Origin of the sequence: Nocardioides sp. Arc9.136 (assembly GCF_030506255.1) — a bacterium.
Lineage (GTDB): Bacteria > Actinomycetota > Actinomycetes > Propionibacteriales > Nocardioidaceae > Nocardioides.
Genome location: NZ_CP113431.1, coordinates 3,717,791 through 3,828,481, shown reverse-complemented (window position 1 = coordinate 3,828,481; position 110,691 = coordinate 3,717,791). Strand labels below are relative to the sequence as shown.

The following is a 110,691-nucleotide window of genomic DNA, read 5'->3' as shown; positions in this document are numbered from 1 at the left end:
GCGCGCAGGTGCACCGCCACCTGCGCCACTACATGAGCTGGCTGCCGCCGGACCTGGTCGACGCGATGGCGCCGACGACCGGGTTCGCGGGGACGCCGGCCCAGCTGTGGGAGGTGCTGCGGCGCTTCGAGGACGTCGGCACGCACGAGGTGCACCTCATCCCGACCGGCTCGGACGTCGCGCAGGTCGAGGCCGTCGCGGAGCTCCTCCCGTGAGCCAGCAGGACACCGGGGCCACCTGGGCCCGCGCCGCGGTCCTCAGCGTGGGGTTCGTCGCGCTGCTGTGGGTCGTCGAGGTGCTCGACGCGGTCTGGAGCAGGGACCTCGACACGTACGGCCTGCGCCCCCGCGACGACGACGGACTGGTCGGCGTGGCGCTCGCGCCGGTGCTCCACGCCGGCTGGGACCACCTCTCGGGCAACACCGTGCCGGTGCTGGTGCTGGCGTTCCTCGTGCTGGTCGGCGGCACCGGCCGCGGGCTCGCCGCGACCGCGATCATCTGGCTGGTCGGCGGCATCGGGGTCTGGCTGACCGCGCCGACGTACTCCATCCACCTCGGCGCGAGCGTCCTGGTCTTCGGCTGGCTGGTCTACCTGATGGTGCGCGGGATCTTCACGCGCAGCGCCGGCGAGATCATCCTCGGCATGGTGCTGTTCCTCGCCTACGGCGGCCTGCTGCTCGGCGTGCTGCCCGGCCAGCCGGGCGTCTCCTGGCAGGGGCACCTCTTCGGCGCGGTCGGCGGCGCGCTGGCGGCGTACTGGGTGGACCGGCGTGCCCGCGCCTGACCTCGCCGCGCTCGACGCGGCCCTCGCCGATGCCGAGCGCGACCTCGCCGAGCAGCGCCGGCTCACCGCCCGGCTCGAGCGCGGGGAGGCCGCGGTCGCGGCGGCCGACGCCGAGGTCGTCGCCCGGCGCGCCCGGCTGGCCGACGAGAGCGCCGACGTGAGGCGCCTGGAGTCCTTCAGCCCCACCCGCATCTGGGCCGGGCTGCGGGGCAGCCGCGACGTCGACCTGGACCGTGAGCGGGCCGAGCAGCAGGCCGCGGAGTACGCCGTGGCGCAGGCCGAGGCGCGCCTCGCGCGGGCGCGGGACGAGGTCGGGGCGACCCGGGCCGCGCTCGACGCCGTCGGTGACGCGACGGCCCGGCGGCGCGAGGCGCTGGCCGGCAAGGAGGAGCACCTGCGGGCCACCGGCCACCCGTCGGTCCCCGAGCTCGACGAGATCGCCGGGCTCACCGGCGCCGGCCGCTCCGCCGTCGCCGAGCTGCAGGAGGCGGTGGCCGCGGCGGACCACGCGCTGGCCCGTCTCTCGGCCGCCGCCGAGCTGCTGTCCTCGGCGCGGAGCTGGTCGACGGCCGACACCTTCCTCGACGGCGGTCTGCTGACCGACATGGTGAAGTACGACCGGATGGACGCCGCCCAGCGCCTGCTGCACGACGCGGACCTCGCGCTGCGCAGGCTCGCGACCGAGCTCGCCGACGTCGGCATGACGGCCGTCGGGGGCATCGAGGTCACCTCGCTCACGCGGACCTTCGACGTGTGGTTCGACAACATCTTCAGCGACTGGTCGGTGCGCAACCGGATCACCGAGGCGGCCGACCGGGTGGCCTGGACGCTCCGCGCCATCGCCGACGTGCGCGAGCAGCTGCTCGCCCGGTGGCGCACCGAGCACGCCGGGCTCGAGCGGCTCGCCGTCCGACGCGAGGAGCTGCTGGTCCGCTAGCGGCCCTGGCCGACGGCGGCCAGCGCCGTGGCGAGCGCGCCCACCTGGTCCAGCGGCGCGTCGTACCCGGGGAAGTAGGCGCACACCCGGTCGGCCACGTCCCCGAACCGCCGGCCGATCTCGGCCGCGCACTGCTCCGGCGAGCCGACCACCGCGAGGGTGTGGAGCATGTCGTCGGTGACCAGCTCCATCATCGAGGCGACGTCGCCGGTCTTGGAGAGCCGGTTGAGCTCGGGCTGCACGTCGGCCCAGCCCTCGACCTCGAGGACGGGGCGGTACGCCGGCGTGGAGCCGTAGAACGCCAGCAGGCCGCGGACGCCCAGCGACGCCGCGTGCAGCTCCTCGGGGGTCCGGCCCATCGCCACGATCGCCTGCGGGTGCACGCGGAACGTCGGCGAGGCGGGCGTGCCGAGCGCCGGCAGCGTCCGCTCGCGGAAGTGGCGGTGGCTGTGGAACGGCATCACGAGCAGCCCGTCGGCCACCTCGCCGGCGGTGCGGGTCATCAGCGGGCCGAGGGCACCGAGGAGGACCGGCGGCGGGCCGTGGGGGTTCGGGCCGGGCACGAACGTCGGCGGCATCAGCGTGTGGCGGGTGTGCTCGCCGCGGAAGTCCAGCCGGGTGCCGTCCTGCCAGGAGGCGAGGATCGCCTTGACGGCCAGCACGATCTCGCGCATCCGAGCGGCCGGGGGCGACCACGTGGCGCCGTACCGGTTCTCGACGTGCGGCTTGACCTGCGAGCCCAGGCCGAGCCGGAACCGGCCGCCCGACATCAGCTGGAGGTCCCACGCCGTGTGCGCGAGGTGCATCGGGCTGCGCGGCATCGCGATCGCGACGTTCGTCATCAGGTCGGTGCGCACGACGCCGGCCGCCGCGGCGAGCGGCAGGAACACGTCGTGCGGGCCCTCGAACGTGAACAGCCCGGCCACCCCGGCGCCCACCAACTCCTGCGCGCGGGCGGCCGCCCGGTCGGGGCGGGCGTCGAGCTGGACGTCGAGCAGCACCTGCGGAACGTAGCGGGCGGGTGGGGCCCGGGTCACCGCAATCGTTCAATTGAACGGTTGTGGTGGTGCGCAAGCGCTTGCGCACCACTACAACCCAACAATTGAACGATCGCGGCGGGCCCCCAGCCCCCGGGACCGCAGCCCTCAGGCGGACTCGCGCCGCACGAGCGTGGGAGCGAGCAGCACCTGGTCGCGCGGCGTGGCGGGGTCGTCGAGCCGGGCGAGGAGGAGTCGGGTGGCGCGCTCGGCCAGCTCGCCGGCGGGGTTGACCACCGTGGTGAGCGGGGGAGCGCAGTGGTCGGCGCCGAGGTCGTCGTACCCCACCACCGCCACGTCGCCCGGCACCGACCGGCCGGCCGCGGCGAGCGCGCGCAGGGCGCCGCGGGCCATCAGGTCGGAGGCGACGACGAGCCCGTCGAGGTCGGGGTACGTCGCGAGCAGGCGCGCGCAGGCCGCCTCGCCGCTGGCCTCGGTGAAGTCGCCGTGCTCGACCGGGCCGGCCGCGAGGCCGGCGTCGGAGAGGGCGCCGAGGTAGCCGACGAGCCGGTCCTGGCCGGCGGCCATGTCGGCCGGCCCGGCGACGTGGGCGGTCCGGCGGCAGCCGCGCTCGAGCAGCAGCGCGGTGGCCAGCCGGGCGCCGGCGACGTTGTCGGTGTCGACCCAGGGCACCCGGTCGGCGCCGAGGATCGGCCGCCCGACGAACGCGCACGGCAGCGCGAGCCCGGCCAGGTGCTCGGCGAGGTGGTCGCTGCGGTGGTGGGAGACGACGATCGCGCCGTCGACGTGCCCGCCGCGCAGGTAGCGCAGGGTGCGGTCCTCCTCCTCGCCGGGCCGCGCGAGCAGCAGCACCAGCTGCAGGTCCCGCTCGGCCAGGACGCGGTTGACCGCGGTGAGGGTGCGCCCGAAGAACGGGTCGGAGAAGACGCGGTCGTCGGGCTCGGGGACCACCACCGCCACTGAGTCCGTACGTCGCGTGGCGAGCGTCCGGGCGGCCGGGTTCGCGACGTACCCGAGGCTGCGCACCGCCTCCTCGACGGCGACGCGTGCCCGGTCGCTGACCCGGCTGCTGCCGTTGATCGCGCGGGAGGCCGTGGCACGCGAGACACCCGCGAGGCGCGCGACCTGGTCGAGGGTCGGCGTCCCGGGGCTCTCCACGGCGGTCAACCTAGCGAGGATCAGCCCTGCGCGGACCCCAACCGGCCGGTCGCGGCGACGTCGCCGTAGAACCGGGCGGAGGTCTTGGGCGTGCGCACCTGGGTGTCGTAGTCGACGTGGACGATGCCGAACCGCTTGGTGTAGCCGAAGGCCCACTCGTAGTTGTCCAGCAGCGACCACTGGAAGAACCCGCGCACGTCGACACCGGCCTCCATCGCGGTGTGCAGCGCGCGCAGGTGCGCGTCGATGAACGCGACCCGCTCGGGGTCGTGGACCGAGCCGTCCGCGGCGACCTGGTCGTCGTAGGCGGCGCCGTTCTCGGTGATGTAGAGCGGCGGGGTGTCGTACTCCTCGTGCAGCCGCACCAGCAGGCGGGTCAGCCCCTCGGGCTGGACCTCCCAGTCCATGGCGGTGCGGGGGAGGCCGCGGCTGACGAAGATGACGTCGTCACAGCCGACGTACGGCGTGCTGGTGGTGCGGCCGGTCTCGTTCTCGTTGCTCTTCAGCTCGTCGGGGTGCGGGCGGCCGGCGATCGCGTTGCCGTTGTAGTAGTTGACGCCCAGCACGTCGATCGGTGCGCTGATGACCTCCAGGTCGCCGTCGCGGACGGCGTCGGTCCAGCTGCCGCCGCCGGGGACCGGCATGGCCTCGGTGTCGGCGACGACGTCGGCGGGGTAGCTGCCCCGGAAGAGCGGGTCGAGGAACACCCGGTTGAACAGCCCGTCCACGCGCCGCGCGGCGTCGACGTCGACCTCGTCGGTCGGGTCGTTGGCGTCGGCGACGGTGAAGTTGAGGGTGATGCCCAGGCCCGAGTGCGGCTTCGCCGGGTCGGTGACGACGCCGCGGCTGCGCAGCTCCGCGGCGGCCAGGCCGTGGCCGAGCAGCAGGTGGTGCGCGGCGACGAGACCGTTGGCGCCCTCCTGGCGGCCGGGCGCGTGCTGGCCGCCGGTGTGGCCGAGGAACGCCGAGCACCACGGCTCGTTCAGCGTCGTCCACGGGCCGACGCGGTCGCCGAGCGCGTCGTGGACGGAGACGGCGTACTCCGCGAACCGGTAGGCGGTGTCGCGGTTCGTCCAGCCGCCGCGGTCCTCGAGCGCCTGGGGCAGGTCCCAGTGGTAGAGCGTCAGCCACGGCAGGACGTCGTTCGCGAGCAGCTCGTCGACCAGCCGGTCGTAGAACGCCAGGCCCGCGGGGTTGACCGGCCCGGCGTCGGGCCGCACGCGCGGCCAGGAGACCGAGAAGCGGTACGCCCCGAGGCCGAGCTCCTTCATCAGCGCCACGTCGGCGGCGTACCGGTGGTAGTGGTCGCACGCGACGTCGCCGTGGTCGCCGCCGATGACGGCGCCGGGCACCCGCGCGAAGGTGTCCCAGATGCTCGGGGTGCGCCCGTCCTCGGCGGCGGCGCCCTCGACCTGGTACGCCGCGGTCGCGGCCCCCCACAGGAACTGCGTCGGGAACTGGACGGTGCTGGGGCCGGTCATGCGGTCGGTGCTCCTACGGGGCCGGGGTGGAAGCGCTTCCACACAGAGGTGACCAGCGTGCGGGGGCGCCCCCGGCGCTGTCAAACACGCAGGGGTCCATCGGGGGCGCGTCAGGCCCGCGACCGGCGGGTGACGGCGGAGGACCGCATCCGCCAGCCGACCAGCGCGAGGTCGAGCGCGGTGCGGACCTGCCGGGTCTCCAGGTCCAGCCCGCCGAGCAGCCCGGTGATCCGCTCGAGCCGCGCGTAGAGCGTCTGGCGGCGGATGCCCAGCGCGTGGGCGGCGACGGTCTTGGAGAGCCCGGCCTCCAGGTAGGCGTCCAGCGTCGGCACCAGCTCCGCGCCGTGGCGTGCGTCGTGGTCGAGCAGCGCGCCGAGCTGGTCCTCGACGAACCGGCCCAGCTCGGCGTCGTCGACCATCCCCGACAGCAGACGGTAGACGCCGACGTCGCTGGCCAGCACCGTGCGCGAGCCCGGGGTCAGCCGGGCGGCCAGGTGCAGCGCATCGCGCGCCGCCGGCAGCGAGCGGGCCAGGCCGGCGGGGTCCTCGACGGGCGGCCCGGCGGCCACCCGGACCACCCCGCCGCCCACGGTCGCGCGCAGCTCGGCGTCCAGCCCCTCGGCGAAGTCCGCGAGCCTCGCCCGCAGCGCCGAGGGCCGCACGGTCGTCGCCACGAGCAGCACGCCGTCGACCTCCGCCACCAGCGCGGCGCCGAACGCCGCCTGCGCCGCCTCGACGGTCGCGCTCAGCCCGGGCCGCAGCGAGCCGGGCAGCCGCAGCTCGACGGCGAGGCCGACGGCCTGGACGCCCGCGCCCGGCGCCAGCCCGGCGGCACGGGCGCGGACCAGCACGTCGCCGCGGCTGAGGTGCTGGCCGGCCGCGAGCGCCAGCACCAGGTCCGAGCCGGGGCCGGTGCGGCGCCCGGTGCCGCCGCCCGGGCCGAGCCGCAGGTCGAGCATCGTCGCGCAGAGCGCCACCAGCCGCGGCAGTGCCGGCTCGCGGGTGTCGGCGACGGCCAGGGTCGCCCACGGCGTGCGGCCCACCTCCGCCTCGAGCGGGGGCCCGACCCGGGAGCGGACGTCCTCGCCGAGGAGCAGCGTGCCGTCGGGGGAGTAGACCCCCACCGGGGCCCGGCAGCACTGTGCGACGAGCGCGACGAGCTCCGGCCCGCCGATGCCCTCGGCCACCGCGTCGTGCAGCACCGCCGTCACCTCGTCGGCGCGGCGCAGGACGTCGAGCTCGCCGGTGATCAGCAGCGGGTGCACCGCCTCGGTCACCTCGATGAACGGCACCACGCCGTGCAGCACCACCAGCGGCAGGTCGTGCTCGCGGGCCGCGGCGACCAGCGCGTCGGGCGGGGTCGGGAACGTGCGGCCCAGCTCGAGCAGCAGCGCCGCGACGCCCTGGGCGGCCAGCGACTCGACGTACGCGCCGATCCCCGGGCCGGCCGCACCGACCAGCCCGAGCCCGGTGGTCAGCAGCACCTCCCCGCCCTTGAGCAGCGGGGAGATGCCGTAGATCTCCGAGGTGTGCACCCAGCGCACCTCGCGGGCGCCGAGGTCGCTCCCGACGAGCACCTCGGGCCGCGCTCGCCGCAGGAGCGGCATTTCGAGGAGGTCTCGCACCGTGAACGCCATGTAACCAACCCTGGCCGAAATCCGGCCGGATGGACAGGTTGTCAGGTCCACCGCGGAACAACAGGACGCGGTGTCCCTTGTGGTGCCTGCTCGAGGCCCGCTTGACTGACGGCTGCCGGCCCCGCCGCGCACTCCCGTCGAAGCCCCGAGGTGGTTCCCATGAACGTCCTTCCCGCAACCCGGTCCCGCTCCTCCCGCCGCCGCGGAGCACGCCGTACCTGGCTGGCCCTCGCCGTCGCCGGCGCGCTCGCGCTCTCCGCGTGCGGCGGCGCCACCGGCGAGGAGGCCGACGACGGCGGCTCCGGGTCCGAGGACCTCCCGCTCGTGTACGGCGTGTACGCCACCCCGCTCGAGGAGCCCTGGGACGGCGCGATCCACGCCGCCCTGCAGGAAGCCGCCGACTCCGGCGAGATCCGCTACAAGCACGTGGACGACCTCAGCACCTCCGACGCCATGGAGCGCGGGCTGCGCGACATCGCCGCCAACGAGGAGCCGGACGCGATCATCGGCGACGCGTTCGCGGCCGAGGAGGCCGTGCGCAAGGTCGCCGCGGAGTTCCCCGAGATCCCCTTCGCCTTCGGCTCCGGCGAGGACCCGGTCGAGCCCAACTTCAGCGTCTTCGACAACTGGCTCCAGGACCCCGCCTACCTCGCGGGGATGCTCGCCGGCGGGATGACCGAGAGCGACACCATCGGGATCGTCGGCGCGATGCCGATCCCCGAGGTCAACCGGATCGTCAACGCCTTCGTGCAGGGCGTGAAGGAGACCAACCCGAAGGCCACGGTGAAGATCTCCTTCATCAACAGCTTCTTCGACCCGGCCGCGGCGAAGCAGGCCGCCCAGGCCCACGTGTCCGCGGGCGCCGACGTGCTGTTCGCCGAGCGCGACGGCGTGATCGCGGCCGCCGAGGAGGCCGACATCCCGGTCATCGGCATGATGGTCGACCAGCGCGAGGAGGCCCCCGAGAACGTCGTCACCTCGCTGCTGTGGCACATGGGCCCGACCGTCGAGGCGGTCGTCGCGCAGGCCCAGGACGGCGCGCAGGCCGTCGACCTCGGTGAGTTCTCCTTCATGAAGGTCGGCGGCAGCGAGCTGGCTGAGATCAACACCGACGTGGTCGGTGGGGTGCCGGAGGAGCTGGTCGCGAAGGTCGAGGCCAAGCAGGAGGCGATCCTGGACGGCAGCTTCACCACGCCGGTGGACGAGAGCGCGCCGGCCAGCTCGATCGACGTGTCGAAGCAGTGACCGGCGGAGCCACGGACACCGTGGCCCGTCCCCTCCTCGAGCTGAGCGGCATCACCAAGCGGTACGGCGACCTGGTCGCCAACGACGACGTCTCGCTGCGCGTCGCACCGGGCGAGGTCGTCGCGATGCTCGGGGAGAACGGCGCCGGGAAGTCCACGCTGATGAAGGTCGTCTACGGCCTCGTCCGGCCCGACGGCGGCACGGTCGCCATGGACGGCGTGCCGCTGGACATCGGGTCGCCCAAGGACGCGATGGCCGCGGGCATCGGGATGGTCACCCAGGAGTTCTCCCTGGTCGAGACCATGACGGTGGCCGAGAACGTCGCCCTCTCCGGGCTCGGGCTCGGGCCGCTCGACCGGGCCGGGACCCGGCGCCGCGTCGTCGAGGCCATGGAGCGGGTGGGGGTCACCCTCGAGCCGGACCGGCTCGTCGGCACCCTCTCGATCGGCGAGCGGCAACGGGTGGAGATCGTCAAGGCGCTCTTCCACGACTGCCGGGTGGTGATCCTCGACGAGCCGACGGCGGTGCTGACCCCGCAGGACGTCCAGGCCCTCTTCGCGACCGTGCGCCGCCTGCAGGCGGCCGGCCTGGGCATCCTGATCGTCTCCCACAAGCTGCGCGAGGTCGCCGAGATCTCCGACCGGGTCGTGGTCCTGCGCCGCGGCCGCCTGGTCGGCGAGCGCGCCACCGCGACCGTGCGAGACGAGGAGCTGGCCGCGCTGATGATGGGCGGCAGCACCGCCGAGGTCGGCGCGCAGGTCACCGCCGACGACGGCGCGACCGGCGACGTCGAGGCGGCGCTCGGGATGACCGACGTGCCGGTGGTTGCCCCGGCTGCTCCGGCCGCTGCCGCCACCTCGGGCGAGCCGGTGCTCCGGCTCACCGGGCTGACCGTGACCCGGGACGGGCGCGACGTGCTGAGCGGGATCGACCTCACCGTCGGCGCCGGTGAGGTCGTCGGCCTCGCCGGGGTCTCCGGCAACGGGCAGACCGAGCTGGTCGACGTCCTCAGCGCGGTCGTCCCGGTCTCCGCTGGGTCCCTCGAGGTCGACGGCCGCGACGTGACTCGGGCCGGCGTCGGCGAGCGCCTCGCCGCCGGCCTCGGGCGGCTCACCGAGGACCGCCGCGGCAGCGTGGTCCCGCAGATGAGCGTGGAGTACAACCTCGTCCTCGAGGACCTCCCGCAGTACACCCGGCGCGGACTGCTCGACCGCCGCGCCGTCCGGGCCCACGCCGAGGCGATGATCGAGCGCTTCGACATCCGGGCCCGCCCGACCGACGCGGTCGCCACCCTCTCCGGCGGCAACATGCAGAAGGTCCTGCTCGCCCGCGCCCTCCACCGGCGGCCCCGGGTCCTCGTGGCCGCCCAGCCGACCCGAGGTCTCGACATCGGTGCCTACCGCTACGTCCACCAGCAGCTCGACGAGCTGCGCACGCAGGGGGCCGGCGTGCTGCTGGTCTCCGAGGACCTCGACGAGATCCGCTCGCTCAGCGACCGCATCGTCGTGCTCTTCCGCGGCGAGGTCGTCGGCGAGCTGCCCGTCTCCGAGGCGACGCCCGACCGGCTCGGCGTCCTGATGGCCGGAGGAGGATCGGCATGAAGTTCGTCCTGCGCGGCCATGAGCCGCGCTGGCTCGCGCCCGCCGCGGTGCTCGTCGCCGTCCTCGTGACGGTGGCCCTGACCGCCGTCCCCATCCGCCTGGCCGGCGCCGCGCCGTTCTCGGCGTTCGAGCGCTACCTGGTCACCCCGCTCACCTCGGTGCACGGGGTGCAGGAGGTGCTGCTGACCGCGACGCCGCTGCTGTTCACCGGCATCGCGGTGGCCATCGCCTTCCGTGCCGGCTATTGGAACATCGGGGCCGAGGGGCAGTTCCTGCTCGGCGCGGTCGGCACGACCTGGGTCGGCACGACGTTCACCGACCTGCCGGCGTACGCCGCCCTCCCGCTCGGCTTCCTCGCCGGTGCGGCCGGTGGCCTGCTGTGGGCGGTGGTCCCGGCCTGGCTCAAGCGGCACGCCGGCATCGACGAGGTCGTCACGACGCTGCTGCTCAACCCGGTCGCCCTGCTGGTGGTCCAGGGGCTGCTCAACGGTCCCTGGCGCAACTCCAGCAGCGGCTTCACCGACTCCGACCGGCTCGGCACCGGCTACGACCTGCCGGCGCTGGTCCCCGACAGCCGGGTCCACTGGGGCTTCGCGGTAGCCGTCGTCGTCATCGTGGTGGCCGGCGTCGTGCTGGCCCGCACGGCGGTCGGCGTGCGGATCAAGGCCGCCGGACAGGCGCCGGGCGCCGCGGGGTTCAGCGGCGTCGACGTCGGCCGGCTCCAGTGGCGCTGCGCGCTGGTCTCGGGGGCGGTCGCCGGTCTCGGCGGCGCCTCCCAGGTCATGGGCGTGCAGCACCAGCTGACCTCCGGCATCAGCGACGGCTACGGCTACACCGGCGTCATCGTCGCGACCCTGGGCGGCCTCGGCGCGCTCGGCGTCGTGCTCGTCGCGCTCCTGCTCGGCGACATCTCGGTCGGCGCGCAGAACGTCTCGCTGGTGCTGCAGGTCCCCGCCCAGCTGGGCGCCATGTTCAGCGCACTGCTGCTGCTGGCGGTGCTGTCGGCGATGAGCTGGCGCCGGTACCGGCTCCAGTGGCGACGAGGAGGCTCCCGATGAGCATCAACCTGCTGGCGCTCATCGGCGCCATGCTCACCATCGCCACGCCCCTGGTGTGGGCCGGCATCGGCGAGCTCGTCACCGAGCGGAGCGGGGTGCTCAACCTCAGCATCGAGGGGACGATGTACCTCGGCGCGTTCGTCGGCTTCCTCGCCGCCGCCCGGACCGGCTCGCCCTGGCTCGGCCTGGTCGCCGCGATCGTCTCCGGCGTGCTGGCCGGGGCGCTGATGGGCTTCTTCGTGGTCACCCTCGGCCTCAACCAGCACGTCTCCGGCCTCGGGCTCACGCTGCTGCTGATCGCGGGGTGCGAGTTCACCTTCCGGCTGCTCTACGCCGGGGACCGCCCCACCCTGGACGAGAAGTTCCACGTGCTCTTCCGCGGCACCGAGGTCGTCGACCAGCACTGGCTGACGTACGTCGGCTTCCTGGTGCTCGCCCCGGCCGCCTGGTGGGTGCTGCGCTCGACCGGGCTCGGCATGCGCCTGCACGCGGTCGGCGAGAGCTTCGAGGCCGCCGACGTCGCCGGGATCTCCGTCACCGCCACCCGGTACGCCGCCCTCATGGTCGGCGGCGCGCTGATGGCGATCGGCGGGGCGTTCCTCACCCTGGCCGTGCTCGGCAGCTTCACCCTCGACATCGTCAGCGGCCGCGGCTGGGTCTGCATCGCGCTGGTCATCTTCGCCCGCTGGCGGGTGTGGCCGGCCGTGCTCGGTGCGCTCATCTTCGCCGGGATGGACGCGCTGCAGCTGCAGCTGGCCATCACCTCCGCCTTCGACGCGGTGCCCGGCGAGCTGATGCTCGCGCTGCCGTACCTCGCGGTGATCGTCGCGCTGGCCATCGGCGGGCGGACCGTGCGCTACCCCGGCTCCTACCTCAAGGCCTACCGCCGCGCCTGACCGACCGGCTCCCTCGCCCGTCGTACCCCACCCCCCTCTCCGAACGGAGTCGACATGACCGACCACCAGCTGCTGGCCCCTGCGCTGGCCGAGGCCCGCAACGGCCTCGCCGAGGGCGGCATCCCCATCGGGGCAGCCCTCGTCCACGAGGGCACGGTGCTCGGCACCGGCCGCAACCGCCGCGTCCAGCTCGGCAGCGCCACCCGGCACGGCGAGACCGACTGCCTGGAGAACATCGGCCGCCTGCCGGCGTCGGTCTACGCGCGCTCGACGATGGTCACCACGCTCTCGCCGTGCGACATGTGCACCGGCGCGATCCTGCTCTACGGCATCCCGCGCGTGGTGATCGGCGAGAACCGCAACTTCGTCGGCGGCGAGGACCTCCTGCGCCAGCGCGGCGTCGAGGTGGTCGTGCTCGACGACGCCGACTGCGTGGAGATGATGGCCGGCTTCATCCGCGACCAGCCGACCCTGTGGAACGAGGACATCGGCGTCGAGGACTGACGCCCCCCGCAAACAGCACCGCCTCGTGATGCCCACCGTGCGCTGGAGCGCACGCCGGGCATCACGAGGCGGGTGAGGGCTGGGGCGACTACTTCGACTTGCGGGCGCGGCTGGCGATCTTCGCGCGCTCGTTGGCGTCGAGGATGACCTTGCGGATGCGCACCATCTCGGGGGTGACCTCGACGCACTCGTCGTCGCGGCAGAACTCCAGGCACTGCTCGAGCGAGAGCTTCTTCGGCGGGATGAGCTTCTCGAAGTTGTCGGAGGTGGCGGACCGGATGTTGGTCTGCTGCTTCTCCTTGGTGATGTTGACGTCCATGTCGTCGGCGCGGGAGTTCTCGCCGACGATCATGCCCTCGTAGACCTCGGTGGTCGGCTCGACGAACATCACGCCGCGCTCCTGCAGCGAGGTCATGGCGTACGCCGTCGCCGCGCCCTTGCGGTCGGCCACCAGCGAGCCGTTGTTGCGCGAGCGGATCTCGCCGGCCCACGGCTCGTACTTCTCGAAGATGTGGTGGGCGATGCCGGTGCCGCGGGTGTCGGTGAGGAACTGGGTGCGGAAGCCGATCAGGCCGCGCGCCGGGACCAGGAACTCCATCCGGACCCAGCCGGTGCCGTGGTTGGTCATCTGCTCCATGCGGCCCTTGCGGGAGGCGAGCAGCTCGGTGATCGTGCCGAGGTACTCCTCCGGCGCGTCGATGGTCAGGCGCTCGACCGGCTCGTGGACCTTGCCGTCGATCTCGCGGGTGACGACCTGCGGCTTGCCGACGGTCAGCTCGAAGCCCTCGCGGCGCATCTGCTCCACGAGGATCGCCAGCGCCAGCTCGCCACGGCCCTGGACCTCCCAGGCGTCGGGGCGCTCGGTCGGCAGCACGCGCAGCGAGACGTTGCCGATCAGCTCGGAGTCGAGGCGGTCCTTGACCAGGCGGGCGGTGACCTTCGCGCCCTTGACCCGGCCCACCAGCGGGCTGGTGTTGGTGCCGATGGTCATCGAGATGGCCGGCTCGTCGACGTGGATGAGCGGCAGGGCGACCGGGTTCTCCGGGTCGGCCAGCGTCTCGCCGATGGTGATGTCGGGGATGCCCGCGATCGCGACGATGTCGCCGGGGCCGGCGGTCTCGCCGGGCTTGCGCTCGAGGCCCTCGGTGACGAGCAGCTCGGTGATCTTGACGCGGTTGACCGAGCCGTCGCGCTTCATCCACGCGACCTGCTGGCCCTTGCGCAGCTCGCCCTGGTGCACGCGGACCAGCGCGAGCCGGCCGAGGAACGGCGAGGAGTCGAGGTTGGTGACGTGGGCCTGGAGCGGCGCGCCCTCGTCGTACGTCGGCGCCGGGATGGTCTCCAGGATCGTCTTGAACAGCGGCTCGAGGTCGGGGCTGTCGGGCAGCTCGCCGTTCTCCGGCTGCTCCAGGCCCGCGACGCCGGCGCGGCCCGAGGCGTAGACGACGGGGAAGTCGAGCGCCTCCTGGCTGTGGCTGTCGTCGAGCAGGTCCATGAACAGCTCGTAGGTCTCGTCGACGACCTCGGCGATCCGCGCGTCGCCGCGGTCGGTCTTGTTGACGACCAGGATCACCGGCATGTCGGCGTTGAGCGCCTTGCGGAGCACGAAGCGGGTCTGGGGGAGCGGGCCCTCGGAGGCGTCGACGAGCAGCACGATGCCGTCGACCATCGACAGGCCGCGCTCGACCTCGCCGCCGAAGTCGGCGTGGCCGGGGGTGTCGATGATGTTGATCGTCATCGGCTGGCCGCCGGCGGCGGGGCCGGCGTAGTGGACGGCGGTGTTCTTCGCGAGGATCGTGATGCCCTTCTCGCGCTCGAGGTCACCGGAGTCCATGACCCGCTCGGCGACGCTCTCGGCCTGGTGCGCGGTGAACGCGCCGGCCTGTCGGAGCATGGCGTCGACGAGGGTGGTCTTGCCGTGGTCGACGTGCGCGACGATCGCGACGTTGCGCAGGTCCGTGCGTGCGGTGGTTCCGGGCATGGCAGTGGTACGTCGCTTCCGTCGAGGTCAAGGAGTGGTGCTCGGTGGCGCTGGGCCACACGAGGGCCTCGTCGAGTCTAGTGGCGGCCCCGTGGTCGGCCCGCATCCTCGGACGTGGCCCACGGCACCTCCCTGGGCACCGGGGGCGCATGCCTTCGATCGCCACGAACACCCGCGTCGAGCTGCCCGAGCTGCTCAACTTCGTCCGCACCCGCCACCACCTGGTGCTGCTGACCCACCGCGCCGACGGCCGCCCGCAGCTCTCGCCGGTCACCGGCGGGGTCTCCGCGGACGACCGGATCGTCGTCTCGACCTACCCCGACCGCGCCAAGGCCACCAACCTCCGCCGCGAACCCCGCTGCTCGGTGCTCGTCCTCTCCGACGAGTGGAACGACGCCTGGGTGCAGGTCGACGGCACGTGCGAGGTGCTGGACATGCCCTCGCAGGAGGCCGAGGACGGGCTGGTGGAGTACTTCCGCTGCATCTCCGGGGAGCACCCGGACTGGGAGGAGTACCGCCAGGCCATGCGCAAGCAGGGCAAGTCGCTGCTCCGGATCACGCCCACCTCGTGGGGGCCGGTCGCGACCGGGGGCTTCCCGCCGGACCGCGTGCCGGGGTAGTCACGGACGTTTCTGCCCCGACCACCACGCTGGAGGTCAGGAACGTCCGTGACTACCCCGCCAGGGCCCGGTCGAGCGCAGCAGCCACGTGCAGCGTGGTGCAGGGGAAGACCGGGATGTCGGCGTCGGCCTGCTTGACGAGCAGCTCGAGCTCGGTGCACCCCAGCACCACGCCCGCGGCGCCGGCGTCCCACAGCTGGTCGACCACCTCGACGACGCGGCGGCGGGAGGAGTCGAGGACGCGGCTGTGCACGAGCTCGCCGTACACGATGTCGTCGAGCTCCTGGTGGTGCTTCTCGTCCGGCACGTGCACGGTGATGCCGTGGCCGGCGAGCCGGTCGGTGAAGAACGGGCGGGTCATCGAGAACTTCGTGCCGAGGAACCCGACCGAGGACACCCCCGCCTCCTTGCAGGCGTCGGCGACGACGTCCGCGAGGTGCAGGACGGGTACGCCGACGGCGGCCTCGACCTGGTCGAAGACCTCGTGGTACGCCGTCGTGCACATCAGCAGGAAGTCCGCCCCGGCCCGCTCCACGCCCTGCGCGGCGGTCACCAGCAGCGCGGCGACGTCGTCCCAGCGGTCGGCCGCGGCCAGCTCGGTGACCTCGGCGAACTCCACCGACGCCAGCACGGTCCGTGCGGAGTGGAGCCCGCCGAGCCGCTCCTCGACGCCGCGGTTGAGGCCCTCGTAGTAGACGGCGCTGCTCTTCCAGCCGAGCCCGCCGAGAAGTCCGATCGTCTGCATGGGCCCACCCTGGCAGACCTCCGGGCCGTGTTCTACCGCTCGGTAACCGGAGTCACGCCACGGTCACCCCGCGGTCGCCCCGGACGGCTCAGTCCAGGACGCGGTGCACCTTGTGCTGGGCGGCCTGGGCGCGCGGGCGGATGACCAGCTCGTCGACGTTGACGTGCGCGGGACGGGTGACCATCCAGGTGATCGCCTCGGCGACGTCCTCGGCGGTCAGCGGCTCGGCGACCCCGGCGTACACCGCCTCCGCCTTCTCCCGGTCGCCGTCGAAGCGTACCAGCGCGAACTCGTCGGTCCGGACCATCCCGGGCGCGATCTCGCACACGCGGACCGGCTGGTCCCACAGCTCCAGGCGCAGCGTCTCGGTGACGACCTGGGTGCCGTGCTTGGCGGCGGTGTAGCCCCCGCCGCCCTCGTAGGCGATCCGGCCCGCGGTCGACCCGACGTTGAGGATCACCCCGGCCCCGCTGGCCACCAGCGCCGGCAGCAGTGCCCGGGTCACCTGCACCAGGCCGATGACGTTGACCTCGTACATCCGGCGCCACTCGTCGCTGTCGGCCTGCGCGACCGGGCTCGACCCGAAGGCGCCGCCGGCATTGTTGACCAGCACGTCGAGCCGGTCGCCGACGGTCTGCGCCAGTGCCGCGACGGAGTCCTCGGAGGTCACGTCGCACACGACCGCGGTGCCGCCGATCTCGGCGGCCAGCTGCTCGACCCGGTCCGCGCGGCGCGCGGCGCAGAAGACGTGGAAACCCTCCGCGGCCAGCATCCGGGCGGTCGCGGCGCCGATGCCGCTGCTGGCACCGGTGACGACGGCGGTACGACGGGTGGGGGCTGCGGCGGAGGACGTCTCGGTCATGGCGACCATTGTCGGGAGCGCCCCGGGGCGCTGGCACACTGGCTCGCCGTGCCGACCCCCGCCCGGCCGGGCGGCGGTCGTGCGACCGATGGGTACCGGCCGCCACGCCGGGTGGTGGGAACAACCGAGGACCTCCGCCGGTTGGGCCCCGGAGGACCGGCGGACGGCAGTGGGAGGACGAGCGTGGACGCGATCAGGCGGTTGGCGATGATCAGCCTGCACACCTCCCCGCTCGACCAGCCCGGCACCGGCGACGCCGGCGGGATGAACGTCTACGTGGTCGAGGTCGCCAAGCGGCTCGCCCGCCACGGCATCGAGGTCGACGTGTTCACCCGCGCGACCAGCTCGGCGCTGCCGCCGGTCGTGGAGGCCTACGACGGGGTGTCGGTGCGCCACGTGCACGCCGGCCCGTTCGAGGGGCTGACCAAGGCCGAGCTGCCCGCGCAGCTGTGCGTCTTCGCCCGCGAGGTGCTGCGCGCGGAGGCGGTGCAGCCGGTGGGCCACTACGACGTCGTGCACTCCCACTACTGGCTCTCCGGCCAGGTCGGCGCGCTCGCCCGCGACCGCTGGGGCGTCCCGCTCATCCACTCCATGCACACGATGGCGAAGGTCAAGAACGCCGCGCTCGCCGCCGGCGACGCCCCCGAGCCCGCCGCACGGATCATCGGCGAGGAGCAGGTCGTCGAGGCCGCCGACATGCTCATCGCCAACACCGACCTCGAGGCGAAGCAGCTCATCGAGCTGTACGACGCGGAGCCGGCGCGCGTCGAGGTGGTCCACCCGGGCGTGGACCTCACGGTCTTCTGCCCGACCGACCGGGTCGCCGCCCGGGCCGGGCTCGGCCTGCCCCGCGACGCCCACGTCCTGCTCTTCGCCGGCCGGATCCAGCCGCTCAAGGCACCTGACGTGCTGCTGCGCGGGGTGGCCGAGCTGCTCCGCCGCTCCCCGGACCTGCGCTCCCGCCTGGTCGTGCCGATCGTGGGCGGGCCCTCCGGCTCCGGCCTCGACCGGCCCGAGTCGCTCGCCGCGCTCGCCGAGGAGCTCGGCATCGCCGACGTGGTGCGGTTCGTGCCGCCGGTCGACCAGGCCGCGCTGGCCCGCTGGTACGCCGCCGCCACGGTCGTCGCGGTGCCGTCGTACAACGAGTCCTTCGGGCTGGTCGCCGCCGAGGCCCAGGCCTGCGGCACCCCGGTGCTCGCCGCGGCGGTCGGCGGGCTCACCACCGTCGTCCGCGACGGCCGCAGCGGGCTGCTCGTGGAGGGGCACGACCCCCGGGACTGGGCCGGCGCGCTGGGGCGCCTGGTCGGCGACCCGCTGCTGCGCGACCGGCTCGCGGCCGGCGCGCTGGAGCAGGCGCGCGAGTTCTCCTGGGAGGCGACCGCCGCCGCCACCCTCGACGTCTACCGCCGGGCCCGCTCCGGCATGCGGGAGGCCGCAGCGTGAACGAGCAGGTCGCCGGGACCGTCCGGTCCTACCTGGCCGAGAACGAGCTGGAGTTCGAGGAGACCCGCGAGGGCCTCTTCTCCTTCACCCTGCCCGGGGAGAAGAAGCTGCAGACCGCGGTCCGCCTCGACGTGGGGGAGCACGCGCTCGGCGTGCACGCCTTCGTCTGCCGCAACCCCGACGAGAACCACGAGCGGGTCTACCGCTGGCTGCTCGAGCGCAACCTGCGGATGTACGCCGTCTCCTTCGCCGTCGACCGCACCGGCGACATCTACCTCGACGGCCGGCTGCCGCTCTCCTCGGTCACCCCCGACGAGCTCGACCGGCTGCTCGGCTCGGTGCTGTCCTACGCCGACGAGTCCTTCAACGCGATCCTCGAGCTCGGCTTCGCCTCCTCCATCCGCAAGGAGTGGGAGTGGCGCAAGCTGCGCGGGGAGTCCACCCGCAACCTCGAGGCGTTCCGCGGGTGGCTCGAGTCCGGCGCCGAGCCGGACGTCGGGCCCGGCAGCCTGGGCTGAGGCTCCGCGCTCGTGTCCTCGGGCCGTCGCAATCGTTCAATTGCGCGATTGCGGCGGCCCGCAGCCCGGTGGGAGCGCTTCCACGCCGTCGGAACTCGACAATTGAACGATTCGTGCGGCACCGGCGACCCGGGTCACGCCGCGGCAGCCGGCTCCTGGACGACCGAGCGCGGCTTGCGGCGGGCGACGGCGACGCCGACGAGGGCGAGCACGCCGCCGACGTAGGCCATGGTGGGCGGGGCCTCGGAGAGCAGCAGCACACTGAGCACGATGGTGATCGGCGGGACGAGGTAGGTCGTGATGCCCAGGCTGGAGGCGGTCATGTGCTGCAGCGCGAAGGCGTACGTCGTGAACGCGATCGCGGTCGGGAAGACCCCGAGGTAGACCACCCACAGCACCGAGCTGGTCGGGGCGTCGCCGACCTCCCGGACCAGCTGCCCGGCCCAGGGCAGGCAGGCGACCGCGCCGATGGTGCACGCCAGCCAGGTGACGTGGAGGGCCGAGAGGCGGGCGACGAGCGGCTTCTGCAGCACCAGGCTGATCGAGTAGACCAGTGCGGCGACCAGGCAGAGGACCACGCCGAGGGGATCGCGGTCGTCGGCCTCCGAGGTCGACAGGGCGATGACCGCGACGCCGCCGAAGGCCAGCGCCAGGCCCAGCCCGAGGTAGACGGTGAACCGCTCGGAGAGGAACACCGCAGCCAGCAGGGCGATCAGCACCGGCGAGACCTGGATCAGCATGACCGCGGTGCCGGCGTCGACGCGGTGCTCGCCGGCGTTGAGGGCGACGTTGTAGACGCCGTACCAGAGCACGCCGATCGTCAGCAGCGACACCCACTGCCGAATCGTCGGGCGCGGCAGCCGGCGGCCGACCACGAAGAGGCTGAGCGCCACGGCGCCGACCACCAGCCGGCCGAGGGAGAGCGAGCCGGGCCCGAAGTCGTCGGCGAGGTGGCGGATCGCGACGAACGCCGAGGCCCACAGCACCAGCGTCACGCCGACCGCGGCGACCGGGAGCCAGGCGGGTCCGGCGGTCGGCGTGGTCGGGGCGGGGGAGGCGGAAGTCGTCGTACGGGTCGTCACCGCGCAAGCCTAGGGACGGTCCGGCCCCGGCGACACGCGGATATCGGACGTCGATGCGCGATCGGCCGCCACCGCCGGGCACGAGGGGTGGACTGGTCCGGCCAGGGCCGCGCAGGGGTTCGGCTCAGCGGGCCCCGTCCGGTGCCGATCAGGCCGGCATGTGGTGGATCCTCACGGCGCTGGCGGCGTCCTGGCTGGTGCTGGTGGTCCCGCTCGCCGTCGCCGTCGGCCGGGCGTTCGAGGCCGGTCAGCGCTCCGAGAGGCCGCCGGCCTAGAGGTCGAGCTTGTAGCCCAGCCCGCGCACGGTGACGAGGTATTTCGGCTCGCCCGGGTCCGGCTCGAGCTTGGCGCGCAGCCGCTTGACGTGGACGTCGAGGGTCTTGGTGTCCCCGACGTAGTCCGAGCCCCAGACCCGGTCGATCAGCTGCCCGCGGGTGAGCACCCGGCCGGGGTTGCGCAGGAACATCTCCAGCAGCTCGAACTCCTTGAGCGGCAGCCGCTGCTCCTGCCCGTCGACGGTGACGACGTGGCGCTCGACGTCCATCCGCACCGGCCCCGCCTCCAGCGTGGCGGGGGCCAGGTCGGGCTCCGTGCCGCGCCGGAGCACGGCCCGGATCCGGGCGACGAGCTCGCGGGGGGAGTAGGGCTTGGTGACGTAGTCGTCGGCGCCGAGCTCGAGCCCGACCACCTTGTCGACCTCGTCGTCCTTGGCGCTCACCATGATCACCGGCACGTTGCTGGTCTGCCGGATCGTGCGGCACACCTCGGTCCCGGGGATGCCCGGGAGCATCAGGTCCAGCAGCACGATGTCGGCGCCGTTGCGGTCGAACTCCGAGATCGCTGCGTGGCCGTCGGCCGCGACGGCGACCTCGAAGCCCTCCTTGCGCAGCATGTAGGAGAGAGCATCGCTGTAGCTCTCCTCATCCTCGACGACGAGTACCCGGGTCACGGGCGGTCCTCCTGGTTCAGGCCCCCGATGAGGGGCTCGGACATGTGCTGGTCGGTGTGCTGGGGCAGGGTCAGCGTGAACGTCGACCCCTGCCCCTCGACCGACCAGACACGCACCTCGCCACCGTGGGTGGCGGCGACGTGCTTGACGATGGACAACCCCAGGCCCGTGCCGCCGGTGGACCGGTGGCGGGCGGGGTCGACGCGGTAGAAGCGCTCGAAGATCCGGTCGATCTCCTCGGTGGGGATGCCGATGCCCTGGTCGACGACCGAGACCTCGACCATCCCGTCGGTGGCCTTGGTGGTGACCAGGACGGTGGAGTCCGGGTCGGAGTACGACACGGCGTTCGCGACCAGGTTGGAGACCGCGGCGGTCACCTGCTCGGCGTTGCCCAGCACCCGCAGGCCGGTGGTGCCGCCGCTGACGACGGTGATCCGCTTGGCGTCGGCGTCGATCGCGCTGGTGTCGACCGCGACCCCGATGACCTCGTCGACCGCGACCGGCTGGGGGGCTTCGAGGGGGTCGTCGCCCTGCAGCCGCGAGAGCTCGATGATCTGCTGGACGAGCTGGCCGAGCCGCTCGCTCTCGACCAGCATCCGGTCGGAGAACCGGATCACCGCCTCCGGGTCGTCCGCGGCCTCGCCGACCGCCTCGGCCAGCAGCCGGATCGCGCCGACGGGGGTCTTCAGCTCGTGGCTGACGTTGGCGACGAAGTCGCGCCGTACCGCCTCCACGCGACGCTCCCGCGTGCGGTCCTCGACGAGCACGAGGACCAGCCGCGAGCCCAGGGGGGCGACGCGGGCGGTGACGTTGCGGGGCGGGACGCCGCTGCGGGCGATCAGCAGCTCGGTCTCGCGGATCTGGCCGTCGCGGCGGACCTGGCGCACCAGGTCGGCGAGCTCGTCGGAGGTGAGCACGGTGCCGCGCACCAGGCCCATGGAGTACGCCGGCGCGCTGGCCTTGAGGACGACGTCGGACTCGTCGACGACGACCGCGCTGCTGCGCAGGACCGACAGGACGGTGGCCACGCCCGGAGGCACGACGGGCTCGTCGGCCGCGGGGACCCGCTGCTGCTGGCGCTCGCTGACCGACCAGGCCAGCACCGCCGCGCCACCGACGACGGCCCCGATGATGGCGGCGAGGAACGCCTGCATCGTCGGGTCCACGGTGCGATCGTACGGCTCGCCCGACCGTGCCCTCGCCGTCCGAGGCCTCGGTCGGGGAACGTTCACCCCGCGTTCACCCCATCACCCTCCCTCGTTGCGTACCGTGCCCCACCCTCGGTCACATGCGCGACGCCTTCCACGACCAGCTCGAGTCCGTCTTCGTCGACCTCGCCGGCATCTGCGGCCGGGTCGAGCAGGCGGTCCGCGAGGCGACCCGGTCGTTGCTCACCGGCGACGCCGAGGTCGCCGAGGCGGTCATCAGCGGCGACGCCGAGATCGACCGGCAGCGCGAGGAGGTCGAGGAGGCGGCGTTCCAGCTGCTCTCCCTGCAGGCGCCGGTGGCCGGCGACCTGCGCACGGTCGTCGCGGCGCTGCGGATGGTCACCGAGCTGGAGCGGATGGGCGACCTGTCGGTCCACGTCGCGAAGATTGCCAGGCTGCGCGTGCCCGGTGTCGCGGTGCCCGACGAGGTGCGCCCCACCATCGAGCGGATGGCGACGGTCGCCGAGGACATGGTCCGCCGGGTCGCCCAGATCATCACCCGCCGCGACGTCGCCGCCGCGATCGCGCTGGGCCGCGACGACGAGGAGATGGACCAGCTCCGCCGGCGCAGCTTCTCCGAGCTGCTCGCCGACGACTGGCAGCACGGGGTGGAGGCGGCCGTCGACGTCGCCCTGCTCGGGCGGTACTACGAGCGGATCGCCGACCACGCCGTCTCGGTCGCGAACCGGGTGGTCTTCGTCGTCACCGGCGACAACCCGCACTCCGTCACGGCCTGACCTCCTGGCCCGGCGGCGGCGCGGGGGTGGCGCGGCCGTCGGGGTAGTCCGGCACACCCGGGCCCTCGCCGAGGCCGGCGAGGACGCGCTCGTGGCGGACTAACCCCACGAGGGCGCCCCGGTGCCGGACTACCCCTGCCGACGAGCCCGGAACCGCCGAGCGGTCAGCGGCCCTGGTTGGCGACGGCGGCCGCAGCAGCGGCGGCGGCCTCGGGGTCGAGGTAGCGGCCCGGGGCGGCCGGACGCAGGTCCTCGTCGAGCTCGTAGAGCATCGGCATGCCGGTGGGGATGTTCAGCCCGGCGATGTCCTCGTCGCTGATCCGGTCCAGGTGCTTGACCAGCGCGCGCAGCGAGTTGCCGTGGGCGGCGACGAGCACCGTGTGGCCCGCGCGGAGGTCCGGGACGATCGACGACTCCCAGTACGGCAGGAACCGCGCGATGACATCCTTGAGGCACTCGGTGCGGGGCATCTCCTCGCCGAGGTCGGCGTACTGGGGGAGCCCGACCTGGGAGTACTCGGCGTCGTCGGCCAGCGGCGGCGGCGGGACGTCGAAGGAGCGGCGCCAGAGCATGAACTGCTCCTCGCCGAACTCCTCGAGGGTCTGCTTCTTGTCCTTGCCCTGCAGGGCGCCGTAGTGGCGCTCGTTGAGCCGCCACGAGCGCCGCACCGGGATCCAGTGCCGGTCGGCCGCGTCGAGGGCCAGGCAGGCGGTGTTGATCGCGCGTCGCTGCAGCGAGGTGTGCACGACGTCGGGCAGCACGCCGGCCTCGCGCATCAGCTCACCGCCGCGGACGGCTTCGCCGCGGCCCTTCTCGGTGAGGTTGACGTCGACCCAGCCGGTGAAGAGGTTCTTGGCGTTCCACTCGCTCTCGCCGTGGCGGAGCAGGACGAGGCGGTAGGTCACTCCGACTCCGTCTCCGGCGCCTCGGAGCCCTCGTGGCCCGGGTCCTGGACGGAGACGCCCTCGCAGTCGTAAGGCTCGGCCTCGGTGGTCGAGGCGGCGCCGTCGGCCTGCGGGGCGTCGTCGAGGCCCTCGTACTCGTCGCACGCGGGGTGAACCGGGACGGTGAGCTCGACCGACTCGCCGTTGCCGAACTCCAGGGTCAGCGGGACGAAGTCGCCGGGCTCGAAGTCGCCGGTGACGCGGACGCCACCCTCCTGCAGCATCGAGACCAGACCGCCCTCGGCGATCTCGTAGGGCTCGAAGTCCGCGGCCTCGAGCTCGACGCCGGAACCACCGGAGATCGCCTCGAGGGTGTCCTCGTCGGCCTCCGGGTTGTTCGACAGCGTGGCGAGGAACGTGCCGCTGCCGGCCGCCTCGGACACGATGACCGCGCCCACCACGTCGACGTCCGCGGACCGCTCGTTCGCGGTGTTGGAGTAGTTGGTCACCCGGTCGGTCGCGTAGTTGAACCCGCACGAGCCGAGGGCGGGGACGGTCAGCACGAGCGCGCCGAGGGCGAGCGCGGTGTTGCGTCGGAGCAGCATGTTCTGGAGCCTCGCAGGGTGAGCGGCCAAAGGTGGCCCTCAGCCTAGCGGTGGCTACCGGGCCAGTCCGACCGAGGTGCCGGCGAAGGCGAGGGCCACCAGCACGATTCCGAGGTAGACCGACACCAGGGTGAGCAGGCGGGCGGCGCCCAGGCGCAGGCCGAGCCGCAGCGGCAGGTAGCTCCAGCCGTCCTTGTTGTCCGGCACGAGGCCCCACAGCGCGCGCAGCACGTGCACGCCGATGCCCAGCAGGGCGAACAGCGCGACCATCGCGACCTCGGGCGGGTTGCCCTCGTGCTGCCCGCCCCAGCCGCCGTAGGAGAGGTAGGCCGGGTAGAGCGCGTACGACGCCGCCCACGGCACCCACGACAGCAGGCCCCGGCGCAGCACGACATTGCCGAGCAGACCGATCGCGACCGAGAGCAGGTAGGCGCTGCCCGCCGTGATGCCGGTGGTGATGGACAGCGGGACCAGGAGGAGCACGGCGCACGCGATCGCGAACCACACCGACCCCGGCTCCAGCCGCTCCTGGGCCACCGGCTTGCCCGGCAGGTCGTGGCGCGCGTCGCGGCGGCGGTCGACGATGTCGTTGTGCCAGCCCAGCACGGCCTGGCCGACGAGCACGGTCGCGAGGACCACGCCGACCTCGCGCAGCTCCCGCCCCGCCAGGGCCGCGCAGGCGGCGATGCCGAGGGCGGTGAGGACGGCCTGCCGCGGGTGGCTCGCCTGGACGAGCAGCAGCGGCTCCAGGTCGCGCAGCCCGCGCCGGCGGCGTACGTCGCCCGCGGGCCGCGGCTCGGCGGGTGCGGCGACAGCGGTGGCTCCGGTGGCACGGGTGCTCGCCGCAGTCGGCTGGGTGACGGGCTCGTCGACGGGACCCTCGACGGGCTCCTCGAGCGCCACGGAACCCGTCTGCTCGGCCCCGGCAGTACCACTTCGGCGCCGGAAGCGCTCCCTCTTCGCCATGGCGGCAGTATCGCCTGCGTCACCTCCGGGAACGGGCGAACCACGCGGTTCACCTGCGGTTTCGTGGTTCCCGGTGGCCTCCGCGGGGCTACCGCCTGCACATCGCCCCGTGCCTTGTCAAGACCGGATTGTGGCTCTGACCTGCAACAACGCTGATCCGGGTGGTCCAGACGCGTGTTAAGATGGTGCCCTAGGAAGGGGTACCTGACATATGACTTTCACCGTCGGCGAAACGGTTGTTTACCCGAACCACGGGGCCGCTGTCATCGAGGACATCGAGATGCGGACCATCAAGGGAGAGGACCGGCAGTACCTCGTCCTGCGGATCGTCGCCCAGCAGGACCTGGTCGTGCGCGTTCCTGCGTGCAACCTCGACCTCGTCGGCGTCCGCGACGTCGTGGACAAGGACGGCCTGGACCGCGTGTTCGACGTGCTGCGTGCCGCGCACGTCGAGGAGCCGACCAACTGGTCGCGCCGCTACAAGGCCAACCTGGAGAAGCTGCACAGCGGCGACGTCATGAAGGTCGCCGAGGTCGTGCGCGACCTGTGGCGCCGCGAGCGCGACCGTGGCCTGTCCGCGGGCGAGAAGCGGATGCTCGCCAAGGCGCGCCAGATCCTGGTCTCCGAGCTCGCGCTCGCCGAGAAGACCAACGAGGACAAGGCCGAGGCCATGCTCGACGAGGTCCTCGCCTCCTGACGCACCACCGCGGCCGGCCCAGCAGCCGGCCGACCAGCTGATCGATCGAGGCCCCCGGGTGACCACCCGGGGGCCTCGTCGCGTCCCGGGGCCCGTCCCGACCCGGCCCCGGTGCGGGCCAGCGGCCTAGGGTCGGGGCGTGGACTGGGACGAGGAGCAGGACGGTGCGCCCGCAGCGCTCGGCACGGTGGTGGAGGCCGGACGGGGCTCGCTCCCGTTCGCGCTCGTCCACGGCGAGGGCCTGGTGGTCGCGGCGTCCTGGGCGCTCGCCGAGGCCGGGGTGACGCTGGTCGACATCGGCACCGAGTGGGCCGGGCTGGTCGACGCCGGCGAGCCCCTGGTGCTGCACGACGCGCTGTGCCCGATGACACCCGCGGACTTCATCGCGGCCTGCCTGGCCCGCGCGGTGGAGCGCGACGTCGTCGTGGTCGGCACCCGGCCGGTGACCGACACCGTCAAGGAGTCGGCCGACGGGTTCGTCGGCGCGACGGTCGACCGCGCCGGCCTGGTCGCGGTCGCCTCGCCGGTCGTGCTCCCGGCGAGCGCCGTGGCGCAGCTGGAGGGCCTGCCGTCGCTGGACTTCGCCGAGCTGGTCGAGGACCTCCGCGCCCGGTTCGTGGTGGAGCTCGCCGACGCGCCGCCGTCGGCCCGCCGGGTCGCCGGCGAGGACGACGTACGCCTGCTCGAGGCGCTGACGACCCCGGATTGACCTGTCCGCAGGGCCGGAGGTCAGGGCGCGGACGGCGGGGCGAGGGCGAGCGCCAGGTCGACGTCCTCGGGGAAGGTGATCTTGAGGTTGCGCGAGGTGCTGGGCACCGCCGCGATCCGCACCGGTCCTCCCGGGACGTCGGGATAGCGCTCCAGGCAGCTGGCGGTGTCGGTGCCCTCGAAGCCGTCGGCGTCGGCGCTGCGGTACGCCGCGAGCAGCGCGCCCGCGCGGAACGCCTGAGGCGTCTGCACGCCGACCAGCCCGGTCGGCAGCCGGTCGCCCGCGACCGACACGAGCCCGCTCAGCGGCACGACGGGGATCGCGCCGCCGTGCTCGCGGGCGGCGCGCACGGTCGCCGCGAGGAGCTCGACGCCGGCCAGTGGCCGGGCCCCGTCGTGGACGGCGACGACGTCGATCGCGCCGGCGTCGATCTCGGGGGCGAGCGCGCGCAGCGCCCGCCACTCCGAGGCGTGCCGGGTCGCGCCGCCGGTCACCACCCGCACCTCGCCGTCGCCGAGGTGCGGGGTCACCGCGTCGGCGACGGCCTGCTCCTCGCCTGCTCGCACGACCAGGACCACGCGGGCGACGTCGTCGACCGCGAGCGCGTCGCGCACCGACCACGCCAGCACGGCCTGGGTGCCCAGCGGCAGGAGGACCTTGTTGACCTCGGCGCCGACGCGGGAGCCGGCACCCGCGGCGAGGACGACGACGGCGGCGGGCACGCAGCGGAGGCTATCGCGGCGTGTGCGCGTGGCTCGGGCACCGGTGCGAGCAACGATTTACACGCCCGTTGCACGACGAAACCCGGCCGTGAACCTGGGCGACCTAGTTTCGGCGGCGTGACCCCGCGAGCCGCGCACGACCAGTGGCAGCCGGTGTGCGCGCTGGTCGACCTCGAGGTCGAGCGGGCCGCCACCGCCCTGGTGCACGGGCAGGCGATCGCCATCTTCCGGCTCGCCGACGACCGGGTCTTCGCCCTCGGCAACCACGACCCGTTCGCCAAGGCCTCGGTCATCGCCAAGGGGATCGTCGGCCTGCGGGGCGACGTGCCGTTCGTCGCGTCCCCCTCGCACCGGCACGCCTTCGACCTGCGCACCGGCAAGTGCCTCGACGACCCGGGCGCGGCGGTGCCGGCCTACGACGTCAAGATCGTCGAGGGCCGGGTGTTCGTCGGCCACCGCAAGGCCGCCGCGGCATGAGCCTGCTGGTCACGGTCGGCCGGCCGGGCTGCCCTGTCGTCGCCGAGGTGACCCGACGTGCGGCCGCCGCGCTGGGCGTCCCGGCGGTCGCGACGTGCGGCGACGGGCTTCGGGGCGTCCTCGCCGGAGCGGTCCGCCCGCCGGTCGTCGTGCCGGTGGCGCTGGACGGCGCCCTCCCGCACGGCCGACCGCTCGGGCCGCACCCGCTCCTCGCCGCGGCCCAGGCCTCCCGGCTGATCGCCGCGGGGGCGCGTCCGGGCCGGGCGGTGGTGATGGTGGCGCCCGGGTCGCACCGCCCGGAGGACCAGGAACGGCTCGTGCGCGCAGCGGCACTGCTCGCCCACACCTGGACCGGACCGGTGCGGCTCGCGGCGCAGACCGGCCCGGTGCCGCGCCCCGAGGAGCTCCTGGGCCGCGGCACGGCCGTCTCGCCGTACCTCCTCGCCCCCGGCCCGGACGCGGACGAGGTGCGGGCGACCGCCTCCGCCGCCGGTGCGCCGGTCGTCGCCGACGTGCTCGGGGCGCACCGGTTCCTGGTCGAGCTGGTCGTGCGGCGCTACCGGGCCCGGCAGCACCCGGTGGCGGCCTAGGGGGAATCACCCGCGAGCAGGTCGGCCAGCTCCTCGGGCCGGCTCAGGTGGGGGCAGTGCCCGGTCGCGACCTCGTCGGGCGCGGTGATGCCCAGCCGCTCCGCGGCGACCCGCCGCTGCACCGCCGGCGGCAGGAACCGGTCGCGGGTGGTGACGACGTACCGGCTCGGGACGGCGGGCAGGGCGGCCGCCGGCCACGGCGCGGCGCCCAGCCGGTCGGAGGTCGACCGCTCCCGGGCGGCGGCCTCGGCCGCGAGCCCGGGTGGCACGTCGTCGTCGAGGTCGGGCACCCCGCCGGTCCAGCCGACGGCACCGAACCACTCCGCGGCGCTCTCGCCCGGCCGGGGCACCATCCCGGCCACGAACACCTGCAGCCGCACCTCCCGGCGCCCGGCCAGCCGCTCGGCCACGAGGGGCACGACGAACCCGCCGGCGGAGTGCCCCACCACCACCAGGTCGTCGAGCCCCTCCGTGCGGTCGAGGGCGGCCTCGACCACGTCGACGCAGTGGTGCCAGGTCGCGTCGGCGCGGTCGGTCGGCAGGTCGGGCGCGACGGCCCGGTGGCCGCGCGAGACGAGCGCGCGCCCGACGAGGTGCCAGGCCCAGCCGCCGTCGCCCGCGCCGTGCAGGAGCGCGAAGGTCGTCATGGTGGTCCGACCCCGGCCGGGGACCGGACTCACCGGTCGGGCTAGACGATGCGCCGGACCGGGGTGCGCGCCGCGGAGCGGGCCCGCTCGACGAGCGCGACCAGGTGCTCGGTGACCAGGTCGGGGCGCTCGAGGGGGAGGTAGTGCCCCGCGCCCGGGGCGACCAGCATCCGCGCCCCGCGGATCCCGCCGGCCAGCCGGCGGGCGTGCGGCGGCGGGGTGAGCCGGTCCGCGCTGCCGACCAGCACGACCGTCGGCACGTCGTCGTACGCCGCGAGCCCGGCGAGCCGCTCGTGGCGCATCAGGTCGCGGTAGAAGCCCTCCATCGTGGCCGGCGGGCAGCAGATCAGCTGGTCGGTGGCGAGCCCGGCGTCGCGCAGCCGCAGCGGCCGGCCGAAGAGCAGCCGGTGGACGACGTACCGCTCGATCGAGGGGGTGCGCCGCCGCTCCCGGCGGGTCAGCAGCCGGGCGCGGGCGGCCAGCACGTGCGGGATGGCGCGGCGGGCGGCCGAGCCGACGTCGGGAAGGCCGAGGGTCACCGTGCCGAGCTCGCCGGAGGAGGTGGAGACGAACAGCAGCCCGTGGACCCGGTGGACCAGGTCCGGGCGGACCTCGGGCAGCTCCATGATCGTCATGCCGCCGATCGAGTGGCCGGCGAGGACGAGCGGGCCGTCCGCGGCGTAGGCGTCCACGACGGCGCCGAGGTCGCGGGCGAGGTCCTCGATGGTGCAGGCCTCGAGCGGCGCGGTCTCCGAGCGGCCGTGGCCGCGCGCGTCCCAGGTGACCAGGCGCAGGTCGCTGCCGTAGCGGTCGAGCAGGTCGCGCACCTGGTAGTGCCAGTCCTCCTCGTCGGCCGTCCAGCAGTGGGCGAGGAGCACCGTCACGGCGGCGTCCGCACGACCGTGGGTCGAGACGTGCAGGGTCAGGCCGTCGTGGGTGGTGAGCGTGTGCCTCACGCGTCCTCCCGCACGACCAGCGCGGTCGCGACGGCCGCGACGCCCTCGCCACGGCCGGTCAGGCCCAGCCCGTCGGTCGTCGTCGCCGAGACCGTCACGGGGGCGCCGAGCGCGGCGCTCAGCGCCGACTCGGCCTCCGCCCGGCGCGGGCCGATCTTGGGCCGGTTCCCGATCACCTGCACCGCCACGTTCCCGACCTCCCAGCCGGCGGCCCGCACGCGGCGGGCGGTCTCGCCGAGCAGCGCGGCGCCCGAGGCGCCGGCCCACTGCGGCTCGGCGGTGCCGAAGTTGGAGCCGAGGTCGCCGAGGCCGGCCGCGGAGAGCAGCGCGTCGCACGCCGCGTGGGCGGCGACGTCGGCGTCGGAGTGGCCCTCGAGGCCCTGCGGCTCCCCGGGCCAGGAGAGCCCGGCGAGGTGCAGCGGGACCCCGTCGACGAGGCGGTGGACGTCGGTGCCGGTCCCGACACGGATCCGGCCAGCGAGGTTGGGTGGCACGGCGCGATCATGCCTGAGGGATGATCGGGTCCGTGCGGACGTCTCGCGGTGCGTGGTCGGTCGCAGGACTGGTCGCGGGCGCGGCCGGGCTTGCGACGTCGTACTGCGCCGCCATGGTGATGACGATCCGCGACTCGCCCGTCGTGGCGGTGGTCGAGCAGCTGATCCGGCTGGTGCCCGGCGCGGTGATCGAGAAGGCGATCCGCCTGGTCGGGGCGGCCGACAAGCCGCTCCTGGTGCTCGGCGTGGTCGTGGCGCTCGGCGCGCTCTTCGCCTGGGCCGGCCGCCTCGCGCGCCGCTCCTGGTGGATGCCCGCCGTGGTCTTCGGCGTGCTCGCCGCGATCGGGGCCGTCGCGGTGCTCGCCCAGCGCGGGGCCGGCGGGACCGACCTGGTCCCGGTGGCCGTGGGCTTCGTGACCTGGGTCGTCTGCCTCTCGGTCCTCACCGACCCGCTGCGCCGCGCCGACGTCCTGGCCGTCGAGCACCGCGAGCGCGCCGAGCCGGCCGACGACCTCCCGGCACTGCACCGGCACACCCGTCGCGGGTTCGTGCTGCGCGCCGGGTTGATGTCGGCCGTGGCGGTCGCGCTCGGGGTCTTCGGCCGCGCCGTCGGCAGCGGTCGTCGGCACGTCGAGAAGAGCCGCCGGCTGCTCAAGCTCGACGGCGTCACCGAGGGGCAGGTGCCGGCCGGTGCCCGCGTCGACCTCGCCGACGTCAGCCCCTGGCGGACGCCGAACGACGAGTTCTACCTGATCCACACCGCGCTGGTCGTGCCGGCGATCGAGCCCGCCGACTGGACCCTGCGGATCACCGGCATGGTCGACCGGCCGATGGAGATCACCTACGCCGAGCTGGTCGCGCGCGAGCTCACCCAGTCCTGGATCACCCTCAACTGCGTCTCCAACGAGGTCGGCGGCGACCTCATCGGCAACGCCTGGTGGAGCGGGGTGCGCATCGCCGACCTGCTCGCCGAGGCGGGCGTCCAGGAGGGGGCGGACGCGGTGAAGCAGACCTCCGACGACGGTTGGACCTGCGGCACCCCGCTGGAGGCGCTCACCGACGACCGCGACGCCGTGCTGGCGGTCGCGATGAACGGCCGGCCGCTGCCCATCGAGCACGGGTTCCCGGTGCGCACGATCGTCCCCGGCCTGTACGGCTACGTCTCGGCGACCAAGTGGGTCCGCGAGCTCGAGGTCACCCGGTTCGAGGACTTCGAGGCGTACTGGACGACCAAGGGCTGGGGCGAGCGCGGCCCGGTGAAGATGTCCTCCCGCGTCGACGTCCCCCGCACCGACGCCGACGTGCCGGCCGGGCCGGTCCGCTTCGGTGGGGTCGCCTGGGCCCAGCACACCGGCGTCGCGACCGTGGAGATCGCCGTCGACGGCGGTGAGTGGGTCCCGGTCGAGGTGGCGCGCCCGGGCACCGACGACACCTGGGTGCAGTGGGTCGGCGAGATGGAGCTGGAGCCCGGCGACCACGCCGTGCGGGTGCGGATGACCGACAAGACCGGTGCCGTGCAGACCGGCGTCGAGGCCGGCGTGCTGCCCGACGGCGCGACCGGCTGGCACGAGCGGTCGTTCTCGGTGGTGGAGGCGTGAGCCCCGACGTGCGCGACTTCGCCGGGCGGCCCGGCTGCGCCCTGGTCGTCGGCGGCAGCGGCGGGATCGGCCTCGAGGTCGTGCGCCTCCTCGCCGCCCGCGGCTCGGACGTGGCGCTGACCTACCGCTCGCGCCCCGAGGCGGGGGAGGCGGCGGTCGCCGAGGCCCGCGGGCACGGCGCCGTCGCCACCGCGCACGCCCTGGACCTCGGGGACCTCGACGCGGCGGCCGCCCTCGTCGAGACCGTCGCCGCCGAGCACGGGGGCATCCACACGCTGGTGCACGCCGCCGGCCCGCACGTCCCGATGACCCACCTGTCCGCCGTCGCGCCGGCGGCGATGGCCGCCCAGCTGCAGGCGGACGCGGCCGGGTTCTTCGGCGTCGTGCAGCCCGCGCTGCCGCACCTGCGGGCGACCCAGGGCTCGGTGGTCGCGGTGACCACCGCCGCGACGGCCCGCTTCCCGGTCCGCGACGGGCTCTCCTCCGCGCCCAAGGGAGCGGTGGAGGCGCTGGTGCGGGGCCTGGCGGCCGAGGAGGGGCGGTACGGCGTCCGCGTGAACGCCGTGGGTCCCGGCATGCTCACCGACGGCATGGCCGCGCGCCTGATCGGCTCCGGCGAGCTCGACGACGCCGCGCTCGAGGTCACCCGCCGCAACATCCCCCTGCGCCGCTTCGGCAGCGCCGTGGACGTCGCGGAGGCGGTCTGCTTCCTCGCCTCGGCCCGTGCCGGGTTCGTCTCCGGCCAGAAGCTCGACGTCGACGGCGGCTACTCCGCCTGAGCGCTTGAGCAGCGCCGTCCGAGGAACGAGGACGGCGCGTGGCGAAGGCGGGTCGAGCAAGCGACGCGACCGAGGGACGAGGTCGCGCGAGCGGGTCGAGACCCGGTGAGGGACGCAGGGCGGCGACCACGGTCACTGGTCCCGACGAGGGTCGCCGGGTCCCGGCGAGGGTCACTGGTCCCGACGAGGGTCACGGGTCCCGACGAGAGCTCCCGCCCCGCGCCGGGGCCCGCTGGTCGACCAGCGGGTGGGCTACCAGGTGCCGTTGGACGGCGGGAGCGGGTGGGCGTCGTCGTGGATGACGTAGGCCAGCCCGCCGGAGGTCGGCAGCCAGGCGTCCTCGAACTCACCGCGGTCGTAGGTGCGCCGCACGCCGCTGTTGCGCGGGGCGGCCGGGTCGTTGACGACGACGTCGCCGGTGGAGGTGAAGCCCACGACGACCAGCAGGTGGCCGTTGGTCGCGGAGATCGGTGCGCCGGAGAGCTCGCCGCGGCCGAAGGACACCGAGGTCACGACCGGGATGCCGGCCTTGACGAGCCGCTCGGCCTCGCGCAGCGAGCGCAGCCGGGTGACGAACGCGTGACCGGCCAGCGGGGCGGCGTACGCGGTGTTGAAGGGCCAGTTGCCGGTGCCGCGGTACGCCGCGTCGTACGTCATCCGCGCGGCGTGGTCGACCCAGGGGTCGGTGTGGCCCGAGCCGACCCAGGCGCGGTCGGCGGCCGGCGGCAGCGCGTCGTAGTAGCCGAGGACCATCGAGGTCGACGTCGGGGAGCACCACGCCTCGCCGCCGCCGCCCCACTGCGGGGAGTGGCCCTGGTGGATCATCTGGCTGTAGCGCGGCACGTCGAGCACCACGCCGCGGGCGACCCCCGGCTTGGACGTCGCGACGTCGCCCGAGGGCAGCCGGGAGGCGACCGCGCCGACGGTGTCGACGACGGCCGCGGCCGCGGTGCCGCTGCGCCGCGCCAGCGAGACGCGCAGCTGGTAGGACGCCAGGCCGCGGGGGGCCTTCCAGGTGTCGACGGCGACGTCGGCGAGGTCGTCGCCCTGGCCGCCGACGCTCGTCCGCTTCGTGTAGCCGTCACCGGAGGTCCACCGGCCCAGCACGTCCCAGCTCGACTGCCCACCGCCGGCGGCGCGACCTCGCACGGCGACCTCGATCCAGCTGTCGCCGGTCGTGGTGGCCGACCAGGAGCCGATCAGCTCGGTGAGCGCGAACCCGGGCTTGGTCCACGGCGAGAACCACCGGCCGACGTCGTACGCCGTGCCGCCCTGCGTGCGCCTGCCGGCGGCGGCCTTGGTCTGCACGAGCGTGCCCCGCGTGACGCGCGTCCCCTCCAGCCGGCCGCTGCGCAGCTCGGCGGGGGAGTCCCACTGGGTGTAGGAGATCGGTCGCGCCGGTGCCGCCGAGGCCGCCGTGGGCACGAGCGGGAGGAAGGCGCAGGTCAGGAGGAGGGGGAGGAGCCGCCGCATGGGCTCCACGGTAGGTCACATCCGCCCCACGAGTCACAGGAACAGCGGGGCGCCCGAGGATGCGGGCCGCACCCCGCCCCGTCCCTAGACTGGAGGGGTGACCCTGAGGCTCTACGACACCGCGACGCGCGAGGTGCGCGACTTCGTCCCCCTGGAGGAGGGGAGGGCGAGCGTGTACGTCTGCGGCCTCACGGTGCAGTCCGAGCCGCACGTCGGGCACGTCCGCTCGGGGGTCAACTTCGACGTCCTGCAGCGCTGGCTGCGGCACAGCGGCTACGACGTCACGTTCATCCGCAACGTCACCGACATCGACGACAAGATCCTCGGCAAGGCCGCCGGCCTCGGCCGCCCGTGGTACGCCCACGCCGCGATCATGAAGCGCGAGCTCGACGCCGCGTACGCCGCGCTGAACGTCGCGCCGCCGACCTACGAGCCCGCGGCCACCGGCCACGTGCCGGAGATGGTCGAGCTGATCGAGGCGCTCATCGAGCGCGGTCACGCCTACGCCGCCGAGGACGGCTCCGGCGACGTCTACTTCGACGTCCGCTCCTGGCCGGCGTACGGCGAGCTGACCTCCCAGCGCATCGACGACATGGAGGCCGCGGAGGACGCCGACCCCCGCGGGAAGCGCGACGCCCGCGACTTCGCGCTGTGGAAGGGCCGCAAGGACTCCGAGCCGCTCACCGCGTCCTGGCCGAGCCCCTGGGGCCGCGGCCGGCCCGGCTGGCACATCGAGTGCTCGGCGATGGCCGGGAAGTACCTCGGCAGCGCCTTCGACATCCACGGCGGTGGCGTCGACCTGCGCTTCCCCCACCACGAGAACGAGCAGGCGCAGTCCCGCGCGGCGGGGCACCCGTTCGCGTCGTACTGGATGCACAACGCCTGGATCACCACCGCCGGCGAGAAGATGAGCAAGTCGCTGGGCAACAGCCTGACCATCCCGTCGGTGCTCCAGCGCTTCCGCGGCATCGAGCTGCGCTTCTACCTCGTCGCCGCGCACTACCGCTCGCACGTCGAGTTCAGCTTCGAGGCGCTCGAGGAGTCCGCCGCGGGGTTCCGCCGGGTCGAGGGCTTCCTCGACCGGGTTGGCGCGGACACCGGGGCGGCGCAGGACGGCGCGCTGCCGCAGGCCTTCGCCGACGCGATGGACGACGACCTCGGCACGCCCGCCGCCGTCGCCGTGCTGTACGACGCCGTCCGCGAGGGCAACCGGCTGCTGCAGGCCGGCGACGCCGCGGGCGCACGCGGCCAGGCCGCCGCGGTGCGCGCCATGCTCGACGTGCTGGGCCTCGACCCGGCCGACCCCGCCTGGGGCGGCGCCTCCGGTGCCTCCGACAAGGCCGACGCACTGACCACCGCCGTGGACGTCCTCGTCCGCGGCCTCCTCGACCAGCGGGCCCAGGCCCGTGCGGCGAAGGACTTCGCCACCGCCGACGCGATCCGGGACCGGATCAAGGCCGCCGGCATCGAGGTCGAGGACACCCCCGACGGCCCGCGATGGTCGCTAGATGCAGGGAGCATCGTCTGATGCCAGGGAACAGCCAGCGCAAGGGCGCCATCCGCAAGGGCGGCAAGGGCGCCACGGTCGGCTCCGGCGGCCGCGTCAAGCGCGGCCTCGAGGGCAAGGGACCGACGCCGAAGGCGAAGGACCGGCCCTACCACAAGGCCTACAAGGACGCGCAGCGCAACGAGCGCCGCGGCGCTCCTGCCCGCCCGCGCAAGAAGTCCAGCAGCGACATCGAGTGGATCGCCGGCCGCAACGCGGTCGTCGAGGCGCTGCGCGAGGGCGTGCCGATCACGGCCGTCCACGTCGCCGAGGGCGCCGAGCGCGACGGCCGGCTGCGCGAGGCCTTCCGCCTCGCCTCGGAGAAGGGCATCGGCCTGCTCGAGGTGCCCCGCGGCGAGCTCGACCGGATCACCAGCGGCGCGGTGCACCAGGGCCTGGTCGCGAAGATCCCGGCCTACGAGTACGCCCACCCCGACGACCTCCTGGACGCCGCGGAGGCGAACCAGGAGAAGCCGCTGATCGTCGTGCTCGACCAGATCACCGACCCGCGCAACCTCGGCGCGATCGTCCGCTCCTCGGCCGGCTTCGGCGCCCACGGCGTGGTCATCCCCGAGCGGCGTGCGGCGAGCATGACCGCTGCCGCCTGGAAGACCAGCGCGGGTGCCGCGGCCCGGATCCCGGTCGCCCAGACCGTCAACCTGGTCCGGCAGCTCAAGGCCTACCAGGACGCCGGCTGCATGGTCGTCGGCCTCGCCGCCGACGGCGACGTCACGCTCCCCGAGCTCGCCGGGCCTGACGGCCTCGCCGACGGTCCCCTCGTGATCGTGGTGGGCGCCGAGGGCGGCGGCCTGTCCCGGCTGGTCCAGGAGACCTGCGACCAGGTCGTCTCGATCCCGATGGCCAACACGCTGGAGTCCCTGAACGCCGGCGTGGCCGCCTCGGTCGCGCTCTACGCGGTCGCGCAGGCGCGCGCCTGAGGCTCCCCCGAGTGCCGTCCGGCGTGCGCCCCGGCCGCGTCCTGGCCACCACCGTGGCGGTGGTGGTCTGGGCGGTGCTCGCCGTCGGGATCGGCACGACGCTCTTCCTCGCCGACTCCCGGACCGTGTCGGTGGCCAGCCACGACGCGGTGGTCCGCCCGACCCTGGACGGCGAGGTCGTGGTGCGCACCGGGCCGGTGCTGCCCGACCTGCGCCTGCGCTCCGGGTCCCGCATCGGCGTCGACGTCCGCCTCGGCAAGACCGAGGCCCGCACCACCGACGAGCTGGTCCAGCGCTACGCCTACATCGGCAGCCAGCCCGACGGCCCCCGGGCCAAGGTCGAGCGCGTCGTGGTCGAGATGGCCCGCGACGCGGCCCTGCGCGGGGCCGTGCTCGCGCTCGTCCCCCTGCTCGTCTGGGCGGCGGTCGGCCGCGACCGCCGGCGCCAGCTGCTGCGGGCCGGCCGGTCGTGGCGCGGGGCGGTCACGGTGCTCGTCGTGGCGGGTCTGGTCGTGGTCCTGGTCGAGCCCTGGCGCGGCGAGGACCCGCAGGTCGACGACGACCGCGACTGGGTCTCGCTCGAGCAGTGGCTCGGCGCCGCCGTGCCGCTGCCCGAGGAGGTGGCGGGCCTGGAGGTGCGCGGCGACGTCACCACCGACCAGACCCGGCGGCTCGTCGAGAGCGCGGTGGACACCTACACCAAGAGCAAGGAGTGGTACGCCGCGGCGGCCGAGGACGCCGCCGGCCTCGAGGTCCGCGAGCCGGCCGAGGACGAGACGGTCGCGCTGCTCGTCTCCGACCGCCACGACAACATCGGCATGGACGCCGTCGCCCGCGCGATCGGCGACGCCGCCGGTGCGACCACGGTCCTCGACGCCGGCGACGACACCTCGACCGGCAAGGCCTGGGAGGCGTTCTCGCTCGACTCGGTGACCGCGGCCTTCGACGACCTCGACCGCTGGGGCGTCGCGGGCAACCACGACAACGGCCCCTTCGTGCGCGACTACCTCGCCGACCGCGGCTGGCGGATGCTCGACGGCGAGGTCGTCGAGGGGCCGGGCGGGTCGCCGCTCATCGGCATCGACGACCCCCGCTCCAGCGGCCTCGGCGCCTGGCGCGACGAGACCGGCCTGTCCTTCACCGAGGTCGGCGAGCGTCTAGCCGACGAGGTCTGCGAGGCCGACGAGCGGATCGCCACCGTGCTGGTCCACGACGCCAACCTGGGCCGGGAGGTCCTGGACCGGGGCTGCGCAGACCTCGTCGTCGGCGGCCACCTGCACGTCGCCAGCGGGCCGACCCAGGTGGTCGGCGAGAACGGCGAGGTGGGGCACACCTTCACCACCGGCACGACCGGCGGGGCGGCGTACGCCATCGCGATCGGCTCGAAGATCCGCCGCACCGCCTCGGTCACCCTGATCACCTACCGCGACGAGCGTCCGGTCGGGCTGCAGGAGGTCGACCTGCTGACCAACGGCGTCTTCGAGGTCGGGGACTACACCGAGCTGTCCTACGAGCCCGAGCCGGCCGGCGAGACCGGCCTGCCGCCGGTCACCCCCGCCCCCGGGCCGTCGGCCCTCCCCGAGACCGAGGGCCCCTAGAAGTAGTCGCGCACGTGCACCGGCCGGCCGTGCAGCAGCAGGTCGAGCACCCGGTCGTCGTCGCGGCGGCCGGACAGGTGGCCGGCGAGGCGCAGGTTGGCGCTGTCCTGCGTCCCGGCGAAGGCCAGCGCCAGCCCCTGGGTGGTGTACGTCGCCGCGTCGGGCGGCACGTCGGCCCGCTCGCACCGGGAGACGCCGTCCTCGACGACCAGCCGGTAGCCGCCGTCGGCCACGCCGAGGACGTCGCCGGCGACCCGGAGCTGCGCGGTCCACGAGCCGGGGGCGAGCCGCAGGCCGGTGAGCGCCCGGGCGGGGTCGTGGACCCGCAGCATGTACGGGCGGTGCACGACCCGGCGCCCGGTGGAGGTGGGCAGGACCAGGCGGGCGGCGTCCGCCCCGGAGGTGGTCAGCCGGACGGTGGGCGCGACGGTGGAGAAGGACCCCAGCACCCGCCACAGCGCGCGGTGGGCGTCCGCGGTCAGCCCGACCAGGTCGGGCACCGCGATCCGGGCATGCTCGTCGTAGCCGGTGCCGCGGTCCCACCGCGCGAAGCCGACGACCCGGCCGTCGGCGTCCTCGGCGAGCGTGGTGGCGGTGACCTGCTCGAGCCAGGCGGCGTCGGGGGCGCCGAAGCCGGCTCCCCGCCGGGTGAGCGGGCCGTTCTGCGCGGCGGCCCACGCGTCGTACGCCTCGCGGACCGCGGGCACGTCGGCCACGGTGGCGCGCCGGACCGTGGTGCCCTCCGCGGGGCGGACCAGGCCCAGGTCGGCGGTGACCAGGTCGACCTCGTCAAGGGCGCACACGACCTCGTAGCCGAGCCGGCGGTAGATGCCGGGCGCGGTCGGGTAGAGCGTGCTCAGCGGCTCGCCCCGGTCGGAGGCCTCCTCGAGCAGCGCGCGGAACAGCTCGCGCAGCAGCCCCTCGCCGCGGTGCTCCGCGGCGACCGTGACGTCGGCGACGCCGCAGGTCGGCACCTGCGTGCCGTGCCACCACGACCCGAGCTCCAGCCCGACGGCGCGGGCGAGCAGCCGGTCGCCGGCGAACCTCCCCCAGGAGTGCCGACCGCCCGCCGGGGAGGTGTCCTCGGCGGGCGGCGCCGGCTGGCCCGGCGGGTCCGCCCCGAACCCCTCCTCGCCGAGCCGCCGGGACTGCTCCCGGTCCTCGGCGGTGAGCCGCCGGGTGGCGCGTCGGGCATCGCTGCTCGTGCGGTCCATGCCCGGGAACCTACGTCCCGGCAGTCGACCTAGGGTGGGGACCATGCCGACGAACGTGGAGAGGCTCCTGCCGGGCGAGGACGCCGAGGCGCTGCTGGACCTGGCCGGGTCGATCGCCCGGGAGAAGCTGGCGCCCCAGGTCGCGGAGATGGAGGAGCGGGCGGAGTTCCCCGCCGAGGCGTACGCCGTGCTCGGCCGCGCGGGACTGCTCAGCCTGCCCTTCCCCGAGTCCTACGGCGGGGGCGAGCAGCCCTACGAGGTCTACCTGCAGGTGATCGAGGAGATCGCCGCCGCCTGGCCCAGCGTGGGCGTCGGCGCGAGCGTGCACTCGCTCACCGCGACCGTGGTGGCGGCCAACGCAACCGAGCAGCAGCGGGCCGAGTGGCTGCCGCGGATGCTCTCCGGCGACTGGCTCGGCGCCTACTGCCTCTCCGAGCCGCAGGCCGGCTCCGACGTGAGCGGCATCGCCACCAAGGCGGTCCGCGAGGGCTCCGCCGAGGACGGCGAGTACGTCGTCACCGGCACCAAGCAGTGGATCAGCAACGGCTCGCACGCCGACTACTACATCCTCTTCGCCCGCACCGGCGAGGACCCCAAGCGCGGGCTGTCCGCCTTCATCCTCCCCGGCGACACCCCCGGCGTGACGTTCGGTGCGCCCGAGAAGAAGCTCGGCCTGCACTGCGACGTCACCACCCAGGTGATCCTCGACGGGGCCCGCATCCCCGCCGCCCACCGCGTGGGGGAGGAGGGCGCCGGCATGAGGGTCGCCCTCTCCGCGCTCGACGCCGGCCGGCTCGGCATCGCCGCCGTCGCCACCGGCATCGCCCAGGCGGCGCTCGACCACGCGGTCGCCTACGCGCGCGAGCGGCGGCAGTTCGGCCGGGCCATCGGGGAGTTCCAGGGACTGCAGTTCCTGCTCGCCGACATGGGAGCGGAGGTCGAGCGCGCCCGCGCGACGTACCTCCACGCCGCTCGGCTCAAGGACGCCGGCCGCCCGTTCTCCCGCCAGGCGAGCATCGCGAAGCTGACCGCCAGCGACGCGGCCATGCGGGTGACCACCGACGCCGTCCAGGTCCTCGGGGGCAACGGCTACACCCGCGACTACCCGGTCGAGCGGCTGTTCCGCGACGCCAAGATCACCCAGATCTTCGAGGGCACCAACCAGATCCAGCGGATGGTCATCGGTCGCGACCTGCTGCGCTGAGGCCGCCGCGGGCGACCCTCAGGCCCGCCGCCGGCCGGGCGCGAACGCCGCGGCCACCAGGGCGACGGCGACGGCCCCGGCACCGGTGAGCAGCGCCGGTCCGACCGCCCCGTCGTAGCCGGTCGGGGTGATCGCGCCGCCGTGGGCGAGGAAGACCGCGGTGAGCAGCGCGATGCCGAGCGCCACCCCGAACTCCCGGATCGTGGAGTTCGCCGAGCTGGCGACGGCGAAGTCGTCGTCGGGGAGCCCGTCGAGCACGGCGGTGGCGCTCGGGGCGAAGGTGAGCCCCATGCCGATGCCGGCCATGGCCAGTGGCACGACGAACGAGGAGTACGCAGCCCCGTCCTCGGTCAGCCACGCGAACCACAGCAGGGCGCCGGCCTGGAGCGCCAGCCCGGTCATCAGCAGCGGGCGCAGCCCGGTGCGGGAGGCCAGGGCGCCGGCCAGCGGGGCGACCACCATCGGGGCGGCCGTCCACGGCAGCGTGCGGAGGCCCGCCTCGAACGGGCTGTGGCCCTGGACGACCTGGAGGTACTGGGAGAGCAGGAAGACCGCTCCGAAGATGCCGAGGGTGAAGGTCAGGCCGATGACGTTGGCCACCGAGAAGCCGCGCGAGGCGAAGAGCCGCAGGGGCAGCACGGCGTCGGCGCGGCGGCGGGCCCACGCGACGTACGCCGGGACCAGCACCGCGGCGCCGACCAGCGAGCCGAGCACGCCGGCGCTCGACCACCCGTCGTCGTTGCCGTGCACGATGCCCCAGATGCCGAGGAACACCGCGCCGCCGAGCAGCAGGGTGCCGACCGGGTCCAGGCGGTTCCAGGTGCCGCGGGACTCCGGGACGGCGAGGAGCAGCAGCGGCAGGGCGACGACGGCGACCGGCACGTTGAGCCAGAAGATCGCCTGCCAGCTCACCCCCTCCACCACCGCGCCCCCGACGACCGGCCCGAGCGCCACGCCGAGACCCGAGACGCCGCCCCAGATGCCGATGGCGGCGGCCCGGCGGGCGGGCGGCACCGACGAGGCCAGCAGCGTCAGCGACAGCGGCATGATCGCCGCGGCGCCGAGCCCCTGGACGGCCCGCGCCGCGATGAGCGCCTCGGAGGTGGTGGACAGCGCGGCGGCGATGGAGGCGGCCGTGAAGAGCACCAGCCCGCCCACCATCGTGCGGCGGCGGCCCCACCGGTCCCCGAGGGTCGCGGCGGTCAGCATGAAGGTCGCGAAGCTGAGCGTGTAGGCGTTCAGGAACCACGACAGCTGCCCGACGCTGGCGCCCAGGTCGGCCTGGACGACCGGGAGGGCGGTGGTCATCACCAGGTTGTCGAGGGTCGCCATGAACATCGGGAGCGAGGCGGCGAGCACGGCCAGCGCGACCGGTCGGCGCCGCGGGGGCCGCCCCATGGCGAGCCGGTCAGCGGCCGGCAGGAGGATGGTGGACATGGCGGCTCCTCAGTAGGCATCGGATGATTACAACGTAGGTAATCGACTGATAATCTGTCAACCATGGTGGTCCGGATGAGTGCCGACGCCCGACGCGCGCTGCTGCTGGAGGCGGGTGCGCGGGCCTTCGCCCGCGCCGGGTTCCACGGCACGACCACGGACGCGATCGCCAAGGAGGCCGGCGTCTCGCAGCCGTACGTCGTACGCATGTTCGGCACGAAGCTCGAGCTGTTCCTCGAGGTCTTCGAGGCGGCCGGCGAGCGGGTCCGGGCGGCGTTCGCCGCCGTCCTCGACGAGGGTCCGTTCGACCCGAATCGGGATGCGGACTGGGAGCGGCTCGGAGCCGCGTACGCCGACCTGATGGGGGTCGACGACACCCTCCAGGTGCTGATGCACGGCTTCTCCGCGGGCTCCGTCGAGGAGATCGGCGCCGTCGGTCGGCGTTGCATGGACCGGATCTACGCGACGATCCTGGCGACCGGCTGCACCGACGAGCAGGCCCGCGACTTCGTGGCGCACGGCATGCTCCTCAACGTCATGATGTCGCTGCGGGCCGGCGACCACCTCGAGGACGGCGGGGCGCTGCGCGCGCTGACCGTCTGCACGTTCGGCGACGCCCTGGCGCTGGTCTCGGGGGACGCGGGCGTCCCCGACGGCGGCGCTGCGGGGCCGTCGCTGTCGCGGGGCCGCTGATCTCCTCAGGGAGAACCGGCACCTCTCAGGGGTTGCAACGGCCGAGGAGTGCCGGAAACCCCGGGGGGCCGGGGATTCCGGCAGGCCCGGACCGGCCAACCCACATCCCGCCGGACGAAACGTGTGGGCGCCGTCACCTTTCGGTGACCGCCTCGTTCAGGAACTAGTACCTGTTCTAGTTCCTGTGGAGGACCCGTGCCCAGCCTTCGACGTCACCAACCCGGATCGGTCGCCCTCGGCGTCCTCGCCGGAGCGCTCACCCTCGCCCTCGCCGCGTGCGGCTCGCAGCTCGACCCGAACCAGGTGGTCGGGGCGGGCGGCCTCGCCGCGGGTGCCGAGGGCGGCGTGGTCGCCGGTGGCGACGTCCCGGGCGCCGCGACGGGCGACGCGGGCACCGGGGCCGACCTCGGCGGCAGCACCGGCTCGACGGGCGGCTCGACCGGGAGCACGGCCGGCGGGTCGGGGGCGACCGGGTCCACGGGAGGCGGTGGCGGCGACGCCGCCCAGCCGGGCGGCGAGAACGCCGCGGACGGCGGCACCCAGGCCGGCTCGTGCGACGGCTTCAAGAACCAGACCGGCATCGACGACAAGACGATCACCATCGGCAACGCCTCGGACATCTCCGGTCCGGTGCCGGGCATCTTCGAGTCCAGCCAGGACGCGGTCAAGGCGTACGTCGCGTACTTCAACGCCTCCACCGACATCTGCGGCCGCAAGCTCGCGCTGAAGTCCTACGACAGCCGCACCGACGCGGCCGCCGACCAGCAGGCCTACTCCGACGGCTGCGAGAACGTCTTCGCGATGATCGGCTCGATGTCGGCCTTCGACTCCGGCGGCGCGTCCGCGGCCCAGGGCTGCGGGCTCCCCGACATCCGCTCGGCGGCCGTGACCGGCGACCGCGCCGGCTGCAGCACCTGCTTCGGGGCGCAGTCGACGGTGGCCAACCAGTTCCAGAACGCCGTCCCGGACTACGTGAAGAAGAACTTCCCCGACGCCGCCGCGAACGCCGCCATGCTCTACATCAACGCCGGTGCCGCCTCGGAGAACGGCAAGATCCAGGCGGCCGCCATGTCCGAGCGGGGCATGAAGTTCTCGATGGTCCAGGGCATCGACATCGCGGAGTTCAACTACGCGCCCTACGTCCAGCAGATGAAGGACAAGGGCGTGAAGTACGTCCAGATGATCGCCCAGCCGGCGCAGTTCGTCCGGCTCGCCGACGCCATGCAGCAGCAGGGCTTCGAGCCCGACGTGTTCATGATCGACCCCTCCGCCTACAACCGGGAGTACATCGAGAGCGGCGGCTCCGCGGTCGACGGCACGACGGTGTTCCTCAACTTCGTCCCGTTCGAGGAGGCCAGCAGCAACAAGGAGATGCAGACCTACGTCAGCTGGCTCAACCAGGTGAAGCCCGGTGCGGAGCCGACGTTCTTCGGGGTCTTCTCCTGGTCCGCCGCCAGGCTCTTCGTCGAGCGGGCGGTCGCCCTCGGCGGCAAGCTGAGCCGCGAGGCCCTCGTCAGGGACCTGGCGGGCGTCAAGGACTGGACCGCCAACGGCATGCACGCCCCGCAGCAGACCGGCCCCCGGCAGACCGGCGAGTGCTGGCGCTTCATCGAGCTCGACGGCTCGAAGTGGGCCCCCGTCGGCGGGACGAAGTACACCTGCGCCGGCCTCACCACCCTCTGAGGACGCCGTGCCCGGGAGCCGGTCCACACCGGTCCCCAGAATCTGTGACCCCCATCACCCAGCCGCTCCTCCCTCGTTGACCGGTACGCGACCCACTCCTCCGGAGGAACCATGTCGACCCAGCTGACCCACCGGACGTGGACGAAGGTCTCGCCCGGCGAGCACCTCTGCGGCTCGCTGACCGACACCGGCCTCGGAGGCTGACCATGAGCTCACTGATCTCCTTCACGATCCTCGGCCTGTTCACCGGTGCGGCGTACGCGATCGCGGCGTCCGGGCTGGTGCTGACCTACACCACGACCCGCGTCTTCAACCTCGCGCACGGCGCGTTCGGCATGGTGCTGGCGTTCGTCTTCTGGGACTTCTCCCAGCGGCAGGGGCTCAACCTGTTCCTGTCGCTGTTCCTCGTGCTCGGCGTGATCGCGCCGGCGATCGGCTGGGGCATCCAGCGCTTCGTCACCCGCGGCCTCGGCGAGGGGCCCGTGTCGGTCGCGCTCGTCGTCACGGTGGGCCTCTTCGTCGGCCTGATCGGACTGGCCCAGCAGGTCTGGCCGCCCGAGCCCCGGACGGTCCCGCCGTTCATGGCCTCCTCGGGCGTCCAGCTAGGCGAGACCTACGTGACCGCGCACCAGATCATCACGATCGTCATCTCGATCGGCGTCGCGCTGGCCCTCTACGTGCTGCTCAACCGGACCCGCATCGGCACCGCGATGCGCGCGTCGGTCGACAACCCCGAGCTGCTCAGGCTCTTCGGCGGCAAGCCCGACACCGTCGCGGCCCTGTCCTGGGCGATCGGCACCAGCCTCGCCGCGCTCGGCGGCATCCTGCTCTCGAGCGTGATCGGCCTGTCCTACTACGACCTGACGCTGCTGGTGATCAACGCCTACGCCGCGGCGATGCTCGGTCGGCTGAAGTCGCTGCCGCTGACCTTCGTCGGCGCGATGGGCCTGGGCATCCTGCAGTCGTTCGCGGTCGCCTACCTGCCCAGCGACGGCTTCCTCGCCGGGACGCGGGCAGTCGTGCCGGCGCTGTTCCTCTTCGTCGTGATCGTCGCGATGCCGCAGGCGCAGCTGCGCATCGGCCAGGTCAAGGGCATCGTGTCCGCGCCGCTGCCCTCGCTCACCGCCTCGTTCGGCTGGGGCGGGGGCCTGGTCGTGCTGGTGGCGCTGCTCGTGGGCGGCGGGATGTCGACGGCCAACCTGCTGCTGGTCGGCACGGCCGCGACGTACGCCATGGTCATGCTCAGCCTGGTCCTGCTCACGGGGTACGGCGGGCACGTCTCGCTGGCGCAGCTCACCTTCGCCGGCGTCGGTGCCCTCGCCTACGCCAAGCTCGAGCAGCCCAACCTCGCGGGGCTGTTCCTGGCTGCCGCGATCGCCGCGGGCGTGGGCGCGCTGGTGGCCCTGCCCGTGCTCCGGCTGACCGGGCTCTACCTCGCGCTCTCCACGCTGGCCTTCGGCGTGCTGATGGACAAGATGATCTTCCAGGCGGAGTTCGCCTTCGGCTTCAACGGCACCCTCGAGGCGGGCCGGCTCTCCATCCTGGGCACGGCGATCGAGTCCACCGGCGGCTACGTCGTGGTGATGACGCTCTTCCTCGTCCTGATGGGGATCGCCCTGCTGCTCCTGCGCCGTGGGCCGCTGGGGCGGGTGCTGATCGCGATGCGCGACAGCCCGGCCGCGTGCGGGACGCTCGGCCTGGACATGCGGTGGTTCCGCGTCGGCCTGTTCGGCCTCTCCGCCGGAATGGCCGGGCTGGCCGGTGCGCTCTTCGCGGGGTTGCGGGGCACCATCGGCGCGGCCGACTTCCAGTTCTTCAACAGCCTCCCGCTGCTGCTGCTGGCCGTCGTCTTCGGCGTCACCTCGGTGACCGGCGCGACGCTCGGCGGGATCGGCCTGATGCTGCTGCCGGTCATGCAGTCCAACAACCCCGGCATCGCCGGGCTGATCTTCGCGATCCTCGGCTTCGGGGCCGTGGCCCTCGGCCGCGACCCCAACGGCCTGGCCAACCTGCTCTTCCGCCTCGGTCGCCGGCTGCAGGGCCAGCTCGGTCCCCAGCTCCGCGACCGGCTGCCCGCCCTGCCCGGGCGGCGCGACGCCGAGGCGGAGGACGTCGAGCTCGTCGACCTCCTGCCCGAGACGCCCGACTCCACCGGGAAGGTGCCCGCCCATGCCTGAGCCGCGCAACCACCACGACGCCCCGCTCCTCGAGGTCGACCACGTGGTCGTCCAGTTCGGCGGCGTCACCGCCGTCAACGAGGCGGCGTTCGTGACCGACGCCGGGCAGGTGACCGGGCTGATCGGTCCCAACGGCGCCGGCAAGACCACGTGCTTCAACGTCATCTCCGGGCTGCAGAGGCCGACCCGCGGGAAGGTGCGCTTCCAGGGCCGCAACGTCACCGGGGCGCCGGTGCACCGACGGTCCAAGCGGGGGATGGGTCGCACCTTCCAGCGGCTCGAGGCGTTCGGGTCGCTGTCGGTGCGCGACAACGTGCGGGTGGCCTACGACATCCACCGCGGCCTGGCCGGCCTGGTCCGACCGGGCGCCAAGGACATCGACGCCCTGCTCGAGCGGGTCGGCATCTCGGCGTACGCCGACGAGCGGGCCGACTCCATCCCCACCGGCACCGCCCGGCTGCTCGAGCTGGCCCGGTGCCTGGCCGGCGACCCGAAGCTGCTGCTGCTCGACGAGCCGTCCTCGGGGCTGGACGAGTCCGAGACCGACGACTTCGGCGACCTGCTGCGCGACCTGGCCGCGGAGGGTCGCGGGATCCTCATGGTCGAGCACGACATGGACCTGGTGATGGGTGTCTGCGACACCATCCACGTGCTCGACTTCGGCTCGGTGATCGCCTCCGGCACGCCCGCCGAGGTCCGTCGCGACCCCGCGGTCCAGCGGGCCTACCTGGGCTACTCCGACGACGCCGCCGACGACGGACCGGGTGACGCGCAGGCCGTCCCGGCCGTCGAGCAGACCCGCACCGACCTCGTCCCGGTCGGCGCGGCCACCGACGCCACCACCGTCCTGCCCGCCGTCACCGCGCCGACCACTGCCCCGACCACTGCCCCGACCACTGAAGGTGTCCGATGAGCATCCCCATCCTCGAGGTCGTCGGCCTCCACGCGGCCTACGGCCGGATCGAGGTGCTGCGCGGCGTCGACCTCGCCGTTCCCAAGGGGGCGGTGATGGCACTGCTCGGGCCGAACGGCGCGGGGAAGTCGACGCTGGTCAAGGTCATCTCCGGGCAGAAGAAGCCGACGTCGGGCGACGTCCACCTCGGCGGCGTCAACGTCAGGGGCGCCGGCTCGGAGGAGCTGGCCCGGCTGGGCCTGTGCACGGTGCCCGAGGGGCGCTCGGTCTTCCCGAACCTCACCGTCGAGGAGAACCTCCGCCTGATGTCGTACGCCGGCGTGCCGGCCGGCGCGGTGCTCGACACGGCGTACTCCTACTTCCCGCGGCTGGCCGAGCGGCGCCACCAGCTCGCCGGGACGATGTCCGGCGGGGAGCAGCAGATGCTGGCCATGTCGCGGGCGCTCGCGAGCGACCCGGCGCTGCTGCTGCTCGACGAGCTGTCGATGGGGCTCGCGCCGCTGATCGTCGACGAGCTCTACGACACCGTCGCGCAGATCGCCGCCTCCGGCGTCTCCATCCTGTGCATCGAGCAGTTCGCCCGCACCGCCCTGCGGGTCTCCGACTACGCCGCCGTCATGTCCGGCGGCCGCATTGTGGCCTCCGGCGAACCCGCCGAGGTCCTCGACACCATGTCCGACGTCATCCTCGGAGGTGCCGCGTGAAGCGGACCGTCATGCCCCTGCTCGCCGCCGGTCTCACCGCCGCCGTGCTCCCGCTCGGCACCCCCACGGCCAGCGCCGGCGCGCCGGCGGAGGGGGAGGCCCTCGACTACGGCTACAGCGCCGAGGGCTCGGCGACGCCGCTGAAGCTCGAGATCTTCGAGCCGGTCATCCCGGTCCCGGCGACCCCCCAGCTCGAGCTGAACCTCGGCTACAGCCGCGTGCTGGCCGACTCCAGCGGCGGCAAGGGCCGAGCCAGCTACCTGTGGCCCGGCGACTCGATCGGCGAGGGCGCGAAGACCGTCATCGAGAACCTCGGCCTGCCCCCGGAGATCTCCGGGCCGCTCGCGGCCCAGGGCTACCCCGTCCAGGTGAACTCCGACCACCCGGCCGGCCCTGCGAGCGCGGTCCAGGAGCCGTTCCCCGGTGCGGTCTCGCGCACGACCGCGAAGCAGGGCGACGTCAGCGCCGCCTCCGGCTTCGCCAGCGACTGCGACGTCTTCGAGGCCGAGGACGGCGGCAGCGGCGCCGGCGAGGGCCCGCTCCCGGGCCTGCCCGGCCTGCCCGGCCTGCCGACCGGCGGCCTCGGCGGCCTCGGCGGCCTGCTGGGTGGGCTCACTGGAGGCCTGACCGGGGGACTGACCGGAGGGTCGAGCGGTGCGGGCGGAGCGGCCAGGTCCTCCGGCGACTCCGGCCTGCTGAGCGACTTCGGCGCCGCGATCACCGGTCGGTCGGCCGCCCCGCGGGCCGAGGGCGACGAGCCGGCCGAGTCCGCGGAGGCCGCCGAGGCCCCGGAGGAGCCGGCCACCTGCCAGATCCCCTCACCGCTCAGCGCGCTCGTCGACATCGGCGGGATGGTCTCGGCCAGCCGGTCGAAGGTCGAGCGGGGCTCGGTCACCACCACCACCCGCTCGGCGCTCGGCGAGGTGCGGCTGCTGGGCGGCATCGTCACGCTGTCCGGCTTCACCGCGAAGGCGGAGACCAGCACCGACGGCGCGGAGGAGAAGGCGTCCGGCAAGGCGCGGTACGGGACGATCTCGATCGCCGGGCAGGAGTTCTCCGTCGGCCCCGAGGGCTACGAGGCGGTCGGTCAGGCCGGGACCATCCCGGGCCTCTCGGACAACCCGGCCAAGGCCCTTGAGCAGCTCGGCATCTCCTTCTCCCTGCCCGAGCCGGAGCTCACGACGAAGGGCAAGGAGGCGAGCGCGTCGGTCGAGGCGCTGCGCATCCAGGTCGACCTGGGGATCCTCAAGCCGGTGCTCTCCCAGATCCCGCTCGGCGACCTGCTCGCCCCGATCCCGTTCCCCGAGGAGGCGGCGATCCTCAAGAGCCTCCTCGGTGCCCTCACCCAGCTCTCGCCGCGGATCGTGCTGCACCTCGGCGTGGCCGAGAGCGCTACGGCCCGGGCCCCGAAGCTCGACGTCCCCGACGCGGAGCCGCCTGCCACCGACGACGGAGCCGAGGACAGTGCCGAGGACAGCAGCGGCGGCGGCTCCGGCGGCGCCGGGGGCACGGCCGGGGGCAGCACCGGCACCGGCTCGACGGCCCCCTCGACCCCGAGCGACGTCGGCACGGCGTCCGGCGGCGACTCCGCGCCGGCCGACGGCGACCTCGTCGACGCCGCGCCCGTGGGCTCCGGCCTGCCCCCGCTGAACTCGGTCCCCGGCGCCCTGCTCTTCGGTGGCATCGCGCTGGCGGCCGCCGCCGGCAGCTACCTGCGCAAGATCGGCGCCCTCGCCCTCGGAGCAGGCGGCGCCTGTCCGCACGGGCTCGACAGCGGCCTGCCCGACCTCCGCAAGGCCTGACCGGGCTGCCATCCCCGCACCACCCGACCCGACCGACCCCGTTCGACCCCGCCCGCCCCGCCTGACCTGAGAGGCACGCAGATGACCACCGTGCAGAACACCGGCTCGATCCCCGCCTCGGGCGCCCGCATGGGCGCCGGCACCGGGGCGCTTCCCCGCGCCGGCCGGGGCGGCACCGCCACGGGCGCCGCCCCGATGAAGAACAACAACTACCAGCTGCTCCAGGTGGTGCTCTTCTGGGCCGGCGCGATCCTGCTGCCGCTCGGCCTGGTGGTCATCGTGCTCGGGTGGTACGGCGCGGCGAACACGCCCTACCAGTACGACCAGCTGTCCTACCTCGTCTCCGGTGGCCTGCTCGGCCTGGGCCTGACGTTCGTCGGCGGGTTCCTCTACTTCGGGGCGTGGCTGGCGCGGATCGCCGACGACGGTCGCGAGTCCTCCAAGCGGCTCGCCGACACCCTGCTCGTGCTGGCCGACGTGACCTCGCGCTCGGCCGCCGTCAACGACCACGGCGTCGACACCTCCGCGCTGCCCGTGACGGCCGGCGAGGGGACCACCATCCACCGGCGTGACTGCGCGCTTGTCGCCCACCGCACCGACCTTCACCCGATCGGCGAGGCCGAGGCGCAGGGCCGCGTCGCCCAGCTCACCACCTGCCGGGTCTGCAAGCCCTGACGGCCTCGCCCGGGGGAGGCCCCGGGCGGGCCCGGCCCGGGCTCAGAGGTCGCCGGGGAGCGGCAGGACGGCCTCCTCCGGCTTCTCGACCAGGACGTGGTCGATGTAGTCGCGCGCGGTCTCGAACAGGTCGACCTCGTGGCCGGCCCGCTCGGAGAGGTACCACCGGTGCACCAGCACCTCGTGGAAGAACTCGGCCGGCTCAAGCTTGCCGCGGTGGGCCGGCGGGATCATCGCGACCAGCGGCTCCCAGACCCGGGTCAGCCACCGGTTGGCCACCAGGCTCCGGTCCTCGCGGCCCAGGTCGTGGTGGGCGGTGAACGAGGCGATGTCGTTGAGCAGCCGCCTGGCCTGGGCGTCCTCGACGTTCAGGCCGGTCAGCGCCTGGAGCTCGCGGCAGTGGTGGCCCAGCTCGACCACCTTGGGCTGGATCCGCACCTGGTCGCCGTCGAAGTCGGTGATGATGTCGAGCTCGTCGACGTCGAAGCCGAGGTCGTTGAGCCGCTCGATGCGCTGCTCGATGCGCCACATCTCAGCGCCCGAGAACTCCTCTACGTCGGTCAGCTCGGTCCACAGTGCGTCGTACCGCTCGCGGATGGAGTGCGCGATGTCGGCGGCCTCCGCGGACGCCTCGAGCGAGCCGCTGGCCTGCAGGTCGAGCAGCTCGGCGAAGACGTTCTCGGTGGCGATGGTCAGGTCGTACTCCCGCATCCGGTCCGAGAGCGTGGACCGCAGCTCGCCGGTCTCGGCGTCGACGAGGTACGCCGCGAAGCCGCCGGCGTTGCGCCGGAACAGCACGTTGGAGAGCGACACGTCGCCCCAGTAGAAGTCGGCCAGGTGCAGCCGCACGAGCAGCACCACCAGCGCGTCGACGAGCGACGGCACGTTGTCGGCGTTGGCCCCGTGGGCGAAGAGGCTGCGGTAGGGGAGCGAGAAGCGCAGGTGCTCGGTCAGCAGCGCGGCCGGCAGCTCCTCGCCGTCGGCGCCGACCCGGCCGGTGACCACGCCCTGGGGCACCACCGCGGGCAGGCCCAGCCGCTGGAGGTCGCGCAGCAGGCGGTACTCGCGGAAGGCGATCTCCGCGACCGTCTCCTTGACGGCGTACGTGCACGACCCCTGCCGCACGATCCGCACGACGTGGCGCGAGAGACCGCGGGGGAGGGGGACGACGTAGCGCTCGTCCCACTCCTCCAGCGGCAGCGACCACGGCAGCTCGAGGAGCGCCGGGTCGGGGCGGTGGGCGACGACGTGGAGGGCCACGACGACGAGCCTAGACCCGCCAGACCCAGAGCCCCGGCGCGTCGGCGGCCGGCACGGTGACGGTGCCGTCGACGGCGGTGAGCGGTGCCGCCTCGCCCTCGGTCGCGAGCACCGGCGTGCCGTCGCCGAAGCCCATCAGCCCCGCGTCGAGCCCGACCGCGGGGCCGGCGGCGCGGCGGGCGCAGACCAGGACCGACCCGGTCGGGTGCTCGCGCAGGAAGACGAACGCGTCGTCGTCGACGTGGGCCCACCGCAGGCCGCCGCGGCGCAGGGCGTCGTGGTCGCGGCGGGCGGCCGACAGAGCGGCGTACGTCGCGAGCGTGGCGTGGTCCCAGTCCTCGCGGCGGTGCCACGGCATCGGGCGGCGCGAGTCCTCGCCGAGCACGCCCTCCAGCCCGATCTCGTCGCCGGCGAAGAGCATCGGCACGCCGGGGAGGGTGAACTGCAGGCCGGCCGCCACGCGGTGGACGGCGGCGGAGCCGGCGACGGTGCGGATCCGAGCGCTGTCGTGGGAGCCGAGGATGTTCCACGACTGGCTCGCCGCGCGCCAGCCGAAGCGGGCCAGCCACTCCCGGAAGGACCGCAGCACCAGCGGGCCGGGGCGCCGCGGCACCGGCAGCGGGCGCCCGAACGCCCGGGCCGGCGAGGCGGGGTCCCGCACCCAGGACCAGACCGGCCAGGAGAAGCCCGAGTAGTTCATCGTGCCGTGCCAGCCGTCGCCGTCCACGTCGCCGGAGGCGTCGTGGTTGTGCTCGCCGATCACCAGCGGGTCCGGCCGCTCGGCCTCCGCGGTGCGGCGCACGGCGCGGGCCACGTCGTGGTTGACGTCGACCGCGCCGAGCCGCCCGGTCATGTTCGCGACGTCGATGCGCCAGCCGTCGACGTCGAACGGCGGGCGCAGCCAGCGCGCGACCACGGAGTCGGGGCCCTCCACCATCGCCGCACGCAGGTCGGGGTCGGCGAGGTTGAGCTTGGGCAGCGTGCCGTGGCCCATCCAGCACTCGTAGGAGCCGTCGTGGTTGAAGTAGTACCAGCCGCGGGTCGGCGACGCCGGGTCGCGCGAGGCGTCCCGGAACCACTCGTGGGTGTCGCCGGTGTGGTTGGTCGTCAGGTCACCGAGCAGCCGCCAGCCGCGCTCGTGCACGGCGGTGGACAGGCGCGCGTACGCCTCGTCGCCGCCGAGGAGCGGGTCCACGCCGTCGAAGGTGGAGGCGTTGTAGCGGTGGTTGCTCTCACCCGGGAAGACCGGGGTCGTGTAGAGCACCGAGACGCCGACCTGCTCGAGGTGGTCGAGGTGCTCGACGACCCCGTCCAGGTCCCCGCCGAAGAACTGGGTCGGCGTGCGCGGGTCGGAGCCCTCGAAGACCACCTCCTCGTCCCACTCCGCTGGGACGGCCCAGGCGGGCACCGGCCGCTCGTCGGCCGCCGCGGAGCGGGCGAAGCGGTCGGGGAAGATCTGGTAGACCACGCCGTCGCGACCCCAGTCCGGTGCGGAGGGGTAGGTCGAGACCCGGAAGTCGAAGGCGTCCGGCACGTCGTGGCGGTGCACCCCGGCCGCGGTCAGCCAGCGCTGGTCCTCCTCGGGCGTGCCGGCGCCGGTGCTCACCAGGAACCGGTAGTGCGCCACCGGGTTGTGGACCGGCAGCTCGCCCTCCCACCACACGGTGTGCTCGTCGCGCTCGACCGGCCCGCACGCGTGGTAGACCGGCTCCGCGTCGTACGTCGTGCGCAGCCAGACCTGGTCGACCGGGTCGCCGGCCCAGGTGCGCACCCGCACCTTGACCGTCCAGCCCAGCGTCGGCGCCTCGTGCTCGAGGTACAGCGGGGACCCGTCGTGGTGCGGTTCGTGCAGCAGGCTCACGCGCACCAGGGTCGCCCGCCGGGCCGGGCCGGACCAAGTCGCGCCCGAGGTGCTGGTCGAACTAGAACGTGTTCCAGTACGGTCCGCGCATGACCTCCGCTCCTGCCTCCTCCGCCGCTCCGACCTCGGGCGGGCCCCGCGTCGTCGTCGTCACCGGGGCCGCCTCCGGCATCGGCCGCGCCACCGCCGAGCTCTTCCGCGACCAGGGGGCGACTGTCTTCGGCCTCGACGTCCAGCCCGGCGCGCCCGACGGCGTGACGTACGTCGAGTGCAACGTCGCCTCCCGCGAGTCCGTCGAGGCGGCGATCGCGCAGTGCGCCAGCAACGGGCGGATCGACGTGCTGGCCAACGTGGCGGGGGTCGTGCAGTTCGGCCACTTCGACCAGATCACCGACGCGGAGTGGGACCGCGTCCACGCGATCGACCTCAAGGGTCCCTTCATGACCATCCAGTCCGCGCTGCCGCACCTGCGCGCCTGCGGCGGGAACATCGTGAACGTCAGCTCGGTCGCCGGCCGGATCCCGCAGCCCTACGCCGTGGCGTACGCCGCCGCGAAGGGCGGGCTGACCCAGCTGACCCGGTCGCTGGCGCTCGAGCTCTCCCCGGAGGGCATCCGGGTCAACGCCGTGTGCCCGGGCACGGTCGACACCCCGATCGTGTCGCACGTCGCCGGGATCATGCCCTCGGACATGGACCCTCGCGTCGCCGACCGCCTGATGATGATGCTGCCCGGCCCCGCGATCTCCCCGGCCGAGATCGGGGAGTCGATCGTCTACCTCGCCTCGCCCGCCGCTCGGATGATCACCGGCGCCGTCCTCGCCTTCGACGGCGGCATGGGCTGATCCCGGCTCGCGGCCGGGCGGCAACTAGCATGTGCCCGGCTGCCACGACCGCGCGTCGGGCGGCCGCGCCGGTGTAGCTCAGTTGGTAGAGCGCCTCTCTTGTAAAGAGGATGTCGCGGGTTCGACTCCTGTCACCGGCTCCCTGTGACGCCGCCTCGTGATGCCGAGCGCGCGCCGGGGCGCGCGCTCGGCATCACGAGGCGGTGGGTGGCGCTCTCACTCCAACGGGTGTGATCCATGCCCGATCGGGACGGACCGGCATGGGTCGTGGGAGCGCCGGGTATCGGCTCCTCAATCGATCCGGGGAGTGATTCCTTCATGGCAGCGAACACGTCTGCACCGAGCACCGCCGCGGCCGCCGAGAGCCGCGACACGATGGTCGCTCTGGCGATGCTGTGGCTCATCCCGGCGCTGGCCTTCCTGGCCGCGCTGATGATGGTCGGCTGACGCCAGGACCGCCCGCACCAGACTCAGGCCGGGTCAGCGGACCTGGCGGACCTCGAACGACGCCGGCGGCGACGCGATCGCGTCCTGCGCGGCGACCAGCTGGATCTCGCGGGTGCCCGCGGCGATCGTCGCCTCGAGCACCGCGAACACCGACGAGGTGGTCCGCGACAGCGCCTCGGCCGGCGAGCCGGTCGTGCGCAGGTGGGCGAGGTAGAGCGCCGCGGTGACGTCGCCGCACCCGTTGGGTGCGATCGGCAGCAGCGGCGTGGTGACCACCCAGGCGCCCGCGTCGGAGACCGCGACCACGTCCAGCGACCCCTCGGGCACGTCGCCGTGGAGGACGCTGGTCACCAGCACGTCCCGCGGCCCACGCTCGCGCACGGTGTCGACCGCCTCGAGCACCTCGTCGAGCGTGGTGGTGGTGCGGCCGGCGAGGAAGTCGAGCTCGAAGTGGTTCGGCGTCACGATGTCGGCCTGCGGCACCACCGTGTCGCGCATGTACTCCGGGATGCCGGGCCGCACGAACATCCCGCGACCCACGTCGCCCATCACCGGGTCGCAGCAGTAGACCGCGTCGGGGTTGGCCGCCTTGACCTTGGCGACGGTGTCGAGGACGACCGCGCCGACCGCCGGGTCGCCCTGGTAGCCCGAGAGCACCGCGTCGGCCTCGCCGAGCACCCCGCGGTCCTCGATGCCCGCGATCACGTCGGCCACGTCGGCGGGCGCGAGCAGCGGTCCGCGCCACGCGCCGTACCCGGTGTGGTTGGAGAAGTGGACGGTCAGCACCGGCCACACCTCGTGACCCAGCCGCTGGAGGGGGAAGACGGCGGCGGAGTTGCCCACGTGGCCGTAGGCGACCGAGGACTGGATCGAGAGGATCTTCACGGTGCTGATCCTCCCCGTCCGATCCGTGGTCCAGCAAACTAGAACAAGTTACAGTCGTGCCCTACTGTGGTCGGCGACACATTCCGAGAGTATGCGAACTCGGCCCGCACGCCGCACGAGCGACGAACCACCAGGGGACGACATGGCCAAGACAGCCCTGAAGAACGAAGCCGACTACGTCGTGGTGGGTTCCGGCAGTGCCGGCGCTGCCATCGCGGGGCGGCTCGCCGAGTCCGGCGCGAGCGTGATCGTGCTCGAGGCCGGCAAGAGCGACAACCAGTTCCTGACCAAGAAGCCCGGGATGATCGGCCCGATGCACGCGGAGCCGAAGATCAAGCGGCTCAACGACTGGGGCTACTACTCGGTCCCGCAGAAGCACATCCTCGACCGCAAGATGCCGGTGCCGCGGGGCAAGGTGCTCGGCGGGTCGAGCTCGGTCAACGGCATGGTCTACGTGCGCGGCAACCGTGCCAACTACGACTCCTGGGCGGCCGAGGGCTGCACCGGCTGGGACGCCGACTCGGTCAATGCGGCGTACAAGCGCATGGAGGACTACGAGGGCGGCGAGAACGCCTTCCGCGGTGCGGGCGGCCCGATCCGCGTGACGCGCAACAAGACCCCGCAGGAGGGCTCGCTGCAGTTCCTCCAGGCGACCGCCGACGCGGTGGGGTGCGACATCCTCGAGGACTACAACGGGGAGTCGCAGGAGGGCGTCAGCCGGATGCAGCAGAACGCCGCCGACGGCCTGCGCTACAGCGCCTCGCGCGGCTACATCCACCACCTCGCGCCGCCGACGCTCGACGTCCAGACCCAGGTCCTGGTCACCAAGGTCGTCGTCGAGGGCGGTCGCGCCACCGGCGTGCAGGTCCGCGACAAGGACGGCAGCCAGCGCACGGTCCGGGCGGGCAAGGAGGTCATCCTGGCCGCCGGGTTCGTGGGCTCCCCGCAGATCCTGATGCTGTCGGGCATCGGCCACGCCCAGCACCTCAAGGACCACGGGATCGACGTGGTCGCGGACCTGCCGGTCGGCGACAACCTGCACGACCACATGTTCCACGCGATGACCTTCCACGCGACCTCCTCGAAGATGCGCGGCAACGCCTTCTTCTTCGCCAAAGGCGTGGCCAAGGAGGTCGTGCGGCCCGGCTCGACGTTCCTCGCCAACTCGGTCTTCGAGGTCCTGGCCTTCCTCAAGACCTCCCAGGCCACCGACGTGCCGGACCTGCAGCTGCACCTGCTGCCGTGGTCCTACGTGACGCCCAACCAGGACGAGCCGATCCGCCACGAGGTCTCGCCGCTGCCCGCGCTCACGGTGCTCACCACCCTGATCTACCCGCGCAGCCGCGGCACGCTGCGACTGGCCTCGGCCGACCCGACGGCGGCGCCGCTCATCGACCCGCAGTACCTCGCCGAGTCCGCCGACCTCGACCTGCTCACCGAGGGCTCCGAGCTGGTCCGGGAGATCATGGGCGGCGCGGCGTTCGGCGGCGCCGTCAAGGACGAGATCCACCCCGGCCGCGGTGTGCGGGGCTCCGAGCTGCGCCAGGCGATCCTCAACCGGGCGACGTCGGTCTACCACGGCGTCGGCACCTGCCGGATGGGCGTGGACGAGCTGGCCGTCGTGACCCCGGACCTCAAGGTCCGCGGCGTCGAGGGGCTGCGGGTCGCCGACGCCTCGATCATGCCGTCGATCACCGGCGGCAACACCAACGCGCCGGCGATCATGATCGGCGAGCGCGGCGCGGACCTCGTCCTGGGAAGGGCCTGAGCCATGACCACCACCGCCGACCGGCCCACCACCGCTGCCGCCCCCGGCTCGCGGCTGCGCCGCCCCGCGACGCTGACCGACGCGTTCCTGGCGGACCTCGTCGCCCGGGTCCCCGGCTCGGGGGGAGCCACGTGGCCCCTCGCCGAGGTCTACACCGGCGAGACGCTCGTCGAGCTCCCGCAGTCCACGCCGGCCGACATCGAGGCGGCCTTCGCCGCCGCCCGCTCGGCCCAGCAGGAGTGGGCGTCCTGGCCGCTGCGCAAGCGGCTGAAGGTGTTCAAGAAGGCGCACTCGCTGCTCGTCGCGAACGCCCTCACCACCGCCGACCTGATCCAGGCCGAGAGCGGCAAGAACCGCCGGATGGCGGTCGAGGAGACCTGCGACCCGGTGATGGTGATCAGCCACTACCTCAAGCGCGCGCCGAGGCTGCTGGCCCCGGTCAAGCGCGGCGGCCCCGTCCCGCTGGTCTCCAGCTCCACCGAGATCCGCCAGCCCAAGGGCGTCGTCGGCATCATCGCGCCCTGGAACTTCCCCTTCGCCACCGGTCTCTCCGACGCCATCCCGGCGCTGATGGCCGGCAACGCGATCGTGCTGAAGCCGGACAACAAGACCGCGCTCTCCCCGCTGTACGGCATCTCGCTGCTCGAGCAGGCCGGCCTGCCGCGGGGCCTGTTCCAGGTCGTCTGCGGCGAGGGCCCCGACATCGGCCCGACGCTCATCGACAACGCCAACTACGTGATGTTCACCGGCTCCACGGCCACCGGCCGGGTCATCGGCGAGCGGGCCGGCCGCAACCTGATCGGCTGCTGCCTCGAGCTCGGCGGCAAGAACCCGATGATCGTCCTCGACGACGTCGACCCCGAGGAGTGGGTCGCCGGCGCGCTGTTCGGCGTCTTCGGCAACACCGGCCAGATCTGCATGCACATCGAGCGGATCTACCTGCCCGAGAGCCGGTACGAGGAGCTGAAGGCGCGCTTCGTCGCCGCGGCCGAGAGCCTGCGCATCGGCGCGGCGTACGACTTCGGGCCCGAGCTGGGCTCCCTGATCTCGGTCGACCACATGCGGCGGGTGCACAGCCACGTGCAGGACGCGGTCGCCAAGGGCGCCACGGTCGTGACCGGCGGCCACCCGCGTCCCGACATCGGCCCGGCGTTCTTCGAGCCGACCGTGCTCGAGGGCGTCACCGGGGACATGCTGACCGGCTGCACCGAGACCTTCGGCCCGGTCGTCGCCCTGCACCCCTACCGCAGCATCGACCAGGCCGTCGTGCTCGCCAACGACACCGACTACGGCCTCAACGCCTCGGTGTGGGGCGCCGACCTGGACCGCGCGGTCGGTGTCGCCCGCCGCATCCACGCCGGCAACGTCAACGTCAACGACTCCCTGGCCACGGCGTACGCCTCCAAGGGCACCCCCTCCGGCGGCGTCAAGCAGTCCGGCGTCGGTGCCCGGCACGGCGACAACGGGCTGCTGAAGTACACCGACGTCCAGAACCTCGCCGTGCTCAAGAAGCAGGTCATGGGCGCCCGTCCCGGCCAGGACTACGACGAGTACGTCAAGGGCATGCTCACCGGCCTGAGTATGATGCGCCGCACCCGGATCCGCTGAGCGGGTCGGGTGGATCGGGCCGCTGAGAATCCCAAGTTAACTTGGGATTCTCACGCTTCGCGGCCATTGCGACGGCCGCGAAGCGTCAACATCCCCAGTTAACTTGGGATGTTGAACGCTGCCCTAGGCCACCTGCAGCGACCGCTTCGACAGGCCCATCCAGAACCCGTCGATGACCTGGGTGCCGGGCTCGTCGGGGGTGGTCGCGGCGCCGAGGGTGACGAAGAGCGGGGTGTAGTGCTCCACGGTGGGGTGCGCGTACGGCATGCCGGGGGCCTGGTGGCGGTAGTCGGCGAGGGCGTCGACGTCGCCGCGGGCGAGCGCCTCGCCGGCCCACGCGTCGAACTCCGCCGACCAGCCGGGTGCGTCGGCGTCGATGCGCCACGACGTCAGGAACGGCAGCCCGTGGGTGAGGAAGCCGGAGCCGATGATCAGCACGCCCTCGTCGCGCAGCGGACGGAGGCGCTCGCCGAGCGCCATCAGCCGGACCGGGTCGTGGGTGGGCAGCGACATCTGCAGGACGGGGACGTCGGCCTCGGGGTACATGATCCGCAGCGGCACCCAGGCGCCGTGGTCCAGCCCGCGCGAGGTGTGCTGGTGGACCGGCTCGCCGGCCGGCATCATCGCCGCGACCCGCTGGGCGAGCGCGGTGGCGTCGGGCGTCTCGTAGGTCATCCGGTAGTACTTCGCGTCGAAGCCGCCGAAGTCGTAGACCAGCGGCGCACGGCTCGCGCTGAGCGAGACCGGCGCCGACTCCCAGTGCGCGCTGACGATGAGCACGGCGGTCGGGCGCGGGAGCTCGGCGGCCCAGGCGGCGAGCTGGCCCGACCAGGTCGGGTCGTCGAGCAGCGGGGGCGCGCCGTGGCCGAGGTAGAGCGCCGGCATCCGGCCTGTCGTCACGGGGTCCACTGCCATGTCCACTCCAATGGTTGAGAGTTCAACCTTATTCCACCGGCAGGCGCCAGTCCACCCCGTCCGCACCCTGGCGGGCGAGCAGGTCGTTGACCCGGCTGAACGGCCGGGAGCCGAAGAAGCCGCGGCGGGCCGAGAGGGGCGAGGGGTGCACGGACTCGACGTACGGCGTGGCGCCCAGCATCGGCTTGAGCCCCTGGGCGTCGCGACCCCACAGGACCGCCGCGAGCGGCCCGCCGCGCGCGACGAGCGCCTCGATCGCGCAGGCCGTGACCTCCTCCCAGCCGCGCCCGCGGTGGGAGGCCGACGCGCCGGGCCGGACCGTGAGCACCCGGTTGAGCAGCATGACGCCGGCGTCCGCCCAGGCGGTGAGGTCGCCGTGCTCGGGGGTGTCGATGCCCAGGTCGCTGCGCAGCTCGGTGTAGATGTTGGCCAGCGAGCGCGGCACCGGCCGCACGTGGGCGTCGACGGCGAAGCTCAGGCCGATCGGGTGGCCCGGCGTGGGGTAGGGGTCCTGGCCCACGACGAGCACCCGCACGTCGGCCATCGGGCGGGCGAACGCCCGGAAGACCCGCTCGCCGGCCGGCAGGTAGGTGTGGCCGGCCGCCAGCTCCGCGCGCAGGAACCGGCCCAGCTCCGCGATCCGGTCGTCGACCGGCGCCAGGGCGGCCGCCCAGTCCGGAGCGACGAGACCCTGGTCGACCAGTCCGGCGAGAGCGCTCACGCCGCGACGCTACCGAGCCTCAGGCGAAGATCATGCAGCTGGAGGTGGCGTGGGCGACCAGCTTGCCGCGGGCGTCGAAGAGCTGTGCCTCGGCGAGGGCCGTGCGCCGCCCGCGGTGGACGACGGTGCCGACCGCTCGCAGTCGCCCGGAGTCGACGGTGACGGGGCGGAGGAACTTCACGGTCAGGTCGAGGGAGGTGTAGCCCTCGCCCGCCGCGAGCGTGGAGTGGACCGAGCAGGCCGCGGCGGTGTCGAGCATCGTGGAGATGACCCCGCCGTGGACCGTCCCGAGCGGGTTGTAGTGCCGGTGCTCGGGGTCCAGCTCCACCGAGATCGAGCCGTGCTCGCCGTCGAAGCCGACCATGCCGAGCGTCTCGGCGATCGGTGCCGGCGGGACGAGGCCGTCGCGCATCGCCATCAGGAGCTCGAGGCCGGTCATCGACGCCAGGTCGAGCCCGTCGCCCTGGTGGGTGGCGGGCTGCGGGCTGGACTCCTGGGTCTCGGTCATGGACGCAGCCTGGCGGACCGGTGCTCGGTCTGTCAACGAGACCCAGCCTCGGCTAGGATGTGCTCGTGACCACACCGCCGTCGGCCCTCGACTGGTCGACCGAGAACTGCACGGTCGGCCGCTCGATGGCCGTGCTGGGGGAGCGGTGGACGTTCGTGGTGCTGCGCGAGGTGTTCAACGGCGTGCGTCGCTTCGACGACATCCGGCGGCACAGCGGCATCCCGCGACAGGTGCTCAGCAACCGGCTCGCGCTGCTGGTCGACCAGGACGTCCTGCGCAAGGTGCCCTACCGCCCCGAGGGCGAGCGGGAGCGGCACGAGTACCGCCTGACACCGAAGGGCTTCGACCTCTACCCGGTGCTGGTCGCGATCGCCGACTGGGGCGACCGCTACCTCGCCGACCCCGAGGGCCCACCGGTCGAGGTCGCCCACCGCGACTGCGGCGGCCGGCTGCACGCCGAGCTGGTCTGCGAGCACGGGCACCGCGTCGCGGACCTGCGCGACGCCGTGCCCCGGCCCGGCCCGGGCGCGAGGCGGACCGGCGTCGCCTGAGGCGCCGCTCAGCCGGTCGTGGGGCGGCTCAGCCGGTCCAGGAAGGTCACCAGCAGCGCCTCGCGCATCGCCGGGGAGGCCAGGTCGAGCATCGCGTTGACCTCCGCCATCCGCGCGGGCACGGCCAGCGCGCCGTCGGCCCCCTCCCCGACCAGCCCGGAGGCCGCCAGCAGCCCGTCGAACTCCTCGTTGGTCAGCGCGGCCGGGTCGAGGGAGCGGATGTAGTCCGCCACGCCCGCGTCGACCGCCACCGGTCCGGCGGCCACCGCGGTCGCGACGGACTCGCGGAGCGCCACGAGGAGGTCGTCGATGCCGGCCAGGGTCGCCGCGCTCACCGACAGGTGGATCGTCGGCGGCTGCGCGGCGTACGACATCTGCGGCTGGACGTACCAGCCGCGCGCCACCATCTCGTCGGAGACCGTGAAGGCGTCGCAGGTGCCGTCGGTGGCGAGCGCGACCAGCGTCGAGTCCGGCTCCACGACCAGGCGCAGCCCGTCGATGTCGGCGATCCCTGCCACGATCCGGTCCACGGCCTCCAGGACGTCGGCGGTCAGCCGCTCGTAGCCCGCGTCGCCCAGGGTCCGCACCACCGCCCAGGCTCCCGCGGTCGGGCCACCGGAGCGGGTGGACTGCATCGTCGGGTTGAGCATCGTGTAGCCCGGCCACGCGGCGGAGGCGAACAGCTGGGGGCGGCGCAGGGCGGGGGTCCGGTGCAGCAGGAGGGAGGTGCCCTTGGGGGCGTAGGCGTACTTGTGCAGGTCGACGCTGATCGACGTCACGCCCTCGACGGCGAAGGTCCACGCCGGCACGTCGCGGCCCAGCCGAGCGGCGTACGGCAGCACCCAGCCGCCGATGCACGCGTCGACGTGGCAGCGGATCCCGCGCGCGGCCGCGAGGGCGGCCAGCCCGGTGACGGGGTCGACGACGCCGTGGGCGTACGACGGCGCGCTGGCGACCACGAGCACCGTGCTCTCGTCGATCGCGGCCTCGGTGGCGGCGACGTCCGCGCGGTGGTCGGGCCCGACGGGGACCAGCCGCGCCTCGACGCTGAAGTAATGGGCGGCCTTGTGGAAGGCGGCGTGCGCGGTGGCGGGCAGGACCATGCTGGGGCGCGCGACGTCCGGCCGCGCGTCGCGTGCGGCCTGGACCGCGAGCAGCACCGACTCGGTCCCGCCGGAGGTCACGCTGCCGACCACCGTGGCCGGTGCGTCGAGCAGACAGGCGGCGAAGGCGACCAGGTCGTTCTCCATCCGCAACAGGCTGGGGAACGCCGTCGGGTCGAGCCCGTTGGACCCGGCGTAGGCGGCGACCGCCTCCCGGCCGACCCGGTCCACCTCGGCGAGCCCGGAGTCGTAGACGTAGGCGAGCGTGCGACCGCCCTGCACGGGCAGGTCCGCGCGCTGCAGCGAGCGGAGCTCGGCCAGGACGTCGGGGGCGCCCGGTGCGTCCGGGGTGGGGCTGGTCATGCGTCGACCTCCGTCGCGTCGAGGGTGTAGCGGGAGAGCCACCACAGGCTGACCAGCACGAGGAGCGCGGGCAGCAACGAGAACCCGAGCACGATCGCGGTCACCGCGGAGTCGGGCTGGGACGCGGCGGCGTCGGTCGAGGACCGGTAGCCGCCCACGGCCAGGACGAGGGCGAAGACGGCCGGGCCGAGCGCCAGGCCGAGGGTCTCGCCGGCGGTCCACACGCCGGTGTAGACGCCGGCGCGGCCGCTCCCGGTCCGGCGGGCGTCCACGGCGGCCGCGTCGGGCAGCATCGCCATCGGGAAGACCTGGCAGCCGGCGTACCCGATCCCGGCGAGCCCGACCGCCGCGAAGACCAGGCCCGCGGGGGCGGTGTCCGCGACGGCCGCGAGGGCGGCGCCGGCGGCGAGGAACAGCGAGGAGGCGACGTACCCGCGCTTCTTGCCGACCCGCTGCCCGACCGCCGACCACACCGGGGTCAGCAGGAGCGCCGGCCCGACGAAGCAGAGGAAGAGGACGGTCGCGGCGCCGGTGCTGTCCAGGACGTCCTCGGCGAGGTAGTCCACGCCGGCGAGCATGGACCCGGTGGCCAGCGCCTGGACGACGAAGGTGGTGAGCAGCAGGCGGAAGTCGCGCGCGGTCGCCACGATCCGCAGCTGGTCGCGCAGGGAGCCCGCGCCCGGCTCGACGGTGCCGACCGGGGCGCGCCGCGTGCCGACGTAGGAGGAGACGACGCCGACGAGGATGACCAGCGCCATCACCACGCCCATGACCCGGTAGCCGTCCCGGCCGCCGACCGCGTCGCGGATGAGCGGCGCGGTCCCGCCGGCCACCAGGATCGTGAGCGCCAGGATCGCGACCCGCCAGGTCATCAGCCGGGTGCGCTCGTCGTAGGAGCCGGTCATCTCCGCCGGCATGGCGACGTAGGGCACCTGGAAGAAGGCGTACGCCGAGGCGCAGCCGAGGAAGCAGACCAGCACCCACGCCGCCTCGAGCCCGGTCGCCATGGACGGCGCGGCGAAGATCAGCGCGAAGCCGAGGGCCAGCACCAGCCCGGCGCGGAGCAGGAACGGGCGCCGGGGGCCGCGCGGGTCGGTGCTGCGGTCGCTGACCCGCCCGGCGATCGGGTTGAGGACGACGTCCCACGCCTTGGGGAGGAACACGATGACGCCGGCCAGCACCGCGGCGATGCCGAGGGAGTCGGTGAGGAACGGCAGGAGCAGGAGCCCCGGCACGGTCCCGAACGCGCCCGTGGCGACCGAGCCCGACCCGTAGCCGATGCGTACGCCGCGGGGCAGCGCGCCGCCGCTCGCGTCGCCGGGACCCGCGCCCCGGGTCGACTCCTGCGTGGCCACCTCAGCGGGCCAGCGACCGCGAGCCGCCGGAGCCGTGGCGCCGGTCCGGGTTGGTGCCGATCGCCTCCGGGCCCGGGGTCTCCTCGGCCGGGGCCTTCTTGGCGGGGGCCTTCTTGGCGGGGGCCTTCTTGGCGGGGGCCTTCTTGGCGGGGGCCTTCTTGGTGGTCTTCTTCGCCGGGACCTTCTTGGCAGGGGTCTTCTTGGCGTCCTTCGGGGGAGCCTCGGGGGCCGGGCGGTCCGACCACTGCTCGAGCCACTCGTCGAGCACCTCCCAGGTGGTGCCCCGCGCCCGCCGGCCGGTGAGCATGCCGAGGTGGCCGCCCGGCACGATCTCGAAGCGCACCTCCTCGGCCGACGTCAGGTGGGGGAGCAGCGCGCGGACCGCCCCGACCGGCGCGATGCCGTCGGTGGCGCCGGCGAAGACCAGCACCGGCTGGGTGATCTCCTCCAGCCGGATGGTCCGCTCGCCCAGCACGACCTCGCCGGTCTTGAGCACGTTGCCCTTGACGAAGCGGTGGTAGAGCTGGCCGAAGCTGCGGCCGGGGTAGGCGTACATGTTGGCGGTGAACCGGTCGACCGCCTCGAGCTGGGCGAGGAAGTCGGCGTCGTCGAGGTGGGTCGCGACCGCCAGCGGCCGGGTCACCAGCTTCTGGAACGAGCTGAGCTGGAACGCCCAGCGGACCAGCGGCTTCGGCGCGCCGCCCATCGCCTGGTAGGCCCGGGTGATCGCCCCGCGGCCGTCGGTCGGGTTCAGGTTGAGCAGGGGCCGCAGCGGCGCGACCAGCGGCACCTGGGAGACGTCGAACGGCGAGCCGACCGAGGTCAGCGACGCGATGGGCAGGTCGGGCGAGGTCGCGGCGGTCAGCAGCGTGAAGATGCCGCCGAGGGACCACCCGACGACGTGCACCGGCCGGCCGCCGGCGTGCGCCGAGACCTCGCGGATCGCCGCGGGCACGACCTCCTCGACCCAGTGCTCCATGCCCAGCGAGCGGTCGCGGAAGGACACCTCGCCGTACTCCACGAGGTACGTCGGGCGCCCGGTCGAGAGCAGGTGCTCCACCAGGGAGCAGCCGCGCCGCAGGTCGAAGCAGATCGCGGGCGCGGCCAGCGGCGTCACCAGCAGCACCGGGTCGCCCTGCTCGCGGACGGTCGCGCGCGGCCGGTAGTGGTAGACCTCGCGCAGCGTTCCCTCGTCGATGAGCGTGCGCGGCATGGGACGCAGGTCCGCCAGCCCGCCGTACAGCACCTTGTGCGCGACGTTGCCGGCCGCCGCGACGACCTGGTCGGGCTGGGGGACGAGGGGCATGCGCCGCAACGTACCCGCCGATGCGGGTACCGCACAGGACATGAGCTGGACCAAGATCGCCGCCGCCGGTGCCGCCGCCCTCGGGGCGGTCGCCGCCCACGACCTCACGCAGCGCAAGCACGCCATCCTGCGCAACTTCCCGGTGGTGGGGCACCTGCGCTTCACGCTGGAGAAGTTCGGGCCAGAGCTGCGGCAGTACATCGTCACCTCCAACGACGAGGAGCGGCCCTTCTCCCGCGACCAGCGGCGCTGGGTCTACGCCTCCTCGAAGGGGGAGAACACCTACTTCGGCTTCGGCACCGACAACGACGTCGAGCGCAGCATCGGCTACCCCGTCATCAAGCACCGGACCTTCGCCGGCCCGGGCGCGGCCACCGCGCCGCACGCCGAGGAGGCGGTGCGGCTGCCGATGGGCAAGGTGCTCGGCGGGCCGCGCGGGCGGGCCAAGGCGTTCCGTCCGGGGTCGATCGTCAACATCTCCGGGATGAGCTTCGGCTCGCTCTCGGGCAACGCGATCGAGGCGCTCAACCGCGGCGCCGAGCTCGCCGGCTGCCTGCAGAACACCGGTGAGGGCGGGCTGTCGCCGTACCACCGCAACGGCGGGGAGCTGGTCTTCCAGATCGGCACGGCGTACTTCGGCTGCCGCGACGCCGAGGGCCGCTTCGACCTGGGGCGGCTCAAGGAGCTGGTCGCCTCCGCGCCGGTGCGCGCCCTGGAGATCAAGCTGTCGCAGGGCGCCAAGCCCGGGCTCGGCGGGATGCTGCCCGGCGCCAAGGTCACCCCGGAGATCGCCGAGATCCGCGGCATCCCGGTGGGGCAGGACTGCGCCTCGCCGAGCCGGCACACGGCGTTCTCCGACACCGACTCGATGCTCGACTTCGTCGAGCTGCTCGCGGCCGAGACCGGGCTGCCGGTGGGCATCAAGTCGGCCGTGGGCGACCTCGGGTTCTGGGACGAGCTGGTCGCACTGATGTCCACCCGCGAGCGGGGCGTGGACTTCGTCAACATCGACGGCGGCGAGGGCGGCACGGGCGCGGCGCCGCTGGTGTTCTCCGACTCCGTGGCCTACCCGTTCCGCATCGCCTTCTCGCAGGTCTACCAGCGCTTCGCGCGCGCCGGCCTCCAGGACTCGGTGGCCTTCCTCGGCGGCGGGAAGCTCGGGCTGACCGAGAACGCCGTGGTCGCGCTGGCGCTCGGCCTCGACGGCATCCACGTGGGTCGGGAGGCGATGCTCGCCGTCGGCTGCATCCAGGCGCAGAAGTGCCACGCCGACACCTGCCCCACGGGCGTGGCCACCCAGGACCGGCGGCTCGAGCGCGGCCTCGACCCGGCCCTGAAGTCGGTCCGCGCGGCGACGTACATCCGCTCGCTGCGGCGCGACCTGCAGAAGGTCGCCGAGGCCGTCGGCGTCGTGCACCCCGCGCTCATCGGCCCCGACGACGTCGACCTGCTCGACGGCACGCGCACCGCGACGTCGTTGCGGGAGACCTACGGCTACGAGCCGGGCTGGGGCCTGCCGGGGCCGGTGCTCGCCGGCACCGTCGAGGACCTGATGCTCGGCCGGATCCCCGACGACCCGCACCCCGCGCACGCCTGAGGTGGCACGCTGAGGGCCATGAGCACCGGTGTCGTCTTCCGTCCGCAGCAGCCGCCCCAGGAGCTCCGGGAGGTGGTGCGCGCGGCCGACGAGGCGGGCGTGCCCGAGCTGTGGCTGTGGGAGGACTGCTTCCTCGAGGGCGGGCTGACCGCCGCGACCGCGGCGCTGGCGTGGTCCGAGCGGCTCCGCGTCGGCATCGGCCTGCTGCCGGTGCCGCTGCGCAACCCGGCGGTCGTGGCGATGGAGGTCGCGACCCTCGCGCACCTCTTCCCCGGCCGGTCCGTGGCGACGATGGGCCACGGCGTCCTGGACTGGATGGCGCAGGTCGGCGCCGGGGTCGACTCGCCGATGACGCTGCTGCGCGAGCACACCGAGGCGGTCCGCGACCTGCTCGACGGCCGGCGCCTGACCACCTCCGGTCGGTACGTCGCCCTCGACGGCGTCGCGCTCGACCGGCCTCCTGCCGAGCGGCCGCCGCTGCTCGTCGGGGCGCGCGGGCCGCGCACGCTCCGCCTCGCCGGTGAGGTCGCCGACGGCGCGCTGGTCGACCACACCGGCAGCGACCCCGCCACCGTGCGCCGCGCGCGCGGGCTGGTCGACGAGGGTCGTTCCGCGTCGGGCCGCCCCGGCCGGGCGGTCCTCACCGTCTACACCGAGCTCGACCCGGCCGCACCGGACCTCGTCGCCCGGGTGACCGAGCGGGTCGGCGAGATCCGCGACGCCGGCGCCGACACCGTCGTCCTGCAGGGCACCGACGAGCGGCCCGACCCCCGGCCGCTCGTCGAGGCGCTGGCCGGCGCCGGGCTGCTGCCGGGCTGAACCGCCGGCCGCGGCTGCTGGCCCGGCTGGTGAGGAGCCGCCGTACTCCTCAGGGGATCCCGGCGCTTCTCAGGGGTTGCATCGGCCGAGAAGTGCCGGATTCCCCGGGGCCCCGGGGATTCCGACGCCTGCGACCAGCCCCTACGACCGCTTCGCCGGCCGCACGGCCTTGCCGTGCGAGCCGGGGACGGCACCGAGCTCGGTCATGAAGGAGTCCGCCCAGGCGGCGACGTCGTGCTGGGTGACGGTCTTGCGCATGGCCTTCATCCGCCGCCGGGTCTCGCGGTCGTCGGCGCGGTAGGCCTCGAGCAGGGCCGACTTCATGCCGTTGATGTCGTAGGGGTTGACCAGCCAGGCCTGCCGCAGCTCGTCGGCGGCGCCGGCGAACTCCGAGAGCACCAGCGCGCCGGTGTCCTCGAAGCGGCACGCGACGTACTCCTTGGCGACCAGGTTCATGCCGTCGCGGTAGGGCGTGACGACCATGACGTCGGCCGCGCGGTAGAGCGCCGCCATCTCCTCGCGGGGGTAGGAGGAGTGCAGGTAGCTGATCGCGGGGCGGCCGATGCGGCCGAGGTCGCCGTTGATCCGGCCGACGAGGCGGTCGATCTCGTCGCGCAGGATGCGGTACTGCTCGACCTGCTCGCGGGAGGGGACCGCCACCTGCACGAAGACGGCGTCCTCGACGTCGAGGTGGCCGTCGGCGATGAGCTCGCTGAAGGCGCGCAGCCGGGCGTAGATCCCCTTGGTGTAGTCGAGGCGGTCGATGCCGAGGAACACCTTGCGCGGGTTGCCGAGGGCGGTGCGGATCTCCTCGGCGCGCTGCGCGACCGGCTCGGAGCGCGCCATCTCCTCGAAGCCCGCGGCGTCGATGGAGATCGGGAACGCCGCGGCGCGGACGGTGCGCCCGTCGGGCAGGTAGACCAGGTCGCGGTGCGTCTTGTGGCCGACCCGCTGGCGCACGAGGCGGACGAAGTTCTGGGCGCCGCCGGGCAGCTGGAACCCGATCAGGTCCGCGCCGAGCAGGCCCTCGAGCAGCTGGCGTCGCCACGGCAGCTGCTGGAACAGCTCGGCCGGCGGGAACGGGATGTGCAGGTAGAAGCCGATCCGCAGGTCCGGTCGCAGCTCGCGCAGCATCTGGGGCACCAGCTGCAGCTGGTAGTCGTGGACCCACACGGTCGCACCCTCGGAGGCCAGCTCCGCGGCCTTCTCGGCGAAGCGCCGGTTGACCGCGACGTAGGAGTCCCACCACTCGCGGTGGAACTCCGGCTTGGCGACCAGGTCGTGGTACAGCGGCCACAGGGTGGCGTTGGAGAAGCCCTCGTAGTGGCCCTCGACCTCGGCCTGGGTCATCGACATCGGGACCAGCTTCATCCCGTCGGCCTCGAACGGCTCCAGGTCGGAGTCGGTGCCGCCCGGCCAGCCGATCCAGGTGCCGTCGTTCGCGCGCATGACCGGCTCGATCGCCGTGACCAGGCCGCCCGGCGACGTGCGCCAGCCCATCGAGCCGTCGGCCTGCTCCACCCTGTCGACCGGCAGTCGGTTGGCCACGATGACGAGGTCGGCAGACACGGTGCTCACCCTAGGGGAGTGCCCAACCGGCGACGGCCGCACACGGATCGGACGCCTCGGCGGGCGCGGGCGGTGTCGGGCTGGCCCCACCCCGGCCGTCGTGCTGGCAGGATCGTGCGCGCCCGCTCGCCCGACCAGGGTGGAGACATGACGACGACCGCAGTGATGACCTCGAGACCGATGCCCGCCGGCGCCGTGCGCCGCACCCTGCTCGACAGCGGCTACGCGCTGTCCGCCTTCCTCGTCGCGCTCCCGGCGTTCGTGCTGGCGGTCGTCCTGCTCAGCCTCGGGACCGGCCTGCTGGTCCTGGTGTACGGCGTCCTCGTGCTCGCCCTGGCGGCGATGGTCGCGCGCGGGTTCGCCCGGTTCGAACGTGCCCGGATGCGCACGATGCTGGGCCGCGCCGCGCCGAGCCCCTCCTACCTCTGCGCGCGCCCCGGCGACGGTCTCCTCCGCCGCACCGTCACGCCGCTGCGCGACCCGCAGTCCTGGCTCGACCTGACCTGGTCGGTCGCCGGCCTGGTGACCGGCACGCTCGCCTTCGCGGTCACCGCCGCCTGGTGGGGCGCGGTGCTCACCGGCGCGACGTACTGGTTCTGGCAGGTGTGGCTCCCGGACGGGGAGGACGACGGCGGGCTCGCCGAGCTCCTCGGCCTGGGGGAGGGCGCGGTCGCGGAGTCCCTCCTGAACGCCGCCCTGGGGCTCGTCGCCCTGCTGACCCTGCCGTTCGTCGTCCGGTTCGTCGCCTGGCTGCACAGCAGCCTGGCCTGGGGGCTGCTGTGCAGCCGCGCCGAGCTCCAGCAGGAGGTGCGTCGCGTGGAGACCGGCCGCAGCGCCGCCCGCCGCGCGGAGGCGGAGTCCCTGCGCCGGCTCGAGCGCGACATCCACGACGGACCGCAGCAGCGGATGGTCCGGCTGGGCATGGACCTCGGCCGCGCCCGCCGCCAGCTCGACTCGGACCCGGCCCGGGCCGCCGCGACCATCGAGGAGGCGCTGGCCCAGGTGGGGGAGACCGTCGAGGAGCTGCGGTCGCTCTCGCGGGGCATCGCGCCGCCGCTGCTGGTCGACCGCGGCCTGCAGGTCGCGCTCGAGGACCTCGCCGCCCGCAGCGCGGTGCCGGTCGAGGCCGACATCGACGTGCCCGCCGGCCTCCCGCCGCACGTCGAGACCACGACGTACTTCGTGGTCAGCGAGGCGCTCACCAACGTCGCGAAGCACAGTGGTGCCGCCTCGGCCCGCGTGCAGGTGCGCGACGTCGGCGACGCGGTGCTGGTGCGGGTCGAGGACGACGGCGTCGGCGGTGCGCACGAGGCGAAGGGCCACGGCCTCGCCGGGCTCGGCCAGCGGCTGCTCGCGGTCGACGGCACCCTCGGTCTCGAGTCGCCTGCCGGTGGCCCGACGGTCGTCTCGGCGCTGGTGCCGACGGGTGCGCGGTGAGGCGCCCGGTGAGGTGCCCGGTGGGGTGGGGCCGATGAGGATCGTCGTCGCCGACGACTCGTTCCTGCTGCGCGAGGGCCTGCAGCTGCTGCTGGCCGAGGCCGGCCACGAGGTCGTCGCGTCGGTCGCGGACGGGCCGTCGTTCGTGGCGGCGGTGCTCGAGCACCGCCCCGACGTCGGCATCGTCGACGTGCGGATGCCGCCGACCCACACCGACGAGGGGCTGCGCGCCGCCGTCGAGGTGCGGCGGTCCTGGCCGGAGGCCCGGCTGCTCGTGCTCTCGCAGTACGTCGAGGTCGCCTACGCCGAGGACCTGCTCGCGGCCGGCGAGGGCGGGGTCGGCTACCTGCTCAAGGACCGCGTCGCCGACCTCGACGACTTCACCACCGCCCTCGACACCGTGGCCCGCGGCGGCACGGCGCTCGACCCGCAGGTGGTGCGCCGGCTGATGGGCGCCCGTCGCGACCCGCTCGCCGCGCTGACCCCGCGCGAGCACGAGGTCCTCGCGCTGATGGCGGAGGGCCGCTCCAACAGCGCGATCGCCGAGGCCATGGTGGTCACCTCGGGGGCGGTGGAGAAGCACACCCAGCGGATCTTCGCCAAGCTCGGCCTCGCGCCCGACGACGGCGCCGCCCACCGCCGGGTGGCCGCCGTCGTCAGCTACCTGCGCTCGGCCGGATGAGCCGGGGCTCGGTCAGCCGAAGGACACCCCGACCTGCTCGCGCAGGGCGTCCATCTGGCGCATGAGCACCAAGGTCTGGTCGTGGGGCACCCACGGGCTCTCGCGGAGGCCGGCCCGCAGGCAGCGCCCGACCTCGGCGATCTCGTTGCCGTAGCCGCGGCCGACGACCGGGTCGTCGGCGACGATCTCGACCGGCTCGCGGAGCACGTCGCCGTCGTTGGTGCTCCCCTCGCCGTACGGCGTGAACGTCGCGCGGGTGGGGTGGTGGAAGTCGGGGACGTCGATCCGCCCGAGGTCGGTGGCGATCGCGGCGGCGCGGGAGGACCACGACGTCATCGAGGCCGTCATCGTGGCCAGCGTCCCGCCGGGGTAGCGGCCGGTGACCGCGACGTCGAGGTCGATCCCGCGCTCGGACAGCGCGGCGGTGCCGGTCAGCGACTCGGCCTCGCCGAGGACCAGGTGGGCGAAGGTGAGCGGGTAGATCCCCATGTCGAGCAGTGCGCTGGCGCCCAGTGCCGGGTCGAACATCCGGTCCTCGGGGCCCGCGTCGACCCGGAAGCCCAGCTCGGCGTGCAGGTGCCGCGGCGTCCCGAACCGGCCGGAGCGGACCTGCTCGACGACCGCGCGGACCAGCGGGTGGCACGCCGTCCACATCGCCTCCATGAGGAAGCGGTCGTGCTCGGCGGCGAGGCGGACCATCTCCTCGGCGTCCACGGTGGAGAGGGTCAGCGGCTTCTCGCACAGGACGTGCTTGCCGGCCTCGAAGGCGAGCCGGGCGTGCTCGAGGTGCAGCGCGTGCGGGCTCGCGACGTACACCACCTCCACCTCGGGGTCGGCGACGAGCTCCTCGTAGGAGCCGTGCGGCCGCCCGCCGTGCTCGGCAGCGAACTCCGCGGCGGCCTCGGGCCGTCGGGAGCCCACGGCGACCAGCTCGGCGTCCTCGACGAGCGCGAGGTCGGCGGCGAACGTGCGGGCGATCTTGCCGGTGGCGAGGATGCCCCAGCGGGTGCGTTCGGTCACGGGGAGGAGAGTCCCACACAGCCCGCCGGAGGGTCTCCGGAGGCGCTCCGGACCGCGGGGCCAGACCACCGGGACACGTCTGGCGAGCCGAATGACACCGCTGTGGTTCGTCGCCTACAGTTGCGTCCGGACACCTATCGCCACACCAGCTCCCGGGAGACTGCGCATGGACGCCGCGAACGCCCTCGACGGCCACGAGGCCGGGGCCACGCCGACCCTGAGCGACCGCGACCGAGAGATCCTCGAGTTCGAGCGCCAGTGGTGGAAGTACGCCGGCGCCAAGGAGACCGCGGTCCGCGAGAAGTTCGACATGAGCTCGACGCGCTACTACCAGGTCCTCAACGCGCTCATCGACCGCCCCGAGGCGCTCGAGGCCGACCCGCTGCTGGTCCGTCGCCTGCGCCGCCTGCGCTCCCAGCGCCAGCGCCAGCGCTCGGCCCGCCGCCTGGGCTTCGAGGTCTGAGCGCCGTGACCGCCCGCCACCGCGACCAGCGCGGCTTCGTCTTCCCCTCGCCCGTGGTGATGCTGAGCATCATCGCGGTGGCCATGGCCGGCATCGCCTTCGTCGCCACCCGGGGCGGGGAGCCGACCGAGCGGGAGATCACCACGATCTCCCAGCGCGAGACGCCCGTCGCCACGCCGTCGGCGTCCGCGGCCGAGCCCAGCAAGGAGCCGAAGCCGGCCAAGCCGCCGGTCAAGCGCTCCGAGGTCTACGTCGAGGTCTACAACAACTCCGGCATCACCGGGCTCGCCGGCTCCGTCGCCGACCAGGCCGGCCAGGCCGGCTGGCAGGTCGTCGGCTCCGACAACTGGGTCGGCACCATCCCGGCGACCACCGTCTACTTCCCCCCGCGCCTCGAGCGCGCCGCGAAGCTCCTGGCCCTCGACCTCGGCGTCGAGCGGGTCGTCCCCGCTGTCGACCCGATGCGGCTCGACCGGCTCACGATCATCCTCACCGCGCCCCTCGACTGACCCACTGCTCGACCGACGCTCCCGGTGTGGCCCGCGTGAGCGGGCCCACGTGTGGCGCTCCCGCCGGTCTGGAAGGCTGGGGGCATGGAGTTCACCTCCGCCGAGGGCGAGCGGAAGTACGACGCACTGGTGCGCGCCGCGGGACGGGCCGTGGTCGGCCTGGACTTCGACGGCACGCTCTCACCGATCGTCGACGACCCGACGAAGGCGCACATCCACCCCGACGCCGGTGAGGTCCTGGTGGACCTGGCCGGGGTGGTCGCCGCCGTCGCGGTGGTGACCGGCCGGCCCGCCCGCCAGGCCCTGGACCTCGGCGGGCTCGAGGAGGTCGGCAACGCCATGGCCGACGCCGGCAAGGAGCTGTTCCTTTTCGGCCAGTACGGCAACGAGCGGTGGTCCTCCACCCGGCGCCGGATCGTCTCGCCTCGCCCGCCGCAGGGGCTCGCGACGTTCCTGCGCGACCTGCCGCGGGCGCTGCGGCGGGCCGACGCCGCCGACGCGTGGGTGGAGGACAAGGGCCTCGCGCACGCCGTCCACACCCGTCGCCTCCCGGACCCCGAGGGCGCCTTCGAGCGGCTGCTGCCGGTGCTGCGCGACCTCGCCGGTCGCAACGGGCTGGTCCTCGAGCCCGGCCGCAACGTCATCGAGGTCCGCGCCCCCGGCATGGACAAGGGCAAGGCCGTCGACGCGCTCGTCGCCGAGGTGGGCGCCGGCGCCTTCCTCTTCGCCGGGGACGACCTCGGCGACCTCGAGGCGTTCGACGCCGTCACCGCCCTGGGCAAGGACGGCCTGCCGACGCTGCTGGTCTGCTCGGCCTCCGAGGAGGACGCGGTCAGCGCCCTCGTCGAGCGCGCCGACGTCGTCGTGCCGGGTCCCGAGGGCGTGCTCGACCTGCTGCGCCGGCTCGCCGCCGACGCCCGCGCCGCCTCCAGAGCCGGCTCCTGACCTGTCCGCCCGCGGACCCGTGGGCGCCCCTGCGTGCTGTCCCGTCCACATGGCGGGACCCGGTTTCACGGGCTGGGACGGTGCGACGTACTGTTCTCGACAGCTCATCCAGAGGGACAGAGGGAACGGCCCTGTGAAGTCCCGGCAACCGCCAACGCGCCTCCGCCCCCGGTAGACCCGGGTCGGTCGTCGGTAACGGTGCCAATTCCGCCCGGCGCGACCGTCGTGACCCGGGGAAGATGAGAAGGAGGAATCATGAGCGCTGCCCCTGTCATCGAGCCGAGTGCCGAGAAGACCCAGATCCGTGAGGGTGCCTTCGGCAACGCCCGGGCCCTCACCTGCCGCGAGTGCGGCCACGAGGTCGAGCTGGGCCCGCACTACGCGTGCAGCGAGTGCTTCGGCCCGCTGGAGATCGCCTACGACTTCCCGCAGCTGACCCGCGAGGAGATCGAGGCCGGCCCGCGCAACATCTGGCGCTACAAGGCGCTGCTGCCGGTGCCGACCGACATCGAGACCAGCCCCAACACCGAGCCCGGCTTCACCCGCCTGCTCGAGGCGAGGAACCTCGCCGCCGAGCTCGGCCTGGCCAGGCTGTGGGTCAAGGACGACTCGACCAACCCGACCAACTCCTTCAAGGACCGCGTCGTCGCCTGCGCGCTGAGCGCGGCCCGCGAGTTCGGCAGCAAGGTGTTCGCCTGTCCGAGCACCGGCAACCTCGCGAACGCCGTCGCCGCCGCGGGTGCCCGCGCCGGGATGAAGACGGTCGTGTTCATCCCCAGCAACCTCGAGCAGCCCAAGCAGGTCAACTCGGCGGTCTTCACCGACTCACTGGTCGCCGTCGAGGGCAACTACGACGACGTCAACAAGCTCGCCTCGGAGATCGCGGGCGAGGAGGACGGCTGGGCGTTCGTGAACGTCAACGTCCGGCCCTACTACGCCGAGGGCTCCAAGACCCTCGGCTACGAGATCGCCGAGCAGCTCGGCTGGCGCCTGCCCGACCAGATCGTCATCCCGGTCGCCAGCGGCTCGCAGCTGACCAAGGTGCACAAGGCCTTCCAGGAGCTGGTGGGGCTGGGCCTGGTCGAGGACAGGCCCTACAAGGTCTTCGGCGCGCAGGCCGCCGGCTGCTCGCCGGTCTCGGTCGCCTACAAGGCCGGCGTCGACGCGATCCGGCCGGTCAAGCCCGACACCATCGCCAAGAGCCTCGCCATCGGCAACCCCGCCGACGGGATCTACGTCCTCGACGTGTGCCGCCAGACCGGCGGGGCGGTCGAGGACGTCACCGACGACGAGGTCCGCGAGGCGATCGTGCTGCTGGCCCGCACCGAGGGCATCTTCACCGAGACCGCCGGCGGGACCACCGTGGGCGTGCTGAAGAAGCTCGTCGAGTCCGGCCAGCTCGACCCCGAGCTCGAGACGGTCGTCATCAACACCGGCCACGGCCTGAAGACCCTCGACGCGGTGTCCGGCTCGGTCGGCCCCGTCGCGACCATCGCCCCGTCGTACGCCGCCTTCGCGGCCACCGGCCTGGCCTGAGCCCCGCCCGATCCCGACCCACGAGGACAAGCCGATGAGCGTCTCGGTCCGCATCCCGACCATCCTGCGCACCTACACCGACGGTGCCTCCGAGGTGACCGCCACGGGCGCGACCCTGGCGGAGGTCCTCGACGACCTCGACACCCACCACGCCGGCATCAAGGCGCGGATCCTCGACGACAACGGCGCGCTGCGCCGCTTCGTCAACGTCTACGTCGGAAACGACGACGTCCGGTTCCTCGACGACCTGGCCACGCCCACGCCGGACGGCGTGCAGGTCTCGGTCATCCCGGCCGTCGCCGGGGGCTGCTGACCCCCTCCGAGCCGGCCGGACCCCGGACCCGGGTGACCGGGGCAGCAGCCGGGCAGGGCTCCTCCGCGGGGCCCCCGGCCACCTCCGCCGTCCGGCCACCCCCAGCACGCATGCCCCCCGGGCTGACCTCTCGCGCAGCGGCACTGCCGTTGGTCCTTGGGACCTGCCTGCCGGTCCTCGCCGTCGCCGCCGTCCCGGCCTGCTGCTCGGACCGTGGGCGTCGCCGCCCGCACCCGGTCGGGCGTCGACGGCGGCTGGCAGACCTTCACACCCGGAGGGCCGGACCGGTGTCACCTTGTCCAGTGGTCCGGATCACAGCGCGGTTGTGAGGATCTGCGGAACCCCCCCGCGAGAGGAACCCATGGCCTCCGACCGTTCCCGCCGGCCTGCGCCGTCGTCGCAGCTGCCCGCGCACGTCAAGTACGACATCAACGAGATGCCTCCCGTCGGCGAGGCCCTGCTGCTCGCGCTGCAGCACGTCATGGTGATGATGGCGAGCAACGTCACCATCCCGATCATCCTGGCCACCGCCATCGGGGCGACGACGGGGGAGACGGTCTTCCTGGTGCAGGTGGCGCTGTTCGCCGCCGGCCTGACCACGCTCATCCAGACGATCGGCATCGGGCCGGTCGGCGCGCGGCTGCCGGTCGTGCAGGGCACCAGCTTCGGGTTCCTGGTGGTGTCCATCCCGCTGGCCCAGGAGTACGGGCTCGCAGCCGTCCTCGGTGGTGCGCTCTTCGCGGGCTCCGTGAAGTTCGTGCTGGGCTTCAGCCTCAAGTGGCTGCGCGGCCTCTTCCCGCCGCTGGTGAGCGGGATCGTCGTCCTCGTCATCGGGATCGGGCTGCTCCCCACCGGCATGCACCTCTACGGCGGCGGCAACGGCGCCGAGGACTTCGGCTCGTGGGAGAACCTCGGTCTCGCGACCCTCGTCCTCGTCGTCCTCCTCCTCGCCTACCGCTTCGGCAAGGGCATCATCGCCTCGGCCTCGGTACTGGTCAGCCTCGTGGTCGGGTACCTCGTCGCGATCGCCCTGGGGAAGGTGGACTTCAGTCCCGTGTCCGAGGCGTCCTGGTTCGCCTTCCCGACGCCGCTGGAGTTCGGTCTGGAGTTCCCGGCGGCGGCCTTCATCGCCATGGGCGCGATGGCGATCGCGGTCTCCATCGAGACGATCGGCGACCTGTCGGCCATCACGAAGGCCGGCGCCGGGCGCGAGGTGACCGACCGTGAGCTCGCCGGTGGCGTCATGGGCGACGGTGCGGCCACGAGCGTCGCCGCCGTCTTCTCCGCCCTGCCGAACACCACCTTCGGGCAGAACGTCGGGCTGGTCGCCCTCACGGGGGTGATGAGCCGCCACGTGGTGACGATCTGCGCCGGCTTCCTCATCGCGCTGGGCCTGGTGCCCAAGCTGGCCGCGGTCATCACCGCCATGCCGTCGGCCGTGCTGGGCGGCGCGGCGGTGGTCATGTTCGGCATGCTGCTCGGCGCTGGCATCCAGCTGCTCGCCGAGTGCCGCCTGGACCGTCACGACCTGATCGTGATCGCCGCCTCCATCGGTGTGGGCCAGGGCTTCGCCGCCGTGCCCGCCGCGGCGGAGGTCATGCCGGAGTCCCTGCGGGTGCTGATGACCTCCGGCATCCTGCCGGCGGCGCTCATCGCCGTCCTCCTCAACCTCCTGCGACCTCGCCCGGAGGAGGGGGCCGCGTTCGTCGACGTGGACACCCCCCTTCCGGACACCGTCCAGCGACCCGAGCAGCAGTAGGCGCCTCCGTCCTCGCGCAGGCCCGGACCAGATGGTCCGGGCCTGCGTCGTGGCTTGCGCGGGCGGTCGACACCTGGGTGCGCCGGCGCCCTAAGGTCGTCGCCGTGACGAACCGGACCCTGGAGGAAGTCGTGAGCGAGCACCGGGAGAGCCCGCGGGCGGTCGTCGCGCTGCCGGCACGCGTCAAGGGGCTGACCGGCCGGTGACGCACGTCCTCCTGGCGACGTTCTCCCTGCTCCCCGAGGGCGAGGAGGGCGGCGAGCTGCTCGTGACCGCCCTCGCCGAGCGGGGGGTCGAGGCCCGGTGGGCGGTCTGGGACGACCCGGACGTCGACTGGGCCGCCGCCGACCTGGTGGTGCTGCGCTCGACGTGGGACTACCAGCGCCGGTACGCCGAGTTCCTGGCCTGGCTGCGCGGAGTCGAGCGCAGCACGCGGGTGCTGCACGGCAGCGACCTGGTCGCCTGGAACGCCGACAAGGCCTACCTGCTCGAGCTGGGCCGCGAGGTCCCGGTCGTCCCCACCGCGCTGCTCGACGACCGCGGGCTGAGGGTGGGTCTGCAGGAGGCGCTCGACCGGTGGGGCGCGGTCGTGGTCAAGCCCCGGACCGGGGCGGGCGGGGTCGGCGTGGTGGTCGCCGAGCGCACCGACGACCCGCGCCTGGAGGGGCTCGTCGCCGGACCATGGGTCGTGCAGCCGCTGGTGGCCTCGGTCCGGACGGTGGGGGAGTCCTCGGTGTGGGTCCTCGACGGCCGGGTGGTCGGCCAGGTCGACAAGCGGCCGAGCGGGTCGGAGGTCCGCGTGCACGAGCTGTACGGCGGCAGCTCGGTCGCCGTGGAGGTCGACCCGGCCCGGGCCGACGTCGCCCGCGCCGCGGTCGCGGCCGCCGGCCGGCTGCTGGCCGGCCCGCCGGCGTACGCACGGGTGGACCTGGTTCAGCTCGACGGCGCCTGGGTGGTCAGCGAGCTGGAGCTGATCGAGCCCGGGCTCTACCTCGACGTGCTGCCGGGGCTGGCGGGGCCGTTCGCGGACCTCGTCGGGTCGGTCCTCGCGGCGCGGTGACAGCGCTCCGGCCGCAGGGTGACCAGGGCCGGACTGTTCTTGCACTCGCCTGGGGCGAGTGCTAAACATGGGGTTGGCACTCTCAGCACGAGAGTGACAAACCGGATCGGTGCCAGCTGAGGTCCGTTCGCGCCGGCGAGAAAGGGTTCGCCGGGTCCGCAGGACCGTCCGTCGCGGGCAGCCCACCGAGCCGGATCCGCAACTTCCAGCGTGAGGAACCGCAGGAACATGCCCAAGCTGATTGCATTCAACGAGGAGGCCCGGCGCGGCCTCGAGCGTGGCATGAACACGCTCGCCGACGCCGTCAAGGTCACGCTCGGCCCCAAGGGTCGCAACGTCGTCCTCGAGAAGAAGTGGGGCGCCCCCACGATCACCAACGACGGTGTGAGCATCGCCAAGGAGATCGAGCTCGAGGACCCCTACGAGAAGATCGGCGCCGAGCTGGTCAAGGAGGTCGCGAAGAAGACCGACGACGTCGCCGGTGACGGCACGACGACGGCGACCGTCCTGGCCCAGGCGATGGTCCGCGAGGGCCTGCGCAACGTCGCGGCCGGTGCGAACCCGATGGGTCTCAAGCGCGGCATCGAGGCGGCCGTCGAGGCCGTGTCCGAGCAGCTGCGCGGCATGGCCAAGGAGGTCGAGACCCGCGAGCAGATCGCGGCCACGGCCACCATCTCCGCCGGTGGCGACACCACCGTCGGCGACGCCATCGCCGAGGCGATGGACAAGGTCGGCAAGGAGGGCGTGATCACGGTCGAGGAGTCGAACACCTTCGGCATCGACCTCGAGCTCACCGAGGGCATGCGCTTCGACAAGGGCTACATCTCGGCGTACTTCGTCACCGACCCGGAGCGGATGGAGACGGTCCTCGAGGACCCCTACATCCTGATCGCGAACCAGAAGATCTCGAACGTCAAGGACCTGCTGCCGATCCTCGAGAAGGTCATGCAGTCGGGCAAGCCGCTCGTCATCCTCGCCGAGGACGTCGACGGCGAGGCGCTCTCGACGCTGGTCGTCAACAAGATCCGCGGCACCTTCAAGTCCGTCGCCGTCAAGGCCCCGGGCTTCGGCGACCGTCGCAAGGCCATGCTGCAGGACATCGCGATCCTGACCGGCGGCCAGGTCATCTCCGAGGAGGTCGGCCTCAAGCTCGAGACCACCGGCATCGAGCTCCTCGGCCAGGCCCGCAAGGTCGTCATCACCAAGGACGAGACCACTATCGTCGAGGGCTCGGGCGACGCCGACCAGATCGCCGGTCGCGTCAACCAGATCCGCGCCGAGATCGAGAAGTCCGACTCCGACTACGACCGCGAGAAGCTGCAGGAGCGCCTGGCCAAGCTGGCCGGCGGTGTCGCGGTCATCAAGGTCGGCGCGGCCACCGAGGTCGAGCTCAAGGAGCGCAAGCACCGCATCGAGGACGCCGTCCGCAACGCGAAGGCGGCCGTCGAGGAGGGCATCGTCGCCGGAGGTGGCGTGGCGCTCGTCCAGGCCTCGGCCACCGCGTTCGACAAGCTCGACCTGACCGGCGACGAGGCCACGGGCGTCAACATCGTCCGCGTCGCCACCTCGGCCCCGCTCAAGCAGATCGCGGTCAACGCCGGCCTCGAGGGCGGCGTCGTGGCGGAGAAGGTCGCCAACCTCCCCGCGGGTCAGGGCCTCAACGCCGCGAACGGCGAGTACGTCGACATGATCGCCGAGGGCATCATCGACCCGGCCAAGGTCACCCGGTCGGCGCTGCAGAACGCGGCGTCCATCGCGGCCCTGTTCCTCACCACCGAGGCCGTCGTCGCCGACAAGCCGGAGAAGGCCGCCCCCATGGGTGGCGACCCGACCGGCGGCATGGGCGGCATGGACTTCTGAGTCCAGCCCCCTCGTAGCACCAGCACCACTCGGCACCACCCGCACCACCAGCAGGGCCCCCGCTCAGGCGGGGGCCCTGCTGTCGTCTCCGGGGGCTGCCGGGGTCGTGTGCCCCACGACGCGGCCGGACGCGTCCTCGGGCACACGACCCCCTCGCGGAGCGCCGTGCGAGGGTGGTCCCGTGGATGCCGAGAGCCGCAGGGCGAGGTTCGAGGCGCTGGCGCCCGGGCTGGTCGAGCCGCTGCGCCGGTTCCTCGCGCGGCGCACCGACGCCGCGACCGCCGACGACGTCCTCTCCGAGACGCTGCTGGTCTGCTGGCGGCGGCTGGAGGACCTGCCGGAGGACCCGCTGCCGTGGGCGTACGCCGTGGCGCGCCACGCCCTGGCCAACGCCGAGCGCAGCGCCCGGCGCCAACGACGGGTCGCCGGCAAGGTGGCCGCGCTCGACCCGCCCGCGACGACCACGGGGCCGGTCGGCGGAGAGGCCGACCTGCCGCTGGAGGAGGCGCTCGCCGCGCTCCGCGCCGAGGACGCCGAGCTGCTCCGCCTGTGGGCCTGGGAGCAGCTGGGCCCCGGCGAGATCGCCACCGTGCTGGGGCTGACCCCGAACGCCGTCAGCATCCGGCTCCACCGCGCCCGCCAGAAGCTCAGGGACGAGCTGCGAAAGATCGACGCCGCTGCCGGACATGAGGGGACGAGAGGGAGGAGCAGGTCATGAGCGAACCGTTCGACGACGACCCGCAGCTGCGCGAGCGGCTGCGCGCCACCGACCCGGCCGCCTCCCTCGCCCCGGCCGATCCCGACCGGGTGGCCCGACTCCTGGAGGCGACGATGACCACCGAGCACCCCACGTCCGAGCACCCCACGTCCGAGCAGCCGACCACCGACCCCGGCGGTCGTCGTACCTCCCTGACCTGGCTCGCGGCCGCCGCCGCGGTGGTGGTCGTCGGCGGCGTGGTGTTCGCGGCCACGACCGGCGACGACGAGGACCGGACGCCGACGGCGGGCGACGGCAGCAGCGAGACCGCCGACCCGTCCCAGCCGTCCGAGCCGTCCGAGCCCGCCGAGCCGTCCCTCCTCACCCTGGCCGCCCCCGCCGCCACCACCGGGCGCTGCATGGTGCCCACGGCCGAGGCGCTGGCCACCCAGGAGGTGGCGTTCCTCGGCACCGTCGAGCAGGTCGACGAGGAGACCGTCACGCTCGCGGTCGAGGAGCAGTACGCCGGCGCCGCGGCCGACGAGGTCCGGGTCGAGGCGCCGCCGGAGCAGATGCAGCTGCTCGTGGGCGCGGTCGAGTTCCGTGAGGGCGGGGAGTACCTCGTCTCGGCCACCGACGGCGCGGTCTCGGTGTGCGGCTTCAGCGGACCGGCCGCGCCGGACCTGCAGGCGCTCTACGAGCAGGCGTTCGGCGGCTGACGCGGGGATGGTGCTGCACGGGATCGTCCTCGCCGCCGGCGCGGGCAGCCGGATGGGCACGCCCAAGGCGCTGGTCGACGACTGGCTCGCCCGCGCGGTCCACCTGCTGGCCGAGGGTGGCTGCGACCGGGTCACGGCCGTCCTCGGGGCCCGCGCGGACGACGCGGTCGCGCTGCTGCCGCCGGGCACGGCGTACGTCGTGGCCGACGACTGGTCGGCGGGGATGTCGGCGTCGCTGCGGACCGGCCTGGCGGCGGCCGATCCCCGTGCCGACGCCGCCCTGGTCACGCTCGTCGACCTCCCCGACCTCACCCCCGAGGTCGTCGCCCGGGTCGCGGCCCGGGCGGGCGCCGCCGTCCTGGCCCGGGCGGCGTACGACGGCCGTCCCGGCCACCCGGTGCTGCTCGGCCGCGAGCACTGGCCCGGCGTGCTGGCCGCGACCGGCGGCGACAGCGGGGCGAAGGGCTACCTCGCCGGACGCGACGTGGTGCTGGTCGAGTGCGGCGACCTGGCCACCGGTCAGGACGTCGACTCGCGCTGAGGCGTGCCGTCCCCGGGCCGGGCGCGCCGGATCCGGACCGGTCCCCGGGCCGTCGGCAGGGCGACGACCTCGCCCCGCTGGGTGACCTCGACCTCGCCGGCCTCGACCAAGCGCTGGGCCGCCTGGCGGGCCGGCTCCATCAGCCCCCGCCACCCCTCGGGATCACCGCCCTCCGGCCGCTCGGCGCCCCACACCGCGCGGGCGGCGTCGGAGGGGCAGATGGTCCTCCCCTCGTCGCGCTGGGCCAGCAGGTCGAGGATGGTCCGCTCCAGCCGGCGGTTCCGGTCGTCCGCTCCGGCGCTCATGAGGGGAGTCAACCAACCGGCCCCCAACAGGCCCGTCGTAGCCTCGGCACATGTCAGCCGTCACGTCGGAAGCGCTCGAGCTCGGTGACGTCGCGGAGCGGCTCGGTGCGACCGGCTACCTCTGCGACCCCGAGCTCGCGACCGTCACCTTCCTCGCCCTGAAGATGGGCCGGCCCCTGCTCCTCGAGGGCGAGCCCGGGACCGGCAAGACCGCGCTCGCCGAGGCGGTGGCCGAGGCGCTGGGGCTCCCCCTGGTGCGCCTGCAGTGCTACGAGGGCATCGACGCCACGCAGGCCCTCTACGACTGGGACTTCCCCCGCCAGGTGCTGCACCTCCGCGCGCTCGAGGCCACCGGCGGGGCTGCCGCCGCCGGCGCGGGCGGGGCTGAGGAGGCAGAGAAGAGCCTGTACGACGAGCGGTTCCTGCTCGCCCGCCCGGTGCTGGCGGCGCTGCAGCAGAGCCCGGCGGTGCTGCTGGTCGACGAGGTCGACCGCGCCGACGACGAGTTCGAGGCGTTCCTGCTCGAGGTGCTCTCGACCTACCAGGTGACGATCCCCGAGCTGGGCACCGTGCGGGCCGCGGTGCCGCCCGTCGTGGTGCTCACCTCCAACCGCACCCGCGAGCTGCACGACGCGCTCAAGCGGCGCTGCCTCTACCACTGGATCGACCACCCGGCGCTGGAGCGCGAGGTGGCGATCGTGCGGTCGCGGGCGCCGGAGGTCGCGGAGACGCTGACCCGGCAGGTCGTCGAGGTCGTGCAGCGGCTGCGCGCCGACACCGGCCTGGTCAAGCCGCCGGGCGTCGCGGAGACCCTCGACTGGGCCCGCGCGCTGCACCACCTCGGCACCACCGAGCTGGACCTCGCGACGGCGGCCGCGAGCCTCGGCGCGCTGGTGAAGTACCGCGAGGACGCCGACCGCGTGCGCGCCGCCCTGGACCGGGTGCTCGCCCCGTGACGACCGCGACGGAGGTCGTGCACGACGCCGACGAGGTGCTGCTCGGGTTCACCCGCGCGCTGCGGGCGGCCGGCGTGGGCGTCACCCAGGACCGCGCGCAGCAGTTCCTCGACGCGGTCGCGCTGCTGGGGGCCTCCGAGGAGGGCACCCGCGCCGCCGGCCGGGCCACCCTGTGCGCCGGCCCGGAGGACTTGCTGCGCCACGACCAGGTCTTCGCGGCGTGGTTCGACCACCGCACCGGCCTGCCGCGCCCCCGGCCCGCCCCGCCGGCCACCACGACGTACTCCGAGCTCCCGCTGACCGACGGTCCCGACAGCCCCGGCGGTGCCGACGAGGCCGACACCGACGTGGTCCGGGCGATGGCCAGCGACGCCGAGGTGCTGCGCCACCGCGACGTCGCGGCGCTCTCCGCCGCCGAGCGGGCCCGGCTCAACGCGCTCTTCGCGACCCTGCGCCCGCGCGCGCCGCACCGGCGCAGCGCCCGGCAGCGGTCCTGGCACCGCGGCGACGTCGACGCCGCGCGCACGTTGCGGGCGAGCCTGCGCCGGATGGGGGAGCCGGCCGAGGTCGTGCACCGCCGCCGCGCGACCCGTCCCCGTCGGGTGGTGCTGCTGGTGGACGTGTCGGGCTCGATGAGCGGGTACGCCGACGCGCTGCTGCGCCTGGCGCACCGGTTCACCCAGGCCGCGCCCGGCACGGTCGAGACGTTCACGCTGGGCACCCGGCTCACCCACGTCACCCGTGCGCTGCGCCTGCGCGACACCGAGCGGGCGCTCGTCGCGGCCGGGGACACGGTCCCGGACTGGTCCGGCGGCACCCGGCTGGGGGAGAACCTGCAGACCTTCCTCACCCGCTGGGGACGCCGCGGCATGGCCCGCGGCGCGGTCGTGGTGATCTTCAGCGACGGCTGGGAGCGCGGCGACACCACGCTGCTGGCCGAGCAGGTCGAGCGGCTCGGGCGGGTGGCCCACCGGCTGGTGTGGGTCAACCCGCACCGCGGGAAGGCCGGCTACGAGCCGGTGCAGCAGGGGGTCGTCGCGGTGCTGCCGTACCTCGACGACTTCGTCGCCGGGCACTCGCTCGCGACGTACGCCGAGGTCGTGGAGGTGGTCGCCGGTGCGTGAGGTCCTGCCGGAGCTGATGTCGTGGTGGGAGGCCGGCGAGGAGGTTGGCGTCGGCACCGTGGTGGCGACCTTCCGGTCCGCGCCGCGGCCCCCGGGCGCGTCGATGCTGGTCGGCCCGGACGGCACGGCCGTCGGGTCGGTCTCCGGCGGCTGCGTCGAGGGCGCGGTCTACGACCTGGCGCAGACGGTCGTGGAGTCCGGCGAGCCGGTGCTGGAGCGGTACGGCGTCTCCGACGACGACGCGTTCGCGGTCGGGCTGACCTGCGGTGGCATCCTCGACGTGTACGTCGAGAAGGTCTCGCGCGCGACGTTCCCCGAGCTCGCCGAGGTGGCCGAGGACCTCGAGGCCGGCCGGCCCGTCGCGGTCGCCACCGTCATCGAGCACCCCGACCCCGACCGGGTGGGCCGGCGCGCGCTGCTGCGGCCCGACGCCGCGGCGAGCGCCTCGCTCGGCTCGCCGCGCGCCGACGACGCGGTCCGCGACGACGCGCTCGGCCTGCTCGCCGCCGGCCACAGCGGCGTGCTGACCTACGGGCCCGACGGCGAGCGCCGCGGGGAGGGGATGCGGGTCTTCGTGTGGGCCTTCGCGCCGAAGCCGCGGATGCTCGTCTTCGGCGCGATCGACTTCGCGGCGGCGGTGGCCCGGGTCGGGGCGTTCCTCGGCTACCACGTCACCGTGTGCGACGCCCGCCCCGTCTTCGCGACCGCGACCCGGTTCCCCGACGCCGACGAGGTGGTCGTGGACTGGCCGCACCGCTACCTGCGCGCCGAGCAGCAGGCCGGCCGGGTCGACGGGCGCACCGTGGTCACGGTGCTGACCCACGACCCGAAGTTCGACGTGCCGCTGCTCGAGGTGGCGCTGCGCCTGCCCGAGGTCGCCTACATCGGGGCGATGGGCTCGCGGCGCACCCACGACGACCGGCTCGAGCGGCTCCGCGAGGCAGGAGTCACCGAGGAGGAGCTGGCGCGCCTGCACAGCCCGATCGGCCTCGACCTCGGCGCCCGGACGCCCGAGGAGACGGCCGTCAGCATCGCCGCGGAGATCATCGCCGGCCGCTGGGGCGGCTCGGGGGAGCCGCTCGCGCGCACCGAGGGCAGGATCCACCGGTGAGCAGGCTCGTCGCGCTCGTGCTCACCGCGGTCCTCGCGGTCCCGCTCGCCGCGTGCAGCGACGAGCCGGCGCACGACCCCGGTGGCGGGCCGACCGAGACCACCCCGCCCGCGACGCCGGTGCCCTCCGGCACGCCCACCACCTCGGCCACGGCCACGCCGTCCGCGCCGGGATCGGCGTCGGCGTCGGCGTCTGGATCGGCGTCGTCGGGCGCCGGACCGGAGGCGCTGCCCCCGGTCCGCAGCCGGGTCTCGCTGCCGGCGCTGATGCGCGAGGAGGTCGAGGCCGGCCGCCTCCGCCGCGTCCAGCCGCTGGCGTCGACCGACCGCTGGCGCAGCTGGTCGGCGACGTACACCGTCGACGGCGCGGTGGTCTCCGGCGAGCTGCTCGTGCCCCGCGGGAAGGGGCCGTTCCCGGCGGTCGTGCTCAACCACGGTTACATCGACCCCGCGATCTACACCCTCGGCCGCGGGCTCTCCCGCGAGCAGGAGTGGCTGGCGTCGAACGGCTTCGTCGTCCTGCACACCGACTACCGCGGCCACGCCGGCTCCGACCCCGTCGACGACGTCGGCCGGGAGAGCCGGCTGGTCTACACCCGCGACGCGATCGGGGCGGTCAGGGCCCTGGAGCGGGAGGCGTACGTCGACACCGACCGCCTCGCCATGCTCGGCCGCTCGATGGGCGGCGGGGTCACGCTCAACGCGCTGGTCGCCGAGCCCGGCCTGGTCGACGCCGCGGTGGTCTTCGCGTCGGTCAGCTCGCGGTTCGTCGACAACATCCGCCAGTTCACCGAGCCGAACCGGCCCGAGGAGCTGGCGCGCTACTACGACCGCTTCGGCACCCCGCAGGAGAACCCGGCGTTCTACCGCGACCTCTCCTCCCGCACGTTCTTCGACCGGGTCACCGAGCCGGTGCTGATGCTGCACGGCACCGCCGACGACACCTGCCCGATCGCCTGGACGCGGACCTCGCACCGGCTGCTGCGCGAGGCCGGCGCGGACGCGCGGCTGCAGGTCTACGAGGGGGAGGGGCACGCGTTCGGGCCGCGCTTCGAGGACTCGATGCGGCGGACCGTGGAGTTCCTGAGAGTTCAGCTCGACGGGTGACCCAGGTCACGTCCCCGGTGCTACGGTCCGCCCATGACGGTCGGGGACCTCGAGGACCGGCGGCGGGACGCGGTGCGCGCGTGGACGTCGTTCGTCGAGCACGGCGATGCCGCGGGCGCCGTGCGCCCGGAGATCCTGAGAAGCTGGTCGCGCTCGGCAGCGGTCGGCACCGACGTGACCGAGGCGCCGCTGGCCGACGAGGGGGAGACCGCCGGACGCTGGCGTGACTCACCGCTGCAGGTCGCCGTCGAGCGGGTCGAGGCAGAGCTGCGGCGCACCGCCGAGGACGGCGACCTGGTCGTGGCGGTCACCGACCCCGACACCCGCATCCTGTGGACGTACGGCGGGCGGGTGATGCGCCGCAAGGCCGAGACCGTGAACTTCGTGCCCGGCGGCCGCTGGGACGACCGCTCCGTGGGCACCAACGCCCTGGACCTGGCGAACCGGCTCGGCACGCCGTCGATGGTCTTCAGCGCCGAGCACTACGCCCCGATCGTGCACAACTGGGTCTGCTGGGCGGCGCCCGTGCACGACCCGGTGACCGGTGCCCAGCTCGGTGTCATCGACCTGTCGACCACCTGGGAGCGCACCCACCCGATCGGCCTGGCCACCGCGCGGGTGATGGCGCGGCTCATCGAGTCCGCGATGCCGCGGTCGCGGACCCACGGCGGTGTCGAGGAGACCCGCGACCCCGGCCTGGTGATGACCCTGCTCGGCACCGCCGAGACCCGCCTCGACGGGCAGCGGCTGCTGCTCAACCGACGGCAGACCGAGGTGCTCGCCCTGCTCGCCGTGCACCCCGAGGGGCTCTCGCTCGAGCAGCTGCACGCGCTGGTCTACGGCGACCAGGCGGTCACGTTCTCCACGCTCAAGGCCGAGGTCTCCCACCTGCGCGCGGCCCTCGGCGGGCAGCTGTCCTCGCGGCCCTACCGGCTGCTGATGCCGGTCGCCACCGACGTCGAGCACGTGCTGTCGCTGCTGCGTCGCGGCGAGGTGGCCGCCGCGGTCGACGCCTACGGCGGTGACCTCCTGCCCGGCACGAACAGCCCCGCACTCCACGAGCTCGCCGACTACGTCGCCGTCGCCCTGCGCGAGGCGCTGCTCGCCGACCCGCAGCCCGATGCGGTCGTGCGGTACAGCGAGCTCGCGCCGTACGACGCGGAGGTGCTGGAGACCTGCCTCGCCCACCTCGCCGGCACCCCGCACCCGGCCGTGCCGCTGCTCAAGGGCCGGCTCGCCGTCGCGCGCCGCTGAGGTCCCGCCCGCGGGTCGCGGCCCCGCACCGCTAGCGTCGGTGGGGTGACCAGACCCCGCCTGCTCGCCCTCGCCCCGATCACGCTCGCCGCCACCGCGGTGGGCGCGCTGGCCGCGCGGGCCCGGGCCGTGCGGGAGGTACCGCGGGCGATGCGCACGCCGCTGCTGTGGGCGCCGATCGCGATCAACTCTGCCGCGCTGGTGCAGGTCGCGCGCCGGGTCTACGGCCGGGCGACCGAGCCGGTCGCGGGGGTGGAGGTGGCCGTGCACGACGTGCCGGGCGGTGCCACGGTGCGGGTCCACACGCCGGTCGCGGAGCGGACGACGCCGGGCGGGGCGCTGCTGTGGGTCCACGGCGGCGGGACCGTCATCGGTGCGGCCGCCCAGGACGACCGGTTGTGCAGCGAGCTCGCCCGCGACCTGGGGCTGGTCGTCGCGAGCGTCGACTACCGGCTCGCGCCCGAGCACCCGTACCCGGCCGCGCTCGACGACTGCGCCGCCGCGCTCGCGTGGCTCCACGAGCAGGCCGACGACCTCGGCGTCGACCCCGCCCGCGTCGCCGTCGGCGGCGCGAGCGCCGGTGGCCTGCTGGCCGCGTCGCTGGCCCAGCGGGCGACCGACGAGGGGCTGGCCGTGGCCTTCCAGCTGCTGGTCTACCCGATGCTCGACGACCGCACGGCGCTGCGGTCCGACCACGGCGGGCGGGGGCGGTTCATGTGGACGCCCGCCTCGAACGCCTACGCCTGGACCGCCTACCTCGGGCACGCCCCGACCGAGGACGCCACCGACCTGGCGCCGTACGCCGTGCCCGCGCGCCGCGCCGACCTCTCCGGCCTGCCGCCGGCCTGGATCGGCGTCGGCGACCTGGACCTGTTCCACGACGAGGACCTGGAGTACGCCGCCCGCCTCCGTGCCGCCGGCGTCGACTGCGAGCTGCACGTCGAGCCCGGGATGTACCACGCCGCGGACGTCGACCACGGCGACTCCACCCCGGGCACCGCCCGCTTCCGCGCCTCCGCCAGGGCTGCGCTCCACGCCGCCGTCGGCTAGCCCCCGGCGCTCGACCCGCGGAGCCGGTCGAGGAGGACGTGGACGGGGTCGCTGCGGTCGCGTGCGGCGGTGGGGCCGGGTGCGGACCTCGGCAGGAACCGGCCGGCGTCCGAGCGCGTCCACTCCCGCACCGCCCACCGCTCGCGGATCCGCCAAGCGCCCTCTCGGCGGACGAGGTGGTCGACGTAGCGGAAGCCGCTGGTGAAGTTCACCGCCGAGCTCTCGGCCGGCCGCCCCCAGTGCACGGCCTGCCCGTACGTCTCGGCGACGGCCTCGTCGCCGAACACCTCCACCAGCTGGTTGCCGACGATGTGCATCGTCCCGTCGAGGGCCGGCAGCATCCGGCCCAGCCACGCGACGTACTCGTCGGCAGAGCCGCTGAACCCGGTGTGGTGGTCGACCCCGTCCTCGGCGTACACCGCTCGGACGCCGTCGAGGTCAAGGCGGTCGACCGCCCGGCAGTAGGCGCAGACCAGCTCATAGATCTCGGCCCGGTCGTCGTGGTTCGTCGGCACCGGCCCACCCTCGCAGCCGCCCTGCTCGGAAGGCGACGCATCCCGCCGCTGGTCGGGAGCGACCGTCGTCGAGACGTGACCCTGCTGGTCGAGCAGCGAGCGCGAGCGAGCGTCGTCGAGACCCGGTGAGGTGCGCAGGGCCCCGGGGTGCGCCCGCTGGTCGAGCAGCGAGCGCTGGCGAGCGTCGTCGAGGCCCGGTGAGGTGGACAGGGCCCCGGGGTGGTCGTCGGGCCGCCGGGTGGTGCCAGGGCAGGTCCCTTTTTCGAGTCGTGTGGTTGCGCGCCGCTGTGGTCGAGGTCCTGGGCGCGCTTGCTTCTCGGCCCACGGCCGGCGGGGGTCGACCGCTGTGGTTGCGGTGGACAAGGCGTGTTCGTTGGGTCGGCCTATGTCCGGTGGTGGAACGCGACCTTCCCTCCGGGCAGGTGCTTGGTCTCGTACGCCGGGTCGTGGATCCGGGCGTGGTGCCTGGGGCAGAGGTTCCGGGCGTTGGCCAGGTCGGTGGCTCCGCCTGCGGACCAGGGTTGGTCGTGGTGGGCGTGGCAGAGGTGGGCGGGCCAGTCGCAGCCTTCTGCGGTGCAGGTCGGCTGGGTGAGGTTGAGCGCTCGGCGTTGGGCTCCGGTGAAGAGGCGGCTGGTGCGGCCGAGGTCGAGCAGCTCGGACCTGCTGCCGAGGACGGCGGGGATCAGGCCCGCTTCGCAGGCGAGCCTGCGTGCGGTGGCTGCGGAGATGGTGCTGCCGTCGTCGAGGACACCCGGTGCGAGGCCACCCATCAACGAGGCGATGTCCATCGTGACGACGACTGAGGCGTTGAGGCCGCCGAGCTTCGGCACGGAAGCGGTGGGGATGCGTTCGAGGAGCTCGCAGAACGCGTCGCCCATCCGCTCCGGAGACGGCCGGCGCTCCACGGGCTCGGCAGCAGCGGGGTCCTGGGTGGCGGCTTGGTGCTTCGGTGCGGCGAAGGCGAGGAGCGTCTTCTTCAGCATGGCGCCCTGCAGTTCGGGGATCTTGAACTTCCCGACCACCGACCCGCGGCCGTCGGGGCCCATCGTCAGCCACGCAGTCTCGCGAGCGAGGCGCTCCTCGGCCTCGAGTGCCTTCGCGTCGCGTGCCTCGCCGATCTCGGGCGCCACGACGGTCAGCACGTGCTTGGCCAGGACCCGCAGGGCTTTCGGGTCACGGTGCCGCGCCTCGGCCAGGAGGTGCTGCTCGGCACGGAGCGGGATGGTCGGGTCGTCCAGGTCGGTGGGGAGCTTGTCGAGGCACTCGGTGATCACCCGAGCGTGGTCGACCGACACATCACCGTCGGCGAGGACTGCCGCGGTGAGGTCGTGGCGGTCCAGCGACTCCGCAAGCCGCATGCGGCGCTTGGCAGCGGGCCGGGTCTGGTGGGTCTCGGTCGCCCACCAGGCGGTGGTGTCGGTGGCGCCAACCCGCTCGCCGGCGTGACGGCGGTCGGCCTCCGCGGCTAGCCGGAGCTCGAGCGCCTCGACGCGGGCGCGGAGGCGGGCGGCCTCGAGGAGCGTGTCGGTGACGTCGTCGTCCGACATCGACCACAGGTGGACCTCGTGCGCCCGGTCGAGGCGGGCGTGGGACTTCGCGACGGCGCGACACACCACGTGCGCGCTGCGTCGAGAGTCCTTGGCCATGGGTCTACTCAAGCACCGACCACCGACAGTCCCGGTGCTGTTTCCCCAGGTCAGACCACATTGTGGACCACCAATTCGGCGACCTTCTCGCCGGTCGATGGGAGTGGTCGAGGCCCTGTGCACCTCACCGGGTCTCGACGACGCCTCGCCGGGGTTTGGCTGCTCGACCAGCAGGGCACCGCCGGCACCCGGGAGACCGCCGCGACCACCCGCCGTACCTCTTCCATAGCTGCCCCCACCGCAACCACCTATTGGCCTGGCAGCCGGAGGCGAGCACCCGAGGCCCTGCGCACCTCACCGGGTCCCGACGACGCTCCGCCAGGGCTCGGCTGCTCGACCAGCAGTCACCTCGCCAGGGCTGCGGGCTCGACCAACGATCACCCAACCAGGCGCGCCTACCGTGAGCCGGGTCACACCCGGCGCACACCCGAGGAGAGTCATGGTCCGGATCAACGTCACCGTCGACGGCGCGAGGGTCGCCGACGACGTCGAGCCGCGCATGCTGCTCGTGCACTACCTCCGCGAGAAGCTCGGCAAGACCGGCACGGTCGTCGGGTGCGACACCAGCAACTGCGGCGCGTGCACGGTCCACCTCGACGGCACGAGCGTGAAGTCGTGCAACGTGCTGGCGGTGCAGGCCGACGGTGCCGAGGTCACGACCATCGAGGGGCTGTCCCAGGACGGGCAGCTGCACCCGGTGCAGGAGGCGTTCCGGGAGTGCCACGGCCTGCAGTGCGGCTACTGCACGCCGGGGATGATCATGCAGAGCGTCGACCTGCTCAAGGAGAACCCGAGCCCGTCGGAGGAGGAGATCCGCCTCGGTCTCGAGGGGAACCTCTGCCGCTGCACCGGCTACCACAACATCGTCAAGGCCGTGCAGCACGCGGCGGGCCAGGGAGCCCAGGCATGACCGCCACCGAGGCCCGTCCGGAGGCCACCGCGCCGGAGCGGGAGATCGGCAAGGACCGGCGCCGCAAGGAGGACCAGCGGCTGATCACCGGCCGCACGCGCTGGACCGACAACATCCAGCTGCCCGGCATGCTGCACCTGGCGATGGTGCGCAGCCCCTTCGCGCACGCCCGGATCACCAGCATCGACACCGCCGAGGCCAAGCAGAGCCCGAACGTCGTCGACGTGGTCACCGGCCACGACCTCGCCGACACCCAGGGCGTGCTGATCAACGCCTGGCCGATCACGCCGGACCAGAAGACGCCGACCCACCTCCCGGTCGCCATCGACCGGGTCGCCTTCGCCGGCGAGGTCGTCGCCGTGGTGGTTGCCCGCAGCGCCGCCGAGGCGCGCGACGCCGCCGAGCTCGTCGACGTGGAGTACGACGACCTGCCGGCCGCCCTCGACCTCAAGGAGGCCGCCGCCGACACGGTGCTGGCCCACCCCGACCTCGGCACGAACAAGTCGGCGTACTGGGTCTTCGACTCCGCCGAGGCCGGCACCGGCGGCGACGTCGAGCAGGCGATCGCACAGGCCCGCGGCGACGGGATCGTGCTGGAGCGGGAGTACCGTCAGCAGCGCCTGATCCCCGCGTTCATGGAGCCGCGCTCGACCGTGGTCGACCCGACCGGCGAGCAGTTGACCGTCTGGTCCTCGACGCAGATCCCGCACATCCTCCGCTTTGCGCTCGCCGCGACCACCGGCATCCCCGAGTCCAAGCTCCGCGTCATCGCGCCCGACGTCGGCGGCGGCTTCGGCGGCAAGCTCCAGACGACGCCGGAGGAGTGGATCACCGTCGCGCTGGCGCGCCGGACCGGCAAGCCGGTGAAGTACACCGAGACCCGCAGCGAGTCGCTGATGGCGGGCCACCACGGCCGCGACCAGTGGCAGAAGCTCACCCTCTCGGCGACCAAGGATGGTGCGGTCACCGGCCTCAAGGTCGAGCTGCTCGCCGACCTCGGGGCGTACGTCTCGCTCGTCGGCGGCGGCGTGCCGGTGCTGGGCGCGTTCATGTTCAACGCGATCTACAAGTTCCCGGCCTACCACTTCGCGGTGCAGACGGTCCTGACCAACAAGACCTGGACCGACGCCTACCGCGGCGCCGGCCGGCCCGAGGCGACGTTCGCGATCGAGCGGCTGATGGACGAGCTGGCCGCCGAGGTCGGCGTGGACCCGCTGGAGATCCGCGAGAAGAACTGGATCACCCACGAGGAGTTCCCGTTCACCAGCGTCGCCGGGCTGGAGTACGACTCCGGCAACTACGAGCTGGCGACCGCGCGCGCCAAGGAGCTCTTCGGGTACGACGAGCTGCGGGCCGAGCAGCGCCGCCGCCGCGAGTCCGGCGACCCCGTCCAGCTCGGCATCGGCGTCTCGACCTTCACCGAGATGTGCGGGCTGGCCCCGAGCCGTGTGCTCGGCCAGCTCGACTACGGCGCGGGCGGCTGGGAGCACGCGAGCGTGCGCATGCTCGCCACCGGCAAGGTCGAAGTCGTCACCGGCGTCAGCGCCCACGGCCAGGGCCACGAGACGGCGTTCAGCCAGATCGTCGCCGACCGGCTCGGCGTGCCGTTCGAGGACGTCGAGGTGCTCCACGGCGACACCCAGGTCTCGGCCAAGGGGCTCGACACCTACGGCTCGCGCTCGCTGGTCGTCGGCGGCGAGGCGCTGGTCAAGGCCACCGACAAGGTCGTCGAGAAGGCCAAGACCGTCGCGGCGCACCTCCTCGAGGCGTCGGCCGACGACCTGGAGTTCAGCGGCGGCCGGTTCAGCGTCCGCGGCACCGACCAGGGGCTGGCCATCCAGGAGATCGCCGGTGCGGTGTTCGCCGCGCACGACCTGCCCGACGGCATGGAGCCCTCGCTGGACTCCGACGCGACGTACGACCCGGTGAACTTCAACTACCCCCACGGCACCCACCTGTGCGCGATGGAGGTCGACACCGAGACCGGCGAGCTGACGATGCGCAAGTACGTCTGCGTCGACGACATCGGCAACGTCATCAACCCCCTCATCGTCTCCGGGCAGGTGCACGGGGGGCTGGTCCAGGGCATCGCCCAGGCGCTCTGGGAGGAGGCGGTGTACGACGACTCCGGGACGCTGGTGTCCGGCTCGTTCGTCGACTACCTGCTGCCGACCGCCGCGGACACGATCAGCTTCGAGGTCGACCACACGACGACCCCGTCGCTGACCAACACCCTCGGCACCAAGGGCGTCGGGGAGGCCGGCACGATCGCCTCGACCCCGGCCGTCGTCAACGCCGTCGTCGACGCGGTGCGCCACCTCGGCATCCACGACATCCGGATGCCGTGCACGCCCGAGCGGGTCTGGCGGGCCATCCAGGACGCCGGCTCCGGCACGGAGCCGACCACCGGTGCGGCGGCCCCGCACTTCGACGCAGCGACCGGCATGGAGGGCACCGTGGACCGCACGGCCGGCGCCCAGGACGGAGCCCACCAGTGATCCCCTCGCAGTTCGACTACCTGGCCCCCACGACCGTCGAGGAGGCGCTCGCGGCGCTCGCGCAGCACGGCGACGAGGCCAAGATCCTCGCCGGCGGACAGAGCCTGCTGCCGGTGCTCCGGATGCGGCTCAACGCCCCGGAGATGGTCATCGACCTCGGGCGGATCCCGTCCCTGCGCGGTGTGCGCGACGACGGCGACGTGGTCGTCGTCGGCGCGATGACCCCCCACTCGGTGGTCGGGTCCGACCCGCTCGTGGCCGAGCACGCCGCCCTGGTCAGCAAGGCCGTCGAGCACCTCGCCGACGCCCAGATCCGGCACCGCGGGACCTTCGGCGGCGCGCTGGCCCACGCCGACCCGGCCGGCGACCTCGGGGCGCCGACGCTGGCGCTCGGGGCGCAGTTCGTCGTGCAGGGGCCCGGCGGGACCCGGACCGTGCCGGCCGAGGAGTTCTTCGTCGACCTCTTCGAGACCGCGATCGGCGAGGACGAGATCCTCACCGAGGTCCGGCTGCCCAAGCACACCGGCTGGGGCGCGCACTACGAGAAGTTCGTGCGGGTCGCCCACCAGTGGCCGATCGTCGCGGTCGCCGCGGCGGTCCGGGTCGAGGGACCGGGGGACAGCGGCGTCATAGCGGAGGCGCGCGTCGGGCTCACCAACATGGGCAGCACGCCGCTGCGGGCGCACGCGGTGGAGCAGGCACTGGTCGGCCGGCCCGCCACCGTCGACGGCGTGCGGGAGGCGGCGGCGCTGGCCGCCGAGGGAACCAACCCGCCCTCGGACCTCAACGGCGACGCCGACTACCGTCGCCACCTCGCGACGGTCCTCACCCGGCGGGCCGTCCTCACGGCAGCAGGAGCAGGCGGCTGATGGACCTCCGGCACGAGTTCACCGTCCCGACCGGCGTCGAGGAGACCTGGGCGCACTTCAACGACATCGCCTCGGTCGCCGAGTGCTTCCCCGGCGCGGTCGTCACCTCGGTCGAGGAGACGACGTTCACCGGCACGGTCAAGGTCAAGCTCGGTCCGATCGCGCTGGTGTACGGCGGGTCCGGGACGTTCCTGGAGAAGGACGAGGACGCCCACCGCTTCGTCGTCGAGGCCAAGGGCAAGGACAAGCGCGGCAACGGCACGGCCGGCGCGACCGTCACCCTCACCATGGCGCCGTCGGGGGAGAGCGGCTCGACCGACGTCGTGGTCGTCACCGACCTCTCCATCACCGGCAAGCCCGCGCAGTTCGGCCGGGGCGTCATGCAGGACGTCTCCGACAAGCTGCTCGGCCAGTTCGTCGCGTGCCTCGAGCAGCGGCTGAGCGCCGACCCGGCACCTGCCGGGGACGCGGCCGAGGCGCCACCGACCCCCGCCGAGGCGTCCGCCGCCCAGGCCGTGGCGGCGCCGGGGGCCACGGACGGGGTCGCGGCCGACGAGGTGGCCCCGGTGGTCTCGGACGCCGGACCCGCTCCCGCGGCGCCTCGCCCGGCGCCCGCCGCGGGCCCGTCGGCCGGCGGCGGGACCGACGCGCTGGACATGGGCGCGGCGGTGCTGCCGGTGCTGCTGAGGTCCTACGGCAAGCAGGCCGGGGCCGGCCTGCTCGTCCTGGTGCTGCTGGTGCTGCTCAACCGTCGACGGCGCCGCTGATCCGCGCGGTGGGTGTCGGCTCCTCGACGGGGGCCGGCACCCGCACGCCGTTCACCCCCGGCGGCAGCTGCCGCTCGACGCGGGTGACGGCGAGCAGCGCGACGGCGACGCAGCCGACGACGAGCAGGCCGACGTACGCGTCGCCGAGCGAGTGCCCGATCAGGAAGCCCGAGACCGGCGGTGCGATGACCTGCGCCCCCTGGAAGGCACCCGAGCTCAGCGCGTTGTAGCGGCCCCGCAGGTGGTCGGGCGCCAGGTCGTTGACCAGCGCCGGGATCGTCGGCTGCAGCAGCGTCTCGCCGAGCGCGAACACCGAGGCGCACGCCGCGACCAGGACCGTCGCACCGACCGTGCCCGGCACCAGCCCGGAGCCGCCGAGGAGCAGCCAGGCGAACGCCCACAGGGCTGCCATCACCGCGATCACCCGGGTCCGCCGGCGGCCCTCGATCCGCTGCAGCACCACCAGCTGCAGCACCACGATGACGAGGGTGTTGGCGGCGAAGGCGATGCCCAGCCCCTGGGTGGAGACCTCGCCGACCGCCCGGGCGTACGCCGGCATGCCGGCGTTGAGCTGGGCGTAGCCGACGAACGAGGCGGAGAACCCGAGGACCATCAGCGACGCGACGGCCGGTCGGCGCAGCACCGCGAGGTACGACGCCGGCTCCTGGGCCACGGCCTCGTCGTGCTCGGGGCGGCCGGCGACGTGCCGCAGCGGCACGGCCAGCAGGAACAGCGCCGGCAGGTAGCTGGCGGCGTCGGCGAGGTAGATGCCCTGGAACGTCGCGGCGCGGTCGACGTCGACCACGACGCCACCGACGATGCCGCCGATCCCGATGCCCAGGTTGAGCAGGGTGAAGTTGACCCCGAAGTACCGCTGGCGCAGGTCGCGCGGCACGACCGCGGCGATCAGGCTCTGCGAGGCCGGCCACGAGACGCCGAAGGCGATGCCGGTCAGCGACAGCGCCACCGCCGCCGTGCCGACGCTGGTCGCGGTCGCCAGCAGCACGTTGCCGACGACCAGCAGGACGAGCGTGCCCATGAGGATGCGGCGGGCGCCGAACCGGTCGATCGCGGACCCGGTGGGCCCGACCACCAGGAGCCCCACCAGCGGCGGCACCGCCAGCAGCAGGCCGACGTCGCTGAGCGCGATCCCGCGGACCTCGTTGAGGTAGACGACGTGGAAGGGCAGCACGAGGCCGGTGCCGAGGAACTCCAGCACGACCACGGAGAGCAGCAGCTTCCCCTCGCGGGGCAGGTCGTGCCAGAAGGAGGACAGGGTGAGGCGGGGGGAACGGTCCGAGCTGTTCATGAGGGGGCCGAGTCTTCCAGCGGGCGCCGCCGCCGGGCACGCGGGTTTGGTCAGAAGACGTCGAGGGGCCGGAACTGCACTGAGATGCGCGGCCCGGCCGACGCCACCTTCGGCACCGCGTGCTCCCAGGTGCGCTGGCAGGACCCGCCCATCACCACCAGGTCGCCGTGGCCCATCTCGATCGACATCGAGTCCCCGCCACCGCGCGGCCGCAGCTGGAGCCGTCGCGGGTCGCCGACCGAGACGATCGCGACCATGGTGTCGCGCGTCGATCCGCGGCCGATCGTGTCGCCGTGCCAGGCCACGCTGTCCCGGCCGTCGCGGTAGTAGCAGCACCCGGCGGTGCGGAACGGCTCGCCCAGCTCGGGCAGGTAGTGCTCGCTGAGCGCCTCCCGGGCCTCGGCGAGGACGCGGTGGGGCAGCTCGTCGCCGACCAGGTAGGTGTGGAGCAGCCGCGGCACGTCGACCACGCGGTCGTACATCTGGCGCTTGTCGGCCCGCCAGGGCACGTCGGTGACGAGCGTGCCGAACACCTCGTCGGGCTCCGGCAGCCAGGCGCGGCAGACGTCGACCCAGGCGCCGCGCGTCAGCGGCATCCGCTCCGCCCGCGCCAACGACGCCAGCAGCGACCCCTGGTCAGGGGCTTCCGCGGCGAAGAGGGAGGTCTGGAAGTCCACGTCCCCAGGCTATCGAACGCGTGTTCGACGGGCAAGGGTCCAGACGCCCCGGGCCGGAGTGCCGGGAGCCTCGGGGGGAGGCCCGGGTCCATCCCGGTGGCGCGGTGTCGGTGCGGTCGGCGATCGTGGGTGCATGACCTCGCCGGCAGCCAGCGTCCGCCACCTCACCAAGACCTACGGGACCGGCCCGGCACAGGTGCGCGCGCTGGACGACGTCTCGCTGGACCTGGCGGCCGGGGAGTTCACCGCGGTGATGGGACCCAGCGGGTCGGGGAAGTCCACGCTCATGCACTGCTGCGCCGGCCTCGACACCGCCGACGCCGGCCAGGTGCTCATCGGTGACCACGACCTGACGACGATGGGGGACAAGGCGCTGACCCGGCTGCGCCGCGACGAGATCGGCTTCGTCTTCCAGTCCTTCAACCTGGTGCCGACGCTCACCGCGGGGGAGAACATCGTGCTCCCGCTGTCGATCGCCGGCCGCCGCCCGGACCGCGAGTGGCACGACACGGTGGTGGCGACCGTCGGGCTCGGTGACCGGCTGCACCACAAGCCCAGCGAGCTCTCGGGCGGCCAGCAGCAGCGCGTGGCCGTGGCCCGGGCGCTGGTGAACCGGCCCCGGATCGTCTTCGCCGACGAGCCGACCGGCAACCTCGACTCGCGCTCGGGCGCCGAGGTCCTCGAGCTGCTGCGGCGCAGCGTCACCGGGGCCGGCGGCTTCGCCGGTGGGCAGACGGTCGTCATGGTGACCCACGACCCGGTCGCCGCGGCGTACACCGACCGGGTGGTCTTCCTCGCCGACGGCCGCGTGGTCGACGAGCTGCGGCACCCCGACCGCGAGCAGGTGCTCGAGGTCATGGCGCGGATGAGTGCGCCGGCATGATCCGCGCCGCGCTGAAGAGCCTGCTCGGGCGCAAGCTGCGCCTGCTGATGAGCACGTTCGCCATCGTCCTCGGCGTCGCCTTCGTGGCCGGCTCACTGGTCTTCTCCGACACCCTGGGCCGCAGCTTCACCGCGCTCTTCGCCTCCACCGTCGGGGACGTCGTGGTCCAGCCCGAGGGCGGTACGACGAGCCAGGGGGCGCCGTCGACGCAGACGCTGCCGGCCGCGCTCGTCGACGAGCTCGCCGAGGTCGAGGGAGCGGCCCGTGCCGACGGCAACGTCGAGGCGGTCGGCGTCTTCGTCGTCGACACCGACGGCAAGGTCGTCGGCGGCCTCGGCCCGCCCGCCCTCGGCGGCAACTGGAACGACGCGCCCGCCGGCCACGGCCTCACCGGGCTGAGGATCCAGGAGGGTCGCGCGCCCGAGCGGTCCGGCGAGGTGGTCCTCGACGCACGGACCGCCGAGAAGGCCGGCTACGGCATCGGCGACGACGTGCCGTTCGTGACCTCGACCGACCGGCTCAACCTCGACGCGGAGCTGGTCGGCATCGCCGAGTTCGCCGAGGGTGGCTCGCTCAACGGCGCCACGCTCGCGCAGTTCGACACCGCGACCGCGCAGGAGCTCTTCCTCGAGGGCGCGGACGCCTACAACGACATCTGGGTGACCGCCGAGGACGGCGTCTCCCAGGAGGAGCTCGCCGAGCGCGTCCGCGAGGTGCTGCCCGCGGGCGTCGAGGCGGTCACCGGCGACGACGCCGCCGACGAGGCCGCCTCGGACCTGCTCGAGGCGGTCTCGTTCCTGACCACCTTCCTGCTGATCTTCGCCGGCATCGCGCTGGTCGTCGGCTCGTTCCTCATCGTCAACACCTTCTCGATCCTCGTCGCCCAGCGCAGCCGCGAGCTGGCGCTGCTGCGGGCGCTCGGTGCGTCCAAGCGGCAGGTCACCTGGTCGGTCCAGCTCGAGGCGCTCGTGCTCGGCCTGGTCGGCTCGACCGTCGGGCTCGGGCTGGGCGTGCTGCTCGCGATGGGCATCCGCGCAGTCACCGCCACCTTCGGCCTCGACCTGACCGGGCAGGGCCTGGTCTTCTCCCCGCGCACCGTCTTCGCGGCGTACGCCGTCGGGGTGCTCGTCACGATGGCCGCCGCCTGGCTGCCGGCCCGCCGCACCGCCCGGATCGCGCCGGTCCAGGCGCTGCGCGACGACGTCGCCCTGCCCGAGAGCTCGATGCGCCGCCGGCTCTGGGCCGGGCTGGTGCTCGTCGTCGGCGGCCTGGCGGCCCTGGCCGCCGGACTCTTCAGCGACGTGCCCCGCGCCGGCTGGTGGGTGGGGCTCGGCGTGCTGGCGGTGCTGCTCGGGGTGGCCGCGGCCAGCCCGGTGCTCAGCCGGCCGTTCCTGTCGGCCGCGCGGGCGGCGTACGCCCGGGTGTTCGGCGCCGTCGGCAACCTGGCCGGGCAGAACGGCCTGCGCAACCCGCGGCGCACGACCGCGACCGCCTCCGCGCTGATGATCGGGCTGACCCTCGCCTGCACGATGGCGATCGTCGGCGACTCGGCGAAGGCGACCGTCGACAAGTCGGTGGAGGAGAACTTCGTCGGGGACTACGTCGTCAGCAGCGCCTTCGGCGGGGAGTTCTCCCCGGCCATCGCCGATCGGATGGCCGGTGTCGACGGTGTGGCGTCGGTGCTGCGCGAGCGGTTCGCCTTCGCCGAGCGCGACGGCGAGGGACAGGGTGTCGCCGCCACCGATCCCGACACCGTCGACGACCTCGGCCTGACCCTCGTCGAGGGCAGCGCCGACCCGCTGCGCGACGACACGGTCGTGGTGCAGCAGTCCTGGGCCGAGGAGGAGGGCGTCGGGGTGGGGGACACCGTCACCCTCGACCTGCCGACCGGCGAGGCCGCCTGGGAGGTCGTCGGCGTCTTCGAGGACGACCCGATCGTCTTCCTCCCGCTGCTCACGACCGTCGACACGCTGCTCGCCGCGGGCTTCCCGGACCGGGACAACTACATCGTCGTGGACGCCGAGCCCGGCGCGGGGCCGGCGCTGCAGGACCGGCTCGAGGAGGTCGTCGCGGACAGCCCGGTGGTGACGGTCAAGGACGAGGCCGGCTTCGCCGCCGAGCAGCGGGAGCCGATCGACCAGCTGGTGCTGATGATCTTCGCGCTGCTCGGCCTGGCGCTCGTCGTCGCCGTGCTGGGCATCGTCAACACGCTCGCGCTCTCGGTGATCGAGCGCACCCGCGAGGTCGGGCTGCTGCGTGCGATCGGCCTGAGCCGGGCGCAGCTGCGACTGATGATCACGCTTGAGTCGGTGGTCATCGCGGTGCTGGGTGCGGTGCTCGGGGTGCTGCTGGGCACGTTCTTCGGCGTCGCGCTGATGCGTGCACTGCGCGACGAGGGCCTCGACGTGGTCAGCGTGCCGGCCGGGCAGCTGGCGGCGTTCCTGCTCGTGGCGGTCGTGGTGGGCGTCCTCGCCGCCGTGCTGCCCGCCCGCCGGGCCGCCCGCCTCGACGTGCTGCGTGCGATCGCCACCGATTGATGCTCGGCGGTTCCTTGGCGAAACCGCGGACAACGGTGGTCTGGTCCGCCTAGTCTCACCCCTGTGGACGAAGTGCTGGTGACTGACGGGCGCGCGCTCAAGCACGTCCAGGTGCGCGAGTACGTGCGTTCCCTGGTCACCGGGTGCGCTCCCGGATCGCCCGCTCCCTCCGAGCGTGAGCTGGTCCACCGTTTCGGCGTCGCGCGGATGACCGTGCGCCAGGCCATGGACGCGCTGGTCGTGGAGGGGCTGCTCGAGCGCATCCCCGGTCGCGGCACGTTCGTCGCACGGCCGCGTCGTACCGCCAGCCGGATCACCGGCTACACCGAGGAGATGAACCGTCGCGGCCTGCTGGCCGAGTCGCAGACCCTCCTCGCGCGCCGCGAGCAGGCCGGACCCGGCGTGGCCCGCGCGCTCAGCCTCAGCGAGGGCGACGCGGTGATCCACTGGCGCCGCCTGCGCCGCGCGGACGCCAAGCCGATGTGCCTGGAGGACGCCTACCTCAACGAGGTGCTCCTGCCCGGCTTCCTGCAGAGCGGCATGCCCACCAGCCTGTACGACGCCCTCGAGTCGCGCGGCCTGCGCCCCACCTGGGCCGAGGACTCGATCACCGCGGACAAGGCCACCCCCGAGGAGGCCACCCTGCTCGAGGTCGAGGCCGGCGCCTCCGTCCTGCGCCACTCCCGCCGCGCCATCGCCGGCGAGAAGGTCGTCGAGGTCTCCCGCACCGTCTACCGCGCCGACCGGTTCACGCTCTGGGTGCAGCTCGGGCACGAGTCCTGAGGTCGGCCCCGCTGCAGGGGTCCCCGGTCCACCGGTGACTCCTGCGCTCACCGGGTAGATCTGCCCCGGTGAGCGAGGGACTGCCACGAGAAGCACCGGCTGCGCGCGATGAGTACGCCGCGCGGCAGTGGTCGGTGCAGCGACCGACGTGCACAGACGACAGGAGCACCCATGTCCTTCCAGGCCTACCTCGACAAGGCCGAGGAGAAGACCGGGCTCACGCCCCGTCAGCTCGTCGACCAGGCGAACGCCCACGGTCTCGACGCCGGGTCCCGGACCAGCGAGGTGATCGCGTGGTTCAAGTCCGAGCACGGTCTCGGTCACGGGCACGCCGCCGCGCTGGCCCACGTGGTGGTGAAGGGGCCGACGATCAGCGCCAAGCACGTCGGCACGACCGGGAGCCACCGCGACGACTCCGCCACGCTGTGGCTGGACGGCCGGGCGACCCGTCCTGGGGCCTGAGTCGTGCCCCCCTGGGGGTGCAGGAGTCCCCGGTGCGCCGGTGACCCCCGCGCTTACCGGGGTAGATCTGCCCCGGGAAGCGCGGGACTACCCCGGGAAGCACCGGCGCCGAACCGGGCGGTCGCTCACAGGCCGCCCAGCGGCGCGACGGCCTCGCCGGTCTCCTCGCACACCCACACCGGGTCCGGGCCGCCGAGGTCGGGCTGGATGTAGAGCGAGTGCTCGGGCGCCTCGGGCCCGCAGCCCAGGCACAGCGGCCACCGGCCGGCGGTCTCGAGGAGGGCGTCCTGGACGTCCTGGGCGACCAGCCCGGCGACGTACACCTCGCCCTGGGGCCACTGCTCGGCCCACCACTGCCGCGCGGAGCAGGCGTCCTCGAGGGCTGAGACGGCGGCGGCCGTGGCGTGCCGACGCGCCTCCAGGTCGGCCAGGACCCGGGCCCGGGCGTTCATCAGCAGCGCGTTGTCCACAGGCCCATGGTGGCTCGCGTTTCAAGGCCGGTCCGCTCCGGGCAATCCGGGGGCACCGGGTCGCACCGCGCGGCCCCCGCTCGGGAGGTGTGGGATGGACGTGCTGGTGACGGACTGGGAGGACCTGCGGCGGCTGCCGGGGGTCCTCGACGAGGCGGCCGGGCAGGCCGGCGACATCACCGCGCACGCGGTGCGGTGGGTGGCGCAGCGCGAGGGCTTCGAGCCCAGCCCGGTGTGCCTCCTGCGACCCCTCGCCGAGGCGATGGACGCGGTGCGGGCCGCGTTCGAGGCGGCCGGTCGTACGGCGGTCGCCGGGCTGGCGGACCTCCGTCAGGGCGTCGAGTCGGCCGCCCGCGACCTGGAGGCGTCCGACGCCGCCGCGACCGGCTGCTTCCCCGCGCCGCCCGCGGTGGACGCCCCGTACCGGCCCGAGGTGGCGTGATGGTCGCCCTGCACCTGGTCGGCCTCCACCTCGTCGACCCTGAGCCCGGCGCGGCCCAGCTGCGCCACGACACGACCTTCCAGCTGTGGGACGCCTCGATCTCCGCCCTCCGCGACGTGGTCAACACCGGCATCCGCGTGCTCAACCAGGTGGGGGCAGGGCTGCCGCTGCTGCCGGAGGGATCGCTCGAGGAGCTGCTGGTGCAGCCGCTCACCGGCGACTACGGGGCGATCCGGCAGAACGCCGCCGCCTGCCACCAGGTGGCCGACGCGCTGGGGACGTGGACGGCCAACCTCGTGCGCGTCGGCGCGACCGTCGACCCGCGCTGGGACGGGCTCGCCGGCACGGCGTTCACGGCGCGGCTCGGGGTCCAGGCGGTGACCGCCCGCGGCCTCGCGGAGGTGGTGCGACGAGGGTCGGCGCTGCTGGAGGAGATCGCCGACGTCTCCGAGCGGCTCGGCGTCCGGGTCGAGGAGCTCCTCGTCGACCTCGGCAAGGCGATCGCCCGTCTTGCCCGGCGGCTGCTGACGCGGGTCGGTGGACCGGCCGGGTGGGCGACCTTCGCCGGCGAGCTCGCGCTGAAGGGGCTGGACGCCGTGACCGACATCGTCGACGACGTACGGCGCGTGCTCGGCCTGGTCGACACCGTGGTCGCCCTGCACCGCACCGTGGCCGACTGGGCCGACGTGCAGCGCGACCGGCTGGCGGTCTTCGGGGAGCTGGCCGCATGAGCCCCGGGGAGCCCCTTGACCCGGGACTGCGGGAGTCGCTGGCGGCCGCCTGCGCCGGCGACGCGCCGGTGGAGCTGCAGGCGCTGGCGGCCGAGGTGCGCGAGGGCCGGACCAGCTGGGAACAGGTGTGGGAGTGGCCCGGCCCGGTGCTGCTCGGCCGCGTCCTGGGCGACGTGGCGCGCCGCTGGGCCACCGCACCGGGAGCGGCGCCCTAGCCTGGGCCCATGCCGGAGCCCCGCGACGCCCGAGACACCGTGCTCGAGGTCGCCGTCGCCCACGAGCGCGACGTCCCGGGCGCGGCCGAGGGCGGCGCCGACCGCGTCCGCCTGGCGACGCCGGCCGGCCTCTCGCCGGAGCCGGCGCTCGTCTCGGCGGTGTGCCGCGAGTCCGACCTCCCGGTCCACGTCGTGCTGCGGCTCGACGACTCCTGGACCACCACCGGCGGTGAGCTCGCGCGACTGGTCGGCCTCGCGGCCGACTACGCCGCCTGCGGCGCGGCGGGCTTCTCCTTCGGCTTCCTCGACGCCGACCTCGAGGTCGACACGGCCGTCTGCACCCACCTCGCCGAGCGCCTGCCCGACGGGCTGCCCTGGACGTTCTCCCGGGCCTTCGACGCGACCCTGGACCCCCGCCGCTCCTGGCGGCGCGTGCTCGGGCTTCCCGGCCTCGCCGGGGTGCACTCCTCGGGCTCGCCGCAGGGCATGACGGTCGGGTACGACGACCTGCTGGCCGCCGCCGCGGACCCGGCCGTCGCCCGGCTCCTCGTCGCCGGTGGCGGGCTGCTCGCCGAGCACGTCCCGTGGCTGCTCCGGGCCGGCGTGCGGCAGCTGGCCCTCGACACCCAGGTCCGGCCCGGGGCGTCGTACCGCTCCTACGTCGACGCGGGGCACGTGCGCTCCTGGCGCCGGCTGCTGGGGTGAGGCACCGGTGATCCTCGTCGACCCGCCCAACGCGGCCGGCCACGGCCGGCTGTGGTCCCACCTGGCCAGCGACAGCTCCTACGAGGAGCTGCACGTCTTCGCCCGGGGGCTCGGCATCCCCGAGCGCGGCTTCGACCGCGACCACTACGACGTGCCCGCGGAGTGGTACGACCGGGTGGTGGCCGCCGGCGCCACCCCGATCAGCTCGCGTGAGCTCGTGGCCCGGCTGGTCGCGACCGGCCTGCGGCGCCGCAAGCGCGACGTCCGCGGTCCCGGGCAGGGGACCTCAGGCCGGTAGCTCCTCGGCCGCCCGCCCGGCCACCCCCGCAGGCCGCGCGGGTCCGGTCAGCTCCGCCAGCTCGCGGTCGAGGTTGGCCCGGGCGGGCGTCTCCCAGTGCGCACGCGCCCAGGTGGTGTGGAACAGGTGCGGCTTCTCGGCCAGCGAGCGCAGGACCTGGGCCCGCCCGGCGCGGAACGTCTCGTCGTCGAGGTGCGCGAACTCGCGGCGCACCGCCGCGACGTACTCCTCGTAGCGCTCGCGCGGCGCGGCCAGGATCGCCAGGTCGGCGTCGGAGAGCACGCAGCCGTTGGCGTCGTCGTCCGCGGGCAGGTGGGTCTCGGTCAGCCGCACCAGGCGGGCGACCTCGGCCACCGCGGCGTCGGGCACCAGCCCCGCCAGCGCCACCTCGGCCCAGACCGCCGAGCGCTCCTCGGCGTCCCGCTCGCCGTCGTACACCCCGTCGTGGAACCAGGCGGCCAGCAGCACCACGACGCGGTCGTGGGCGGCGCCGTGCCCGGCCAGCTCCTCGAGCCGGGCCACCACCTCCGCGAGGTGCCGGGTGTCGTGGTAGCCCCGGTCGGGCGAGGAGTACGCCGCGGCGAGCTCGTCGCGCAGGTCCTCGCTGCCGGGGAGTGGCCAGGAGGCGGTCAGCCGTTGATGGTCGTCGTCCACCCGCCCAGTCTGGCGGACCGCTACCGTGCGGGCCATGCCTGCGAGCAACGAAGCCGTCCGAGCCGTCGTCGAGCAGTACGTCGCGCTGGTGGGGTCGGGCACCGCGCAGGAGATCTCCGCCCTCTACGCCGACGGCGCCACCGTCGAGGACCCGGTCGGCAAGGAGCCGCTCAGGACGCGGGAGCAGATCGAGGCGTTCTACGCCACGCTGGAGGGCATGGAGCAGGAGACCAGCCTGCTCACCGCCCGGGTGGTGGCCGGCGAGGCGGTCTTCCACTTCGAGGTCCGCACGAAGGTCGGCGACCAGACCTACGTGCTGAGCCCGATCGACGTGATGACCTTCGACGACGACGCGCGGATCACCAGCATGCGGGCGTACTGGAGCGACACGGACATGACCGTGGCCTGAGCGCCTCGGCGCTCAGACGACGCACTGGGACGGGACGTCCTTGCCGGTCGCGTGCGGCAGCACGATCGCGTCGACCGGTGTCTCCTCGCCGGTCCGCACCGACCACGGGCCAGAGGTCGTGCCCTTGAACTGGCACCACGCGGCGCCCTGCATGTAGCCGCCGCGGTCCGGCTCGGGGTTGACGACGATCTTCAGTCCGCCCTGGGTCGCGATCTGCCCGTCGAGGGTGAACCAGCCGCCGGAGCTGGTCAGGGTCTCGTCGAGCTTGTGGCCGGCCTTGTCGAAGACCATGACCTGGGCCCGCGCCATCGGCGTCTCCTCGTCCATCTCGTCGACGACGTAGCCGGTGATCCAGGCGCCCCGCTTGGTCCAGCGGAAGGAAGCGGCCAGGTCCGCGCGGCCCGCCTTGACGCTCGCGCCCTGGATGCCCGCGGTGCGGGCGAACCAGTTGCCCACGCCCGGGGCGACCATGGTGTACCCGCCGGGGTAGAGGTTCGGGAAGGCCACCTCGCCCCGGCGGGCACGGGCGGTCCAGAACTGCCCGGTCGCCTTGCTGACCGCGGTGACGTAGAAGGACCCGGTCATCTTGGTGCCGTCGCCGCGCCGCAGCTGGACGAGGAGGCTGCCACCGCGCTTGGTCAGCGCGAGGCCGACGTTCTTGGCCTGGCCGCGCTTGAGCCCCTGCACGTAGCGGGACCTGCCGACCCAGGTGTCCTTGCGGTCGAAGGTGAAGACCGAGTAGCTGCCGGCCGGCAGGCCGCCGACGGCGAACTGGCCCTTGCCGTTCGCCTTGACCTCGTAGGACTGCTCGTTGGTGTTGGCGGCGACCACGCGGGCGCCGGCCGCCGGGCGACCGCCGGCCTTCACGGTCCCGGTGATGGCCGCACCCCGACGCATCCTCACGTCGCGCTGGACGATCCCGCCGCCCTTCACCGTGACGGTGACGTCGCTGGGGGCGTACTTGGTGACGTCGTAGGAGGGCCGCTGGTCGACGAACTGCAGGTGGTAGGTCCCCGGCTGCAGGGAGAGGGAGTAGATGTCGCCCTCCACCTTGCGTCGGCCCAGGTAGTTCCAGCCCTTGTCGAACCAGAGCATCTCGACCCTGAGCTTGCCGCCCTGGCTGCCGATCACCTGGCCGACGACCTTGCCGCTGGCCGCCTGCGCGGGCGCGGCGGTGCCGAGGGCCAGCAGCAGCGAGGCGAGCAGGCCGAGGGCGAGCGCGAGCGCCGTGGCACGACGGCGCCGGTTGGTGGAGGTCCCCATGCGGTCAGGGTAGGGAGGGCCACCCCCAGCCGACCGCAACGTCACCTCAGGCTTCCCTCAAGAAGCGGGGCTCTCCTGCGGGGCGTCGCGGACGGGCCCCTGCGGGGTCAGCGCCCACCGGATCGTCCCCACGGCGACCGAGCCCAGCACCCGCACGACGGTCCGCTCGGAGACCGGGAGCCACGGCAGCAGCAGGTGGCGACGGGTCCAGGCCGGCATCAGGCCGACCGCGGCGGCGACGAGCACGCCGTACGGCGCGCGGGCCGGCAGGGGCAGCGGCGGCTTGAACAGCAGGTACCGGACGGCCTCGCGGGCCTCCGGCGTGCCGCGCAGCTCGGGGCGGTACGCCGCGAGCGCCTCGCGCAGCTCGGCCTCGGTGGTCGGGGGGTCGAGGACGCCGAGCCGGCGGCCCACCTCGGCGACCTGGGCGACGTACTCGTCGCGGCCGGCCTGGTCCAGGGGCTCCGCGCCGTACGTCGTGTGCGCCAGCAGGAAGCTGTCGACCTCCGCGACGTGCACCCAGCGGAGCAGGTGCGGGTCGCTGGCGGCGTACGGCGTCCCGTCGGGCATCGTGCCGGTGATCCGGTCGTGGATGCGGCGCACCACGTCCACCGCCTGCTGGGCGTCGTCGGCGTGGCCGAACGTGGTCACGGCGAGGAAGGTGCTGGTCCGGGCAAGCCGTCCCCACATGTCCCCGCGGAAGCCGGAGTGCTCCGAGACCGCCCGCATGGCGGCGGGGTGGAGCGTCTGGAGCAGGAGCGCGCGGATGCCGCCGACGAACATCGAGGCGTCGCCGTGCACCCGGGCGATCGCGCTGTCCGCCTCGAACCAGCGGGGGCCCGGCCGTCCGTGGATCCGCGCGGCCTGCTTGGCCCCGTCGGGGCCCGCCACGCGGAGGAAGAGCGCCTGGCCGAGCCGTTCGCGCACCGTGGTCACCTCTCCGAGCGTACGGTCCGGACCCTCACGTCGCCCGCGAGAAAGGGGCAGCACGCGTGCAAGCGATCCGGCCTCCCGCGCGTCACCCAGGTGTGAGCAGCGTCGAGTTCAGCGAGTTCTACCGGGCCAGCAAGGACCGCTGCCTGCGGGCCGTGGTCGGGA

110 protein-coding genes, 1 tRNA gene and 1 riboswitch (2 of these 112 only partly in view) are annotated in these 110,691 nt (G+C 73.9%); of the genes, 71 read left to right on the top strand and 40 right to left on the bottom strand.

Going from position 1 to position 110,691, the window contains the following annotated elements; translation table 11 throughout:
- The 3 genes in view from OSR43_RS18515 to OSR43_RS18505 are tightly spaced (each overlapping or abutting the next) and all read left to right on the top strand, a layout consistent with a single transcriptional unit that may run on beyond the window.
- Positions 1-215, top strand: the end of a protein-coding gene (locus tag OSR43_RS18515; protein WP_302268245.1) for an LLM class flavin-dependent oxidoreductase. It extends 682 nt beyond the left edge of the window; 215 of the gene's 897 nt are visible here — the last part of the coding sequence; the start codon falls outside the window, past its left edge; it ends in the stop codon at positions 213-215.
- Positions 212-784, top strand: coding sequence for a rhomboid family intramembrane serine protease (locus tag OSR43_RS18510; protein ID WP_302268244.1), 573 nt, complete (start codon positions 212-214; stop codon positions 782-784). Before OSR43_RS18515 ends, OSR43_RS18510 begins: the two co-directional genes overlap by 4 nt.
- Positions 771-1,721: a hypothetical protein gene (locus OSR43_RS18505; protein ID WP_302268243.1), complete on the top strand. Its 951-nt coding sequence runs from the start codon at positions 771-773 to the stop codon at positions 1,719-1,721. The genes OSR43_RS18510 and OSR43_RS18505 overlap by 14 nt, the downstream gene beginning before the upstream one ends.
- Here the strand turns inward: OSR43_RS18505 and OSR43_RS18500 are convergent.
- The 4 genes from OSR43_RS18500 to OSR43_RS18485 form a co-directional block, all read right to left on the bottom strand.
- Positions 1,718-2,722 (bottom strand): TIGR03617 family F420-dependent LLM class oxidoreductase, encoded by a 1,005-nt coding sequence (locus OSR43_RS18500; RefSeq protein WP_302268242.1) that lies wholly within the window; start codon positions 2,720-2,722, stop codon positions 1,718-1,720. The two genes, OSR43_RS18505 and OSR43_RS18500, sit on opposite strands and share 4 nt — an antisense overlap.
- Before the next feature lie 144 nt (positions 2,723-2,866).
- Complete coding sequence (locus tag OSR43_RS18495) at positions 2,867-3,877, bottom strand: LacI family DNA-binding transcriptional regulator (protein ID WP_302268241.1); 1,011 nt, start codon at positions 3,875-3,877, stop codon at positions 2,867-2,869.
- Between the two features lie 20 nt (positions 3,878-3,897).
- Positions 3,898-5,358 carry a GH1 family beta-glucosidase gene (locus tag OSR43_RS18490; RefSeq protein WP_302268240.1) on the bottom strand — a complete coding sequence of 487 codons (1,461 nt, stop codon included), beginning with the start codon at positions 5,356-5,358 and terminating at the stop codon, positions 3,898-3,900.
- Positions 5,359-5,468: 110 nt separating this feature from the next.
- Complete coding sequence (locus OSR43_RS18485) at positions 5,469-6,995, bottom strand: PucR family transcriptional regulator ligand-binding domain-containing protein (RefSeq protein WP_302268239.1); 1,527 nt, start codon at positions 6,993-6,995, stop codon at positions 5,469-5,471.
- A 159-nt stretch (positions 6,996-7,154) separates the two neighbouring features.
- Between OSR43_RS18485 and OSR43_RS18480 the strand changes: the two genes are divergently transcribed.
- The 5 genes from OSR43_RS18480 to OSR43_RS18460 are packed head-to-tail and all read left to right on the top strand — an operon-like array spanning position 7,155 to position 12,299.
- Positions 7,155-8,240: a BMP family protein gene (locus OSR43_RS18480; protein WP_302268238.1), complete on the top strand. Its 1,086-nt coding sequence runs from the start codon at positions 7,155-7,157 to the stop codon at positions 8,238-8,240.
- A 20-nt stretch (positions 8,241-8,260) separates the two neighbouring features.
- Positions 8,261-9,841 carry an ABC transporter ATP-binding protein gene (locus OSR43_RS18475; RefSeq protein WP_302268237.1) on the top strand — a complete coding sequence of 527 codons (1,581 nt, stop codon included), beginning with the start codon at positions 8,261-8,263 and terminating at the stop codon, positions 9,839-9,841.
- On the top strand, positions 9,838-10,899 hold the full coding sequence (locus tag OSR43_RS18470) for an ABC transporter permease (RefSeq protein ID WP_302268236.1): 1,062 nt from the start codon (positions 9,838-9,840) through the stop codon (positions 10,897-10,899). The genes OSR43_RS18475 and OSR43_RS18470 overlap by 4 nt, the downstream gene beginning before the upstream one ends.
- Complete coding sequence (locus tag OSR43_RS18465; protein ID WP_302268234.1) at positions 10,896-11,795, top strand: ABC transporter permease; 900 nt, start codon at positions 10,896-10,898, stop codon at positions 11,793-11,795. The genes OSR43_RS18470 and OSR43_RS18465 overlap by 4 nt, the downstream gene beginning before the upstream one ends.
- Positions 11,796-11,849: 54 nt before the next feature.
- Positions 11,850-12,299: a nucleoside deaminase gene (locus tag OSR43_RS18460; protein ID WP_302268233.1), complete on the top strand. Its 450-nt coding sequence runs from the start codon at positions 11,850-11,852 to the stop codon at positions 12,297-12,299.
- Positions 12,300-12,387: 88 nt separating this feature from the next.
- On the opposite strand, the gene typA is transcribed toward OSR43_RS18460, so the two are convergent.
- A complete protein-coding gene (gene typA / locus OSR43_RS18455; protein ID WP_302268232.1) occupies positions 12,388-14,280 on the bottom strand; it encodes a translational GTPase TypA in 1,893 nt (630 codons plus the stop codon).
- Between the two features lie 149 nt (positions 14,281-14,429).
- Between typA and OSR43_RS18450 the strand changes: the two genes are divergently transcribed.
- On the top strand, positions 14,430-14,900 hold the full coding sequence (locus OSR43_RS18450; RefSeq protein ID WP_302268231.1) for a PPOX class F420-dependent oxidoreductase: 471 nt from the start codon (positions 14,430-14,432) through the stop codon (positions 14,898-14,900).
- A 52-nt stretch (positions 14,901-14,952) separates the two neighbouring features.
- On the opposite strand, the gene OSR43_RS18445 is transcribed toward OSR43_RS18450, so the two are convergent.
- On the bottom strand, positions 14,953-15,645 hold the full coding sequence (locus OSR43_RS18445) for an aspartate/glutamate racemase family protein (protein ID WP_302268229.1): 693 nt from the start codon (positions 15,643-15,645) through the stop codon (positions 14,953-14,955).
- Between the two features lie 88 nt (positions 15,646-15,733).
- Entirely contained in the window at positions 15,734-16,507 is a 774-nt protein-coding gene (locus tag OSR43_RS18440; RefSeq protein ID WP_302268228.1) for an SDR family oxidoreductase, read from the bottom strand.
- Positions 16,508-16,714: 207 nt separating this feature from the next.
- Here OSR43_RS18440 and mshA point away from each other — a divergent pair, with 207 nt between their 5' ends.
- Positions 16,715-17,950 carry a D-inositol-3-phosphate glycosyltransferase gene (mshA, locus tag OSR43_RS18435; RefSeq protein ID WP_302271717.1) on the top strand — a complete coding sequence of 412 codons (1,236 nt, stop codon included), beginning with the start codon at positions 16,715-16,717 and terminating at the stop codon, positions 17,948-17,950.
- Positions 17,947-18,468, top strand: coding sequence for a YbjN domain-containing protein (locus tag OSR43_RS18430; protein ID WP_302268226.1), 522 nt, complete (start codon positions 17,947-17,949; stop codon positions 18,466-18,468). The genes mshA and OSR43_RS18430 overlap by 4 nt, the downstream gene beginning before the upstream one ends.
- A gap of 134 nt (positions 18,469-18,602) precedes the next feature.
- Here the strand turns inward: OSR43_RS18430 and OSR43_RS18425 are convergent, their stop codons facing one another.
- From OSR43_RS18425 to OSR43_RS18415, 3 genes are all read right to left on the bottom strand, one after another.
- Entirely contained in the window at positions 18,603-19,550 is a 948-nt protein-coding gene (locus tag OSR43_RS18425; RefSeq protein ID WP_302268225.1) for a DMT family transporter, read from the bottom strand.
- Positions 19,551-19,821: 271 nt separating this feature from the next.
- The gene (locus OSR43_RS18420) at positions 19,822-20,499 is read right to left on the bottom strand and encodes a response regulator transcription factor (RefSeq protein WP_302268224.1); all 678 of its coding nucleotides are present in this window, start codon (positions 20,497-20,499) and stop codon (positions 19,822-19,824) included.
- Positions 20,496-21,665 carry a cell wall metabolism sensor histidine kinase WalK gene (locus tag OSR43_RS18415; protein WP_302268223.1) on the bottom strand — a complete coding sequence of 390 codons (1,170 nt, stop codon included), beginning with the start codon at positions 21,663-21,665 and terminating at the stop codon, positions 20,496-20,498. Before OSR43_RS18415 ends, OSR43_RS18420 begins: the two co-directional genes overlap by 4 nt.
- Before the next feature lie 122 nt (positions 21,666-21,787).
- Between OSR43_RS18415 and phoU the strand changes: the two genes are divergently transcribed.
- Positions 21,788-22,444, top strand: coding sequence for a phosphate signaling complex protein PhoU (gene phoU / locus OSR43_RS18410; RefSeq protein WP_302268221.1), 657 nt, complete (start codon positions 21,788-21,790; stop codon positions 22,442-22,444).
- A 164-nt stretch (positions 22,445-22,608) separates the two neighbouring features.
- Here phoU and OSR43_RS18405 read toward each other — a convergent pair whose 3' ends face one another.
- The 3 genes from OSR43_RS18405 to OSR43_RS18395 are packed head-to-tail and all read right to left on the bottom strand — an operon-like array spanning position 22,609 to position 24,836.
- A complete protein-coding gene (locus tag OSR43_RS18405; protein WP_302268219.1) occupies positions 22,609-23,349 on the bottom strand; it encodes a phosphoglyceromutase in 741 nt (246 codons plus the stop codon).
- Entirely contained in the window at positions 23,346-23,933 is a 588-nt protein-coding gene (locus tag OSR43_RS18400; protein WP_302268217.1) for a hypothetical protein, read from the bottom strand. Before OSR43_RS18400 ends, OSR43_RS18405 begins: the two co-directional genes overlap by 4 nt.
- Positions 23,934-23,987: 54 nt before the next feature.
- Positions 23,988-24,836 carry a UbiA family prenyltransferase gene (locus OSR43_RS18395; RefSeq protein WP_302268216.1) on the bottom strand — a complete coding sequence of 283 codons (849 nt, stop codon included), beginning with the start codon at positions 24,834-24,836 and terminating at the stop codon, positions 23,988-23,990.
- A 274-nt stretch (positions 24,837-25,110) separates the two neighbouring features.
- Here OSR43_RS18395 and OSR43_RS18390 point away from each other — a divergent pair, with 274 nt between their 5' ends.
- On the top strand, positions 25,111-25,596 hold the full coding sequence (locus OSR43_RS18390; RefSeq protein WP_302268215.1) for a CarD family transcriptional regulator: 486 nt from the start codon (positions 25,111-25,113) through the stop codon (positions 25,594-25,596).
- A 139-nt stretch (positions 25,597-25,735) separates the two neighbouring features.
- Positions 25,736-26,305, top strand: coding sequence for a 2-C-methyl-D-erythritol 4-phosphate cytidylyltransferase (locus tag OSR43_RS18385; RefSeq protein WP_302268214.1), 570 nt, complete (start codon positions 25,736-25,738; stop codon positions 26,303-26,305).
- A gap of 20 nt (positions 26,306-26,325) precedes the next feature.
- On the opposite strand, the gene OSR43_RS18380 is transcribed toward OSR43_RS18385, so the two are convergent.
- Positions 26,326-27,027 carry a 2-C-methyl-D-erythritol 4-phosphate cytidylyltransferase gene (locus tag OSR43_RS18380; protein WP_302268213.1) on the bottom strand — a complete coding sequence of 234 codons (702 nt, stop codon included), beginning with the start codon at positions 27,025-27,027 and terminating at the stop codon, positions 26,326-26,328.
- Positions 27,028-27,144: 117 nt separating this feature from the next.
- Here OSR43_RS18380 and nirD point away from each other — a divergent pair, with 117 nt between their 5' ends.
- A complete protein-coding gene (gene nirD, locus OSR43_RS18375) occupies positions 27,145-27,504 on the top strand; it encodes a nitrite reductase small subunit NirD (protein WP_302268212.1) in 360 nt (119 codons plus the stop codon).
- Positions 27,501-28,094, top strand: coding sequence for a sirohydrochlorin chelatase (locus OSR43_RS18370; RefSeq protein ID WP_302268211.1), 594 nt, complete (start codon positions 27,501-27,503; stop codon positions 28,092-28,094). Before nirD ends, OSR43_RS18370 begins: the two co-directional genes overlap by 4 nt.
- Here the strand turns inward: OSR43_RS18370 and OSR43_RS18365 are convergent.
- Genes OSR43_RS18365 through ispF form a run of 3 tightly spaced genes read right to left on the bottom strand, consistent with a single transcriptional unit; the run spans position 28,091 to position 30,191 of the window.
- A complete protein-coding gene (locus OSR43_RS18365) occupies positions 28,091-28,741 on the bottom strand; it encodes an alpha/beta fold hydrolase (protein WP_302268210.1) in 651 nt (216 codons plus the stop codon). The two genes, OSR43_RS18370 and OSR43_RS18365, sit on opposite strands and share 4 nt — an antisense overlap.
- 41 nt (positions 28,742-28,782) lie before the next feature.
- Positions 28,783-29,697: an alpha/beta fold hydrolase gene (locus OSR43_RS18360; RefSeq protein ID WP_302268209.1), complete on the bottom strand. Its 915-nt coding sequence runs from the start codon at positions 29,695-29,697 to the stop codon at positions 28,783-28,785.
- Positions 29,694-30,191 (bottom strand): 2-C-methyl-D-erythritol 2,4-cyclodiphosphate synthase, encoded by a 498-nt coding sequence (gene ispF / locus OSR43_RS18355; RefSeq protein WP_302268208.1) that lies wholly within the window; start codon positions 30,189-30,191, stop codon positions 29,694-29,696. Before ispF ends, OSR43_RS18360 begins: the two co-directional genes overlap by 4 nt.
- 32 nt (positions 30,192-30,223) lie before the next feature.
- Here ispF and OSR43_RS18350 point away from each other — a divergent pair, with 32 nt between their 5' ends.
- On the top strand, positions 30,224-31,789 hold the full coding sequence (locus OSR43_RS18350) for a molybdopterin-dependent oxidoreductase (protein WP_302268207.1): 1,566 nt from the start codon (positions 30,224-30,226) through the stop codon (positions 31,787-31,789).
- On the top strand, positions 31,786-32,568 hold the full coding sequence (locus OSR43_RS18345; protein WP_302268206.1) for an SDR family NAD(P)-dependent oxidoreductase: 783 nt from the start codon (positions 31,786-31,788) through the stop codon (positions 32,566-32,568). The genes OSR43_RS18350 and OSR43_RS18345 overlap by 4 nt, the downstream gene beginning before the upstream one ends.
- Positions 32,569-32,820: 252 nt before the next feature.
- Here the strand turns inward: OSR43_RS18345 and OSR43_RS18340 are convergent, their stop codons facing one another.
- Positions 32,821-34,041: a C39 family peptidase gene (locus OSR43_RS18340; protein ID WP_302268205.1), complete on the bottom strand. Its 1,221-nt coding sequence runs from the start codon at positions 34,039-34,041 to the stop codon at positions 32,821-32,823.
- 97 nt (positions 34,042-34,138) lie between these two features.
- Between OSR43_RS18340 and cysS the strand changes: the two genes are divergently transcribed.
- The 3 genes from cysS to OSR43_RS18325 are packed head-to-tail and all read left to right on the top strand — an operon-like array spanning position 34,139 to position 38,123.
- Complete coding sequence (gene cysS / locus OSR43_RS18335) at positions 34,139-35,569, top strand: cysteine--tRNA ligase (protein WP_302268204.1); 1,431 nt, start codon at positions 34,139-34,141, stop codon at positions 35,567-35,569.
- Positions 35,569-36,525 (top strand): 23S rRNA (guanosine(2251)-2'-O)-methyltransferase RlmB, encoded by a 957-nt coding sequence (gene rlmB / locus OSR43_RS18330; RefSeq protein WP_302268203.1) that lies wholly within the window; start codon positions 35,569-35,571, stop codon positions 36,523-36,525. Before cysS ends, rlmB begins: the two co-directional genes overlap by 1 nt.
- A gap of 11 nt (positions 36,526-36,536) precedes the next feature.
- Positions 36,537-38,123 (top strand): metallophosphoesterase, encoded by a 1,587-nt coding sequence (locus OSR43_RS18325; protein WP_302268202.1) that lies wholly within the window; start codon positions 36,537-36,539, stop codon positions 38,121-38,123.
- Here OSR43_RS18325 and OSR43_RS18320 read toward each other — a convergent pair.
- The gene (locus OSR43_RS18320) at positions 38,120-39,337 is read right to left on the bottom strand and encodes an enhanced intracellular survival protein Eis (RefSeq protein ID WP_302268201.1); all 1,218 of its coding nucleotides are present in this window, start codon (positions 39,335-39,337) and stop codon (positions 38,120-38,122) included. The two genes, OSR43_RS18325 and OSR43_RS18320, sit on opposite strands and share 4 nt — an antisense overlap.
- 43 nt (positions 39,338-39,380) lie before the next feature.
- On the opposite strand from OSR43_RS18320, the gene OSR43_RS18315 reads away from it, so the two are divergent.
- Entirely contained in the window at positions 39,381-40,541 is a 1,161-nt protein-coding gene (locus tag OSR43_RS18315; protein WP_302268200.1) for an acyl-CoA dehydrogenase family protein, read from the top strand.
- Between the two features lie 18 nt (positions 40,542-40,559).
- Here OSR43_RS18315 and OSR43_RS18310 read toward each other — a convergent pair whose 3' ends face one another.
- A complete protein-coding gene (locus OSR43_RS18310) occupies positions 40,560-41,978 on the bottom strand; it encodes an MFS transporter (protein WP_302268199.1) in 1,419 nt (472 codons plus the stop codon).
- Positions 41,979-42,053: 75 nt separating this feature from the next.
- On the opposite strand from OSR43_RS18310, the gene OSR43_RS18305 reads away from it, so the two are divergent.
- The 7 genes from OSR43_RS18305 to OSR43_RS18275 all read left to right on the top strand — a co-directional run bounded on the left by OSR43_RS18305 (position 42,054) and on the right by OSR43_RS18275 (position 50,625).
- A complete protein-coding gene (locus tag OSR43_RS18305) occupies positions 42,054-42,671 on the top strand; it encodes a TetR/AcrR family transcriptional regulator (protein ID WP_302268198.1) in 618 nt (205 codons plus the stop codon).
- Between the two features lie 195 nt (positions 42,672-42,866).
- Positions 42,867-44,354, top strand: a complete 1,488-nt coding sequence (locus OSR43_RS18300; protein ID WP_302268197.1) for an ABC transporter substrate-binding protein — start codon at positions 42,867-42,869, stop codon at positions 44,352-44,354.
- A 206-nt stretch (positions 44,355-44,560) separates the two neighbouring features.
- Positions 44,561-46,531, top strand: a complete 1,971-nt coding sequence (locus OSR43_RS18295; protein WP_302268196.1) for an ABC transporter permease — start codon at positions 44,561-44,563, stop codon at positions 46,529-46,531.
- Positions 46,524-47,444 carry an ABC transporter ATP-binding protein gene (locus OSR43_RS18290; protein WP_302268195.1) on the top strand — a complete coding sequence of 307 codons (921 nt, stop codon included), beginning with the start codon at positions 46,524-46,526 and terminating at the stop codon, positions 47,442-47,444. Before OSR43_RS18295 ends, OSR43_RS18290 begins: the two co-directional genes overlap by 8 nt.
- The gene (locus tag OSR43_RS18285; RefSeq protein WP_302268194.1) at positions 47,441-48,148 is read left to right on the top strand and encodes an ABC transporter ATP-binding protein; all 708 of its coding nucleotides are present in this window, start codon (positions 47,441-47,443) and stop codon (positions 48,146-48,148) included. The genes OSR43_RS18290 and OSR43_RS18285 overlap by 4 nt, the downstream gene beginning before the upstream one ends.
- The gene (locus OSR43_RS18280; RefSeq protein ID WP_302268193.1) at positions 48,145-49,950 is read left to right on the top strand and encodes a choice-of-anchor P family protein; all 1,806 of its coding nucleotides are present in this window, start codon (positions 48,145-48,147) and stop codon (positions 49,948-49,950) included. The genes OSR43_RS18285 and OSR43_RS18280 overlap by 4 nt, the downstream gene beginning before the upstream one ends.
- An 81-nt stretch (positions 49,951-50,031) precedes the next feature.
- Positions 50,032-50,625: a hypothetical protein gene (locus OSR43_RS18275; protein ID WP_302268191.1), complete on the top strand. Its 594-nt coding sequence runs from the start codon at positions 50,032-50,034 to the stop codon at positions 50,623-50,625.
- Between the two features lie 42 nt (positions 50,626-50,667).
- On the opposite strand, the gene OSR43_RS18270 is transcribed toward OSR43_RS18275, so the two are convergent.
- Together OSR43_RS18270 and OSR43_RS18265 are read right to left on the bottom strand one after the other, a co-directional pair.
- Positions 50,668-51,885, bottom strand: coding sequence for a DUF4032 domain-containing protein (locus tag OSR43_RS18270; protein WP_302268190.1), 1,218 nt, complete (start codon positions 51,883-51,885; stop codon positions 50,668-50,670).
- Between the two features lie 10 nt (positions 51,886-51,895).
- Positions 51,896-53,746: a glycoside hydrolase family 13 protein gene (locus OSR43_RS18265; RefSeq protein WP_302268189.1), complete on the bottom strand. Its 1,851-nt coding sequence runs from the start codon at positions 53,744-53,746 to the stop codon at positions 51,896-51,898.
- 89 nt (positions 53,747-53,835) lie between these two features.
- Here OSR43_RS18265 and OSR43_RS18260 point away from each other — a divergent pair, with 89 nt between their 5' ends.
- The 3 genes from OSR43_RS18260 (at position 53,836) to OSR43_RS18250 (ending at position 55,035) form a co-directional block, all read left to right on the top strand.
- Positions 53,836-54,588, top strand: a complete 753-nt coding sequence (locus tag OSR43_RS18260) for an SDR family NAD(P)-dependent oxidoreductase (protein ID WP_302268188.1) — start codon at positions 53,836-53,838, stop codon at positions 54,586-54,588.
- Positions 54,589-54,655: 67 nt separating this feature from the next.
- Positions 54,656-54,728: transfer RNA gene (locus tag OSR43_RS18255), tRNA-Thr, on the top strand.
- A gap of 178 nt (positions 54,729-54,906) precedes the next feature.
- On the top strand, positions 54,907-55,035 hold the full coding sequence (locus OSR43_RS18250) for a hypothetical protein (RefSeq protein WP_302268187.1): 129 nt from the start codon (positions 54,907-54,909) through the stop codon (positions 55,033-55,035).
- Between the two features lie 33 nt (positions 55,036-55,068).
- On the opposite strand, the gene pdxY is transcribed toward OSR43_RS18250, so the two are convergent.
- A complete protein-coding gene (gene pdxY / locus OSR43_RS18245) occupies positions 55,069-55,920 on the bottom strand; it encodes a pyridoxal kinase PdxY (RefSeq protein ID WP_302268186.1) in 852 nt (283 codons plus the stop codon).
- 142 nt (positions 55,921-56,062) lie between these two features.
- Between pdxY and OSR43_RS18240 the strand changes: the two genes are divergently transcribed.
- Both OSR43_RS18240 and OSR43_RS18235 read left to right on the top strand, forming a co-directional pair.
- Positions 56,063-57,688, top strand: coding sequence for a GMC family oxidoreductase (locus OSR43_RS18240; RefSeq protein WP_302268185.1), 1,626 nt, complete (start codon positions 56,063-56,065; stop codon positions 57,686-57,688).
- Positions 57,689-57,691: 3 nt separating this feature from the next.
- Entirely contained in the window at positions 57,692-59,296 is a 1,605-nt protein-coding gene (locus tag OSR43_RS18235; RefSeq protein WP_302268183.1) for a succinic semialdehyde dehydrogenase, read from the top strand.
- Between the two features lie 123 nt (positions 59,297-59,419).
- Here the strand turns inward: OSR43_RS18235 and OSR43_RS18230 are convergent, their stop codons facing one another.
- Genes OSR43_RS18230 through OSR43_RS18220 form a run of 3 tightly spaced genes read right to left on the bottom strand, consistent with a single transcriptional unit; the run spans position 59,420 to position 61,440 of the window.
- Positions 59,420-60,211, bottom strand: a complete 792-nt coding sequence (locus tag OSR43_RS18230; RefSeq protein WP_302268182.1) for a dioxygenase — start codon at positions 60,209-60,211, stop codon at positions 59,420-59,422.
- Positions 60,212-60,239: 28 nt separating this feature from the next.
- Entirely contained in the window at positions 60,240-60,932 is a 693-nt protein-coding gene (locus tag OSR43_RS18225; protein WP_302268180.1) for a uracil-DNA glycosylase, read from the bottom strand.
- A gap of 19 nt (positions 60,933-60,951) precedes the next feature.
- Positions 60,952-61,440 (bottom strand): PaaI family thioesterase, encoded by a 489-nt coding sequence (locus tag OSR43_RS18220; RefSeq protein WP_302268179.1) that lies wholly within the window; start codon positions 61,438-61,440, stop codon positions 60,952-60,954.
- A 65-nt stretch (positions 61,441-61,505) separates the two neighbouring features.
- On the opposite strand from OSR43_RS18220, the gene OSR43_RS18215 reads away from it, so the two are divergent.
- A complete protein-coding gene (locus tag OSR43_RS18215; RefSeq protein WP_302268178.1) occupies positions 61,506-61,991 on the top strand; it encodes a helix-turn-helix domain-containing protein in 486 nt (161 codons plus the stop codon).
- 8 nt (positions 61,992-61,999) lie between these two features.
- Here OSR43_RS18215 and OSR43_RS18210 read toward each other — a convergent pair whose 3' ends face one another.
- Genes OSR43_RS18210 through OSR43_RS18200 form a run of 3 tightly spaced genes read right to left on the bottom strand, consistent with a single transcriptional unit; the run spans position 62,000 to position 66,118 of the window.
- Complete coding sequence (locus OSR43_RS18210; protein WP_302268177.1) at positions 62,000-63,457, bottom strand: aminotransferase class V-fold PLP-dependent enzyme; 1,458 nt, start codon at positions 63,455-63,457, stop codon at positions 62,000-62,002.
- Complete coding sequence (locus OSR43_RS18205) at positions 63,454-64,812, bottom strand: MFS transporter (protein ID WP_302268176.1); 1,359 nt, start codon at positions 64,810-64,812, stop codon at positions 63,454-63,456. Before OSR43_RS18205 ends, OSR43_RS18210 begins: the two co-directional genes overlap by 4 nt.
- A gap of 1 nt (position 64,813) precedes the next feature.
- Positions 64,814-66,118, bottom strand: coding sequence for an alpha/beta fold hydrolase (locus tag OSR43_RS18200; protein ID WP_302268175.1), 1,305 nt, complete (start codon positions 66,116-66,118; stop codon positions 64,814-64,816).
- A gap of 40 nt (positions 66,119-66,158) precedes the next feature.
- Here OSR43_RS18200 and OSR43_RS18195 point away from each other — a divergent pair, with 40 nt between their 5' ends.
- Together OSR43_RS18195 and OSR43_RS18190 are read left to right on the top strand one after the other, a co-directional pair.
- A complete protein-coding gene (locus OSR43_RS18195) occupies positions 66,159-67,715 on the top strand; it encodes an FMN-binding glutamate synthase family protein (protein WP_302268174.1) in 1,557 nt (518 codons plus the stop codon).
- A gap of 18 nt (positions 67,716-67,733) precedes the next feature.
- Positions 67,734-68,534, top strand: a complete 801-nt coding sequence (locus OSR43_RS18190) for an LLM class flavin-dependent oxidoreductase (protein WP_302268173.1) — start codon at positions 67,734-67,736, stop codon at positions 68,532-68,534.
- 141 nt (positions 68,535-68,675) lie between these two features.
- Here OSR43_RS18190 and OSR43_RS18185 read toward each other — a convergent pair whose 3' ends face one another.
- Positions 68,676-70,112: a trehalose-6-phosphate synthase gene (locus tag OSR43_RS18185; RefSeq protein ID WP_302268172.1), complete on the bottom strand. Its 1,437-nt coding sequence runs from the start codon at positions 70,110-70,112 to the stop codon at positions 68,676-68,678.
- A 138-nt stretch (positions 70,113-70,250) separates the two neighbouring features.
- Here OSR43_RS18185 and OSR43_RS18180 point away from each other — a divergent pair, with 138 nt between their 5' ends.
- Positions 70,251-71,540 (top strand): sensor histidine kinase, encoded by a 1,290-nt coding sequence (locus OSR43_RS18180; protein ID WP_302268171.1) that lies wholly within the window; start codon positions 70,251-70,253, stop codon positions 71,538-71,540.
- 34 nt (positions 71,541-71,574) lie between these two features.
- Positions 71,575-72,222, top strand: coding sequence for a response regulator transcription factor (locus OSR43_RS18175; protein WP_302268170.1), 648 nt, complete (start codon positions 71,575-71,577; stop codon positions 72,220-72,222).
- Between the two features lie 12 nt (positions 72,223-72,234).
- On the opposite strand, the gene OSR43_RS18170 is transcribed toward OSR43_RS18175, so the two are convergent.
- Complete coding sequence (locus OSR43_RS18170) at positions 72,235-73,242, bottom strand: Gfo/Idh/MocA family protein (RefSeq protein WP_302268169.1); 1,008 nt, start codon at positions 73,240-73,242, stop codon at positions 72,235-72,237.
- A 166-nt stretch (positions 73,243-73,408) separates the two neighbouring features.
- On the opposite strand from OSR43_RS18170, the gene OSR43_RS18165 reads away from it, so the two are divergent.
- The 11 genes from OSR43_RS18165 to OSR43_RS18115 all read left to right on the top strand — a co-directional run bounded on the left by OSR43_RS18165 (position 73,409) and on the right by OSR43_RS18115 (position 83,644).
- Positions 73,409-73,705, top strand: a complete 297-nt coding sequence (locus tag OSR43_RS18165; protein ID WP_166192651.1) for a DUF3263 domain-containing protein — start codon at positions 73,409-73,411, stop codon at positions 73,703-73,705.
- A gap of 5 nt (positions 73,706-73,710) precedes the next feature.
- Positions 73,711-74,214, top strand: a complete 504-nt coding sequence (locus OSR43_RS18160) for a LytR C-terminal domain-containing protein (RefSeq protein ID WP_302268168.1) — start codon at positions 73,711-73,713, stop codon at positions 74,212-74,214.
- Positions 74,215-74,298: 84 nt separating this feature from the next.
- Positions 74,299-75,159 carry a trehalose-phosphatase gene (gene otsB / locus OSR43_RS18155; RefSeq protein ID WP_302268167.1) on the top strand — a complete coding sequence of 287 codons (861 nt, stop codon included), beginning with the start codon at positions 74,299-74,301 and terminating at the stop codon, positions 75,157-75,159.
- A gap of 101 nt (positions 75,160-75,260) precedes the next feature.
- A riboswitch (SAM riboswitch) is annotated at positions 75,261-75,405 on the top strand.
- 9 nt (positions 75,406-75,414) lie between these two features.
- Entirely contained in the window at positions 75,415-76,695 is a 1,281-nt protein-coding gene (thrC, locus tag OSR43_RS18150) for a threonine synthase (protein WP_302268166.1), read from the top strand.
- Between the two features lie 34 nt (positions 76,696-76,729).
- Positions 76,730-77,008, top strand: a complete 279-nt coding sequence (locus OSR43_RS18145; RefSeq protein ID WP_302268165.1) for a MoaD/ThiS family protein — start codon at positions 76,730-76,732, stop codon at positions 77,006-77,008.
- Positions 77,009-77,369: 361 nt separating this feature from the next.
- Entirely contained in the window at positions 77,370-78,767 is a 1,398-nt protein-coding gene (locus tag OSR43_RS18140; RefSeq protein ID WP_302268164.1) for a uracil-xanthine permease family protein, read from the top strand.
- A 202-nt stretch (positions 78,768-78,969) separates the two neighbouring features.
- Positions 78,970-79,827, top strand: coding sequence for a RimK family alpha-L-glutamate ligase (locus OSR43_RS18135; protein WP_302268163.1), 858 nt, complete (start codon positions 78,970-78,972; stop codon positions 79,825-79,827).
- 228 nt (positions 79,828-80,055) lie between these two features.
- Positions 80,056-81,687, top strand: coding sequence for a chaperonin GroEL (gene groL / locus OSR43_RS18130; RefSeq protein ID WP_302268162.1), 1,632 nt, complete (start codon positions 80,056-80,058; stop codon positions 81,685-81,687).
- A 181-nt stretch (positions 81,688-81,868) separates the two neighbouring features.
- A complete protein-coding gene (locus OSR43_RS18125) occupies positions 81,869-82,405 on the top strand; it encodes an RNA polymerase sigma factor (RefSeq protein WP_302268161.1) in 537 nt (178 codons plus the stop codon).
- Positions 82,402-83,103 (top strand): hypothetical protein, encoded by a 702-nt coding sequence (locus tag OSR43_RS18120; RefSeq protein ID WP_302268159.1) that lies wholly within the window; start codon positions 82,402-82,404, stop codon positions 83,101-83,103. The genes OSR43_RS18125 and OSR43_RS18120 overlap by 4 nt, the downstream gene beginning before the upstream one ends.
- 7 nt (positions 83,104-83,110) lie before the next feature.
- A complete protein-coding gene (locus tag OSR43_RS18115; RefSeq protein ID WP_302268157.1) occupies positions 83,111-83,644 on the top strand; it encodes an NTP transferase domain-containing protein in 534 nt (177 codons plus the stop codon).
- On the opposite strand, the gene OSR43_RS18110 is transcribed toward OSR43_RS18115, so the two are convergent.
- Complete coding sequence (locus OSR43_RS18110; RefSeq protein ID WP_302268156.1) at positions 83,623-83,949, bottom strand: DUF3253 domain-containing protein; 327 nt, start codon at positions 83,947-83,949, stop codon at positions 83,623-83,625. The genes OSR43_RS18115 and OSR43_RS18110 overlap by 22 nt on opposite strands.
- A 50-nt stretch (positions 83,950-83,999) precedes the next feature.
- On the opposite strand from OSR43_RS18110, the gene OSR43_RS18105 reads away from it, so the two are divergent.
- Genes OSR43_RS18105 through OSR43_RS18080 form a run of 6 tightly spaced genes read left to right on the top strand, consistent with a single transcriptional unit; the run spans position 84,000 to position 90,550 of the window.
- Positions 84,000-84,905 carry a MoxR family ATPase gene (locus OSR43_RS18105; RefSeq protein ID WP_302268154.1) on the top strand — a complete coding sequence of 302 codons (906 nt, stop codon included), beginning with the start codon at positions 84,000-84,002 and terminating at the stop codon, positions 84,903-84,905.
- Positions 84,902-86,029, top strand: coding sequence for a VWA domain-containing protein (locus OSR43_RS18100; RefSeq protein WP_302268153.1), 1,128 nt, complete (start codon positions 84,902-84,904; stop codon positions 86,027-86,029). The genes OSR43_RS18105 and OSR43_RS18100 overlap by 4 nt, the downstream gene beginning before the upstream one ends.
- Positions 86,022-87,140 carry an XdhC/CoxI family protein gene (locus OSR43_RS18095; protein ID WP_302268152.1) on the top strand — a complete coding sequence of 373 codons (1,119 nt, stop codon included), beginning with the start codon at positions 86,022-86,024 and terminating at the stop codon, positions 87,138-87,140. Before OSR43_RS18100 ends, OSR43_RS18095 begins: the two co-directional genes overlap by 8 nt.
- Complete coding sequence (locus tag OSR43_RS18090) at positions 87,137-88,246, top strand: S9 family peptidase (RefSeq protein ID WP_302268151.1); 1,110 nt, start codon at positions 87,137-87,139, stop codon at positions 88,244-88,246. Before OSR43_RS18095 ends, OSR43_RS18090 begins: the two co-directional genes overlap by 4 nt.
- 33 nt (positions 88,247-88,279) lie before the next feature.
- A complete protein-coding gene (locus OSR43_RS18085; RefSeq protein WP_302268149.1) occupies positions 88,280-89,500 on the top strand; it encodes a transcriptional regulator in 1,221 nt (406 codons plus the stop codon).
- Between the two features lie 45 nt (positions 89,501-89,545).
- Complete coding sequence (locus OSR43_RS18080) at positions 89,546-90,550, top strand: alpha/beta hydrolase (protein ID WP_302268148.1); 1,005 nt, start codon at positions 89,546-89,548, stop codon at positions 90,548-90,550.
- Here the strand turns inward: OSR43_RS18080 and OSR43_RS18075 are convergent.
- On the bottom strand, positions 90,547-91,065 hold the full coding sequence (locus OSR43_RS18075; protein ID WP_302268147.1) for a nuclear transport factor 2 family protein: 519 nt from the start codon (positions 91,063-91,065) through the stop codon (positions 90,547-90,549). The two genes, OSR43_RS18080 and OSR43_RS18075, sit on opposite strands and share 4 nt — an antisense overlap.
- A 383-nt stretch (positions 91,066-91,448) precedes the next feature.
- On the bottom strand, positions 91,449-92,711 hold the full coding sequence (locus OSR43_RS18070) for an HNH endonuclease signature motif containing protein (protein ID WP_302268146.1): 1,263 nt from the start codon (positions 92,709-92,711) through the stop codon (positions 91,449-91,451).
- A 439-nt stretch (positions 92,712-93,150) separates the two neighbouring features.
- On the opposite strand from OSR43_RS18070, the gene OSR43_RS18065 reads away from it, so the two are divergent.
- The 4 genes from OSR43_RS18065 to OSR43_RS18050 are packed head-to-tail and all read left to right on the top strand — an operon-like array spanning position 93,151 to position 97,755.
- Positions 93,151-93,621, top strand: coding sequence for a (2Fe-2S)-binding protein (locus OSR43_RS18065; protein WP_302268145.1), 471 nt, complete (start codon positions 93,151-93,153; stop codon positions 93,619-93,621).
- Positions 93,618-96,119 carry a xanthine dehydrogenase family protein molybdopterin-binding subunit gene (locus OSR43_RS18060; protein ID WP_302268144.1) on the top strand — a complete coding sequence of 834 codons (2,502 nt, stop codon included), beginning with the start codon at positions 93,618-93,620 and terminating at the stop codon, positions 96,117-96,119. The genes OSR43_RS18065 and OSR43_RS18060 overlap by 4 nt, the downstream gene beginning before the upstream one ends.
- Complete coding sequence (locus tag OSR43_RS18055; RefSeq protein ID WP_302268143.1) at positions 96,116-96,988, top strand: xanthine dehydrogenase family protein subunit M; 873 nt, start codon at positions 96,116-96,118, stop codon at positions 96,986-96,988. The genes OSR43_RS18060 and OSR43_RS18055 overlap by 4 nt, the downstream gene beginning before the upstream one ends.
- The gene (locus OSR43_RS18050; RefSeq protein ID WP_302268141.1) at positions 96,988-97,755 is read left to right on the top strand and encodes an SRPBCC family protein; all 768 of its coding nucleotides are present in this window, start codon (positions 96,988-96,990) and stop codon (positions 97,753-97,755) included. Before OSR43_RS18055 ends, OSR43_RS18050 begins: the two co-directional genes overlap by 1 nt.
- Here the strand turns inward: OSR43_RS18050 and OSR43_RS18045 are convergent.
- Positions 97,733-99,064 (bottom strand): MFS transporter, encoded by a 1,332-nt coding sequence (locus OSR43_RS18045; RefSeq protein ID WP_302268139.1) that lies wholly within the window; start codon positions 99,062-99,064, stop codon positions 97,733-97,735. The genes OSR43_RS18050 and OSR43_RS18045 overlap by 23 nt on opposite strands.
- 50 nt (positions 99,065-99,114) lie before the next feature.
- Positions 99,115-99,660 carry an alpha-ketoglutarate-dependent dioxygenase AlkB gene (locus OSR43_RS18040; RefSeq protein WP_302271715.1) on the bottom strand — a complete coding sequence of 182 codons (546 nt, stop codon included), beginning with the start codon at positions 99,658-99,660 and terminating at the stop codon, positions 99,115-99,117.
- 214 nt (positions 99,661-99,874) lie between these two features.
- Between OSR43_RS18040 and OSR43_RS18035 the strand changes: the two genes are divergently transcribed.
- The 4 genes from OSR43_RS18035 (at position 99,875) to OSR43_RS18020 (ending at position 104,406) form a co-directional block, all read left to right on the top strand.
- A complete protein-coding gene (locus OSR43_RS18035; protein ID WP_302268138.1) occupies positions 99,875-100,624 on the top strand; it encodes an ABC transporter ATP-binding protein in 750 nt (249 codons plus the stop codon).
- Positions 100,621-103,161, top strand: coding sequence for an ABC transporter permease (locus tag OSR43_RS18030; protein ID WP_302268137.1), 2,541 nt, complete (start codon positions 100,621-100,623; stop codon positions 103,159-103,161). Before OSR43_RS18035 ends, OSR43_RS18030 begins: the two co-directional genes overlap by 4 nt.
- Before the next feature lie 78 nt (positions 103,162-103,239).
- Entirely contained in the window at positions 103,240-103,944 is a 705-nt protein-coding gene (locus tag OSR43_RS18025) for a GntR family transcriptional regulator (RefSeq protein WP_302268136.1), read from the top strand.
- A 171-nt stretch (positions 103,945-104,115) separates the two neighbouring features.
- Complete coding sequence (locus OSR43_RS18020) at positions 104,116-104,406, top strand: DUF4287 domain-containing protein (RefSeq protein ID WP_302268135.1); 291 nt, start codon at positions 104,116-104,118, stop codon at positions 104,404-104,406.
- 125 nt (positions 104,407-104,531) lie between these two features.
- On the opposite strand, the gene OSR43_RS18015 is transcribed toward OSR43_RS18020, so the two are convergent.
- Complete coding sequence (locus tag OSR43_RS18015; RefSeq protein WP_302268134.1) at positions 104,532-104,876, bottom strand: hypothetical protein; 345 nt, start codon at positions 104,874-104,876, stop codon at positions 104,532-104,534.
- A 94-nt stretch (positions 104,877-104,970) separates the two neighbouring features.
- Between OSR43_RS18015 and OSR43_RS18010 the strand changes: the two genes are divergently transcribed.
- Genes OSR43_RS18010 through OSR43_RS17990 form a run of 5 tightly spaced genes read left to right on the top strand, consistent with a single transcriptional unit; the run spans position 104,971 to position 107,267 of the window.
- Positions 104,971-105,318 carry a hypothetical protein gene (locus OSR43_RS18010; protein WP_302268133.1) on the top strand — a complete coding sequence of 116 codons (348 nt, stop codon included), beginning with the start codon at positions 104,971-104,973 and terminating at the stop codon, positions 105,316-105,318.
- Positions 105,318-106,049 (top strand): WXG100 family type VII secretion target, encoded by a 732-nt coding sequence (locus OSR43_RS18005; protein ID WP_302268132.1) that lies wholly within the window; start codon positions 105,318-105,320, stop codon positions 106,047-106,049. Before OSR43_RS18010 ends, OSR43_RS18005 begins: the two co-directional genes overlap by 1 nt.
- Entirely contained in the window at positions 106,046-106,264 is a 219-nt protein-coding gene (locus OSR43_RS18000; RefSeq protein ID WP_302268131.1) for a hypothetical protein, read from the top strand. The genes OSR43_RS18005 and OSR43_RS18000 overlap by 4 nt, the downstream gene beginning before the upstream one ends.
- Positions 106,265-106,273: 9 nt before the next feature.
- Positions 106,274-106,969, top strand: coding sequence for a copper homeostasis protein CutC (locus OSR43_RS17995; RefSeq protein WP_302268130.1), 696 nt, complete (start codon positions 106,274-106,276; stop codon positions 106,967-106,969).
- A gap of 7 nt (positions 106,970-106,976) precedes the next feature.
- On the top strand, positions 106,977-107,267 hold the full coding sequence (locus OSR43_RS17990; protein WP_302268129.1) for a DUF4031 domain-containing protein: 291 nt from the start codon (positions 106,977-106,979) through the stop codon (positions 107,265-107,267).
- Here OSR43_RS17990 and OSR43_RS17985 read toward each other — a convergent pair.
- Positions 107,256-107,921 carry a hypothetical protein gene (locus OSR43_RS17985; protein WP_302268128.1) on the bottom strand — a complete coding sequence of 222 codons (666 nt, stop codon included), beginning with the start codon at positions 107,919-107,921 and terminating at the stop codon, positions 107,256-107,258. The genes OSR43_RS17990 and OSR43_RS17985 overlap by 12 nt on opposite strands.
- Positions 107,922-107,955: 34 nt before the next feature.
- On the opposite strand from OSR43_RS17985, the gene OSR43_RS17980 reads away from it, so the two are divergent.
- Positions 107,956-108,330: a nuclear transport factor 2 family protein gene (locus tag OSR43_RS17980; RefSeq protein ID WP_302268127.1), complete on the top strand. Its 375-nt coding sequence runs from the start codon at positions 107,956-107,958 to the stop codon at positions 108,328-108,330.
- A gap of 12 nt (positions 108,331-108,342) precedes the next feature.
- Here OSR43_RS17980 and OSR43_RS17975 read toward each other — a convergent pair whose 3' ends face one another.
- On the bottom strand, positions 108,343-109,593 hold the full coding sequence (locus OSR43_RS17975) for a carboxypeptidase-like regulatory domain-containing protein (protein ID WP_302268126.1): 1,251 nt from the start codon (positions 109,591-109,593) through the stop codon (positions 108,343-108,345).
- Between the two features lie 57 nt (positions 109,594-109,650).
- The gene (locus OSR43_RS17970; protein WP_302268125.1) at positions 109,651-110,529 is read right to left on the bottom strand and encodes an oxygenase MpaB family protein; all 879 of its coding nucleotides are present in this window, start codon (positions 110,527-110,529) and stop codon (positions 109,651-109,653) included.
- Between the two features lie 92 nt (positions 110,530-110,621).
- On the opposite strand from OSR43_RS17970, the gene OSR43_RS17965 reads away from it, so the two are divergent.
- Positions 110,622-110,691, top strand: the 5' end (the start) of a protein-coding gene (locus OSR43_RS17965; RefSeq protein WP_302268124.1) for a sigma-70 family RNA polymerase sigma factor. Its footprint extends 407 nt past the window's final position; only the first 70 of its 477 coding nucleotides appear in the window; it begins with the start codon at positions 110,622-110,624; its stop codon lies beyond the right edge, outside the window.

Coding starts and splice junctions, on each gene's coding strand:
- OSR43_RS18030 (WP_302268137.1), top strand. CDS start 100,621: ATGATCCGCGCCGCGCTGAAGAGCCTGCTCGGGCGCAAGCTGCGCCTG.
- OSR43_RS18480 (WP_302268238.1), top strand. CDS start 7,155: ATGAACGTCCTTCCCGCAACCCGGTCCCGCTCCTCCCGCCGCCGCGGA.
- OSR43_RS18105 (WP_302268154.1), top strand. CDS start 84,000: ATGTCAGCCGTCACGTCGGAAGCGCTCGAGCTCGGTGACGTCGCGGAG.
- OSR43_RS18120 (WP_302268159.1), top strand. CDS start 82,402: ATGAGCGAACCGTTCGACGACGACCCGCAGCTGCGCGAGCGGCTGCGC.
- OSR43_RS17980 (WP_302268127.1), top strand. CDS start 107,956: ATGCCTGCGAGCAACGAAGCCGTCCGAGCCGTCGTCGAGCAGTACGTC.
- OSR43_RS18400 (WP_302268217.1), bottom strand. CDS start 23,933: ATGCTGCTCCGACGCAACACCGCGCTCGCCCTCGGCGCGCTCGTGCTG.
- OSR43_RS18140 (WP_302268164.1), top strand. CDS start 77,370: ATGGCCTCCGACCGTTCCCGCCGGCCTGCGCCGTCGTCGCAGCTGCCC.
- OSR43_RS18460 (WP_302268233.1), top strand. CDS start 11,850: ATGACCGACCACCAGCTGCTGGCCCCTGCGCTGGCCGAGGCCCGCAAC.
- OSR43_RS18470 (WP_302268236.1), top strand. CDS start 9,838: ATGAAGTTCGTCCTGCGCGGCCATGAGCCGCGCTGGCTCGCGCCCGCC.
- OSR43_RS18305 (WP_302268198.1), top strand. CDS start 42,054: ATGAGTGCCGACGCCCGACGCGCGCTGCTGCTGGAGGCGGGTGCGCGG.
- OSR43_RS18045 (WP_302268139.1), bottom strand. CDS start 99,064: ATGAACAGCTCGGACCGTTCCCCCCGCCTCACCCTGTCCTCCTTCTGG.
- OSR43_RS18050 (WP_302268141.1), top strand. CDS start 96,988: ATGGACCTCCGGCACGAGTTCACCGTCCCGACCGGCGTCGAGGAGACC.
- OSR43_RS18295 (WP_302268196.1), top strand. CDS start 44,561: ATGAGCTCACTGATCTCCTTCACGATCCTCGGCCTGTTCACCGGTGCG.
- OSR43_RS18070 (WP_302268146.1), bottom strand. CDS start 92,711: ATGGCCAAGGACTCTCGACGCAGCGCGCACGTGGTGTGTCGCGCCGTC.
- OSR43_RS18175 (WP_302268170.1), top strand. CDS start 71,575: ATGAGGATCGTCGTCGCCGACGACTCGTTCCTGCTGCGCGAGGGCCTG.
- OSR43_RS18485 (WP_302268239.1), bottom strand. CDS start 6,995: ATGGCGTTCACGGTGCGAGACCTCCTCGAAATGCCGCTCCTGCGGCGA.
- OSR43_RS17995 (WP_302268130.1), top strand. CDS start 106,274: ATGCCGGAGCCCCGCGACGCCCGAGACACCGTGCTCGAGGTCGCCGTC.
- OSR43_RS18060 (WP_302268144.1), top strand. CDS start 93,618: ATGACCGCCACCGAGGCCCGTCCGGAGGCCACCGCGCCGGAGCGGGAG.
- OSR43_RS18115 (WP_302268157.1), top strand. CDS start 83,111: ATGGTGCTGCACGGGATCGTCCTCGCCGCCGGCGCGGGCAGCCGGATG.
- typA (WP_302268232.1), bottom strand. CDS start 14,280: ATGCCCGGAACCACCGCACGCACGGACCTGCGCAACGTCGCGATCGTC.
- OSR43_RS18440 (WP_302268228.1), bottom strand. CDS start 16,507: ATGACCGAGACGTCCTCCGCCGCAGCCCCCACCCGTCGTACCGCCGTC.
- OSR43_RS18165 (WP_166192651.1), top strand. CDS start 73,409: ATGGACGCCGCGAACGCCCTCGACGGCCACGAGGCCGGGGCCACGCCG.
- OSR43_RS18320 (WP_302268201.1), bottom strand. CDS start 39,337: ATGGACCGCACGAGCAGCGATGCCCGACGCGCCACCCGGCGGCTCACC.
- OSR43_RS18275 (WP_302268191.1), top strand. CDS start 50,032: ATGACCACCGTGCAGAACACCGGCTCGATCCCCGCCTCGGGCGCCCGC.
- OSR43_RS18065 (WP_302268145.1), top strand. CDS start 93,151: ATGGTCCGGATCAACGTCACCGTCGACGGCGCGAGGGTCGCCGACGAC.
- OSR43_RS18195 (WP_302268174.1), top strand. CDS start 66,159: ATGAGCTGGACCAAGATCGCCGCCGCCGGTGCCGCCGCCCTCGGGGCG.
- OSR43_RS18240 (WP_302268185.1), top strand. CDS start 56,063: ATGGCCAAGACAGCCCTGAAGAACGAAGCCGACTACGTCGTGGTGGGT.
- OSR43_RS18020 (WP_302268135.1), top strand. CDS start 104,116: ATGTCCTTCCAGGCCTACCTCGACAAGGCCGAGGAGAAGACCGGGCTC.
- groL (WP_302268162.1), top strand. CDS start 80,056: ATGCCCAAGCTGATTGCATTCAACGAGGAGGCCCGGCGCGGCCTCGAG.
- OSR43_RS18200 (WP_302268175.1), bottom strand. CDS start 66,118: ATGCCCCTCGTCCCCCAGCCCGACCAGGTCGTCGCGGCGGCCGGCAAC.
- mshA (WP_302271717.1), top strand. CDS start 16,715: ATGATCAGCCTGCACACCTCCCCGCTCGACCAGCCCGGCACCGGCGAC.
- OSR43_RS18180 (WP_302268171.1), top strand. CDS start 70,251: ATGACGACGACCGCAGTGATGACCTCGAGACCGATGCCCGCCGGCGCC.
- OSR43_RS18145 (WP_302268165.1), top strand. CDS start 76,730: ATGAGCGTCTCGGTCCGCATCCCGACCATCCTGCGCACCTACACCGAC.
- thrC (WP_302268166.1), top strand. CDS start 75,415: ATGAGCGCTGCCCCTGTCATCGAGCCGAGTGCCGAGAAGACCCAGATC.
- OSR43_RS18365 (WP_302268210.1), bottom strand. CDS start 28,741: ATGACGACCTTCGCGCTCCTGCACGGCGCGGGCGACGGCGGCTGGGCC.
- OSR43_RS18260 (WP_302268188.1), top strand. CDS start 53,836: ATGACCTCCGCTCCTGCCTCCTCCGCCGCTCCGACCTCGGGCGGGCCC.
- OSR43_RS18450 (WP_302268231.1), top strand. CDS start 14,430: ATGCCTTCGATCGCCACGAACACCCGCGTCGAGCTGCCCGAGCTGCTC.
- OSR43_RS18005 (WP_302268132.1), top strand. CDS start 105,318: ATGGTCGCCCTGCACCTGGTCGGCCTCCACCTCGTCGACCCTGAGCCC.
- OSR43_RS18290 (WP_302268195.1), top strand. CDS start 46,524: ATGCCTGAGCCGCGCAACCACCACGACGCCCCGCTCCTCGAGGTCGAC.
- OSR43_RS18230 (WP_302268182.1), bottom strand. CDS start 60,211: ATGGCAGTGGACCCCGTGACGACAGGCCGGATGCCGGCGCTCTACCTC.
- OSR43_RS18490 (WP_302268240.1), bottom strand. CDS start 5,358: ATGACCGGCCCCAGCACCGTCCAGTTCCCGACGCAGTTCCTGTGGGGG.
- OSR43_RS18040 (WP_302271715.1), bottom strand. CDS start 99,660: ATGCCGCTGACGCGCGGCGCCTGGGTCGACGTCTGCCGCGCCTGGCTG.
- OSR43_RS18220 (WP_302268179.1), bottom strand. CDS start 61,440: ATGACCGAGACCCAGGAGTCCAGCCCGCAGCCCGCCACCCACCAGGGC.
- OSR43_RS18445 (WP_302268229.1), bottom strand. CDS start 15,645: ATGCAGACGATCGGACTTCTCGGCGGGCTCGGCTGGAAGAGCAGCGCC.
- OSR43_RS18250 (WP_302268187.1), top strand. CDS start 54,907: ATGGCAGCGAACACGTCTGCACCGAGCACCGCCGCGGCCGCCGAGAGC.
- OSR43_RS18190 (WP_302268173.1), top strand. CDS start 67,734: ATGAGCACCGGTGTCGTCTTCCGTCCGCAGCAGCCGCCCCAGGAGCTC.
- OSR43_RS18285 (WP_302268194.1), top strand. CDS start 47,441: ATGAGCATCCCCATCCTCGAGGTCGTCGGCCTCCACGCGGCCTACGGC.
- phoU (WP_302268221.1), top strand. CDS start 21,788: ATGCGCGACGCCTTCCACGACCAGCTCGAGTCCGTCTTCGTCGACCTC.
- OSR43_RS18340 (WP_302268205.1), bottom strand. CDS start 34,041: ATGCGGCGGCTCCTCCCCCTCCTCCTGACCTGCGCCTTCCTCCCGCTC.
- OSR43_RS18110 (WP_302268156.1), bottom strand. CDS start 83,949: ATGAGCGCCGGAGCGGACGACCGGAACCGCCGGCTGGAGCGGACCATC.
- OSR43_RS18465 (WP_302268234.1), top strand. CDS start 10,896: ATGAGCATCAACCTGCTGGCGCTCATCGGCGCCATGCTCACCATCGCC.
- OSR43_RS17975 (WP_302268126.1), bottom strand. CDS start 109,593: ATGGGGACCTCCACCAACCGGCGCCGTCGTGCCACGGCGCTCGCGCTC.
- rlmB (WP_302268203.1), top strand. CDS start 35,569: ATGCCAGGGAACAGCCAGCGCAAGGGCGCCATCCGCAAGGGCGGCAAG.
- OSR43_RS18035 (WP_302268138.1), top strand. CDS start 99,875: ATGACCTCGCCGGCAGCCAGCGTCCGCCACCTCACCAAGACCTACGGG.
- OSR43_RS18310 (WP_302268199.1), bottom strand. CDS start 41,978: ATGTCCACCATCCTCCTGCCGGCCGCTGACCGGCTCGCCATGGGGCGG.
- otsB (WP_302268167.1), top strand. CDS start 74,299: ATGGAGTTCACCTCCGCCGAGGGCGAGCGGAAGTACGACGCACTGGTG.
- OSR43_RS18010 (WP_302268133.1), top strand. CDS start 104,971: ATGGACGTGCTGGTGACGGACTGGGAGGACCTGCGGCGGCTGCCGGGG.
- OSR43_RS18210 (WP_302268177.1), bottom strand. CDS start 63,457: ATGACCAGCCCCACCCCGGACGCACCGGGCGCCCCCGACGTCCTGGCC.
- OSR43_RS18370 (WP_302268211.1), top strand. CDS start 27,501: ATGAGCCTGCTGGTCACGGTCGGCCGGCCGGGCTGCCCTGTCGTCGCC.
- OSR43_RS18235 (WP_302268183.1), top strand. CDS start 57,692: ATGACCACCACCGCCGACCGGCCCACCACCGCTGCCGCCCCCGGCTCG.
- OSR43_RS18085 (WP_302268149.1), top strand. CDS start 88,280: ATGACGGTCGGGGACCTCGAGGACCGGCGGCGGGACGCGGTGCGCGCG.
- OSR43_RS18390 (WP_302268215.1), top strand. CDS start 25,111: ATGACTTTCACCGTCGGCGAAACGGTTGTTTACCCGAACCACGGGGCC.
- OSR43_RS18315 (WP_302268200.1), top strand. CDS start 39,381: ATGCCGACGAACGTGGAGAGGCTCCTGCCGGGCGAGGACGCCGAGGCG.
- OSR43_RS18000 (WP_302268131.1), top strand. CDS start 106,046: ATGAGCCCCGGGGAGCCCCTTGACCCGGGACTGCGGGAGTCGCTGGCG.